This window comes from Pirellulales bacterium (assembly GCA_019636345.1).
In the GTDB taxonomy this organism is placed as follows: Bacteria; Planctomycetota; Planctomycetia; order Pirellulales; family Lacipirellulaceae.
This window is the reverse complement of record JAHBXQ010000002.1, coordinates 403,701-519,043: the sequence shown is the minus strand read 5'-3', so window position 1 is coordinate 519,043 and position 115,343 is coordinate 403,701. Positions and strand designations below refer to the sequence as shown.

General features: G+C 66.3%; 94 protein-coding genes, 1 tRNA gene and 2 pseudogenes (1 of these 97 only partly in view). 36 read left to right on the top strand and 61 right to left on the bottom strand.

The window, feature by feature from the left end; genetic code table 11:
• The 4 genes from dnaG to KF688_05925 all read right to left on the bottom strand — a co-directional run.
• Positions 1-1,284, bottom strand: the 5' portion of a protein-coding gene (dnaG, locus tag KF688_05940) for a DNA primase (GenBank protein MBX3425202.1). It extends 603 nt beyond the left edge of the window; 1,284 of the gene's 1,887 nt are visible here — the first part of the coding sequence; it begins with the start codon at positions 1,282-1,284; the stop codon falls past the left edge of the window.
• A 105-nt stretch (positions 1,285-1,389) separates the two neighbouring features.
• Entirely contained in the window at positions 1,390-1,683 is a 294-nt protein-coding gene (locus KF688_05935) for a transposase (GenBank protein MBX3425201.1), read from the bottom strand.
• 56 nt (positions 1,684-1,739) lie between these two features.
• Positions 1,740-2,525 (bottom strand): ISAs1 family transposase, encoded by a 786-nt coding sequence (locus KF688_05930; protein ID MBX3425200.1) that lies wholly within the window; start codon positions 2,523-2,525, stop codon positions 1,740-1,742.
• A gap of 122 nt (positions 2,526-2,647) precedes the next feature.
• The gene (locus KF688_05925; GenBank protein ID MBX3425199.1) at positions 2,648-3,850 is read right to left on the bottom strand and encodes a trypsin-like peptidase domain-containing protein; all 1,203 of its coding nucleotides are present in this window, start codon (positions 3,848-3,850) and stop codon (positions 2,648-2,650) included.
• A 191-nt stretch (positions 3,851-4,041) separates the two neighbouring features.
• On the opposite strand from KF688_05925, the gene aat reads away from it, so the two are divergent.
• Complete coding sequence (gene aat, locus KF688_05920) at positions 4,042-4,737, top strand: leucyl/phenylalanyl-tRNA--protein transferase (protein MBX3425198.1); 696 nt, start codon at positions 4,042-4,044, stop codon at positions 4,735-4,737.
• 250 nt (positions 4,738-4,987) lie between these two features.
• Here aat and KF688_05915 read toward each other — a convergent pair whose 3' ends face one another.
• From KF688_05915 to KF688_05905, 3 genes are all read right to left on the bottom strand, one after another.
• Complete coding sequence (locus tag KF688_05915) at positions 4,988-5,899, bottom strand: sugar phosphate isomerase/epimerase (GenBank protein MBX3425197.1); 912 nt, start codon at positions 5,897-5,899, stop codon at positions 4,988-4,990.
• Positions 5,900-5,967: 68 nt separating this feature from the next.
• The gene (locus KF688_05910) at positions 5,968-7,131 is read right to left on the bottom strand and encodes a PLP-dependent transferase (protein MBX3425196.1); all 1,164 of its coding nucleotides are present in this window, start codon (positions 7,129-7,131) and stop codon (positions 5,968-5,970) included.
• Between the two features lie 143 nt (positions 7,132-7,274).
• Positions 7,275-8,513, bottom strand: a complete 1,239-nt coding sequence (locus tag KF688_05905) for an aminotransferase class I/II-fold pyridoxal phosphate-dependent enzyme (protein ID MBX3425195.1) — start codon at positions 8,511-8,513, stop codon at positions 7,275-7,277.
• Positions 8,514-9,004: 491 nt separating this feature from the next.
• Between KF688_05905 and KF688_05900 the strand changes: the two genes are divergently transcribed.
• Both KF688_05900 and KF688_05895 read left to right on the top strand, forming a co-directional pair.
• Positions 9,005-9,757 carry a hypothetical protein gene (locus KF688_05900; protein ID MBX3425194.1) on the top strand — a complete coding sequence of 251 codons (753 nt, stop codon included), beginning with the start codon at positions 9,005-9,007 and terminating at the stop codon, positions 9,755-9,757.
• Between the two features lie 91 nt (positions 9,758-9,848).
• Positions 9,849-11,114: a CinA family nicotinamide mononucleotide deamidase-related protein gene (locus KF688_05895; GenBank protein MBX3425193.1), complete on the top strand. Its 1,266-nt coding sequence runs from the start codon at positions 9,849-9,851 to the stop codon at positions 11,112-11,114.
• Positions 11,115-11,149: 35 nt separating this feature from the next.
• On the opposite strand, the gene corA is transcribed toward KF688_05895, so the two are convergent.
• Both corA and KF688_05885 read right to left on the bottom strand, forming a co-directional pair.
• Positions 11,150-12,304 (bottom strand): magnesium/cobalt transporter CorA, encoded by a 1,155-nt coding sequence (corA, locus tag KF688_05890; protein MBX3425192.1) that lies wholly within the window; start codon positions 12,302-12,304, stop codon positions 11,150-11,152.
• Positions 12,305-12,398: 94 nt separating this feature from the next.
• Positions 12,399-13,691: an endonuclease/exonuclease/phosphatase family protein gene (locus tag KF688_05885; GenBank protein MBX3425191.1), complete on the bottom strand. Its 1,293-nt coding sequence runs from the start codon at positions 13,689-13,691 to the stop codon at positions 12,399-12,401.
• Positions 13,692-14,246: 555 nt separating this feature from the next.
• Between KF688_05885 and KF688_05880 the strand changes: the two genes are divergently transcribed.
• From KF688_05880 to KF688_05865, 4 genes are all read left to right on the top strand, one after another.
• Positions 14,247-15,536 (top strand): L-rhamnose isomerase, encoded by a 1,290-nt coding sequence (locus tag KF688_05880; protein MBX3425190.1) that lies wholly within the window; start codon positions 14,247-14,249, stop codon positions 15,534-15,536.
• A gap of 5 nt (positions 15,537-15,541) precedes the next feature.
• Complete coding sequence (locus KF688_05875; protein ID MBX3425189.1) at positions 15,542-16,333, top strand: (Fe-S)-binding protein; 792 nt, start codon at positions 15,542-15,544, stop codon at positions 16,331-16,333.
• A 93-nt stretch (positions 16,334-16,426) separates the two neighbouring features.
• Positions 16,427-17,797, top strand: a complete 1,371-nt coding sequence (locus KF688_05870) for a lactate utilization protein (protein ID MBX3425188.1) — start codon at positions 16,427-16,429, stop codon at positions 17,795-17,797.
• Positions 17,794-18,411: an LUD domain-containing protein gene (locus tag KF688_05865; protein MBX3425187.1), complete on the top strand. Its 618-nt coding sequence runs from the start codon at positions 17,794-17,796 to the stop codon at positions 18,409-18,411. The genes KF688_05870 and KF688_05865 overlap by 4 nt, the downstream gene beginning before the upstream one ends.
• A 108-nt stretch (positions 18,412-18,519) precedes the next feature.
• On the opposite strand, the gene KF688_05860 is transcribed toward KF688_05865, so the two are convergent.
• From KF688_05860 to KF688_05845, 4 genes are all read right to left on the bottom strand, one after another.
• Positions 18,520-19,218: an HAD family hydrolase gene (locus tag KF688_05860; protein ID MBX3425186.1), complete on the bottom strand. Its 699-nt coding sequence runs from the start codon at positions 19,216-19,218 to the stop codon at positions 18,520-18,522.
• Positions 19,219-19,317: 99 nt separating this feature from the next.
• Complete coding sequence (locus tag KF688_05855) at positions 19,318-20,742, bottom strand: DUF4147 domain-containing protein (GenBank protein ID MBX3425185.1); 1,425 nt, start codon at positions 20,740-20,742, stop codon at positions 19,318-19,320.
• Between the two features lie 202 nt (positions 20,743-20,944).
• Complete coding sequence (locus tag KF688_05850; GenBank protein ID MBX3425184.1) at positions 20,945-21,469, bottom strand: thermonuclease family protein; 525 nt, start codon at positions 21,467-21,469, stop codon at positions 20,945-20,947.
• A gap of 67 nt (positions 21,470-21,536) precedes the next feature.
• Positions 21,537-21,842 carry a hypothetical protein gene (locus KF688_05845; protein ID MBX3425183.1) on the bottom strand — a complete coding sequence of 102 codons (306 nt, stop codon included), beginning with the start codon at positions 21,840-21,842 and terminating at the stop codon, positions 21,537-21,539.
• Positions 21,843-22,265: 423 nt separating this feature from the next.
• Here KF688_05845 and KF688_05840 point away from each other — a divergent pair, with 423 nt between their 5' ends.
• Entirely contained in the window at positions 22,266-22,904 is a 639-nt protein-coding gene (locus KF688_05840; GenBank protein ID MBX3425182.1) for an HNH endonuclease, read from the top strand.
• A gap of 51 nt (positions 22,905-22,955) precedes the next feature.
• On the opposite strand, the gene KF688_05835 is transcribed toward KF688_05840, so the two are convergent.
• The 4 genes from KF688_05835 to KF688_05820 form a co-directional block, all read right to left on the bottom strand.
• A complete protein-coding gene (locus KF688_05835; GenBank protein MBX3425181.1) occupies positions 22,956-23,561 on the bottom strand; it encodes a pilus assembly protein in 606 nt (201 codons plus the stop codon).
• 86 nt (positions 23,562-23,647) lie between these two features.
• Positions 23,648-24,829 (bottom strand): VWA domain-containing protein, encoded by a 1,182-nt coding sequence (locus KF688_05830; protein ID MBX3425180.1) that lies wholly within the window; start codon positions 24,827-24,829, stop codon positions 23,648-23,650.
• Positions 24,830-24,842: 13 nt separating this feature from the next.
• Entirely contained in the window at positions 24,843-25,274 is a 432-nt protein-coding gene (locus tag KF688_05825) for a pilus assembly protein (GenBank protein MBX3425179.1), read from the bottom strand.
• A 374-nt stretch (positions 25,275-25,648) separates the two neighbouring features.
• Entirely contained in the window at positions 25,649-25,927 is a 279-nt protein-coding gene (locus tag KF688_05820; GenBank protein ID MBX3425178.1) for a ferredoxin family protein, read from the bottom strand.
• Between the two features lie 584 nt (positions 25,928-26,511).
• Between KF688_05820 and KF688_05815 the strand changes: the two genes are divergently transcribed.
• Positions 26,512-27,072, top strand: a complete 561-nt coding sequence (locus KF688_05815) for a sigma-70 family RNA polymerase sigma factor (GenBank protein ID MBX3425177.1) — start codon at positions 26,512-26,514, stop codon at positions 27,070-27,072.
• 46 nt (positions 27,073-27,118) lie between these two features.
• Here KF688_05815 and KF688_05810 read toward each other — a convergent pair whose 3' ends face one another.
• Positions 27,119-27,694 carry a GNAT family N-acetyltransferase gene (locus KF688_05810; GenBank protein ID MBX3425176.1) on the bottom strand — a complete coding sequence of 192 codons (576 nt, stop codon included), beginning with the start codon at positions 27,692-27,694 and terminating at the stop codon, positions 27,119-27,121.
• A 301-nt stretch (positions 27,695-27,995) separates the two neighbouring features.
• Here KF688_05810 and ppc point away from each other — a divergent pair, with 301 nt between their 5' ends.
• Entirely contained in the window at positions 27,996-30,758 is a 2,763-nt protein-coding gene (gene ppc / locus KF688_05805) for a phosphoenolpyruvate carboxylase (protein MBX3425175.1), read from the top strand.
• Positions 30,759-30,785: 27 nt separating this feature from the next.
• Here the strand turns inward: ppc and KF688_05800 are convergent, their stop codons facing one another.
• The 5 genes from KF688_05800 to KF688_05780 form a co-directional block, all read right to left on the bottom strand.
• Positions 30,786-31,571, bottom strand: a complete 786-nt coding sequence (locus tag KF688_05800; GenBank protein ID MBX3425174.1) for an SGNH/GDSL hydrolase family protein — start codon at positions 31,569-31,571, stop codon at positions 30,786-30,788.
• 181 nt (positions 31,572-31,752) lie between these two features.
• On the bottom strand, positions 31,753-32,868 hold the full coding sequence (locus tag KF688_05795) for a Gfo/Idh/MocA family oxidoreductase (protein MBX3425173.1): 1,116 nt from the start codon (positions 32,866-32,868) through the stop codon (positions 31,753-31,755).
• Positions 32,865-33,671 (bottom strand): acyl-ACP--UDP-N-acetylglucosamine O-acyltransferase, encoded by an 807-nt coding sequence (gene lpxA / locus KF688_05790; GenBank protein MBX3425172.1) that lies wholly within the window; start codon positions 33,669-33,671, stop codon positions 32,865-32,867. Before lpxA ends, KF688_05795 begins: the two co-directional genes overlap by 4 nt.
• Before the next feature lie 205 nt (positions 33,672-33,876).
• Positions 33,877-34,731 (bottom strand): UDP-3-O-[3-hydroxymyristoyl] N-acetylglucosamine deacetylase, encoded by an 855-nt coding sequence (lpxC, locus tag KF688_05785; GenBank protein MBX3425171.1) that lies wholly within the window; start codon positions 34,729-34,731, stop codon positions 33,877-33,879.
• A gap of 130 nt (positions 34,732-34,861) precedes the next feature.
• Positions 34,862-35,497: an OmpH family outer membrane protein gene (locus KF688_05780; GenBank protein MBX3425170.1), complete on the bottom strand. Its 636-nt coding sequence runs from the start codon at positions 35,495-35,497 to the stop codon at positions 34,862-34,864.
• Positions 35,498-36,002: 505 nt separating this feature from the next.
• Between KF688_05780 and KF688_05775 the strand changes: the two genes are divergently transcribed.
• The 3 genes from KF688_05775 (at position 36,003) to KF688_05765 (ending at position 42,308) form a co-directional block, all read left to right on the top strand.
• Positions 36,003-37,781 (top strand): FHA domain-containing protein, encoded by a 1,779-nt coding sequence (locus KF688_05775; GenBank protein MBX3425169.1) that lies wholly within the window; start codon positions 36,003-36,005, stop codon positions 37,779-37,781.
• A 377-nt stretch (positions 37,782-38,158) separates the two neighbouring features.
• A complete protein-coding gene (locus KF688_05770) occupies positions 38,159-41,248 on the top strand; it encodes a hypothetical protein (protein ID MBX3425168.1) in 3,090 nt (1,029 codons plus the stop codon).
• 70 nt (positions 41,249-41,318) lie between these two features.
• Complete coding sequence (locus tag KF688_05765; protein MBX3425167.1) at positions 41,319-42,308, top strand: hypothetical protein; 990 nt, start codon at positions 41,319-41,321, stop codon at positions 42,306-42,308.
• Here KF688_05765 and KF688_05760 read toward each other — a convergent pair.
• Positions 42,280-42,978 carry a hypothetical protein gene (locus KF688_05760; GenBank protein ID MBX3425166.1) on the bottom strand — a complete coding sequence of 233 codons (699 nt, stop codon included), beginning with the start codon at positions 42,976-42,978 and terminating at the stop codon, positions 42,280-42,282. The genes KF688_05765 and KF688_05760 overlap by 29 nt on opposite strands.
• Positions 42,979-43,524: 546 nt before the next feature.
• On the opposite strand from KF688_05760, the gene deoC reads away from it, so the two are divergent.
• The 6 genes from deoC to KF688_05730 all read left to right on the top strand — a co-directional run bounded on the left by deoC (position 43,525) and on the right by KF688_05730 (position 48,926).
• On the top strand, positions 43,525-44,247 hold the full coding sequence (gene deoC, locus KF688_05755) for a deoxyribose-phosphate aldolase (protein ID MBX3425165.1): 723 nt from the start codon (positions 43,525-43,527) through the stop codon (positions 44,245-44,247).
• A 129-nt stretch (positions 44,248-44,376) separates the two neighbouring features.
• A complete protein-coding gene (locus KF688_05750) occupies positions 44,377-45,210 on the top strand; it encodes a purine-nucleoside phosphorylase (protein ID MBX3425164.1) in 834 nt (277 codons plus the stop codon).
• A complete protein-coding gene (locus KF688_05745; GenBank protein MBX3425163.1) occupies positions 45,207-46,028 on the top strand; it encodes a purine-nucleoside phosphorylase in 822 nt (273 codons plus the stop codon). The genes KF688_05750 and KF688_05745 overlap by 4 nt, the downstream gene beginning before the upstream one ends.
• A gap of 147 nt (positions 46,029-46,175) precedes the next feature.
• Positions 46,176-47,456, top strand: a complete 1,281-nt coding sequence (locus KF688_05740; GenBank protein MBX3425162.1) for a thymidine phosphorylase — start codon at positions 46,176-46,178, stop codon at positions 47,454-47,456.
• A gap of 70 nt (positions 47,457-47,526) precedes the next feature.
• Positions 47,527-47,961: a cytidine deaminase gene (locus KF688_05735; GenBank protein ID MBX3425161.1), complete on the top strand. Its 435-nt coding sequence runs from the start codon at positions 47,527-47,529 to the stop codon at positions 47,959-47,961.
• 128 nt (positions 47,962-48,089) lie between these two features.
• Positions 48,090-48,926, top strand: a complete 837-nt coding sequence (locus KF688_05730) for a hypothetical protein (protein ID MBX3425160.1) — start codon at positions 48,090-48,092, stop codon at positions 48,924-48,926.
• 97 nt (positions 48,927-49,023) lie between these two features.
• Here the strand turns inward: KF688_05730 and KF688_05725 are convergent, their stop codons facing one another.
• A complete protein-coding gene (locus tag KF688_05725; GenBank protein MBX3425159.1) occupies positions 49,024-50,064 on the bottom strand; it encodes a type II secretion system F family protein in 1,041 nt (346 codons plus the stop codon).
• A gap of 92 nt (positions 50,065-50,156) precedes the next feature.
• Positions 50,157-50,597 carry a nucleoside deaminase gene (locus KF688_05720; GenBank protein MBX3425158.1) on the bottom strand — a complete coding sequence of 147 codons (441 nt, stop codon included), beginning with the start codon at positions 50,595-50,597 and terminating at the stop codon, positions 50,157-50,159.
• A gap of 278 nt (positions 50,598-50,875) precedes the next feature.
• Between KF688_05720 and upp the strand changes: the two genes are divergently transcribed.
• The 3 genes from upp to hpt all read left to right on the top strand — a co-directional run bounded on the left by upp (position 50,876) and on the right by hpt (position 53,563).
• Positions 50,876-51,559 (top strand): uracil phosphoribosyltransferase, encoded by a 684-nt coding sequence (gene upp, locus KF688_05715; GenBank protein ID MBX3425157.1) that lies wholly within the window; start codon positions 50,876-50,878, stop codon positions 51,557-51,559.
• A 109-nt stretch (positions 51,560-51,668) separates the two neighbouring features.
• Positions 51,669-52,892, top strand: a complete 1,224-nt coding sequence (locus KF688_05710; GenBank protein ID MBX3425156.1) for a NupC/NupG family nucleoside CNT transporter — start codon at positions 51,669-51,671, stop codon at positions 52,890-52,892.
• Between the two features lie 113 nt (positions 52,893-53,005).
• Positions 53,006-53,563 (top strand): hypoxanthine phosphoribosyltransferase, encoded by a 558-nt coding sequence (gene hpt / locus KF688_05705; protein MBX3425155.1) that lies wholly within the window; start codon positions 53,006-53,008, stop codon positions 53,561-53,563.
• A 266-nt stretch (positions 53,564-53,829) separates the two neighbouring features.
• Here the strand turns inward: hpt and icd are convergent, their stop codons facing one another.
• On the bottom strand, positions 53,830-55,071 hold the full coding sequence (icd, locus tag KF688_05700; protein MBX3425154.1) for an NADP-dependent isocitrate dehydrogenase: 1,242 nt from the start codon (positions 55,069-55,071) through the stop codon (positions 53,830-53,832).
• 333 nt (positions 55,072-55,404) lie between these two features.
• On the opposite strand from icd, the gene KF688_05695 reads away from it, so the two are divergent.
• The 4 genes and pseudogenes from KF688_05695 (at position 55,405) to KF688_05680 (ending at position 58,947) form a co-directional block, all read left to right on the top strand.
• The gene (locus KF688_05695; GenBank protein MBX3425153.1) at positions 55,405-56,343 is read left to right on the top strand and encodes a sugar phosphate isomerase/epimerase; all 939 of its coding nucleotides are present in this window, start codon (positions 55,405-55,407) and stop codon (positions 56,341-56,343) included.
• Positions 56,344-56,768: 425 nt separating this feature from the next.
• A complete protein-coding gene (locus KF688_05690; protein ID MBX3425152.1) occupies positions 56,769-57,335 on the top strand; it encodes a hypothetical protein in 567 nt (188 codons plus the stop codon).
• Between the two features lie 199 nt (positions 57,336-57,534).
• Positions 57,535-57,801 (top strand): annotated as a pseudogene (locus KF688_05685) (PQQ-binding-like beta-propeller repeat protein).
• Positions 57,793-58,947 (top strand): PQQ-like beta-propeller repeat protein, encoded by a 1,155-nt coding sequence (locus KF688_05680; protein MBX3425151.1) that lies wholly within the window; start codon positions 57,793-57,795, stop codon positions 58,945-58,947. The pseudogene KF688_05685 and the gene KF688_05680 overlap by 9 nt, the downstream one beginning before the upstream one ends.
• On the opposite strand, the gene KF688_05675 is transcribed toward KF688_05680, so the two are convergent.
• The 7 genes from KF688_05675 to lysS form a co-directional block, all read right to left on the bottom strand.
• Positions 58,907-58,980 (bottom strand) — tRNA-Val (locus tag KF688_05675). The two genes, KF688_05680 and KF688_05675, sit on opposite strands and share 41 nt — an antisense overlap.
• Positions 58,981-59,096: 116 nt before the next feature.
• Positions 59,097-59,954 carry a branched-chain-amino-acid transaminase gene (gene ilvE, locus KF688_05670; GenBank protein MBX3425150.1) on the bottom strand — a complete coding sequence of 286 codons (858 nt, stop codon included), beginning with the start codon at positions 59,952-59,954 and terminating at the stop codon, positions 59,097-59,099.
• 197 nt (positions 59,955-60,151) lie between these two features.
• The gene (locus KF688_05665; protein ID MBX3425149.1) at positions 60,152-60,979 is read right to left on the bottom strand and encodes an ABC transporter ATP-binding protein; all 828 of its coding nucleotides are present in this window, start codon (positions 60,977-60,979) and stop codon (positions 60,152-60,154) included.
• The gene (locus KF688_05660; protein ID MBX3425148.1) at positions 60,972-62,537 is read right to left on the bottom strand and encodes an FtsX-like permease family protein; all 1,566 of its coding nucleotides are present in this window, start codon (positions 62,535-62,537) and stop codon (positions 60,972-60,974) included. The genes KF688_05665 and KF688_05660 overlap by 8 nt, the downstream gene beginning before the upstream one ends.
• 70 nt (positions 62,538-62,607) lie before the next feature.
• Positions 62,608-63,159: a Uma2 family endonuclease gene (locus KF688_05655; GenBank protein ID MBX3425147.1), complete on the bottom strand. Its 552-nt coding sequence runs from the start codon at positions 63,157-63,159 to the stop codon at positions 62,608-62,610.
• Between the two features lie 77 nt (positions 63,160-63,236).
• The gene (locus KF688_05650) at positions 63,237-63,788 is read right to left on the bottom strand and encodes a Uma2 family endonuclease (protein ID MBX3425146.1); all 552 of its coding nucleotides are present in this window, start codon (positions 63,786-63,788) and stop codon (positions 63,237-63,239) included.
• A gap of 167 nt (positions 63,789-63,955) precedes the next feature.
• On the bottom strand, positions 63,956-65,611 hold the full coding sequence (gene lysS, locus KF688_05645) for a lysine--tRNA ligase (protein ID MBX3425145.1): 1,656 nt from the start codon (positions 65,609-65,611) through the stop codon (positions 63,956-63,958).
• Positions 65,612-66,138: 527 nt separating this feature from the next.
• Between lysS and KF688_05640 the strand changes: the two genes are divergently transcribed.
• Complete coding sequence (locus KF688_05640) at positions 66,139-66,855, top strand: hypothetical protein (protein ID MBX3425144.1); 717 nt, start codon at positions 66,139-66,141, stop codon at positions 66,853-66,855.
• Between the two features lie 24 nt (positions 66,856-66,879).
• Here KF688_05640 and KF688_05635 read toward each other — a convergent pair whose 3' ends face one another.
• Positions 66,880-67,272 carry a hypothetical protein gene (locus KF688_05635; GenBank protein ID MBX3425143.1) on the bottom strand — a complete coding sequence of 131 codons (393 nt, stop codon included), beginning with the start codon at positions 67,270-67,272 and terminating at the stop codon, positions 66,880-66,882.
• 245 nt (positions 67,273-67,517) lie between these two features.
• Entirely contained in the window at positions 67,518-69,797 is a 2,280-nt protein-coding gene (locus KF688_05630) for a hypothetical protein (GenBank protein ID MBX3425142.1), read from the bottom strand.
• 484 nt (positions 69,798-70,281) lie between these two features.
• On the opposite strand from KF688_05630, the gene KF688_05625 reads away from it, so the two are divergent.
• Entirely contained in the window at positions 70,282-71,766 is a 1,485-nt protein-coding gene (locus tag KF688_05625; protein ID MBX3425141.1) for a DUF1598 domain-containing protein, read from the top strand.
• Positions 71,767-71,801: 35 nt separating this feature from the next.
• On the opposite strand, the gene KF688_05620 is transcribed toward KF688_05625, so the two are convergent.
• The 4 genes from KF688_05620 to KF688_05605 all read right to left on the bottom strand — a co-directional run bounded on the left by KF688_05620 (position 71,802) and on the right by KF688_05605 (position 76,924).
• Positions 71,802-72,299, bottom strand: coding sequence for a peptide chain release factor-like protein (locus KF688_05620; GenBank protein ID MBX3425140.1), 498 nt, complete (start codon positions 72,297-72,299; stop codon positions 71,802-71,804).
• A 121-nt stretch (positions 72,300-72,420) separates the two neighbouring features.
• Positions 72,421-72,987: a M50 family metallopeptidase gene (locus tag KF688_05615; protein MBX3425139.1), complete on the bottom strand. Its 567-nt coding sequence runs from the start codon at positions 72,985-72,987 to the stop codon at positions 72,421-72,423.
• 48 nt (positions 72,988-73,035) lie between these two features.
• A complete protein-coding gene (locus KF688_05610; GenBank protein MBX3425138.1) occupies positions 73,036-74,334 on the bottom strand; it encodes a trypsin-like peptidase domain-containing protein in 1,299 nt (432 codons plus the stop codon).
• A 1,384-nt stretch (positions 74,335-75,718) separates the two neighbouring features.
• Positions 75,719-76,924 (bottom strand): hypothetical protein, encoded by a 1,206-nt coding sequence (locus KF688_05605; GenBank protein MBX3425137.1) that lies wholly within the window; start codon positions 76,922-76,924, stop codon positions 75,719-75,721.
• A gap of 288 nt (positions 76,925-77,212) precedes the next feature.
• On the opposite strand from KF688_05605, the gene KF688_05600 reads away from it, so the two are divergent.
• Complete coding sequence (locus tag KF688_05600) at positions 77,213-78,352, top strand: PDZ domain-containing protein (GenBank protein MBX3425136.1); 1,140 nt, start codon at positions 77,213-77,215, stop codon at positions 78,350-78,352.
• Between the two features lie 164 nt (positions 78,353-78,516).
• Here KF688_05600 and KF688_05595 read toward each other — a convergent pair whose 3' ends face one another.
• On the bottom strand, positions 78,517-78,774 hold the full coding sequence (locus KF688_05595) for a hypothetical protein (protein ID MBX3425135.1): 258 nt from the start codon (positions 78,772-78,774) through the stop codon (positions 78,517-78,519).
• Between the two features lie 515 nt (positions 78,775-79,289).
• On the opposite strand from KF688_05595, the gene KF688_05590 reads away from it, so the two are divergent.
• Positions 79,290-80,582, top strand: a complete 1,293-nt coding sequence (locus KF688_05590) for a PQQ-like beta-propeller repeat protein (GenBank protein MBX3425134.1) — start codon at positions 79,290-79,292, stop codon at positions 80,580-80,582.
• A gap of 22 nt (positions 80,583-80,604) precedes the next feature.
• On the opposite strand, the gene KF688_05585 is transcribed toward KF688_05590, so the two are convergent.
• From KF688_05585 to KF688_05575, 3 genes are all read right to left on the bottom strand, one after another.
• A complete protein-coding gene (locus tag KF688_05585) occupies positions 80,605-81,009 on the bottom strand; it encodes a hypothetical protein (GenBank protein ID MBX3425133.1) in 405 nt (134 codons plus the stop codon).
• A complete protein-coding gene (locus tag KF688_05580) occupies positions 81,009-81,935 on the bottom strand; it encodes a DUF1559 domain-containing protein (protein MBX3425132.1) in 927 nt (308 codons plus the stop codon). The genes KF688_05585 and KF688_05580 overlap by 1 nt, the downstream gene beginning before the upstream one ends.
• A 217-nt stretch (positions 81,936-82,152) precedes the next feature.
• Positions 82,153-85,026, bottom strand: coding sequence for a trypsin-like peptidase domain-containing protein (locus tag KF688_05575; GenBank protein MBX3425131.1), 2,874 nt, complete (start codon positions 85,024-85,026; stop codon positions 82,153-82,155).
• A 253-nt stretch (positions 85,027-85,279) separates the two neighbouring features.
• Here KF688_05575 and KF688_05570 point away from each other — a divergent pair, with 253 nt between their 5' ends.
• Positions 85,280-85,978 carry a hypothetical protein gene (locus KF688_05570; protein MBX3425130.1) on the top strand — a complete coding sequence of 233 codons (699 nt, stop codon included), beginning with the start codon at positions 85,280-85,282 and terminating at the stop codon, positions 85,976-85,978.
• Positions 85,979-87,823: 1,845 nt separating this feature from the next.
• Here the strand turns inward: KF688_05570 and KF688_05565 are convergent.
• On the bottom strand, positions 87,824-88,465 hold the full coding sequence (locus KF688_05565; protein ID MBX3425129.1) for a superinfection immunity protein: 642 nt from the start codon (positions 88,463-88,465) through the stop codon (positions 87,824-87,826).
• Between the two features lie 452 nt (positions 88,466-88,917).
• Between KF688_05565 and KF688_05560 the strand changes: the two genes are divergently transcribed.
• Complete coding sequence (locus KF688_05560; protein ID MBX3425128.1) at positions 88,918-89,592, top strand: transposase; 675 nt, start codon at positions 88,918-88,920, stop codon at positions 89,590-89,592.
• A 317-nt stretch (positions 89,593-89,909) separates the two neighbouring features.
• Here the strand turns inward: KF688_05560 and KF688_05555 are convergent, their stop codons facing one another.
• From KF688_05555 to KF688_05540, 4 genes are all read right to left on the bottom strand, one after another.
• Positions 89,910-90,416 carry a hypothetical protein gene (locus tag KF688_05555; protein MBX3425127.1) on the bottom strand — a complete coding sequence of 169 codons (507 nt, stop codon included), beginning with the start codon at positions 90,414-90,416 and terminating at the stop codon, positions 89,910-89,912.
• A 493-nt stretch (positions 90,417-90,909) separates the two neighbouring features.
• Positions 90,910-92,280, bottom strand: a complete 1,371-nt coding sequence (gene xylA, locus KF688_05550) for a xylose isomerase (protein ID MBX3425126.1) — start codon at positions 92,278-92,280, stop codon at positions 90,910-90,912.
• Positions 92,281-92,452: 172 nt separating this feature from the next.
• The gene (locus KF688_05545) at positions 92,453-93,454 is read right to left on the bottom strand and encodes an alpha-L-glutamate ligase-like protein (GenBank protein ID MBX3425125.1); all 1,002 of its coding nucleotides are present in this window, start codon (positions 93,452-93,454) and stop codon (positions 92,453-92,455) included.
• A 5-nt stretch (positions 93,455-93,459) separates the two neighbouring features.
• Complete coding sequence (locus KF688_05540; protein MBX3425124.1) at positions 93,460-95,070, bottom strand: hypothetical protein; 1,611 nt, start codon at positions 95,068-95,070, stop codon at positions 93,460-93,462.
• Positions 95,071-95,345: 275 nt separating this feature from the next.
• Between KF688_05540 and KF688_05535 the strand changes: the two genes are divergently transcribed.
• Positions 95,346-96,026: a RimK/LysX family protein gene (locus KF688_05535; GenBank protein MBX3425123.1), complete on the top strand. Its 681-nt coding sequence runs from the start codon at positions 95,346-95,348 to the stop codon at positions 96,024-96,026.
• Between the two features lie 19 nt (positions 96,027-96,045).
• On the opposite strand, the gene KF688_05530 is transcribed toward KF688_05535, so the two are convergent.
• Entirely contained in the window at positions 96,046-97,059 is a 1,014-nt protein-coding gene (locus tag KF688_05530) for a hypothetical protein (GenBank protein MBX3425122.1), read from the bottom strand.
• Positions 97,060-97,434: 375 nt separating this feature from the next.
• Positions 97,435-97,851 carry a hypothetical protein gene (locus KF688_05525; protein ID MBX3425121.1) on the bottom strand — a complete coding sequence of 139 codons (417 nt, stop codon included), beginning with the start codon at positions 97,849-97,851 and terminating at the stop codon, positions 97,435-97,437.
• 959 nt (positions 97,852-98,810) lie between these two features.
• On the opposite strand from KF688_05525, the gene KF688_05520 reads away from it, so the two are divergent.
• Positions 98,811-99,398 (top strand): hypothetical protein, encoded by a 588-nt coding sequence (locus tag KF688_05520; protein MBX3425120.1) that lies wholly within the window; start codon positions 98,811-98,813, stop codon positions 99,396-99,398.
• Between the two features lie 159 nt (positions 99,399-99,557).
• Positions 99,558-101,780 (top strand): 1,4-alpha-glucan branching protein GlgB, encoded by a 2,223-nt coding sequence (gene glgB / locus KF688_05515; GenBank protein ID MBX3425119.1) that lies wholly within the window; start codon positions 99,558-99,560, stop codon positions 101,778-101,780.
• Between the two features lie 157 nt (positions 101,781-101,937).
• Here the strand turns inward: glgB and KF688_05510 are convergent, their stop codons facing one another.
• A complete protein-coding gene (locus KF688_05510) occupies positions 101,938-104,277 on the bottom strand; it encodes a hypothetical protein (GenBank protein MBX3425118.1) in 2,340 nt (779 codons plus the stop codon).
• Positions 104,278-104,864: 587 nt separating this feature from the next.
• Between KF688_05510 and topA the strand changes: the two genes are divergently transcribed.
• Entirely contained in the window at positions 104,865-107,558 is a 2,694-nt protein-coding gene (topA, locus tag KF688_05505) for a type I DNA topoisomerase (protein MBX3425117.1), read from the top strand.
• 52 nt (positions 107,559-107,610) lie between these two features.
• Here topA and acpS read toward each other — a convergent pair whose 3' ends face one another.
• From acpS to KF688_05460, 9 genes and pseudogenes are all read right to left on the bottom strand, one after another.
• Positions 107,611-108,009 carry a holo-ACP synthase gene (gene acpS, locus KF688_05500; protein ID MBX3425116.1) on the bottom strand — a complete coding sequence of 133 codons (399 nt, stop codon included), beginning with the start codon at positions 108,007-108,009 and terminating at the stop codon, positions 107,611-107,613.
• 135 nt (positions 108,010-108,144) lie between these two features.
• On the bottom strand, positions 108,145-109,116 hold the full coding sequence (gene trpS / locus KF688_05495; GenBank protein ID MBX3425115.1) for a tryptophan--tRNA ligase: 972 nt from the start codon (positions 109,114-109,116) through the stop codon (positions 108,145-108,147).
• A 66-nt stretch (positions 109,117-109,182) separates the two neighbouring features.
• Complete coding sequence (locus KF688_05490) at positions 109,183-110,367, bottom strand: dihydroorotate dehydrogenase (GenBank protein ID MBX3425114.1); 1,185 nt, start codon at positions 110,365-110,367, stop codon at positions 109,183-109,185.
• A gap of 61 nt (positions 110,368-110,428) precedes the next feature.
• Positions 110,429-110,653 (bottom strand): hypothetical protein, encoded by a 225-nt coding sequence (locus KF688_05485; GenBank protein ID MBX3425113.1) that lies wholly within the window; start codon positions 110,651-110,653, stop codon positions 110,429-110,431.
• A 444-nt stretch (positions 110,654-111,097) separates the two neighbouring features.
• A pseudogene (locus tag KF688_05480) lies at positions 111,098-111,373 on the bottom strand (integration host factor subunit beta).
• A 461-nt stretch (positions 111,374-111,834) separates the two neighbouring features.
• Positions 111,835-112,278 (bottom strand): YkgJ family cysteine cluster protein, encoded by a 444-nt coding sequence (locus KF688_05475; protein MBX3425112.1) that lies wholly within the window; start codon positions 112,276-112,278, stop codon positions 111,835-111,837.
• 50 nt (positions 112,279-112,328) lie between these two features.
• A complete protein-coding gene (locus KF688_05470) occupies positions 112,329-113,489 on the bottom strand; it encodes an aminotransferase class V-fold PLP-dependent enzyme (protein ID MBX3425111.1) in 1,161 nt (386 codons plus the stop codon).
• 179 nt (positions 113,490-113,668) lie between these two features.
• On the bottom strand, positions 113,669-114,697 hold the full coding sequence (moaA, locus tag KF688_05465; protein ID MBX3425110.1) for a GTP 3',8-cyclase MoaA: 1,029 nt from the start codon (positions 114,695-114,697) through the stop codon (positions 113,669-113,671).
• Between the two features lie 139 nt (positions 114,698-114,836).
• The gene (locus KF688_05460) at positions 114,837-115,295 is read right to left on the bottom strand and encodes a molybdenum cofactor biosynthesis protein MoaE (protein MBX3425109.1); all 459 of its coding nucleotides are present in this window, start codon (positions 115,293-115,295) and stop codon (positions 114,837-114,839) included.
• Between the last annotated feature and the right edge of the window lie 48 nt (positions 115,296-115,343).

The window sequence follows — 115,343 nt, the reverse complement described above, 5'->3', positions numbered from 1 at the left end:
CAGCGCCGCGGAACTGGGGGCGGTCTGCGGCAACGCCCGGGCGAGCGTCGCGAGAATCGCTTCGACGGCCTGCGCCGAGCGATGAGCACTGGGGGCTGTCGCCAATCCGTTGGTCACAGCGTTGATCTTGTGTTCGAGGGCGTCGACCGCCGTGGAAAGCAGCCGACGAAACGCTTCGCTTCCTTGCGAGAGAATAACATCACACGGATCGCCCCCTGTTGGCAAGCTCAGAATTTTCAGTTCCACCTCGTTTTCGACGAACAGTGCTAGCAGATTGTCGAGGATGTCCATCGTGCGGTTCTGCCCCGCGGCGTCGCCGTCGAGCACCAGCGTCAGGCTGTCGGTGAACCGCCGCACGAGCGGGATATGCTTGTCCCCCAGCGCTGTGCCGAGCACGGCCACCGCATGCTTCACGCCATGTTGGTGGGCCATGATGACGTCGGTATAGCCCTCCATGACCAACAGGCCCCCTTCTTCACGAACCGCGTCGCGGGCCAGATCGAGCGCGTAGAGCTGGCTGCTCTTGGAGAACAGCGGCGTCTCGGGGCTGTTGATGTACTTGGCGCCGCCGGCGTTCGGATCGTCGTCGCTGACGAGCTCGGGGATCACTCGGCCGCCGAACGCGATCGGGCGCGAGCGAACGTCTCGAATCGAAAAGATCGTGCGTCCGCGGTACCGGTCGTAATACCGGCCCGCTTCGTTGCGGATCACGAGACCGACGCGTTCTAAGACCGGCGGACTGAAGCCCGCAGCGCCGCCGAGTTCTAAGATCCACGACCATTGCTGAGGGGCGAACCCCAGCCGAAACTGCGCGACGCTGGCTTCGCTGATTCCGCGTTCGGCGAGATAGCGCCGCGCCGGCTCGGCCGCCGGGTCGCGGAGCAGGCAGCGATGAAACTGCTCCTCGGCCCACGCCATGACCCGCAACAGGTTTTGCTTGGCGAAGGGATCGGCGTCAGCCGCGTCGTTCCCGCCGCCCGACTTGCCGCGCGTCAACTCGATCCCCGCGCGTTCGGCGAGCATCTCCAGGGCCTCGCGGAACTCGACCCCCTCGGCCTTCATGACAAACGAGAAAACATCCCCTCCGACGTCGCAGACCCAGCACTTATAGGACTGCCGCTCGGGGTTCACCTGAAAACTGGGTCGCGAGTCGTCATGCCAGGGGCAAAGCCCGACGTACCCCCGCCCTTGCCGGCGCAGCGCGACGTAGCTCCCCACGAGGTCGACAATATCGACCGCCTGGCGGATCTGCTCTTTGGCGTCCTGGGAGTCGAGATAGGCCACGGTCGCTCGGCATGCGAGGAACGGTTGTCGGAGGAACCGTACATTTCACCACAGAGTGCGCGGAGAGCCCAGAGGGGGGCGGGATTTGCCAGGAGAACTGCAAAGTCAGGAATTGAGCATTCGGAGCCCGAGTTCGGGGTTCCAGGCGACGTAGTCGGCGGCGGCCCGGAGGGGGATGGCCGCATCGGAGCAAAGGCGGTGGATGGTCACCGCCGCATTGTTGAGGGCGGCCAGGCAGGCGGAGAGTCCAGGTCTGCGGGTATGGTGGCGGTCTTCGTCCCACCAGCGGTCTTTGCAGAAGTGCAAGCCGTTTTCGACGCGCCAATGGTTGCGCACGTCGGCCAGGAGGTCGGCGGCGGTGACTTGGTCCGGGTCTTGGCTGGAAACGAAGTACCGCACGTCGTGCGAGACGAGCTCGCCGGCGGCATTGCGGACCTCGCGATCAATGCGGATCGCTACGCGGCAGCCGGGCAGATCGAGGACCTCGCGGATGTACGTCGCGTTGTCGACGTCGACCCAGATCCGGCGCGTTTCTCGGAAGCCCCCCTTTTACTCTTTTCGGTCGTTTGGGCGGCCGGCGGACGCTCGGGCGCCCCGACGAAGCAGTGGACCAGCGCGTCGAGCGTATCCGGCTGATTGTCCTTCACCTGCAGCAGATAGTCGCAGCCGCGGCTGGTGATCAATTCCGCCAGCGGCCGCTGGGCGAAGATGGCATCCCCAGTGATCAGTCGTAACATCGGGTAGGCGTCGAGCAACTCTGCCAGATGCCGCCGCAGGACCGTCGGTTCGTTCGTCTTCTCCGTCCCGGTCGACCATTGGCCGACGACGACCTGCAGGTCGTGAACGAAGGCGTTGAGCATGTGCAATGGATCGCCATCGTCGTCGACGGCTTGCTTGGCCGTCTTGCCGTCGACGGCCACCGCGCCGCGGGTCGCTCCCTCGGCGAGTTGCGCCCGCAGCCAGACCGTCAATGCGGCTTGAAACTCTTCGACCCGGCACTTGGCGAGCGTTCGGCTGAACGTCGTCGCACAGGGCGGCGCGCCCCGGTCGAATCCCAGCGGCTCCCGCAGTCGGTCCCAGTTCGCCGTCGCCCAGCGGACCAAAACCTCCATCTCCCGAATCCGCGCCAGCATCCCCAGCAGCGTCAGCACGACCATCCCAGCAAACGGATGACGCACTCCCCGCGCCTTACGCGGATCCTCCAGCCGACCAAACGCCTCAAGCAACGTCGACGCATGCATCGCAGGCCTCTTCCCCGCAGAAAAGAGCCCCCCTGCCGCCCTCATCTACGGAGCCGCCCCGCTCGCAGTTCGATGAAATCGACTATGCAGTTCTCCTGCGGGATTTGCGGCGTGCGCGCGGGTCAATTCGTCGGTCGGGCGGCGACTTTCACCTTGAGATCGATGCCGCGCGGCTCGCGGCCGTCGAGCCGCAAGACCTTCACCGGCACGTCGCTCCCCGCGGGGGTGGCGGCGATCACTTGGCTGAGGGTCACCGGGTCGGAGAACTCCTGCCCGTCCCACGCCACCACGACGTCCCCCGGCTCCATCCCGCCCATGCTTGCCGGCGTGTTCGGGTTCACGGTGCGGACGAAGACCCCCTGGTTCAATTCCAGCCCCAACCGCCGGGCGACGTAGTCGGGAACCTCTTCGAGTCGGACCCCCAAGAATCCGCGGTCGACGCGGCCTTTCTCGCGAAGTTGCTCGTACGAGTCCCGCACTTGGGCGCTGGGAATCGCGAAGCTGATCCCCTGGTACGCAGCGCCGACGATCGCCGTGTTGATTCCGACGACCTCGCCGCGGATGTTCACCAGGGGGCCGCCGCTGTTGCCCGGGTTCACGGCGGCGTCGGTCTGCAGAAACTCCTGAACGACCCGCGACGGATCGGTGATGCCGTGCCTGCCCTTCTGGCTCAGGATGCCGAAGGTGGTGCTCTTTTCGAGCCCGAACGGACTGCCGACGGCCCAGACGAGGTCGCCGACCTCGATCTCGTCGCTGTCGCCCCATTCGGCGGGGGTAAGATCGCTCAGCTCGGTCTTGAGCAACGCCACGTCGATCAACCCGTCGACCCCCACGACCGTCGCCGAGCCGCGGCGCCCGTCGCTGAGTTGCACCTCGACCGTGTCGACGCCGTCGACGACGTGCTGGTTGGTGACGATGTACCCGTGCTTGTCGACGATCACGCCTGAACCTTGCCCGTCGGCGTGGCGATGCGAGGTGCGGATGCTCACCACTGACGGGGCCACTTTGTTCGAAACCATCCGGCAGGCAAGCGACAGTTGGCTCAGTCCCAGTTCGCCGAGGTGCTCCCGGGCGACGTCGTATTTGGCCCGCTCCTTGGCCGAGGTGAGGGCGTATTGCACCTGCCCGGCCAGCGACGGGGCGATCAGCACCGCGGCCAGGGCGAAAAAGAGCGTCAAGAGACGCCGCAACCGGGCCGCATCCTCGCCGTCGTCGATCGCGCTACGACGGGGGTCGACCGCGGGGGCTCGCACCGGGGCGGGGATCGGCAGATCGACCGCGCCGGCCGTCGGAGAGGTCGCCGCAAGATTCGATTCGTCCTGCATAGTTCGTCGGGGGCGCGGGGGCGCGTCGGTCGGCGGCTCCCACGGAGCCGGCCGGCGGAGAAGCAGGGCAACGCTGCGCTGATCGTTCGATTATACCTTCAACCCCGCAAAAGACGCACGGGTTGCGGGGGCAAGAACTTCCGTCGAGAATTGGCGCACTTCCGCGTGACAAACTGCGCAGCTTGACGAATGTGACGACTCCCAGCCGCTATTTTCCGCCGGCCAACCAAGCCACCCCCATCGGGTTAGTGGCCGTCGGGGGCTCGCTGTCGGTCGAGCGGCTGCTGGACGCGTACCGCCACGGCATTTTCCCCTGGCCGACCTATCCCGACGACCCCATGCTGTGGTGGTCGCCTGACCCGCGCGCCGTCTTGCCGCTGGACGGGCTCCACGTATCGCGTCGCCTCGCCCGGCGGCTGCGGAGCGGACAGTTCGTCGCCACATGCAACACCGCCTTCGAGGGGGTGGTACGAGCGTGCAGCCGCGGCCCGGGGCGCGAGGGGGGAACCTGGCTCACCCCGGAGATGATCCGCGCGTACGTCGAGCTCCATCGCCGCGGGCACGCCCACAGCGTCGAGGTCTGGCACGAGGAGCGGCTCGTCGGGGGAGTCTACGGCGTCGCGATCGGCGGCGCGTTTGCGGCCGAGAGCATGTTCCATCGGGCGACCGACGGCTCGAAGGCGGCGTTGGCTTCGCTGGTGAGTCACTTGCGAGCCCGCGGATACCAACTGCTGGACATTCAGCAGTGGACCCCCCACACCGGCAGCCTGGGCGCCATCGAAATCCCCCGCCGCGAATATCTCAAACGGCTCGCCGCGTTGATCGACCTGCCGGTGACGTTCGGGAGCGAGCTGGAATCGCAGGGGGAGCGGAACGGGGGAAGTTAAGTACGAAATCCGGGTCGTGTATACCATTTGCCAAATTGAAGGGTGGCTGGGGTCGAACGATGTGAGCCCCCAGCGAATCCTCTGGGGGCTCCGCTGCGCTGCGACCCCAGCCACCCTTCCAAGGCCGCAAATGGCATCACGACCGAAATCCGGGGGTTTGAAATTCGATCCGCGCCTATGCTCAGGCGTTTCGTAGTTCGAGTATCGAGTTTGTTTCGGATTTCGCTCTTCTGATTTCGAGTTTCCCCGACTACGCCACCAGCGGTCGCAGCACCCGGTAGCTGATCTCGAGCGCCTTGTGGCGTCGCTCGACGGGACCTTCGAACGCTTCGTCCTCGACTTCGACGCACACGGGGCCGTCATAGCCGACGTCGGTGAGGGCGGCGATCCACGCCCCCCAGTCGATCTCGCCCAGCCCCGGGACCTTGGCCGTACAGCGCTCCATCGGCGGGACGAGCGATCCGACCTCGTCGAGCCGGAGCCGATCGACTCGCATGTCCTTGGCGTGCGTGTGGAAGATCCGCGAGCCGAACTCGCGGATCGGCGCGATCGGGTCGATCAGTTGCATCACGAGGTGCGACGGGTCGTAATTCAGCCCGAAATTCTCCGCGGGGATCGTCTCGAACATCCGCCGCCAGATTGCCGGCGTGCGGGCCAAGTTGAGCCCGAACGGCCAAGTCTTCGGGTACAGCATCGGGCAGTTCTCGATGCCGATCTTCACCCCGCGGTCCGCAGCATAGCGAACAATGTCGGGCCAGACCCGGGCGAACAACTCCATGTTCGCCTCGAGCGGCAACGTGTGATTGGCCCCCACGAACGAGTTGACGTTGGCGAGTCCCAGCTTCGGCGCCGCGTCGATGACTTTGCGCAGGTGAGCCTGCGCGGCCTCGGCTTGGTCCTGTTCCGCGGAGAGCGGGATCGAGTAGTACCCGAGCGCCGAAAGCCCGACGCCGTATTTCTCGCACAGCGCGCGGACGTCGTCGGCCCGCGATTGGGGAAAGTCGGTGCAATCGATGTGCATGACCCCGCCGTATTTGCGGTCGGGCCCGCCGGGAGGCCAGCACATCGCCTCGAGGCAGTCGTACCCGATCGCCGCGGCCCGCTCGAGCGTCTGCTCCAGGGAGAGATCGCCGAAGATCGCGCTGACGAAACCGAGCTTCATCGCTATCGCTCCCAGTGAGTCGTTGCTTGAACCACGGCCGACGCCGACGTCACCGGCAGAAATCGGCGTTACGCGCGGCGCTCTCCGCCGATTGCGTCGAAGGCCGCCTGCAAATCGTCCCGCAGGTCCTCGAACGCTTCCAACCCGACGGAGATTCGCACCATGCCGTCGACGATGCCGTGCTTGGCCCGGTCGGCGGCGTCGTAGCTGGCGTGCGACATGCTCGCGGGTTGCTCGATAAGCGACTCGACGGCGCCCAGGCTGACGGCCAATTGGAACAGCTTAGTCGACTCGACGAACTTCTTCGCCCGGGACAAATCGCCGCGAACGACGAACGTCATCATCGCCCCGAAGCCGCCGTCCATCTGCCGGGCGGCGATTGCGTGGCCGGGGTGGTCGGGCAGGCCGGGGTAGAGGACCTGCTCGACCCCCGGGTGGGCTGCCAACCACACGGCGAGCCGCTGCGCCGTGCGGCATTGTTCGCGGACCCGCAGTTCGAGCGTTTTGAGCCCCCGCGACGCGAGAAACGCCTCGAGCGGCCCCATGACCCCGCCAGTCGCGTTCTGCACGAAGTACAGCTCGTCGCGCAGCTTCGGGTCGCGGACCACGAGCGCTCCCCCCAGCAGGTCGCTGTGCCCGCCGATGTACTTGGTGGCCGAGTGCATCACGACGTCGGCGCCCAGTTCCAACGGTCGCGTGAGCACGGGGGTGGCGAACGTGCTGTCGACTCCCAACAAGGCGCCGCGGCGGTGGGCAAGTTCCGCGCATGCAGCGACGTCGGTGATCGTCATCCGCGGGTTGCCGGGGCTCTCGATCCACACCAACTTCGTGGCCGGGGTGATCGCCGCCTCGAGCTTGGCGAGGTCGGTCGAGTCGGCGAGCGTGACGTCGATTCCTGCGCGGTTGGTCACCTTGTGGAGCAGTCGGTACGTGCCGCCGTAGATGTCGGACCCCGCGACGACGTGGTCGCCGGTCTTGAGGCTGGCGATGACGCAGTGGGTGGCCGCCATCCCGCTGGCGAAGGCGAGGGCCCCGCAGCCCCCTTCCAGGTCGGCCAGCGTGGTTTCCAAGGCTTTGCGGGTCGGATTGCCGCTACGCGAGTAATCGAATTCGCCCCACTCCCCGGCGCCCGGCTGGACGAATGTCGACGCGAGATGCAACGGCGCCACGACCGCCCCGGTCCGGGGGCAGCGCTCGTTGCCGACGTGAATCGCACGCGTTCGAAATTCCATTTTGAACTCTTGGAGGGGGAACTGCGAACACCGCGAACCGTCGTGAACACCAACGCCCATCTTGGCCCGTTCCGTTCGGCCAAGCCGATTCCGTTTCGTGTCTTTCGCCGCGTTCGCGGTTCCAAGATCCGGCCACAAATCCGCTACCGATCGAGCGCCTGGCTCAGGTCGGCCACGAGGTCTTCGCCGTCCTCGATGCCGCAGGCGAGGCGGATCATGTTGTCGGGGATGCCGAACTTGGCCCGCTCCTCGGGGGTGAGCTTGTAGTAGCTCATCACCAGCGGCTGCTCAATGAGCGACTCGACCCCCCCCAGGCTGGGGGCGATCCGCGGGATCTTCACCGCGTCGATCACGTCGGCCGTGGCTCGCCAGTCGGCGTCCTTGATCAGGAACGTGACCAACCCGCCGTAGCCGCGCATCGTCTTGCGAGCGACGTCATGGTACGGGTGCGACGCGAGGCCCGGGTAGTAGACCCGCTCGACCCGGGGATGGCTCTCCAGAAACTCGGCGACCAGCATGCCGTTTTCGTTGTGCCGCTGCATCCGCAGCTCGAACGTCTTGAGCCCGCGCAGCAGCAAGTAGACGTTCTGCGGCCCGTTCACGGCGCCCATGATCCCGCGCAGGTTGCGGACCGGGTCCATCGCTTCCTTGCGGCCGACGACGACCCCCGCGAGCAGGTCGTTGTGACCGCCGAGGTATTTGGTCGCCGAGTGGAGAACGTAGTCGACCCCGGCTTCGATTGGCCGCAGGTTGAACGGCGTCGCGAGGGTCGCGTCGATGAGCGTCTCGACCCCGTTGCGGCGACCGATCTCGGCGAACTTGGCTAGGTCGACGCAGCTCAAGTGGGGGTTTGTGGGAGATTCGCTGACGAGCATCCGCGTCGCCGGAGTGATCGCCGCCTCCATGGCGTCGTAATCGCCCGTCTTCACCTGCCGAGTCGTCACGCCGAAGCGCGACAGGTGCTTGCCGCAGAATTCGCGACTGCGGTGGTAACACTCGTCGAAGAAAATGACCTCGTCGCCGGCGTTGAGTTTGGCCATCAGCACCCCGACGATCGCCGCCATGCCGCTGGAGTAGAGCACCGCATCCTCGCCCCCTTCGAGCGCGGCGAGCTTGCGCTCGGCGACTCGTTCGCTCGGGTTGCCGTAACGGCCGTACTCTTCGCGGGGCTGCTCCTCCTCGATGAAGTCGATGACGGCCTGCGTGTCCCCGAACGTGTAGGTCGAGGCGCAGAACATCGGGTCGGTGATCGCGTCGCCGGGCTTCTGCCGAGCCTCGCCCGCGTGGACGGCAAGCGTCCCCGGCTTGAGTTCCGCGGGAGCGAGCGGCTCGCCTCCGCGGCGCGAATCGGAGGGCTGCTGCGAGGAAGCCGGGCTGGTCATGTCGAGCGTGCTCATGCTTGGGCCTTGGGGCAAATCGCAACCGGCGGGGCGACGACGCGTCGCACTGCTGGTCGCGGGCGTCCATGTGGCGACTGATCTTGCGCCGCACGAGGCCGGGGGAGTCCGGCGACCTCCAGAAACGCAAACAGCCGCAATCACCCGGTGACTGCGGCTTGGCTGGCAAGCATGCGTGTTGTTGCTGCGACGGTCGCCGGGAGGCGAGTGCGTCGCAAGCGTCGGCTCTTTAGCAGTGTCGGCTGCAAGCGGCCACAAATCCCGAGGTACTGCAAGTGTACGCCGCGAAACGTCCCCCTGCAAGCGGCCGGCAAAGCCGGTCGTGATACCATTTGCCCAATTGAAGGGTGGCTGGGGTCGCAGATGCACGCCGTGGGAGTCGTCTTCCTCCGGCGTCTCTCCGGAGCCCTCTGCGGTGTTTCGACTTCTGGCGTCATAGGAGTTCTCGGCGGTTCACCCTCCGGGATGTGCCGGTTGTGCTAGCTGCCGCCGCCCTGCTCCACGGCGATCTTGACCCAGGGGATGGCCGCTGCGATCCTTCCGCCCCCGCACTCTCCGCCACGTCCTGGCAGATCGAGATTCTCATGACCTTGCGAACTCTGCGCGGCGGATGTCGGCCGTCGCTCGTGTACGTGGCGGCGGCGTGCGCCACGATTGGTTGCCGCTCGCCGTACTACGCCGACAAGGGCGCCGGGGTCGGCGCGCTGGCCGGGGCCGGCGCCGGGGCGCTGGTCGGCAACGCGGTCGGCGACGCCGGGGCCGGGGCGCTGATCGGCGCCGGGCTCGGGGCCGTCACCGGCGGGCTCACCGGCGCTGCGCTCGACGACATCCAAGCCCAGAACCGCGCCGAAATTGCCGCCCAGATGGGGCGACAAGTTTCCGCCGGTGCCGCCACCGCCGACGAGGTCATCGCGATGACTCGCTCGGGGGTCGACCCGCGGCTGATCCAGAACTACGTCCGGACGTCCGGCGTCGCTCGGCCCCTCTCCGCCCAGGACGTCATCTATCTGCACAACAACGGCGTGGCGACCGACGTGATCCAGGCGATGCAGTCCAGCCCCGGCCCTGCGGCGGCCGGTCCGGTCGTCGCCGGCGGTCCGCCGGTGATCGTCGAGGAGCATTACTACCCGGCAGCCTACCCGCCCCCGTACTGGGGTCCCCACTGCGGCTACTATCACCGCCGGCCCGGACCGCCCCATGTGAGCTGGGGCGTGAGCTTCGTGCGGTAGGCGAATATTTCGAGGGCACAGAGAACGCCGAGTCATTCGGCAAAGCCTTCCCCCGCTTCCCAAACCGCTCGCGGCAGGCCACACTCGTGCGATGCGCGCGGAAGTGATAGCCATCGGCGACGAACTGACCACCGGGCAGCGGCTCGATACGAACAGCCAGTGGCTGGCCGAGCAACTCACCGAATGCGGCATTGAGGTCGCATTTCACACGACGATCGGGGACCGGCTGCCCGACAATATCGCGGCGTTTCGGTCGGCGATCGAGCGGGTCGAAGCGGTCGTCGTCACCGGCGGCTTGGGGCCCACGGCCGACGACCTCACTCGCGAGGCCCTCGCCGCGGCGGTCGGCGTCGGGCTGGTTCGCGACGAGGCGTCCCTTGCGCACATCCGGCGGCTGTTCGCCGAGCGGGGCCGCGAGATGCCCGAGCGGAATGCCGTGCAGGCCGACTTCCCCGCCGGTGCGTCGGCCATCCCCAACGAGCACGGCACGGCCCCGGGAATCGCGGTGACGGTGGAGCGGGCGGGCCGCCCGCCGTGCCTCGTCTTCGCCCTGCCGGGGGTGCCGGCCGAGATGAAGCCGATGTGGGCCGAGTCGGTGCGCCCCGCGCTCGTCACGGCTCTGGGGACGCCGCATGTGACGCGGCATCGCCGGATCAAATGCTTCGGCGTCGGCGAGAGCGCGCTCGAGGCGATGCTTCCCGATCTCATCCGCCGCGGGCGCGATCCGACCGTCGGCATCACGGTAAGCGACGCCACGATCACGCTGCGGATCACCGCCTCGGGCGCCGAGGACGCGGTTTGTCGGGAGGCGATGGAGCCGACCATCGCAATCATTCGCGAGTCGCTGGGAGCGATCGTTTTCGGCGAGGAAGAGGACGAGTTGGAGCACGCGGTCGCGCGGCTGCTCGCCGAGCAGGGTCGCACACTCGCGGTCGCCGAGCGGGCCACCGACGGGCTGGTCGCCCAGTGGCTGGTCGGGGCGGGGCGCTCCCTCGGCGTCGAGGTCTTTGCGGGGGGCGTCACGATCGCATCGCAATCGCAGGCCGAGGCGCTTGCAGGAGCCGAATTGCCCGCCGCCGCAGCCGACGATTCCCCCGCCGTCGCAGCGGCGCTGGCCGAGGGGATTCGCGCCCGCACCGGCGCCGATTTCGGGCTGGGGATCGCCGCGTTCCCGGCGGTCATGAACTCCCCCGACGCCCGGCTCCACGTCGCCATCGCGACGGTCGACGGGACGCGACGGCTCCGCTTTGGCTGCGCGTCGCACCCCGCGATTCTGCGCCCCCGCGCCGGCAAGCAAGCCCTCAACGCAGTGCGGCTGGCGCTCTTGAAGCAGGATCCCGAGCAGGCGTGGAAGTAGTCGGCGGCCCCCCTGGCCGCAGCAAGCTCCTGCGTTCAATCCCGATCGTCGTCCTCGTCGTCGCGACGCCAGCCACGGCCGAGCCAGCCTTTGTGGCGGAAGAACATCAGTTGCCCGCCGGCCACGGCGCCCATCAAGCCCAACGCCAGCGCATACCCGAACGGCCAGCCCAGTTCCGGCATGTTCCATTTCGACGCGCTCGTGTCGAAGTTCATTCCGTACACCCCTGCGATGAACGACAGCGGCATGAACACCGTCGCAATCACGGTGAGCACCTTCATGATGTCGTTGGTCCGATTGCTGATCGCCGTGGCGTAGTAGTCGCGCAGGTCGGAACAGGCGTCGCGGATGTTCTCCAGGGTGTCGATGACCTGGATCGTGTGGTCGTGACAATCGCGAAGATGGATTTCGGTCTCGCGGGTGACGAGCCATTCCTGTTCGCGAATCAGTTCGTCGATCGCATCGCGGAGCGGCCAGACGATCCGTCGCAGCCGGCGGACGTCGCGGCGCACGTCGTGAATGCGCTGCAACAGCCGTGGACTGGGGCCCTCCTCGACCCGATCGTCGAACTCGTCGAGCGAATCGCCGAAGCGTTCCAGCACCGGGAAGTAGCTGTCGATCACCGCGTCGAGCAGGGCGTACATCAGATAGTCGATCCCCGCCGAGCGCGTCACCCCGCCGGCGACCTCGAGTCGTTTGCGCACCAGATCGAACGTGTTGTCCGGCTGTTCGCGCCACGAGAGCAGGAAGTTCCGCCCGATGAACACGCTCACTTGATCGGTCGACAACCGTTCCAGGTAGCCGGGGACCTGCGTCACCCAGTAGACGTGCTCGGGATAGACGTCGACCTTCGACCGCTGCGGGACGCTCACCAGATCTTCGAGCGACAGCGGATGCAGATTGAGCAGTTTGCCGAGGTGCGTGATGAGATCGACGTTGTCCAGCCCCGTGGCGTCGATCCACGTCACCGGGTGCTTGCCGAGAAGCTCCGCGACGTCGGCGACCGACGCGTCGCGGCGGTCGATCAGCTGCTGCGGGCCGTAGGCGGTGACGCGGAGCGTGGAGCGCTGGGCGTCGATCGGCACGATGAGCGTGCCGGGGCGGGTGTGAGGATGAATCGATTGGTCGAGCCGGCGGCGCGGTTTTCGCGCCCGGTTGTTCCGCTGTCCGTTGCGTCCTTTGCGCGCCATGACGGGTCCGCGTGCTGACTGGTGTAGAGTCGACGCGAAGATTCTGACGGCGCGGCCCTGAATTCTGCAAGCTCGATCGGCCGCAGAGCGGCGTTCATTTCAGCCGGAACGTCGCCGCGATCGGGTTGTGGTCGGACCCGGTCTCCTGCGGCGAGCCGGGGATGATTCGCGTCGAGCCCGAAATGTGCCGCTTGGCGAGCGCCGGCGAACAGAGCAAAAAATCGATCATCGATTTGTACTCGCCGGTGTTGTAGGTGATCGGGTTCTCGTCCATGAGTTCCGTCGCCGCCGACCAGAGGGCCGTCTCCCCCTCGCCGACGATCGTCTGGAGCGTGGCGCTCTCGGGGGTGTCGTTGAAGTCCCCCAGGATGACGAACTCGCTGTCGGGACGGGCCTCGAGTTCCGCGTCGATCAGCCCGCGCAGGGCCTTCGCTTCGGCCAGACGCGTCGGTTCGGCGAATTCTCGCCCCCCGGCGTTGCTCTTGAGGTGGACGACCCAGGCCTCGATCGGGTTGGCGCCCTCGGGCAGCAGCGTCACAACCAGTACGTCGCGCGAGAACCGCCGCGGCTCGCCCGAAGCCCCCGGAAACACTAGGTGCCGGTGCGACTTGACGACCCCCACCGGGACGCGCGACAACAAGCAAACGTCGATCCCGCGATTGTCGTTCCCCTCGAAATGGACCACGTGGTCGTAGCCCATGTCGGGCAAAAAGACCTCGACGAACCGTTCCAGGTAGAACCGGTTCTCGACTTCCTCGAGCGCCAGCACGTCGGCGTTGAGCGCCTTGATCGACTTGGCCAGCGCCGTCAACTCGCTCCGCGGCTTGGTTGGGGTCCCCTCGTCGTCGCGGTACGGGTCGTCGATGTTGTCGAACAGGTTGAGCACGTTGTAGGCGCCGATCACCAGTTCGCCTTCTTTAGGACCTTGGGGCCGGTCGGTCAGCGGCTTGAGATCGGGCAGCAGGTCGATGACCTCCAGCTGCGCGGGGTCGGTGAGCACGATTTGCGGATTCCCCTGGAACGTCGAGACCATGCCGCGCATCCGTACGTTCTTGCCGACATAGGCGTCCTTGAGCGACTCGGGGAACTTGTCGCGGTGATCGTTGAAAATAACGCCGGCGAACTTGGCCGGGCGATTCGAATCGAAATTGATGAAGTTGATCCGCCCCACCTGCGGCGCCGTAACCACCTTGCCGTAGACAAATGCGACTTGGCCGATCACCTGACGTGCGTCGCGCCACTCGATGTGGGGCCGGCCCTCGTCGGCGTGGATCGGCGCCTCGGCGACGGCGGTCCCCGCTTCCTCGGCGGCCGGCGCGCGGCCGGCGCCGCACAACGTCAGAGCGATCAACAGGATTCGCGGCAGTCGGCTCGTCAGGCAAGACATTACGGGAGACCTCGTCAGGGAAATTGCCAGCGGCCCGGCAAGGGGGCACAATGCAAGTTTAACCGAACCCGCCGCCTGAGTGCAGGTTCGCGGCGACCTTTTCGCCGGGACGTTTGTTCACTGTCGGACGGCGCCGCCGCGCCAAGTTGGCCCCCGCCCTGCGAACCGCGCATCCCATCCGGCTGTCGCAGGCTCTGCGGTTTCCTTGATCTCCCGCCGATCGCAACCGACCGACCCATCGCCATGAGTTGCCTTGAGGACAAACCCCACAAGTGGGACCGGCCCGGCAAGTTCAAGTGCGCGAAGTGCCCCGCGACGGCGGACAAGAAATCCCGACTTTGCAAGCCGAAGAAGAACCCGCCCCCGACAAAGAAGTGAGAAGATGACGACCGGCGCCGGAATCGGTCAAAACCGGGCACGGACTCCGATCGGATACGGACCCGCTCATACTGCCGATTGTGGGCTTTGCCGGCGCAACTACAATGACGGCTCAAGCGGGGGGCTTGCTCTCAGTCTCTCCGGTCGCGACTTCTCCCCTCGCCGTGCGAGTACGCCATGTCTTCTTCATCGCCTGTCGCCTCTGCAACCGACGCCGCGGTCGAGTCCGCGTTCGACCTCGCCCGCGAGACCTATGCCGGCTACGGAGTCGACGTCGACGCGGCGCTCGAGACGCTGCGCGGCGTCGCAATTTCGCTCCACTGTTGGCAAGGAGACGACGTCGGGGGATTCGAGAACGCGGGCGACGAACTGGGGGGCGGGCTGGCGGTCACCGGCAACTATCCCGGCAAGGCTCGCACTCCCGACGAACTGCGGGCCGACGTCGAGCAGGCGCTGCGGCTCATTCCCGGCAACCATCGGTTCAACCTCCATGCGTTTTACGCGGAGACCGGCGGACAGCGAATCGAGCGAACCCAACTGGGGGTCGAACACTTTCAGCGGTGGATCGACTGGGCCAAGGAGCAGGGGCTGGGGATGGATTTCAACCCCACGTGCTTCGCTCACCCGTTGGCCGCCGACGGTTTCACGCTAGCCCACGCGGACGCCACGATCCGCACGTATTGGATCGAGCACTGCCAAGCGTGCCGCGAGATCGGCGCCGCGATGGGCGCGGCTCTCGGCTCGCCCTGCGTGACCAACATCTGGATCCCCGACGGGTACAAGGACCAGCCGGTCGACCGCAAGGGCCCGCGCGAACGGCTCGCCGCGGCCCTGGACGAGGTGTTCGCCAAACCCCTCTCCCCCGCGCACAATCTCGACGCCGTCGAGAGCAAGCTGTTCGGCATCGGGTCGGAAAGCTACGTCGTCGGTTCGCACGAGTTCTACCTCGGTTACGCCGCTGCGCGGCAGAAGGCGCTTTGTCTCGACGCGGGGCACTTCCACCCCACCGAGTCGATCGCCGAAAAGATCAGTTCGGTGATGATGTGGGTCCCGGAACTTCTGCTCCACGTGAGCCGCGGGGTGCGCTGGGACAGCGACCACGTGGTCGCCTACACCGACGATTTGCAGGCGATCGGCCAGGAGATCGTCCGCGGCGGATTCCTGTCGCGCACCCACATCGGGCTCGACTTTTTCGACGCGAGCATCAACCGCATCGCCGCGTGGGTCATCGGCACGCGCAATACGCTGCGGTCGGTCCTGGCGGCCTTGCTGGAGCCGATCGACACGCTGCGGGCCATGGAGGCCGAGGGGGACTTCACGGGGCGGCTCGCCCTGTTGGAGCAATGCAAGGCGCTTCCCGTCGGCGCCGTGTGGGATCACCACTGCCTGTCGAGCGAGACCCCGCCGGGGCTGGCATGGCTCGACGAGGTGCGTCGTTACGAGCGCGAGACGCTCTCGCAGCGATGAGGCACATGCGCATCGGGCTGTTTATTCCCTGCTACGTCGACCAGTTCTACCCGCGCGTGGGTGCGGCGACGCTGCGGTTGTTGGAGCGGTTCGCCCCGCGGCTGGCGACCCAGCCGTGGCAGAGCGTCGAAATCGTTTACCCCCGCGAGCAGACCTGCTGCGGCCAACCGATGGCGAACGCCGGCTGCGTCGAGGAGGCCAAACCCGTGGCCGAGCGTTTCCTGGCCGCGTTCCGCGCGTGCGACTACGTCGTCGGCCCCTCGGGGAGCTGCGTCGCGATGGTCCGCAAGCATTATCACGGACTGATCGCGGACGAAGCGGCCCGTGCGCAGCTCGAGGCCAAGACCTTCGAGTTGTGCGAGTTTCTGGTCGACGTGGCTCAGGTCGACGAGATCGCGGGGAATTTCGCCCATCGCGTGGGACTCCACCAAAGCTGCCACGGCCTCCGCGAGCTCGACTTGGGACGCGGCAGCGAGCGAATGCTTCCCGCGTTCAACAAGGTCCGGCAGCTTGTCGCGGGATTGGACGGGATTGAACTGACCGATCTCGATCGCCCCGACGAGTGCTGCGGATTCGGCGGCACGTTCGCAGTGTTCGAGGAGGCGGTCTCGTGCATGATGGGCCGCGACCGCGTCGCGGATCACCGGCGGCACGGCGCCGAGGTGCTCGCCTCGGCCGACATGTCGTGCCTGATGCACCTGGGAGGACTGATCCGTCGCGACGGCGAGCCGCTGCGAGTCATGCATGTCGCCGAGTTGTTGTGCGAGGCGATGGGGTTGCGGATTGACGTTGATTGACGGCGCGCCAGGGCCGGGGACGGCCTGGCTCGCAAGGATCTGTTGCACCAACTCTGACTTTTGATCTCTCGCCTTCGCTCTCTCCGCCCCGCCATGTCCGCTCACGCAGTCGCCGCCGCCGAGTTTGTCGCCAACGGTTCGCGGGCCGCTTGGCACGATCAGGCGCTGTGGTTCATCCGTGCGAAGCGCGACAACCAGGCTCGCTCGCTTCCCGAGTGGGAGCATCTGAGGGAACTCGCCTCGCAGGTGAAGCTTCACACGATGAGCAATCTGGCGGGGCTCTTGGAGCAGTTCGACGAGAACGCCCGCCGGCTCGGCGCCCGCGTCCACTGGGCTCGCGACGCGGCCGAACACAATGCGATCATCCACGGGCTGCTCGCCGAGCGGAGCGTCCGCCGGGTCGTCAAAAGCAAGTCGATGCTCACCGAGGAGTGCGGGCTCAATCCGTATCTCGAACGGCACGGGATCGAGGTGACCGACACCGACCTGGGCGAATGGATCGTGCAACTGCGCGACGAGGCGCCCAGCCACATCGTCCTCCCCGCGATTCATATCAAAAAGGAAGAGGTCGGCGCACTGTTCCACGACCGGCTCGGCACCGCGGCGGGAGCGACCGACCCCAAGTACCTCGCCGAGGCGGCCCGGCAACGCCTGCGGCAGAAGTTCCTCGCCGCCGAAGCGGGGATCACCGGCGTGAACTTCGCGATCGCCGAGACCGGCGGGTTCGTCGTATGCACCAACGAAGGGAACGCCGACTTGGGGACCTCGCTCCCCCCGCTCCACATCGCCGCGATGGGAATCGAGAAGATCATTCCCCGGGCCGCCGATTTGGGGGTCTTCCTGCGGCTCCTGGGGCGTTCGGCCACCGGCCAGCCGATCACCGCTTACAGTTCTCACTTCCACGGCCCGCGGCCCGGAGGCGAATTGCACATCGTGCTGGTCGACAACGGTCGCAGCAGCCTGCTCGGGAGCGAGGACTTTCGTCGGTCGCTCAACTGCATCCGCTGCGGGGCGTGTCTCAACACGTGCCCCGTCTTTCGCCGCAGCGGCGGGCACAGCTACGGCGTCACCGTGGCGGGTCCGATCGGGTCGATCATCAACCCGGCCCGCGACGCGGCCGAGCACGGCAGTCTGCCTTACGCCTGCAGCCTGTGCGGCTCGTGCAGCGACGTTTGCCCGGTGAAGATCGACCTCCACAACCAACTGCTTACCTGGCGGCGCGAGATCGTCGCGCGCGGCCTGCTCGCTCCTGCAAAACGCACCATGATGCGCGCGGCGAGCTTCGTGCTGCGGCGCTCGTGGCTGTACCGCGCGGCCGGGGCGGCGGCCCGAACGGCTCTGCGGATCAGTCCGCGATGGCTCGTCTATTCGCGGCTGAATCTCTGGGGCCGGCAGCGCGAGCTCCCCGAGCCGCCGGCCAAGAGCTTCCGCGCCTGGTACGACGAACATCAGGAGGGACGATGACCGCGTCGCGCGAACAGATCCTCGCCGAGCTGCGTCGCAACGCCCCGCCGCTGGCGCCATTGCCGGCGGTGGCGGGCGAGTGGATCGCGTATCCCGATTTGGCCGAGCAGTTTTGCCGAGCGCTGGCCGCAGTCGGCGGCGCCGGGCGCGTCGTCCGCGGCGATGCAGAGTTGCCGGCCGCCGTCGCCGAGATCGCGCACCCCATCCAGCCGAAGCGCACGCTGTCGCTCGTGCCGGCGGCGATCGCGGGGAACGTCGACCTTGCGGCAATCGAATCCCCCCACGCCCTGGACGACGTCGATCTGGCCGTATTGCCGGGGGAGCTGGCGGTCGCCGAGAACGCGGCCGTCTGGGTCACGGATCGTCGGCTTACCCATCGCGCGGCGTACTTCATCGCGCAGCACGTCGTGCTGGTCGTCCCCGCGGGAAAGTTGGTCGCCACGATGCACGCGGCCTACGACCGTCTGGCCGAGACGAACGCCGGGGCGGGGGCCTTCGCGGCGCCCGGCTTCGGCGCCTTCATCAGCGGCCCCTCGAAAACCGCCGACATCGAGCAATCGCTCGTCATCGGCGCCCACGGGCCAAGATCGCTCCACGTGCTGCTGACGGAATGAGGGCGAGGTTTCAAAGGAACTTGAGCACAAGCGGACAACGGGACAGAGCGCAATCGACATCGTCCCAACGTCCGGAAGTCCGCTTGTCCCGCGGCTCCCTCGTTCCGATCACCCTGCAATGGCCTCGATCCGCTCCAGCAGCGGGCGCGGGTCGCTGAGGTCCGGCAGGATTAGATCCGGCGAGGCGGTCGCCAGTTCGTCGGCCGAGGAATGGCCGGTCGGCACGGCGACGGCGAAGGCGCCGATCGCCCGGGCGCAGCGAATGTCATGCACGGTGTCGCCGACGACCATCGTTTCCAAGAGCGGACCGCTGTGCCCGTTGTTCTCGGCGGCGTGGCGTTCGGCCTCGGCCAGGGCGGCGCGAGCAATGTCGCTGCGATCGGTCGATTCGTCGCCGTACCCGCCGAACGGGAATCGTCCCCACAGACGGTAATGCGACAACTTCGTCTCGGCCCCGGCCCGCAGGTTGCCGGTCAGCAGCCCGACTGCAACATGGCTCATCGCACCTAACTCGATCAGCAGCGGCTCGATCCCCGGCAAGACGACGCCGTTGAGTTCAGCGAGCGCCCCCGGCAGGTGGGTCAGGTAGCTTCGGCGAAACTGGAGCCACGTCGCCGGGGTCGCCGGCACGTCGTGGGCCCGCATGAGATCGAGCGCGATCGCCCGATCGCTGCGTCCCGCGAACGAAACGTCCCCCGCGAGCTTCTCCACCCCGAATTCGTCGGCGAAGGCCCGCGAGAACGCCAAATGCCCCGCCCCGCCGGTCTGAATCAGCGTGCCGTCGATGTCGAACAGAACTGCGTACATGCGACCCATTGTAGGGCGCCGCGGCCGACTGCATAAGCGGGCCCGAATCGCAGTCAGGTCCGCAAGCCCGCAGAACGCCGCACTCCCGGCGATTGCACCTCAGTGCGACTCGCTAGCACGCCGCTCGACGACGACCACCCGCAGGTCGCCGACGTTGGTGTGAGTCGGGCCGGTCTTCAAGAGGCCGTCGCAGCGCGAAAAGAATTCGTAGGCGTCGCAGCGGGCTAGCGCATCGACGGCGTCGAGCCGCATACGCCGAGCCGCTATCGCGATTGGCTCGTCGAGAAACGCCCCCGCGGCGTCGGTCGGACCGTCCTCGCCGTCGGTCCCTCCCGAGACGAGCGCCATTCCGCGCCAGTCGGATTGCTCGACGAGCGCCGCCAGGCAGAGCTGCTGATTGCGTCCCCCGCGGCCGCGAACCTCGGGGGGCGGCAGGCGCACCGTCGGCTCGCCGCCGGCGATCAGGCAATCGGGCCCCGGCTCGTCGCGCATCTGCCTGGCGAGCGACGCCAGCCGCCGGCCGACCTCCTCCGCCGGTCCCTCCGGCGCGGTCGCCGAGATCATTGCGTGGCTGTACCCCAACCGCTCCGCCTCGATCCCCGCGGCGTCGACAGCCGCGGCGTTGTTGCCGATGACGTAATTCCTTGAACGAGTCGTCCGCTTGGCACGAGCGTCGTTCCGCTGCCGGTGCCGGTGCTTGTCCAACAGCACGCCGACGGCACGCTCGCCGTACGGCTCGCGGTCGACGCCGAACTCTCGCAACACATTGATCGCGACCAAGGGAAGCGATTGACGATCTGCCGTCGGCCCGCAGCCGATCGTCGCGAGATCGTCGCCCGGCACGTCGGAGACGACAAGCGAGATCATGCGACCGGCCCTGCACGCGTCGGCCAGTCCGCCTCCCTTGAAATCGCTCAATTCACGTCGCACGGAGTTGAGCTGATCGATCGACGCCCCCGCGGCGGACAAGCGCCGCGTCAATTGCAGCTTGTCTTCGAGCGAGAACCCTCGGCATGGCGCCGGGAGCAGCGCCGACGCTCCGCCGGAGAGCAGGCACAAGCAAAGGTCGTCGCGGGTCAGCGAGCCGACGAGTTCGAGCATCCGCCGAGCGGCCGCCTCGCCGGCTGGGGTCGGCTCGTTGACGCCGGCCGGGCGACCGGCGACCAGTTCGATCTCTCCCCGACTTTGCTGATTGTCGGGGGAGAAGATCCGGAGAGTCGGCAAGCAGTCCTCGGGAACGCACACCAAACCGCTCAACCGCCGGCGCGCAGCGTCCGAGTCGACGAGGACGCTTTTGAGAGCGGACGCCATCGCGGCGCCTGCCTTGCCGCCGCCGACGACCACGATTCGATTGACTTCGCCTAGTTCAATCTCCTCCGCCCCGTCGTTCACGACGAGCAAGTCGCCATGCACTTGCACGGCGTCTTGAATCAACCGTCGCGGATCGACCCCTGCCACGCCGGCGCGCCAAATTTGCCAGGCGTGCTCGCGCAACTCGGCGGCAGTACGGTGCGGGCTCGTCATGGATTCGGCGATTGAAAGCGGTTCAGGAGCCCGCGAACTCGGCAAAGGGGGCGAATCGGAGACGGAGGCGACCGCGATTGGCAAAGCCAATCCCAGCTCTTGCGGTGAACTGCCTATGCCCCAACTCGATCCCTGCTGAAAACTACTCGCGACATTTCGCGTGATTCGCGGGCAATTTCGAAGGCGAGAAGGGAATAGCCCCTCAGTTCTTGCCCGACCAAATCCCGCGCCGGGCCGCTTGAGCTTCGCGCTGGGCTTGCTTAAGACGGTCCTTCTTCGCTTGGCTGTAGTCGTAGGCCAGCTTCGGTCGGGCGAGCCCCGCGCGGACAAGTTCCTCGTTCAGCAACCGCTCGCCCGCCCAAACGAAGACCAGTCGCCGGCCGTACTGATCCTGGCGCTCGCCGTCGACCTCGATCTCGACGCGGTTGCCCGCCGCGCGGACGAAATCGCGTGTGAACTGCGTCGCCTCGGGCCCCCAGGGTTCGACGGGGGAGTCTTCCTTGACCGTCTCGGGGGTGTCGATTCCTTGCAACCGGGCCCGTGTCCCGTCGGGTCCCAACAGCAACGTGTCGCCGTCGACGACCCGCTCGACGCGGACGCTGTCCCGCGGCCCGGCGGGGTCGGCGATCTGCTCCTGCCGCTCCAGCCACCAGTTGAGCAGCGCGATCGCAACCACCAAGACGATCGCCAGAATCTGATGCGTGCGCGATCGCTGGTAGGCGGGCATGGCGCGAGAAAACCAATGGCGGCAAACGCAGAGAGAGCCGGCCGGAGCTGCGGGAGGGAAGGAGCCGTCAGTTCTGGCTGAAACCCAACTGTTCGCTCGTCATGCGCCCTAACGGATTCTTCACGAATCGGCGGCGGCACTCGTTGCACAGGTCGAAACGACGCTGGCAATAGACCTCGTCGCCCAGTTCGGCCTCGTCCGCTTCGTCGAGTTGTTCCAGCAGATCCTGGATTTCCTGCAGGTGGTCGCGGTCGTCGTCGAGTTGTTCGTCGTTCGGCTCGATCGCCGCGTAAACTTCGACGCGAACAATGTGGCGCATTTCACTGGACGAGTCGATCGTTCGTCCGCAACCGTCGCAGGTGTAGTGGATCATCGATGAAGCGCCCCCGCGTGGAAATGGCCGCGGCCCCGGCGGCGTCTTGCCGCGATCGGCCTGGGCTCTTGACTTATCGTAACGAGCCCCCTGCGCCGTTCGCAAGAGAATCCCGCGGCGGCGGTCCGTCGGCATCGCGTCCCCGCCGCAAGAGCAAATGGCATGCCCGAGCTTTGAAGGAACGCCGCATCGCGAACCTCGTCGACTCCCGGTCGGTCCGCGGACCAGTAGGGAGAATTGTCAACGTGCCTGCGCTGGCTTGGCGGACGAACCCCGCTTAGAATGACATGCGTTCCGCTGCTGCACCCGCGCTTGCGGCCGCGCCGGGGCGATCTTCGCCCCGCTGCGACTTGCCCGCTGCCGGTGCATGGCGAACAGGCAGCATTGACGACGCACAGCTTCTCTCCGGGAGGACGACCGCGGATGTCGACAGCCGAACCAAGCGCCTTGAGCGCCAGCGTACTCGTGCTCAATCGCCAGTACATGGCGGTGCACGTGGTCAACGTGCGGCGCGCCTTCAGCCTGCTGGTGAATTGCCTGGCCGAGGTCATTCACATCGAAAACGGCCAATACGCCAACTACGACTTTCAGTCGTGGCGCGAGATCAGCGAGCTGCGCGCCGCGTTCAAGGAAAAGGCGCCCGACGAGGACTGGATCCGCAGCGTCAATTTTGAGGTGTGCGTGCCGCGGGTCCTGCGGCTGCTCAACTACGATCGCGTGCCGCGACAGCGGGTGCGGCTGAATCGGCGAAACATCTTCGCCCGGGACGCCAACCAGTGCCAGTACTGCGGCCTGCACTTCCCCACGAGCGAACTGAGCCTCGACCACATCGTCCCCACCTGTCGCGGCGGGGAGGCAAGCTGGGAGAACCTCGTCTGCGCGTGCGTCAAGTGCAACGTTCGCAAAGGGGGCCGCACCCCCAAGGAAGCGCACATGAAGCTGATCCGTCCGCCGGTGAAGCCGAAGCGCAGTCCGCTGTTGGCGATGAAGCTGGGCAATCCCAAGTACGCCAGTTGGAAGACCTTCCTCGACGCGGCGTACTGGTCGGTCGACTTGCGGTGACGCGCCGCGAATCCGACAGGGTGCGTCTCTCGGGCGCCGCTCGAACTGGGGCTACGACCCACTCGAGCTTGCCGCGTTCTTGGCGTTAGCGTTGGCCGTTCCTGTCGCGCTGGCGTTGGACGCCCCGTTGGTCTTGGCGCTGGAGGCCGTTGTGAACCCGCTGTAGCCGTCGCCTTGCATCTCGCCGACGATGCCGGTCTTTGGCGCCGATTCGCTTCCCGTCTCTGCAGTCGCTCCTTCGCGCTGCAGGGTGACCGACTTGAATACGCTTCGCCCGAGGAACACCCGCGGCAGGAGGTAGCCGTTCCGCAGGTTCACCGGGACGGAGAGATTGACCGTCACCTGCTTCGTGTCAGGCAGAATCTCGGCCGGCTCGATCGTAAAGGTCGCCTCGGTCACGCCGATCAAGTTGAGTTGCTGCTGCCCGGCTGCGCGGACTTCCGCGACGGTGGCGCCGGGGATGATGCTGGCCCGGGCCGCCTCGGTCGCGGCGATCGAGCTCGTGTGAAGCAGCATGTTCGCACGGCTGAATTCGATCGCTCCCAGCACCATCATGAACAGCAGCGGCGCCGTCAACGCGAATTCGACGGTCGTCGCCCCGCGACGACGAGATCGGCGTCTCCCGGCGACGTTCTTCGGAACGCTCAAGCGATTCATGTCGCAACTCGTTGAATGCAGATTTGAAACCGAGCGACATCGCCGTAGGAATGCGTGACGATCCGCGGTCGGCGGCTCGCCGCGGATCACTGGGTCAGACCCGCGACCGTCGCGGCCATCTCTTTGAAGATCGCCCGCAACTGTTCGGCAGTGTTGGCGTGATAATGCGTTCCCCCGCCGACCGAGGCGACGTTCCGCATCAGCGTCTGATTGACGTCGTCGCTGAAGGTGATCGTGTGGACGATGACGTTCGCCGCGGCGGCGACCTGGGCCGCCGACATCGCGCTTCCCACGTTTTCGTTGCCGTCGGTCATGACGATCATGATCTTCGTCGCCGTGGTGCGGGCGTACCGTTTGTCCAGCAAGGCGTCGATGCCGACGCGCATGCCGGCTTCGATGTGGGTGTTGCCGTTCCAAACGCCGGTCGAGAGCTTGCCGACCGCGTCGTCAATCGCCTTGAGATTCGTGCTCAGGCGGGCGTCGAGCGTGGCCGGCGTCTTGCTGGCCCCGCACAGATTGCCGTACATGCTGACAATGTCGCTGCTGTAGCTGGCCAAGGCGACTTGGTGTTCGCCGCCGCTTTGGCGAAGTTCGTCGGTGAAGACTTGCATCGCGGCGTCCAGCGCAATCCAGCGGCTGGTCGCCACGGGGGGAGCGCAGAACCGGGGATCCGAGGTGTACATGCCGCCGGTCTGGCCCGTGACGTTCAGCTTCATCGAGGTCGAACGATCGAGAACCACGCAGATGTCGCAGCTTAGGAAGCTGGCCGTCGCCTGCATGACCGGGTCAAACGACTTGCGTCCGATCAGCCCGCCGAAAAACAGCGAGACGCTCCCTCCCCGCGACGATGCGTTGCGCGGGGCCGTGACGCGAACCGCGTTTGACGGAGCTCTCCCAGGGGTGAACGCCCACTTTCCCGAGGACTGCAGCGTCGACCGGCCGATCTCGATGTCGCTGTCGCGCAGCAGCATCGCCTGACCGGCGACTTCGTTGCGTTGGGCGATCTGACTGGCGACCCTCCGCGCTGCGGCTTCGTCGCCTGTCTGCGACAACGCGGTCGCCCCGGCGCGGGCCGCGGCGTCGGCGGCGGCCCGCAGTTCCATGCGCGTCGTCTGCATGTACGCCAGATCGACGGCGAATCCCATGAACAGCAACACGACCGGCAACAGCAGCGCGATCAGGGCCAGCATCGCCCCGCGTCGGTCGGCGCCCCGCGGTCGGCGGCGGCGCCGATGGAACGTGTCTGTCGCAGCGTGCAGAGCGGTCATCGTCCCCTCGTGTTCAGCGCGTGCCTGCCAGCCGAACGCGGACTTCGTTCGGCAACGGGAAGAAACCTGACAAGGCGATGTTCGGCTTCACCTCGGCCCGAATGTCGATCGTCAGCGGCGTCCCCCGCATCGAGGAGGACGCCTCCGTACCGGCGGGGAGGATCTGCAGTTGTGCGTTACGAATGCCGCGGGCCGCCAGGACTTGTTCGGCCCGGACGCGGATCGAAGCGTTCGAGGCGTTCGGTTTGGCCAGTTCGAGCGTCCCCTCGTACGCAGCGGTCACCAGCCCGTGTCGCAGGTAGATGAGATTGCACGCCTGGATCGAGCCGAAGACGATCAGCACCAGCAGCGGCAGACAGACCGCCAGTTCGGTTGCGGCCAAGCCGCGGCGGCTGCCGAGACAGGCGCGAGCGGGACGTCGGATTGCCGGGCGAGAACGACTCACAGCGCGTGTCCTGAGGCGAGACGACGATCCACGGCGCGACGGCTTGCGACCGTCGCCTCGGGAGCGGGGCTATCTTCAACACAAACCTATGTCGAGGATCGCTCCTGGACCCGCCCTGCGCCGCAGCAACAAGAGGTTTTCCGCACCGTGCGCAGCCGGCGCATTCGGCAGGACCGGCGCTGGCGACTCGCCCGGCCTAGACGCCGACTCCGTCGCCGAACTCAAGCCCGAGAACAGCGAGTCACGTTCGGCGCATGAAAAAAGCCGCCGCTCGCGTAATCGCGAGCGACGGCTAAGGATTCGCAAGTCAAATCCGCAGCTGTCGGGAGCACACCGCAGCGATCTTGCCGCGAGGCGACCCAACCGCGCCGGATCTATTGGTCGGCCAGCGGGGCCTTCTTCTCGGTGATCCCGGGGCACTGCGGCGCCATTTCGGCGTTCAGTTCGATGAAGCCCTTCCACTCCTCCGGGACGTTGTCCTCGTGGAAGATCGCCTCGACCGGGCACTCGGGAACGCACGCTTCGCAGTCGATGCACTCGTCCGGGTGGATGTACAGGATCTGCTCGCCCTCGTAGAAGCACTCCACCGGGCAAACGACCACGCAATCGGTGTACTTGCAGCCGAAGCACGGTTCGCACACAACGTGGGCCATATCTACTCTCTCCTTGGAATTCGCATCGAGTCCGGGCGGCGCTCCGACACGCCGAGCCGCGCTCGTCGCGGCCAAAGGCTGGCGCCGCCTGCAATACCGCCGTCTCCGGGCGATGATAACCGTATCGGCGAATCGCCGGCAAGTGTTGCCGCGAGCGGAGTTTCGGAAATTGCCGCAGGGCCGTCGAGATCGATTTCGCTCAAGCGAACGTCCGACGACGACCGCAGCCGCCCCGGCTATGGTCCCCCCGCAAGCCGTCGCCAACGGCCATGGCGAGCGGACGGCATAGGCCCCCTGTTGGCATTCTCGTCTCAACACCCGGGCTCGTCCTCGCCCAGGCTCTCCTGTGCTCTCTCCGCGACGACTCGCGGCATTCCCCGGCCGAAATCGCCGTTGGCTTGCTCCGCCGCCGCCGGCTATCTAGAATTGAGAGGACAGGGGAGGGATCCGTTCGTCAGCCGCCTCGCTTCGCGGTGCGCGCGTCGTTGGACCGACCCCGCCGAGCAGGGGTACGGCGCCGGACGGCAATCAGGGGCCAAGTACTGCTCGCAGCCTCAGCCTGCGACCGACCGTGGAGTCGCGACGTGGCGCTTTCGGAAGTCGACCGCACCCTGCTCGAAAACTGCTTGGCGCAAAAGGAACGCGCCTGGGAGTCCTTCGTCGACCGCTTCTCGGGGCTGGTGATCCACGTGATCAACCACTCGGCCCGCAGCCGGTCGATGGTCCTCTCGGCAGCCGATCGCGAGGATCTGGCCAGCGACGTGTTTTTGGCCATCGTCGACGACGATTTTGCGGTTCTCCGGCGGTTCCAGGGTCGCAGCAGCTTGGCGACGTACCTCACCGTCATCGCCCGGCGGATTGTCGTCCGGCGGTTGCTCGCTCAGCGATCCCCCGCAACCACGGTTGGAGCCCTCGACCCGGCCGACCAAGCCGCTGCGGTCGAAGAGCGGATCAGCGACCGCGAGGAAGTCGACCGCATGCTCGAGCAACTCGACGGCCCCGACGCTCAGGTGGTGCGGATGTATCACCTTGAGGGGAAGACCTACCAGGAGATCAGCCGCGTGGTCGGCGTCCCGGTGGGGAGCGTCGGCCCGGTCCTCACCCGAGCTCGCGCCCGGCTGCGCGGCACGCGCCACGCCATCTGACATTCGGGGCGATTCGCGGGCCTCGGTTCGGCGGTCCGTGGTCCGCTCAGTACCCGGGGCCCAGGAGATCGATCGTCCCCGCGGGCCAGTCGGGGCGATTCGGGTAGCGCATCACCACTTCGTCCCAGAAAGGATTCGCCTCGGAGTCGTCGCCGCGGGAGTTGACGATCCGGTTCTCGACGAGCGCGGACCCGAGCCGTTCGTAGAACGGGCGGACCGAGGTGTTGGTCTGAAACAGGGCCCACGGGAAGTCGTCGCGGTCGATCGTTTCGAATGCCGCGCGGACGACCAGTTCCCCCAGCCCCCGGCCCCGCTGCTCGGGGGCCGTACAGACCCGCGCGAGGCCGGCGACGACGACCCGTTCGCTCCCCAAGATGATTTCGCGAGAGACGATCGAGGCATGGGCGATCGCCTTGCCTTGCTCGCGGAGGAGAAACGACCGGGGTCGTTGGTTGTGCGGGCCGTCATAGGCGCGCAACTCGGACAGGGCCGCCTCGACCCGCGACTCGGGGGTTCGCCCCGGCTTGGGCCACACTCGGCACAGCAACTCCGCCGCCGCGAGCAACTGCCCGTGCTCGACCGCCTCGGGAGAGATCTCTTCCATCTGCATGACGCACGCCATAATTTGCCCGCCAGGGAAGGCACGACGACCACCCGGACAAAGTCCGAACCCACGCAAAACCCACAGGCAAGCCTAGCACGCGCGCCGACCCCGTGAAACGCCGTTTTGAGGCCGCTCGGGCGGGGACGTTGTCACCACGGAGGCACGGTGACGATCCCAGCCGGTCCTTTCAGTACGCACGCGCGAGATCACGCCAAGGTTCGGAAGGGAGTCGGCGCACGCCATCGGATCGGCGATAATGCCGGTCCCGCCGGGCGACGCCCCGCCCGCCTCCCGCCCCGCCCGCCTCCCGCGAGTCCCCATGAGCGAAGATCGCCAATCGGAGCTGCGCCGCGAGATCGACTTCCTCGGCCGATTGTTCGGCGACGTCATCAAACGCTTCGCCGGCGAAGCGGGTTTCGACTTGGTCGAACACGTTCGCGGCTTGGCCCGACGACTCCACGCGGGGGACGAGCAGGCGGGCGAGCAACTCTACCAGCGGGTTGCGGCGCTCTCCGACAGTCAACTCAAGGCGATCGTCCGCAGCTTCAGCATCTTTCTGGAACTGGCGAATCTGGCCGAGGATCGCCAACGCGTGCGGGTCCTGCGGCAACGCGAGCGGGAGTCGTATCCCGAGCCGCGGCGCGAATCGGTTCGCGCCGCGCTGGCGGCCTTTCAGGATCGAGGGCTGTCGACCGAGGAGGTGCAGCGGTTGGTCGATCGGGTGCGGATCGAACTGGTGCTGACCGCCCACCCGACCGAGGCGAAACGCCGTTCGGTGCGCCGGCTGCTGCGGCGGATTCGCGAAGTCCTGTCGACCGGCGACGCCCCCGGGCTGCTTCCCGTCGAACGCGAACGCGTGACTGATCGGTTGCGAGGCGAGCTGTTCAAGCTATGGCAGACCGACTTCGTGCGGCCCTGGCGCCCCACCGTGCTGCAGGAGGTCGAACGGGGGCTGTCGATCATGCCCGTGCTGTGGAGCGAGGCCCCCGCGCTGTTGGCCGACCTGCGGGCCGCGATTCACCAGTACTACCCCAAGGTGGCCGTCCCTGCCACGCCGCTGGTGCGGTACGGCTCGTGGATCGGCGGAGATCGCGACGGCAACCCGTTCGTCACCGCGGAGGTGACCGCGCAAACGCTCACCTTGCTGCGGCGGCATGCCGTGACGGCGCATCGCTCGGCGGCGCGGCGGTTGTCGCAGTCGCTGAGCATCTCCGACCGGCTGGCCGCGCGCCCCGCGCGACTGGAAGCGGCGCTCGAGCATGCCGCCGACCGCTGGTCCGCGCTGGGCGAACTGCTGACCAAGATGCCTCCGCTGGAGACGTATCGCCGCTGGTTGCACGCCATTGTCTGGCGATTGCAACACACGCTCGACGCGCCGGTTGATGCGCCGCTCGACCCCGAAGCCCCCGGCTACCGCACTGCCGCCGAACTGGCCGCCGACGTGCGCCTGGTGGCCGACTGCCTCCGCTCCGCCGGCGACGAATTGGTCGTCCGGAACGAAGTCGAACCGTGGCTCGATCAGATCGAGGTGTTCGGGCTCCACTGTGCGCGGCTCGACGTGCGGCAGCATTCTTCGGCGTATCATGCGACGGTCGACGAATTGTGGCGCTCAGCCGGTCTATGCGCGGATCCCGGCGCGCTGAACGAGATCTCCCGCGAGAAGTTGCTCGTCGAGACGATGGGAGACGGACGCTTGCCGGGGCTCGATTTCGCCGGATCGGAGACGGCTCGCGAGTCGCTCGCCTTGTTCGCGCTCTTGCGGCGCACGGCACGCCATGGCGGGATGGAGCCGCTGGGAGCCCACATCCTCAGCATGACCAAAACCGCCAGCGACGTCCTGGCGATGCTGTGGTTGTGGCGGTGGTCGGAGCGAGTCGACGGCTGCCGGCCCGGAGACGCCGAGTTGCGTCTGCCGGTCGCCCCGCTGTTCGAGACGATCGGCGATTTGCACGCGGCGCCCGACACGCTGCGAATGCTGTTCTCCGTGCCGGAGTATCGCGAGTATCTGGCCGCTCAGGGGAACGACCAGATGGTCATGGTCGGTTACTCCGACAGCACCAAGGACGGCGGATATCTCGCCGCCCAGTGGGCGCTGCAGCAATCGCAGATCGAGATGCAGCAGGTCGCCGACGAGTTCGGAGTCTCGCTGACGTTCTTCCATGGCCGCGGCGGTTCGCTGGGCCGCGGCGGGGGCCCCGCGGCACGGAGCATTTTGTCGCTGCCGACTGTCGCGTTCTCCGGCTCGCTGCGGCTGACCGAGCAAGGGGAAGTGCTCGCCGAGCGGTACGACACCCCCGAGATCGCCTACCGCCATTTGGAGCAGGTGAGCTGGTCGGCGCTGGTGGCCGCGTCGCGCCGCCCGACGCCGCCGCCGACCGAGTGGTCGACGCTCATGACGCAGCTCGCCGAGCGGTCGTTCACGGCGTACCGCAAACTGGTCGACGCCCCGGCGTTCGCCGACTACTATCGCGCCGTCACGCCGATCGACGAGATCGAGCGGCTCCCCATCGGCTCGCGCCCCTCGAAACGCAAGGCAAGCAACCGCATCGAAGACCTGCGAGCGATCCCGTGGGTCTTCTCGTGGACGCAATGCCGCGCGCTGTTGCCTGCCTGGTACGGCTTAGGGTCGGCCGTCGAATCGGTCGCAGACGACCCGACCGCGATGGACGCCCTGCGCACGATGTACCGCGATTGGCCGTTCTTCGAGGCGACGATCAGCAACGCGGCCCTCGCCCTCGCCAAGGCGAACATGCCGGTCTTTCGCCTATACGCCCGCCTGGGTTCCGAGATCCCCGGGGCGAACGAACTGACGGCAGCAATCATCGCCGAGTTCGAACGTTCCGAGCGGGCGGTCGTCGCCATCGCCGGCGGCAGCGAACTGTTGGACGACGTCCCTTGGCTCAAGCGATCGATCCAAGTCCGCAACGGCTACGTCGACCCGCTCAACGTCGTGCAAGCCGCGCTGTTGGACCGCACGGCCCGACGTCCCGTGTCGAGCGCCGACGCGCTTCCCGACGAGTCGGAACACATCATGAACATCACGATCAAAGGGGTCTCGGCGGGGATGCGGACGACGGGCTAGGAGCGGGGCGCCGCTCTCGAGTCAAAGTCACGCCGTCCCGGTCGCCTGGAGCCACGCCCCGGCCATCAGCGCCGCGCCGTGGTCGGTGGGGTGGACTCCGTCGCGGAGCCAGAATTCCTTGGCGGCCAGTTCTGCCGCGGCGTCCAGCAAGGTTTGAAACGCGACGAACCGCCCGTCGAACTCGTCGCAGATCTCCTTCGCAACCCCGCGAAACTCGTCGATCGCCGGGAAGAAAGCGTCGGTCACCGAGCCGCACCGCAGGACGAACGGTTCGCAGATCACCAGCTTCACGCTCGGCAGCGCCTTCTTCGTTCGCTCCAACAGTGCCCGATAATCGTCGCGATAGGTGGCGAGCGTCCCGTCGTACTGGCCGTTGACGCGATGCCAAACGTCGTTTACGCCAATCAAGATGCTGAGCACGTCTGGCTTGAGATCGAGGCAGTCAGTCTGCCAGCGCTCGGCGAGTTGGTGGACCTTGTTGCCGCTGATGCCGCGATTGTGGATCGCGAGGCGATCGTCCGGGCGGTTGATCAGAAGGTGAGCCGCGGCGAGCCAAGCGTAGCCGGCGCCGGCTGCGCGCTGATCGTTGGGCTCGTTGCGGGTTCGGTCGCGCCCCGCGTCGGTGATCGAGTCCCCCTGGAACAACACGACGTCACCCGGGCGGACGAGCGATTCGCCAAGCGATTGGGCGGCCGAGGCCGGCAGGGCCGGTCCCCACGCCCCTGCAGCGCCGACGATTGCCGCGCCGGTCGCGAAGGCGTCGCGGCGCGTCAGGAGGGGGGCGGCGCCGGAAAGGTTTGCGCGTGCGGGCATGCGATGTCGCTCCCTGAATGAAGTGCAGGTCCGGGAGCGAGTATAATGTCGTTGAATTGCGCGCTCAACGAGCGGAAAGAGGACGGCTGGGACCGCAGCGCAGCGAAGCCCCCAGGGAATCCTTCCCGGGGAAATCGCTGAGACGTTCAAAGAAAGGCAAGGTTCGTCGGGGAACGATCCCTTAGCCCGCCTTGCGCCAGACGACCGTGTCGTCGCCGGCGGGCTGCGGGATGGCTGCCGGTGCGGCGGGAAGATAAGGCGCGGCCAGCGGGCCGGTGCGGCGCCCTTCGCGGCCGTCCCAGTTGTGGGCGGCGACGCTTTCAAGGATCCGGCTGGCGACGACGACCGCGTCGCGCCCCGCGGCGCCGGTGACGCGGGGGGCCGTCCCGCTGCGGATTGCCGCAGCGAAATCTCGCAGTTCGTTTTCGATTGCGTTGGCCGCAGGGACCTCGATCGTGCGTTTGACGAGCCAGTCGTCGAACAACCGCTCGCGCATCGCGGTCTTCGCCTCGCCGGGGAGCGACTCGACGTCGAGGCCGCGGCGCAGGATCTCCTCTCGCGGCTCGACGATCGTCGCTTGCCGCGTCGCAAAGTCGATCGCGACGCTCGCCCGCGGCGTGACGACGTGCATTTCGCGTGCGGGGGCGTAACTGGTGCGCGAGGCGGTGAGATTGGCCACGGCTCCGCACTCGAAGTGCAAGCGGGCGCTGACCATGTCCTCGTGGCCGCCAAGGACCGAGATTCCGACGGCGTCGACGTGCACGACCGGCGATCGGGCGATCGACAGGGCCAAGTCGATGTCGTGGATCATGAGATCGAGCACCGCCCCGACGTCGGTCGAGCGGAACGTGTAAGTGCTCTGCCGGCGGGCCTCGATGTACTTCGGCTCGGCCAGCAGCGGGCGGACGGCTTCCCACGCGGGATTGAAGCGTTCGACGTGCCCGGTTTGCAGCACCACGTGAGCGCGGCGAGCGAGTTGGACCAGCCGCTCCGCCTCCTCGGCCGTCGGTGCGAGCGGCTTCTCGACCAGGACATGGATGCCGGCGGCGATCAGTTGGCCGGCAACGTCGCAATGAGTGAACGTCGGAGTCGCGACGACCGCGGCGTCGATCTCGCCGACGAGGTCGACGAGGTCGGCCACGGGGCGAGCGCCCGTTTCCGCGGCGGCGGCGTTGCGGGCCGCTTCTGCCGCGTCGACGACGGCGACCAGTTCGACGTCGGACATGCCGGCCGCGAGGCGGGCGTGAATCTTCCCCAAGTGCCCGGCGCCGACGACGGCCAAACGAACGCGTTTCACGCCGCCCTCCTCAATTCCCGGCCGCGGCCGTGCTTGCCTTCCTGCTGACCCGAAATGAACGCCAGCAGGCTTTCAACCTCGGGGCAGAGCATGCCCTTGGTACGCATGATTTCCAGCGCGTGCCCCAGCCCGACCTTCGAGCGATACAGCAGCTTGTGAGCCGCGGCGAGCTTGTCGATCACCTCGCGCGAGAAGTTCTCGCGTCGCAGCGCAACGATGTTGATGCAGCGCGGCCGGGCCGGCAGCCCTTCGCACAGCATGAACGGCGGGATGTCGTGGAGCGCACGGCTCAATGCGCCGATGAAGCTGTAGCTGCCGACGGTGACGAAGTGATGCACCCCGACCCCGCCGGAGATCGACGCATGGTCGTGGATGTGTACGTGCCCGGCCAGCAGCGTGCCGTTGGCGATCGTCACATGGTCGCCGATCTGGCAGTCGTGGGCGACGTGGCAGTTGGCCATCAGGAAGTTGCGATTGCCGATCCGCGTGACCCCGGCGTCTTTTTCGCTGCCGCGATTGATCGTGACCCCTTCACGGACGACGTTGCCGTCGCCGAGGACGACTCGGGCTTCGGCGCCTTGACACGAGAGGTCTTGCGGCTCGCCGCCGATCACGGCGTGGGGGTAGAGAATGTTGTCGCGGCCCAGTTCGACTTGGCCCATGAGGGTCACATGCCCCACCAGGCGCGTGCCGGCCCCGATTCGCACCTCCGGGCCGACCATCGAGAACGGTCCGATCTCGACCCCCTCGTCCAGCTCGGCGCGCGGGTCGACCCACGCGTTCGCGGCAATGCTCGTGGCCATGTTGTTTGCAATCCTGCATGGGGCGACTGCTCGGCGTTGGACATGCCTGCCGCGCGGGTCGCGTCGTCGTGCGGTCGAGCTTTAGCTCGCCGGTTCAGTCAATCACGGTTGCCGCCTGATGAGCCGAACGCGCCAGCCCCGGCCGTTGCTGCGACGGTCCGTCGCCGAGGCTGGCGCCTTCGGCTCGATGCATTCTCTGCTCTTGTCACGCGATCGCCCGGTGTCGGACGCTCTCGGTTTGCAGCAGTCGGGCCGCCAGCTCCGCGTTGAGCCGGTGCCCGCTGCGATAGGCCACGAAGTTTCCGACGATCCGCCGCCCCATGAGCGCCAAGTCGCCCAGCACGTCGAGCGCCTTGTGCCGCGCGCACTCGTTGGGAAATCGCAGTTTGTTTTGCACCGGCCGCTCGTCGTCGAACAGCAACAGGTCGCGGGGCGTGACCCGCAGCCCCAGCCCCTGTGCCCGCAATTCTTCCGCTTCTCGGATCCGCAAAAAAGTTCGGCAGGGAGCCAGTTCGCGGAAGAACGATTCGGGAGTCACGTGGATCGAGGCCGTCTGCCGGCCGATCGCCAGATCGTGCGGATAATCGAGTCGATACTCGATGCAGAGCCGTCCCTGACGATTGGGACTCGCTTCGATCCAGCAATTGCCGTGTTCGATCCGCACGGGGCGCACCACCTCGAACTTGCGGGCCGGTTTGTTCTGGGCGACGATTCCCGAGCCGAGAATCGCCTCGGCGAACCCCGCAGCCGAACCGTCGCAGCCCGGCATCTCGGCTTGGTCGACCCACACCTCGCAGTTGTCGATCTGCAGCCCGGCCAGCGTGGCAAGCACGTGCTCGACCATGGCCGCCTCGGCGCCGTTCTGCCGCAGGTTGGTGCGGCGGGGAACGTCGACGCGGTGCTCGGGGCGAACCGCGATTCGCGCGTGTCCTCCCAAGTCTGGCCGGACGAAGACAATCCCGCTGTCGACCGGGGCGGGTCGGAATTCGAGCCGCACGTCGGCTCCCGACCAGTACCCGAACCCGTAGACGACCGCGGGGCAGGCGAGCGTTTGTTGCAGACTCACGGCGGACATCGTCGCGCACTTTCAACCAGATGGAACTCAAGACGACCGCAAACAACGGCGCGGCGGCGAGGCATCGACGCCAGGGGCGGCGTCGACGCTCGCGATTCGGTTACCGCACAAGCGACTAGCGAACAGTCCGGGCGCCAGGCGCCTGAGCGGTCGGACCGCCCGCCGGGACGGCGCCGCGGCTCAGCAGGCCGATCACGTCGGGCGTGATGTCGATGCTGTTCTGATACACGATCGGCTGGTTGATCGCACGCAGGACGTCCTGGCGATTCTCGGTCGCAGCGACATCGTCGCCGTTGTAGCGGATCACAAGGCCGATGTTGTTGCTCGTGGCGTAGACGCGGACGGCGTTGGCCACCTCGCGGTAGGTCTGCATGTAGACCTCGGCCTCGCGCTCCATGAAGTCGCGGCGGATCGTACCCGCCTTGATGTTGAAGTCGGCCTTCTGCCGGGCCAGGTTTTCGTCGAGCTTCTTGAACTCGTCGCTGCTGGGCTGCAGCGTGTCGCGACGCTCTTCCATTTGCTGAATCCGGTCGCGATCGGCCTTGAGTTGGGCCTCGGCGCCCTCCATCTCCTTCTTCATCCCGTCCATGATCCCTTTGAACTTGGGATACTCTTTGAAGATGTAAGTGACGTCGACCACCGCGATGCCGTACTTGGCGGCGTTGGCGCCGTGGGGGTTCTGGGCCTGAGAGAAGCTCGCCCCGGTGAGGGCGACGGTGCAGGCGACGGCCGATACGAGCAGCTTTTTCACGTCAGCACTCCTTGCTGAAGATTGGTCGTCCTTGACCAAACGTTGTGGATTCCCGTCCGCGCTGTCGGCGGCGTTCCGCGGGGACGAGCAGCCGGACGACGGGGTTGGAAGCGGGGCGTATTGTGCAAACCGTCCCCGAACCCGGCAAGGCCAATTGAATCGTCCCAGCCGTCGCTGCCGAAACCGCGACGATCCCCCCCTTGCGACGGGGAAATCGCCGCGGCAGATTCCGCCGTCTCCAAGCTGCCGGCCATGTTCAAGCTTGCGAACAACGTGCAGGGCGGCGCGGCCCCACTTCTTTGCCTAACCGTCGTGTTCCGCCCCCCCAAGGCGTCCTAAGTCGTTCGCCTGTCGGCGCCTAGGGCGACAGGGACTGTTCTGCTAGCCGTTGCGGCGCTACAATCAGCGGTCCTTCTGGAACGTTTCGTCGCTGCGCGCGCCTCGCCGCCGCGGCGATCAAGGGCAGCATTCCGTTCCTCCTTGTCGAGCGAAAGTACCTACCCGCGTGGCATCGTTGTTCGTCATCCAGGGCCGCGACCAAGGGTCGCGGTTCCCGTTGGAGGAGTCTATCCACTCGATTGGTCGGACTCAGACCAATACGATCCGCTTGCATGACACCGAGGTGTCGCGCAACCACGCCGAATTGATCCGCCGCGGCGATTCCTACGTCCTTCGCGACACTGGCAGCAGCAACGGCACGTACGTCAACGGCCAAATGGTCGCCGAGCGGGCCCTGCTGACGGGCGATCAGATCCAGGTCGGCAGTTCGCTGCTCCTCTACACCGGGTTCCACGACGATGCCCCCGAGGACTTGGCCGATCTGGTGGACATCGTGCCGCTGGCGGGCGACCACGGCGGCTCGCGGATCGTCGCCTCGCTGAGCCAGACCGGCGGCAGCGAGTGGCTGATGCCCGACGCTCGCGGGTCGTCGAACCCGTTCATTTCGCAGGCCCGCAGCAACCTGCAAATCATGTATCGCACGGCGCTGGCCGTGAGCCACACGCTCGACATCGACCAGTTGCTCAAGCGGATCATGGACCTGATCTTCGACTGGGTCGACGCCGACCGCGGCTGCATCATGATGAAGAATCTCGAGACGGGCCGCCTCGATCCGAAAGTGCGCCGCCATCGACGCGGTTCGCAGGAAGAAAAGATCACGATCAGCAAGACGATCCTCGACTACGTGCAGGACCGTCGCGAGGGGGTCCTCACCAGCAACGCCCGCGACGACGCCCGCTGGGATCCGGCCCAAAGCATCGTCAATCTCGGCGTTCGCGAAGCGATTTGCGTGCCGATGCAGGGTCGCTACGACGTGGTGGGCGTGATCTACATCGACACGACCTCGACCCCCCAACGGGTTCTCGCCAACAAGTCGGCCAACCAGTTCACCGAGGAGCACCTGCGGTTGATGATCGCCATCGCCCATCAGGCGGCGCTGGCGGTCGAGGACACCTCCTACTACAAGGCCCTTGTCCAGGCGGAACGACTGGCGGCGGTGGGACAGGCGATCGCGTCGCTGTCGCACCATATCAAGAACATCCTGCAAGGGGTCCGCGGCGGCAGCTACCTCATCGAATTGGGCCTCAACGCCCACGACCGAGCGACGACCGAGGAGGGCGAAGCCGACGACGGCGACGCGGTGAGCGCCGTCGACACGATCCGCAAGGGCTGGGGGATCGTCGAACGCAATCAAGAGCGGATCTCCGCGCTGGTGCTCGACATGCTCACGTTCAGCAAAGAGCGCGAGCCCGAGCCGCAGCCGGCGAATCTCAACGAGGTCGCGGCCGACGTCGTCGAGCTAATGCAATCGCGCGCCGCCGACTTGGGGGTGGAACTGATCTATCAGCCGGACGAGCGAATGCCGCAGCTCATGTTCGACCCCGAGGGGCTTCACCGGGCGGTGCTCAACATCGTCACCAACGCGATCGACGCGTGCGACGAAGCCGAGTCGGGCCGGGTCTCGGTCTCGACCCGGTACGACGAACCGCTCGCAAAGGCGTTCGTCGTGGTCCAAGACAACGGCGCCGGGATCGCCCCCGACGACGTCGAGGCGATCTTCACCGCCTTCGTCTCGCGCAAGGGAGGCCGCGGCACGGGACTCGGCCTGCCGGTGTCGCGCAAAATCGTCGAAGAGCACGGCGGCCAGATCGCCGTCGCCAGCACGCTGGGCCACGGCAGTTGTTTCACCCTGGAACTCCCTGCCACTCTGGTCGACGACGACGCGGAAATCGACCCGCGCCTCCGCGCGACTCAGTCGATCCCGAACGAAGACGAGGGGGAGTAAGTTCCTGCCCGCCCGCTCTGCATGCTCTGCGACCGCTGCGCTTCCGCGTGAAGCGAAGCATTCATCAGCTAATGCGTCTTCGCAGCTTTCCTGCCCCGTCGTGCTCCCTTTGCGTCGTACTCAAGTGAGCTCACACGGCTTTCATGCGAACTGGCTCTTACCTTCCCCAGAAGAGGGGCGATCTCCCGCTCGCGGGGGGGCCGGTCCTCGGCTCGCTGCTAGCAACGCCCGGCTATCTCACTGAACTTCTGGCCGTCGGTTCGGATTGGCTGGCGCTCTGGGCGAAGTTTGTCGATTATTCCGGTTGTACGGACGGTCCCTGCGCGCCAGCGCGGGGCGAGCCGCTTCGTCGACCGGACTTGCTCGCCTGACTCGCTATGGTTTGCCAGCCACGAACCCGAACCTACGGGGCCCAGCGCCGCCGGGGCCTCGTGATCGCCGTGCTCGTCGCGGGCGCGGTCACGGCCGCTCGTGCGGAAGAACCTCAAGCCCCGCAGCCGGATGCGCGGGCGTACTACTTGGGCGAAGTCGATCCTGCGGCCCTCGAGGCGCGAATCCGTGCGGCCACAGGGGGCCGACCCGTCCAAGCGACCCTCGACGCGCGCAATAACCGACTGGTCGTGCGGGGAGACGAGCGACTCCATGCAGCGGTGGCGGGGGCGCTGCGCGAACTCGCCCAGGCCGCCCCCGCTCCTGCAAATCCTCCGGTGCGCGTCGCCCAGCTTGACGCCCGGCAACCAGCCAGTCCCCCCCCGGCCAACGGGGCGCCAGCGGCGGCTCCGGCGTCTGCCGCTCCCGAGGCGAAGTCCGCGGCTCAAAGCGCAACGTTGCGCCTCACGCAAATCTCTGCCGAGGACTTCCACGCCCGGCTCCAGACGACGTTCAATCGGCCGCTCCCGCTGCTCTCGGAACCGCGGAGCCAGTGGCTGCGGTTCGCAATCGAACTGCCCGGCGAACCGGCGGTCATGGCGGCGGTGGATCGCCAGACCGGAACGGTGCGGCTCGACGGCCGGCCCGAGCAACTTGCCGCGTGGCGTCGAATCGTCGAGGCGCTCGACGCGCCGAACGACCCGCAGGCGAATCCCGCGTACGTGGCCGTCGGCCCCCGCGCAGCGCCTCAGGTGCGCCAATCAGTCGCGATGCTGCTGGCTCAGAACACGACCGGCGGCGCGGGGCAGGCCCCGTCGGCCGACGCCGAGGGCGCGGCGGCGCTCACCAACTTGGCCGGGGCGCTGTTGGGTCCCGTGCAGGTCGAAAACATCGAGGGGACCGACATCTTCATCATCCGCGGCAATCCCCGCGACACCGAGAAGGTGCGCGAAGTGATCCGCCAGATCGAGGCCATGTCGCAGGTCGAGCCCCCCAAGGTGGCCGTCGTCTCCCTCAAGAACGCCGATGGCGTCGCCATGGCTGCACTGCTGAATCGAGCGTTCGGTCCGCCGACCACGGGGCCGACGCTGGCTTCGTACTACGGCACGCCGCTGGTGCTGCCGCTGAGCAATCCCAACGCGGTGTTCGTCGCCGCCGCGCCGCTGACGTTCGATCGGGTGATGGAAGTCATCCGCGAACTCGACCAGCAGCAAACCGAAGCCGGGTCGCAGTTCGAGATCTTCCGCCTCGAACGGGCCTCGGCCGAGGACATTGAGAACGTGCTCGAGGATCTGCTGGCGCTTGACGACGACGAGACGGCCACGTTGGGGGTCAAAGCCTTGGTCTTTGCCGACGCCCGGTCGAACTCGGTCCTGGTGCGGGCCGCTCCGCGGGCGATGGAAGAGGCGCGCCGGTTGATCCGCGAGCTTGATCAAGTCTCGGCGGCCTCGGCCGTGCTCAAGGTGTTTCCGGTCGAGAACGGCGACGCAGTCGCGTTGGTCGACACGCTGGAATCGCTGTTCGGGGCCGTCGATCAGGGGGACAACGCCCAGGCCGGGGTCTTCCAACTGCGCCTCAGCGTCGACGAACGGACCAACAGCATCATCGCCGCGGGGAGCCAGGAAGAACTGCTCGTGGTCGAGACGATCCTCCTGCGGCTCGACAGCGAGGAAGCTCGCCAGCGCCGCAATCAGGTCTACAAACTCAAGAACGCCAGCGCCGAGGACGTCGCCCTCTCCCTGCAGCAGTGGTTGCAGCAGGAACGGGACGTCCGCGAGACCGGCCCCGGCGTCGTGAGCCCCTTCACGCAGCTTGAGCGCGAGGTGGTCGTCGTCCCCGACATCGGTTCGAACAGCCTCATCGTGTCGGCCACGCCGCGGTACTACGACGAGATCGCGCGGATCATCGAACAACTCGACGAACAGGCGCCGATGGTCCTCATCCAGGTCCTCATCGGAGAGGTTCGGTTGGGGGACGCCGACGAATTCGGCGTCGAGTTGGGGTTGCAGGACTCGGCCCTGTTCGACCGCAGCCTGCTGGGGGACATCTCGAACATCACCACGACGACGCAAACGACCAGCGCCGGCGGGGCCGTGACCTCCGTCACGCAGCAATCGATCCAAAACGCGTCGCTGAATCCCGGGTACAACTTCGGCAATCCCCAGCAGGGAATCCCCAACTCGGGAAGCGATCGCTCGCTCGCCACGTCGGGCATCGTCGCGGCCCAGGGGCTCTCCAACTTCGCCGTCAATCGGCTCAATCCGGACCTCGGCTTCGGCGGCTTGGTCCTCTCGGCCAGCAGCGAAAGCGTGAGCATGCTGTTGCGGGCTCTGCAGGAGTCGCGGCGGCTTGAGGTGCTCAGCCGCCCGCAGATCATGGCCCTCAACAACCAGATCGGCCGGGCGTTCGTCGGCGAGATCGTCCCCTTCGTCACCGGGCAAACCGTGCCGGTGGTCGGTTCGTTTCCAATCAACCAAATCACGCGCGAACCGGTCGGCCTGCGATTGGAAGTGCGGCCGCGCATCAGCCCCGACGGGCTCGTGGTCATGGAGGTCTTCGCCGAAAAGAGCGAACTGGGCCGAATTGCCGACGGCGTGCCGGTGGGGTTCGCCCAAAACGGCGATCCGATCAACGTTCCCCGAGTCAACGCGACGCAAGCGCAAACCGTGGTCAGCGCCGTGAGCGGCCAGACCGTGGTCCTCAGCGGGCTGCTCACCAAGCGCGACGAGGCGATCCACCGCCGCGTACCGCTGCTGGCCGACATTCCGCTGTTGGGCAACCTGTTCCGGTACGACCTCAGCACCACCCGCCGGACCGAGCTGTTGATCATCCTCACTCCGCACATTGTCCGCTCGCGGTACGAATCGGAAATGCTCAAACAGACCGAGTCGGCTCGGATGAGTTGGTGCCTGTCGGACGTGGTCGACATGCACGGCCCCGCGGGATTGCGGAGCCGGCTCGACCCGCTGGGCGCCGCCGAGGCGCAGGCCGTCTACCCGGGAATGCCCGGGGCGACCGACGGGTTCGTCGCGCCCGAACTGGCCCCGCAGCCGGACGAGTACGTCGTCCCCCAGGAACAAATGCCGCCGCCGCGGTGAGATGAACGATTCCTCCGCGTCCACTGCAGCGGTTAACCAAGCGCGCACCAGATCCAGCCCCGACAAGTCCATGAACCGCACTCCACGATCGCTGCTTACGCTCGCTGTCGCCGGGCTCCTGGCGTGCTCGGCCGTCGGCTGCGCGACAAAGCAGAACGGCAAGTGGAAGTTCGCCTCCTGGGACGTGAAGCGCTCGCTCGGCATGAAATCGGACAAGCCCCCCGCGCCGCAGGTTCCCCAGCGGTTGATCGCCACCTGGGTCGACACGACCCTCCACACTGCGGGGCAGAAGCCCCAACGCGGGTTCGGCGGCCGGATCGTGTTTTTCGGACCGCAGGGGGAAGACTCGGTCCGCGTCGAGGGAGAGCTCGTCGTCTACGCCTTCGACGAGACCGAGCGCGAGCCGCATGAAACGCAACCGACCCGTCGCTACATCTTCCCCGTCGAGCAATTCGCCAAGCACGAGAGCCCGTCGCGATTCGGGCCGTCGTACAGCGTCTGGCTTCCCTGGGACGAAGTCGGCGGCGACCAACGACGCGTCAGCCTGATCGCCCGTTTCGAGCCGCAGGGGGGCCCGATGATCGTGAGCGAGCAGACCAACCATCTGCTCCCCGGCATCGTGCGGCCGGAACGGGCGATGGCTGACGCACCAGGGCGATACAATCCGCCGCCGACGGTCGCGGCCGGGGTGACGCAGGCCAGCTTCCAAGGAGAGGACGAGGCGGCCCTCGCCGGGGGCAAGCAGATCGAGCCGCTCAACCGGCGGCGCGCCACGACGATCGCCCTGCCGGAGAAGATGACCGAACGGCTAGCGACCGCGCAGCAGAACAGCCAGCGTGAACGGCTTGCTCGCATCCGCGCCGCGACCAATACGGGGCTGGCCGGTTCGACATCGCCTCAGTCGACAACCGCTCCGCCCGCGACAAGCGCCGCAACGGCGAAATCGCCTTCGTCCCCAGCCGAGCGACCGCAGGTGGGCCCCGCGGGGGCGCCGGTGGCCGAGGCGTGGGCCTGGCCGTCGGGACTGCCGACTACGGCGACAAATCGTCCTGCACACTAAGCAGGTTCTCGACCTCCGAGACTCCCGGCTCGATCGACGCGAGCTTCCCGACGAGCAGTTTGTCATGCTCCGTGGCGACCGTGCCGCGCAATGTCACCGTGCGGCCGACGATCTCGATCTCAGGGGTCGCCACGCCGCGGCGCGACAACACGTCGGTCAATCGCCGGTCGACCGCCCCCGCGGTGATCGCCGGGGACGGCGAGGCGACGTCGATCTCCGGCACGAGCGCCACCCGCGCCGGCGGCGGCTGACGTTGCCGCTCCTGCCAGCGACGGCGCTGATCGCGCATCTCGTTCAGGCTGTCGAGGGCGAAGTCAAACATCGCTCGGCGCCGATCGCCGCCGCTAAGGTTCTGGAACATCCCCTGGGCGTCCTGGGCGTCGTTCCCCACAAACCCGCGTTGTCCGCCGGGCCCCTGCTGCAGGCCCCCTTGCTGGAGCCCCCCTTGTTGGAGTCCTCCCTGTTGCATCCCGGGTTGCTGTTGCCCCGCGCCAAACCCGCCGCCAGAGTTGTTCTGCCCGATGCCGAAGCCCTGTTGGTTGAACTGGCTGTTGAGATTGTTTCCGCCCAAGGGGGCGCGGACCTGAGCGCTCGCCGGAGACGTGAGCACCGACCCGCCGCACGCGACCAACGCGACGACCAACAGGCGCACTCTAAGCAAACGTTGCATCACGAAACTCCCCTGACGGCCACGCGAACCGACTCGAAGCGGCCCGAACCGCTCGCGCGGGTCCGCATCTGCAAGTATACTCGACGCCTCGCCAAATGCCGCCATCGGCAGTCAATCCAAGGGAAATCGGCATCCCGCTCGTCCAGGTCTCCGCCGCCAGAAGGCAGTTTCGGAGAAACTGCCCTACGTAGGCCCGTTTCTCCGAAACGGGCGAGCGGCGCCGCACGGGCGCAGTCGACTCGACGCAACGACGATCCCCTCCGCATCCTGATGCGATCTCCGCGCCGCTGCGTGAGCGTTCTCCGGTAGAGATCCCATTTGCCAAATTGACGGGTGGCTGGGGTCGAACGAAGTGAGCCCCCAGCGGATTCCCTGGGGGCTCCGCTGCGCTGCGACCCCAGCCACCCTACCAAGGGCGCAAACGGTATCACGACCCGTCCTCCTCGCTGGTCGACTTTCGCCTCGTGATTCGCTAAACTCGCACCCTCTCGCCAAGCCGCCCGGCGAGAGCGTCGACTTGCCGAATTCCCCCGCGAGCGTTGCGTTATGAGCGTCGTCGCCCTGATCGACCATGCCGTCCTGCATCCGACCCAGACCGACGACGATCTCCGGGCCGCCTGCGCCATGTGCGTCGAGGTCGGCGCGGCGAGCGTCTGCGTGAAGCCGTCGATGGCGCCGCTGGCCGCCGAGTTGCTCGCCGGGTCGCGGGTCGTCCCCAGCACGGTCATCGGATTTCCCCACGGCGGCACGAGCACCGGCGCCAAGGTGCGCGAGACGGAGATCGCCGTCGCCGAAGGCGCCAAGGAAGTCGACATGGTCGTCAACCTCGGCCGGGCACTGGCTGGCGATTGGACGTTCGTCGAGGCGGACATTCGCGCCGTGGTCGAAGCGGCTCGCGCCGGCGGGGCGATCACCAAGGTGATCTTCGAAACCGGGTTGCTGCCGACCGACGATCTCAAGATCAAGCTGTGCGAGGCGAGCGAGCGGGCCGGCGCCGCGTTCGTGAAGACTTCGACCGGGTTCGGAATGATCAAGGGCGAAGGGGGCGCGATGTACGCCACCGGCGCCACCGAGCACGACATCGCGCTGATGCGGGCCCACTGCAGCGAGCGGGTCCAGGTGAAGGCCTCGGGGGGGATTCGCTCGCTGGCCGACGCCCAGCGGTTCGTCGCCCTGGGCGCCACGCGATTGGGCACCAGCGCCACCCAAGTGATCGCCGACGCCGAGCGCACCGGCGACGCGGGGGCGACCTCGCAGAGCAGTTACTGAATCTTGCAGCGCCGACGCCCCGCTAAGCCGCATGCGTGAGACGTGCGGGCCGGTTGCGAGTTCGGCCGATATTGCGCTGGAGTTTTTATCCTACCTTCCCCTCTCCGCCTGCCCCTTTCATCCGCCGCCATGCTCGAGTTGTACGACCAAATCGCCGCCGCGACCGCCAAGATTCGCGAACTCTGGCCCCACAAGCCCTTGGCCGGGGTGATCCTGGGAACCGGGCTGGGCAATCTCGCCAGCGAGGTGCAGAACGCCGTCACGATCGACTACGGCGATATTCCCCACTTCCCGCGCTCGACGGCGACCAGCCACCGCGGCCGGCTCGTGTGCGGCACGCTGGGGGGGCGCCCGGTCGTGGCGATGGAAGGGCGTTTTCACCAGTACGAAGGTTACCCCCTGAGCCAGATCACCTTGCCGGTGCGCGTGTTCAAAGCGCTGGGGGCAAACCTGCTGGTCGTGTCGCAGGCGGTGGGAGGGATGAATCCGCAGTACCGCGCCGGCGACGTGATGATCATCGACGATCACATCAACCTGATGGGGGACAACCCGCTGGTGGGGATCAACGACGATCGGCTCGGTCCGCGGTTCCCCGACATGAGCGTCCCCTACGCCCCCGAGTTGATCGAGGCGGGATTGGCGATCGCGCGGCGCGAGGACTTCGTCGCCCACCGCGGCGTGACGGTCGCCGTCACCGGACCGAACCTGGAGACCCGAGCCGAGTACCGCTTCCTGCGGGCGATCGGCGCCGATGTCGTCGGCATGTCGACCGTCCCCGAGGCGATCGTCGCCGTCCACAGCGGCATGCGGATCTTCGGCTTGTCGGTGATCACCGACATGTGTCTGCCCGACGCCCTCAAGCCGGCCGACGTCGCCGAGATTATCGCCGTGGCCAACGGCGCCGAGCCGAAGCTGCGCGCCTTGGTGTTGGGGATCCTCGAGTACGAGGCCGCCCGGTCATGATCCGCTTAGCTGCAACGATCGCTGAATCGGCCTCGGCCGTCCGTCGGCACTGGGACGCGACCCCCGTGGCCGGGATCATCCTGGGAAGCGGGCTGGGGGGGCTCGCGAGCGAGATCGACGCGGCAGCGACGATCGCCTACGGCGACATTCCCCACTTCCCCAAATCGACCGCCGTGGGACACGCCGGCCGGCTGGTCTGCGGCATGCTCGCAGGGAAGCCGGTCGTCGCATTCCAGGGGCGATTCCACCTGTACGAAGGGTGGTCGGCCGAGCAGGCGTCGCTGCCGGTGCGGCTGATGAAGGCCCTCGGCGCCGAGGCGCTGGTGGTCAGCAATGCGGCGGGGGGGCTCAATCCGCAGTTTCGCGTCGGAGACGTGATGCTGATCGACGACCAAATCAACTTGATGTTCGCCAACCCGTTGGTGGGAGTGAACGACGACGCCCTCGGGCCGCGGTTCCCCGACATGTGTGCGCCGTACGATCCGCTGTTGCAGGAAGTTGCGGCGACAGTGGCTCTCGAACACAAGTTCCCGCTCCGCCGCGGCGTGTACGTCGGCATGCTGGGCCCCACATACGAGACGCGGAGCGAGTACCGCATGTGCCGCACGATCGGCGGCGACGCGGTGGGCATGTCGACCGTTCCCGAGGTGGTCGCCGCCATCCACGCCGGGATGCGCGTGCTGGGGATCTCGACGATCACCAACGTCGGCTCCCCCGACGCCCTGGGCGAAACGACCGCCCACGACGTGTTGAACGCGGCGGCGACCGCCGCCGACAAGCTCGCCGCGATCGTCCGGGGCGTGGTTCGATCGCTCTGACTTCGATTTCCTCGCGCAAGGGCGCCAAGACGCAATGAGGCGCCTCGCACAGTCCCCTCGCGACGGAGCGTGTGACGGCAAGAACGATACGTCGCTTCACGTCCTTGACGCGAGATTCCTGTTTTCCGCCAGCAAGACGAGTACGCGATGAACCCGGTTTGGATCATCGAGAAGAAACGCGATGGGCACGAACTTTCGTCCGAGGAGATCGCGGCGATCGTCGCCGGGTTTGCGCGGGGGGACGTTCCCGACTACCAGATGGCGGCGTTCGCGATGGCCGTCTTTCTGCGGGGGATGACGACCGACGAAATCGCCAGCCTGACCGATCACATGCTCGCTTCCGGCGCCCGATTCGAGTGGACCGACGGCGACGCCCCCATGGTCGACAAACATTCGACCGGCGGGATCGGCGACAAAGTGTCGCTGCCGCTCGCCCCGATGCTCGCTTGCTGCGGACTGGGCGTGCCGATGATCTCCGGCCGCGGCCTGGGCGCCACGGGCGGCACGCTCGACAAGCTCGAGGCGATCCCCGGATTCCGTACGGATCTGTCGATGGACGAGATGCGCCGCGTGGTGCGCGAGGTCGGTTGCGTCATCAGCGGCGCCACCGTGGATCTGGTCCCCGCGGATCGCAAACTGTACGCCCTGCGCGACGTGACCGGCGCCGTGCCGTCGATCCCGCTGATCACCGCGAGCATCATGAGCAAAAAGCTCGCCGAGGGGCTCGCCGCCCTGGTGCTCGACGTGAAGTGCGGCAGCGGGGCGTTCATGAAGACCCCGGAGCTGGCCCGAGAACTCGCCCAGTCGCTGGTCAACACCGGCCAGCGCATGGGCGTAGCCACGACGGCGATCGTCACCGACATGAACCAGCCCCTGGGCCGGATGGCGGGCAACGCGGTCGAGGTCGACGAGTCCGTTGCGGCGCTCGAGGGCCGGGGGCCGGCCGATTTGATGACCGCGACGCTCGAACTGGGCGCCGACCTGCTGGTCTCGACCGGGACGGCCGACCGCGCTGCGGCGCTCGCCCGACTGCAGGCGACGATCGACTCCGGCGCCGCGCGGGAGAAGTTCGCCGAGATGGTCGCGGCCCAGGGGGGAAATCTCGACGCCCCGCGGCCAATCGCCCCGGCGGAAGACGTGCTCGCCCCGCACGCCGGCTACGTCGCTGCGACGAACGCCGAACAGCTCGGCCGGGCCGTGATTGCGATGAAGGGAGGCAGGCAGGTTCAGGGCGAGACGCTCGACTTTTCCACCGGGTTCGAGATGCTCGTGCGAATCGGCGACCGCGTCGACGCCGGGCAACCGCTGGCGAAGTTGTTCTGCCACGATCACCAGCGCGAGTCCGTCGCCGCGATGCTCGCCGCAGCGATCACGCTGAGCGACGCCCCCGTAGCGCCGCTTCCGCTGATCCTGGAGCGAATCGGCTAGGACTTCGATAAGATCGAGTCTCTCGTGTCGGGAACGGCATGGCCGTCCGGCTCGAGAGAGAGCAGGTTCGATTGATTGCGGCTTGACTGATGTCGTCGTCTTACGAGGAGGCTCCGCCGTGTCGCAGGAACTGATCGACGCCGCCCGCGCCGCGGGCGCTCACGCCCACGCCCCGTACTCGCACTTTCACGTCGGCGCCGCGGTCGAAACGGCCGACGGACGCGTGTTCGTCGGCTGCAATGTCGAGAACGCTTCGTACGGCCTGACGATCTGCGCCGAGCGCGGAGCGATCTGCTCCGCAGTCGCCGCCGGGGCGACGCAGATCAAGCGGGTGGCCGTCGTCGCCCCCGGGGCGCCCTCTCCCTGCGGGGCCTGCCGGCAGGTCCTCGCCGAATTCGGCCCCGCGATGGAGGTGATCCTCGCCGACGCCGACGACGTCGCCCGAGTCCGTACCACGACGCTCGACAAGCTGCTCCCCGATCAGTTCGTGTTCACCGGCGAGTAGTCGACGCTCGCGGCCTCGCAACATCGCGCGTGCTGGCGCCGCTGGCTAGCCGATCGGGATTGGGCTTCGCCGGGCTGTGGCCGGGCCCTACGATTCGCGACTTCCCGCTCGCCCCGCGCGTGGTCCCGATGCCGCTTTCGCGATCAATTCGCTCGCCCCGGCGCCGCGCTGCGCTCTTTGCGGCGGTTGCGATTGCGCTCGTCGGCTGCGGCGGCAAGCTGCTGGCACGCAAGCCCCCCTGGCGGGAAACCGCGACGGGGCCCCGGCCGATCGCCACCGCTGGACAGCTCGTTTTCTTCGGCGACGCGCCGCTCGATCGCGGCCGACGGTTGCTCGATGAGTTGGCCGCTCAGCGGACCGTGATCGCCGATCGGCTCGCGCTCCCGATGGTCGATCGCCGGGTGCACGTCTACCTGTACGCCGATGAGGAGACCTATCGCCGCGAGATGAAGGCGCGGTTCCCCGACTTCCAGGACCGCCGAGCGATCTTCGTCGACGATCGTCGCGAGCTGGCCGTCTACGCCCACTGGAGCGAGCTTGTGGCCGACGACCTGCGCCACGAAGTCGCCCACGGGCATCTCCACGCCGCCGTGCCGAACTTGCCGTTGTGGCTCGACGAGGGGCTCGCCGAGTTCTTCGAGGTCGGCGCCGCGCGGCGAGGGCTCAACCAACCGCACGTCGATTACCTGTTGGGGCAGCTCGACGCGGGGGGCTGGCGCCCGCGGCTGGCTCGTCTCGAAACGCTCGACTCGGCCGCGGAGATGTCGCGGCTCGACTACGCCGAGTCGTGGCTGTGGGTCCACTTCCTGTTGGAGTCGGAGGGGAACAAGTCGGCCGTGCTGACCGACTACCTCGCCGAACTGCAAATGAGCGGAACCCCGCTGCCGCTGAGCGATCACCTTGCCCGCCGCCTGGGGCGCCCGGACGCGGCGGTCGTCGAGCACCTCCGGTCGTTGGGGCCGTGAAGAGAGCCGCTGGACCGGCAGCAACGACAAGCGGAGCAGGGTATTCGCAAGCCCCGGCTCCGGTCGCCGCGGCGAACTCTGCGAACTGCGGCATTGCCTACATCACGCTGTTGATCACGCCCATGTACTGCGAGTAGATCCGGAAGATCAGCACGATGATCAGTATGGCCACGCCCAACCACAGCGCGTAGCCGAACAGTTGGGCCAGCAGGCCCAGCGCCGCGGCGGCCCGCTCTTGGTACTCGCGCGACTGGCGGCGCATCGTCTCGACAAGCGAACCCGACTCCTCGCCCACGGCGATCGCGTCCAACAAATCGCGGGGCAGGACGCCGGTCCGGGAGAACGCCTGATGAAGCGTCGCTCCGCCCTGAACGCTACGGGTCACGTCCGAGCCGTGTTTGGCGTAGTACTCGTTTCCCGTCGCATCGAGCGCCAACGGCAGCGCGCTGCGGAGATCCATCGGGGTGTCGAACAACAACTGCAGCGCCCAGGTCAGCCGCGCCAGGGCGAGCGTCTTGAGCGCCCCGCCGATGACAGGCAGCCGCAGGGCCCATTGCTGCACGCCGCGGGTCCAGAGCATGCCTCGCCGCGCCGACTCGAGGATCAGGAGCGCCGCGATGCCCGTGACCATCAGAATGTTCAGATATACGATCAGTCCCGAGTTCCCCACGAGCCCCAGGCCGAGCATGTCGAACTGCGTCCCCGAACTTGTCTTGTTGACCGGCAGGATTCCCATGATCCAGATCAACAGCCCCACGACGAACAGGGCCATGCCGAGCTGAAACGCCGGCCAGGCGAGCCGCTGCAGCAACTCGCGGCGAGCGGCAAGCGTGCGGTCGTAGTGCTCGGCAAGCTGCTTGTAAGTGCGGTCGAGATTGCCGCTCGTTTCCCCCACGGCGACCATCTGGCGAAACAGCGGCGGGAAATAATCGCCCGCGGCGGCGAGCGCCTCGGGAATCGCCTGCCCGCGGGCCAGTCGTTCGGCCACGGCGGCCACGCGCGCTTGCTGGGCGGAGCCCCCGCGCTCGGATTCGCTCTGCCAGATTCGCCGGTCCTCCAGCCCCGCCGCGGTCGCCGTCGCCAGTCGATGGCACAACTGGGCAAGCGGCTTCAAACGAATGCGGGGGGAAAAGAACATAGGGGGAGGGACGGCGAGAAGGGGGCGGTCAGGATCTGCAAGTGTCAATCAAGCTGCTGGGAAACTGTATCAACCGGCGGCAACGTCCCTCGCTACTCCCCGATATCCTCGTTCCACAACTCCGGTCGGGCGGCGATGAACTCCTCCATCAGGCGAACGCACTCGGGGTCGTCGACGATCTCAAGCGTCACCCCGCGGCTGCGAACGTACTCCTCGGGGCCCTGAAACGTGCGGTTCTCGCCGATCACGATCCGCGGAATCCCGTACAACAACGCCGTGCCGCTGCACATGTCGCAGGGGGACAGGGTCGAGTAGAGCACGGCCCGACGGTAGTCGGCCGCTTTGAGCCGGCCGGCGTTTTCCAGGCAGTCCATTTCGGCGTGCAGGATGGCGCTCCCCCGCTGGACACGACGATTATGCCCGCGGCCGACGATCGCCCCGTCAATCACCAGGACCGAGCCGATGGGGATGCCCCCCTCGGCCAGCCCCAGGCGGGCCTCGTCAATCGCGGCTTGCAGAAACGGATCGAGCATGGGAGAGGTCAGGAGCAAGCGGTCGGAGATTCAGTAAGCGGACGATCGATTTCCATCAGCCAATAAAGCGAGCCGCGGCGTCCCCGCCCGCGGCGCCCCGCGACAGCACCGCGCCGCAAAACCGTCAAATCGCGCAAGCCTTCGCACACGAGCCAAAAAACAATCGTCGCCGTCCGTCGCGATCCGGGGCGGTTTCTTCCAAGGGACCTTCCCGCTCATTAGAATGGGCCTGCGGCGGCGCGGCAATTCTAACTTCCCCCCCTCGCGAGGTAGCGACCATGGCCGGCAGTGCAGCGATCGAAGCGCAAGACGGTCAAGCCCGAACGCGGCAGTGCGGCGTGATTCAGATTCGCCACCCGCTGGTCGCCCACCATGTCACCCGCCTGCGGAATAAGGAAACCCGCCCCAGCGAGTTCCGCGCCCTAGTCCGCAAACTTGCCGTGCTCATGGCGTACGAGGCGACCAAGGACCTCGACGTTCGCCCCCACTCGGTCGAGACGCCGTTGACGACCGCCGAGGGGTCGCAGGTCGTCGGCCGCATTGGGCTGGTGCCGATCTTGCGCGCCGGTTTGGGGATGGTCGACCCGGTCCTCGATCTGCTCCCCATGGCCGAGGTCTGGCACCTGGGGCTCTATCGCGACGAAGACACGGCCCAGCCGGTCCGGTACTACGACAAGCTGCCTGCCGAGCGTCCGGTCGACGTGGCGTTGATCGTCGATCCGATGCTCGCCACAGGGGGCTCCGTCGCTGCGGCGTTGATGACGCTCCGCGACTGGGGCGTGCCGCAGGTGAAAGTCCTGTCGCTGATCGCCTCGCAGGAAGGGGTCGACATGGTCTCCCTGCAGTTTCCCGAGGCGCAGATTTACGTCTGTCAGGTCGACCCCGACCTGAACAGCCGCAAATTCATCGTCCCCGGCCTGGGCGACGCCGGCGACCGAATCTTCAACACCGTCGAAGAGTGACGCCCCAGCGCGGGCCGGACGATGGGGCTTGTGAGCGGGTCCCCCAGGCAAATCGTTTCCGTGCCATCGTCCGATTGTCCGATCGTCCCCTCGCCCCGAGCGACTTGCCATGTATCGTCTGACCAGCGTCCTGGGGATCGTTGCATTCATCGCCTTGGCCTGGTTGATGAGCAGTCACAAGCGGCGGGTCAACCCGCGCACGATCTTGGGCGGGCTGGCGCTGCAATTTCTCTTTGCGTTGATCATCCTCCGCACGGCCTGGGGGAGCGCCGTGTTCGACGGCGTCGACTTCGTTTTCAACAAGCTGTTGGGCTGCGTCGAAGCGGGGTCGAGCTTCGTCTTCGGAGCCGACTACGCCGAGCACTTCTTCGCGTTCAAAATCCTGCCGACGATCATCTTCTTCTCGGCGTTCATGTCGATCTTTTACTACTACGGCGTCATGCAGTGGGTCGTCAGCCAGTTCGCCAAGGTCATGCAGGCGACCCTCGGCACGAGCGGCGCCGAGACCCTCTCCGCCGCGGCGAACGTCTTCGTCGGACAGACCGAGGCCCCGCTGGTCATCCGCCCCTACATCGGCAGCATGACCACGTCTGAGCTCAATGCGATCATGGTCGGCGGGTTTGCGACAATGGCCGGCGGGGTGCTGGCGGCGTTCGTCGACATGGGGGTCAGCGCCAAGCACCTTCTGGGCGCCTCGGTGATGGCCGCCCCTGCCGGGCTGATGGTCGCCAAGATCCTCCAGCCCGAAGTCGACGAGCCCAAGACCCTCGGCAAGGTGAAGATCGACATCAAGGACTCCAGCACCAACGTCCTCGAGGCGATCGCCAACGGCACGACGGGCGGCTTGCAACTCGCGCTTAACGTCGGCGCCATGCTCTTGGTGTTTCTGGCGCTCATTTCGCTGGTCAATCTCCTGGTGGGCTGGACCGGCGCGCAATTCGGTTTTGTCACAGGCACGGGGGACGAGGCGAAGCCCCTCTGGTCGCTCGAAGCGGCTCTCGGCTGGCTGTTCCAGCCGATCGCCTGGCTCATCGGCGTCGCATGGGAAGATTGCCGTGCCGCCGGCGAGTTGCTGGGGCTCAAGATGGCCGCGAACGAGTTTGTCGCGTACGGCCGACTTCCTTCCGCCGAAATGTCGGATCGCAGCCGTCAGTTGATGACCTACGCCCTGTGCGGGTTCGCGAATTTCAGCTCGATCGGAATTCAATTGGGCGGCATCGGCGGCATCGCCCCCGAACGACGCGGCGACTTGGCGCGATTAGGTCTCCGCGCCATGCTCGGCGGCACGCTCGTGGCGTTCATCAACGCCTGCGTCGCGAACATCATGCTGTAGCCAGCCTCGACGATGCAGGGGTACGACGGCGAACCTGTGTCTGTTACCATATTCGGCTTCTCTGCTCTGCGACCTCCGCCCCTCTGCGGCGAAAGCCACTCCAGGACGCCCCCATGAAAACTCTCCTCAGCAAAGAAGAACTTCACGACGGCGTCGCCGCGATGGCCCGCGAGATCGAGCAAACCTATGAAGGCCGGCAGCTTACCATCGTCGGCGTCTTGACTGGCAGCGTCGTCTTGCTGGCCGATCTGATCCGCCACATCGACCAGCCGATGCGGGTCGGCGTGATCCAGGCCTCGAGCTATCGCGGCGCTACGACCACCCGCGGCGATCTGATCATCAACAGCGAGCTGATGCTGGACATCACCGGCCGCGACGTGCTGTTGGTCGACGACATCTTCGACACGGGTCACACGCTCGAGCAGGTCGTCGAGAAGCTGCAGGACTTCAAGCCGGCGAGCGTCCGCTCGTCGGTCCTGCTCCGCAAGCACGGCCGGCAGGAAGTCGAGTACGTCCCCGACTTCGTGGCGTTCGAAATCCCCGACGAGTTCGTCGTCGGCTACGGCCTCGACTACGAAGACATGTACCGCAACCTGCCGTACCTAGCCGCACTCGAAGACGAGGACCTCGCCCGCCACCGCCTGCTCGAACGACAGGATCAAATGCTGTAGGTCAGGATCTCCGGCCTGACCGGCGCTCGTACGCTTGTTTGCAGGCAGACTGCGACAGCCCCGAGCCGAGCGTCTTGTCCGCGGCGGACTTGCGCTGCGGGCACGACTTAATGGTTCAACGTGCGTACGCCTGGAGTCAGACCTGGGCATGGCGGCCCGGTTCCTTCAGTTGTCGCCCCTGGCCACAACATGCCGGCCCTCCGGGCCCTAAAGACGATCGCGGCGGCCCGCGTTCGATCCCCCGGGGCGCCCCACGGCGGCCCGACTCAGTTCATGTGCTTCGCCACCGCCGCGCCGAACTCGCTGCACTTCACCAGCGTGGCGCCGGCCATCAGCCGTTCGAAGTCGTAGGTAACCGTCTTCGCGCCGATCGCGCCGTTGAGGCCCTTGATGATCAGGTCGGCCGCCTCGGTCCAGCCCAGGTAGCGGAACATCATCTCGCCTGAGAGGATGACGCTCCCCGGGTTCACCTTGTCCTGGCCGGCGTACTTGGGGGCCGTGCCGTGGGTCGCTTCGAAGATGGCGTGCCCCGTGGCGTAGTTGATGTTGCCCCCCGGGGCGATGCCGATGCCGCCCACGCACGCGGCCAAGGCGTCGCTGACGTAGTCGCCGTTGAGGTTGAGCGTGGCCACCACGCTGTAGTCGGCCGGGCGGGTGAGGATTTGCTGGAGGAAGGCGTCGGCGATCACGTCCTTGACGACGATTTCCTTGCCGGTCTTGGGGGACGTGAACGAGCACCACGGCCCGCCGTCGATCTCCTTGGCGCCGAACTCGTCCTGCGCGCACTGATAGCCCCAGTCGCGGAAGCCCCCCTCGGTGAACTTCATGATGTTCCCCTTGTGGACGAGCGTCACCGAGTCGCGATCGTTGTCGACCGCGTACTGCAGCGCCGCGGCGACCAGCCGGGCGGTTCCCTCGCGACTGACCGGCTTGATGCCGAAGCCGGCCGAACCCGGGAAGCGAACCTTCTTCCACCGGTCGGGAAACGCCTCGCTGAACAGCTTGGCGAACTTCGCACAGTCCTCAGTCCCCTCCTGGAACTCGATCCCCGCGTAGATGTCCTCGGTGTTCTCGCGGAAGATGACCATGTCGGTCAGCTCGGGCTGCTTCACGGGCGAGGGGACGCCGGTGAAGTACTGAACCGGGCGGAGGCAGACGTACAGGTCGAGGATTTGCCGCAGTGCGACGTTGAGCGAACGGATCCCCCCGCCGACCGGGGTGGTGAGCGGACCCTTGATCCCCACCAGCAGGCTGCGGAAGGCGTCGAGCGTCTCGTCGGGGAGCCAGTCGCCCGTCTTGTTGAACGCCTTCTCGCCGGCCAGGACCTCCTGCCAAATGATCTTTCGCTTGCCGCCGTAGGCCTTCTCGACCGCAGCGTCGAACACGAGTTGGCTCGCCCGCCAGATATCCGGCCCGGTGCCGTCCCCCTCGATGAAGGGGATGATCGGCGCATCGGGGACCGAGAGCCGCCCGTTGGTCATCGTGATCGGCTGTCCTGGGGCGGTCATGGCAGGGGGCTCCTAGCGGGAGAGAGGTCAGGGGAGAGAGGTCGGAGGTCAGGGAGCGGAAAACAGCTGCCTTGGCTCGCGGGGCGACAGGGAACCGCGATTCTCGGCGCCGGGACCGGGAGGGTCAATGGCCCGGGCCGGGACGCGGAACGCGTATCGCGACGTACCTCCTGCGCGTTCGCGAGATGCGGAGAAACTTGCGACGTGCCGCGCGGACTCTTAGACTCGACGGGACAACGTCCCCCGCCGCGAACTCGCGGGTCGCCTCTTCGGGTCGAGCGTTTCTGCAAAGCCGACCTCCCCCTTCCCTTTCGCTCAGGAGCCTCCGCACCGATGCCAGCCCACCCCTCCGCGGCCGATCGCCGCAGTTTCCTGGCGAGCGGCGCCGTCGCCGCGGCCGGCCTCGCCGCGAGCGCCGCCCCGCGCGCCCATGCCGCAGACGCGGCGGCCCCCGCAGCGCCCGCGGCGTCGCCCCGGTTTCGCATCTCACTGGCCGAGTGGTCGATTCACAACGCCCTGTTCAAGAAGGAGCTCGACAACCTCGATTTTCCCGCCTACGCCCGCGAGGTCTGCGACGTCGACGGGATCGAGTACGTCAACGCCTTTTTCAAGGACAAGGCCCAGGACGAGAAGTACCTCGCCGAGCTGAAAAAGCGGTGCTCGGACCACGGGGTCGAGAGCCTGCTGATCATGTGCGACGCCGAGGGACAGCTCGGCGACCCTGACGACGCCAAGCGGACCCAGACGGTGGAAAATCACAAGAAATGGGTCGAGGCGGCCAAATACTTGGGCTGCCACTCGATCCGGGTGAACGCCCAATCGAGCGGCTCGCGGGAGGAGCAAGCCAAGCTAGCAGCCGACGGCCTGGCCCGATTGTCCGAGTTCGCCGCGGGGTTGGGCATCAACGTCATCGTCGAAAACCACGGGGGGCTCTCCTCCGACGGTGCGTGGCTGTCGGGCGTGCTGGCGGCGGTCGGCAAGCCGAACTGCGGGTCGCTGCCCGACTTCGGCAACTTCTACGAATACGACCGCTATCAGGGGGTGACCGACCTGATGCCGTTCGCCAAGGCGGTCAGCGCCAAGAGCCACGTCTTCGACATCCACGGGATCGAGACCGAGATTGACTACTTCCGGATGATGAAGATCGTCGCCGACGCCGGCTACAAAGGTTGGATCGGAATCGAGTGGGAGGGGAAGACCCCCGACGAGCTGTCGGGAATCCTGCTGACGAAGCGTCTGATCGAGCGCGCCGTGGCGAAGCTGGATGGATAAAGTGCGGGGGCTGAGGCGTCGGGGACAACGGCCCGGGGGCTTTGGCCCTGCGGCCTGAGGCCGCGAAAACTTGAAAGAATCGTCACCCAAATCGGGGCGGCCTGCGGGCCGCCCTTTTTTGTTGCGCCGCAGGAAGTTGCGCCGCGCAAGCGGCCCCGAGAAAAAAATTTTCGCGAGCTAGACACTCCCGCCAGCGGGAACAAACCGACTGCCTCATTTTTGGGCAAATCGACGTGCCTCGATTCACGGCGCCGCGTGCCGCAGAATAGGCACGCCGCACGAATCGCCGTAAGTGCAAGCACTGCAAGGATCTATGTGAAGCATTTCCCTGCTAGTACATACTGAGGCATCCAAAACTGGTCCGGGGGCGACACCCGGGCCCGTTCCGCCCTCCCCCCCAGCTGAATCGGAAGGAGACGACAGCCGTGCTCACCCAATCAACGGAGAAGTATCAGGAAGTCCTTCAAGCGGCCGAACGCCTGTTCCGCCAGGATCCTGATTGGGTCACATTCTTTCGCGAGGTCCTCGGGATCGACGGCGTCGTCCGTCGGCAGTTTTCCTCGTTCGACGATTTGACCGCCTTCGAGCAAAGCGAGGAATTCGCCAAGATCCAGAAGATGGTCGTCAAGCTCCGCGAGAAGCGGCCCACGGCCGAGAGCGAGAGCGAGCCGACCCGGGTCATCACCGTGCGGCTCCCCGCGAGCATGCACGAGTACCTCAAGAGCGAGGCCCACGACCTGCGGACCAGCATGAACAAGCTGTGCATCTCGAAGCTGCTGCAGGTAATCGGGGAGGACCAAATTCCTAACGAGCGGACCAGCATCCCCCCGACCAAGCCGGCCCAAAACCGCCTCGGCGGGACGACGCCGGCCGGCGGCAACGGGTCGCTGGGCTCGACGGGAACGCCATCGCCGTACGCCTACTCCCAGGCCCCGGCGGGCTCCCAACCGCAGACCCCCCCGCCGTTCAAGCCGGCTCAGCCGCGGTTCTAGCACCGACGGCGGCCGTTCCGGCTTCCGCGTTCAGCGAGCCGCCCCCGAATTCGGGGGCGGCTTTCTGCTGCGCAGGCAACGGGAGTTCCGGGGGCCGCTGAGCCCAAGCGGCGTGTGCTTGGCGGCGTGTGCTATAACCAAGCGGCCGCGACGGGACGACCGTCGCCAATTCGCCCAGAGGGTTTGGGGGCTCGCCGCTATGCCTCGTCCGCTTGCGATCCTATTGGCTGCCGCCCTGGCGACGGGGTTCGGTTTCGGGGCTCGGTCCGTCGCCGCCGATGCCGCAAGCGAAATCGCCCGAGACGGCGACGAATGGCCGCAGTTCCGCGGGCCAACGGGTCAGGGGCACGCCGCGGCAGCCCCGCTTGTCTGGTCGGAATCGAGCGGCCTCCGCTGGAAGACGCCCGTCCCGGGTCGCGGCTGGTCGTCGCCGGTCGTCGCCGACGGTTCGGTATGGCTGACGTCGGCGATCGAGCAGCCGGCGACCGCGGAGCAGCTTGCCCGTCTCAAGGAGCTGGCCGGCAAGCCCGGGGGGGCGGGCCTCGCCGCCGCGGGGTCGGTCGAGTTGGTCGCCGTCAAGCTTTCCGCAACCACAGGAGAATTGCTTCGCACGATCCCGTTGTTCCATGTCGATGATCCGGAGCCGATCCACGGGCTCAACAGCTACGCCTCGCCCACGTCCGTGCTGCACGAGGGTCGGTGCTACTGCCATTTCGGCACGTGGGGAACGGCGTGCCTCGACGCGAGCTCGGGCGAAATCCTGTGGCAGCGAACGCTCAAGCTCGACCACATGGTCGGGCCCGGCAGTTCGCCCGTGCTGCACGAGGGGCTCTTGATCCTGACCTGCGACGGGGGCGATCGGCAATTCATCGCGGCGCTCGACGCGGCGACCGGCGAAAGCCGGTGGGAAACGTCGCGCCCGCCGCTGCGAACCGCCGAGGGGGACATGCGCAAGGCGTTCAGCACCCCGCTGGCGATCGAGGTCGCCGGCCGGACGCAATTGGTCATCCCGGGAGCGCAGTGGTTCGCGGCCTACGACCCCGCCACGGGGAAGGAATTATGGCGCGTCGATCACGGGTCGGGGTTCTCGAACGTGCCGCGACCGGTGTACGACGGCCGCCGGGCGTACTTGACCACGGGGTTCGTGCGGCCGGAGCTGCTGGCAGTGCGGCCCGACGGCAGCGGCGACGTGACCTGCACCCACGTCGAGTGGCGATTCGCGGGCCAGGTGCCGACGCAACCTTCTCCCGTGCTGATCGACGGGCGGCTGCTGATGGTCAGCGACAACGGCGTGGCCACATGCATCGACGCCGCGACCGGCGAGCAGATCTGGCGAAAGCGGATCGCGGGCAACTACTCCGCTTCGCCGCTGGTCGCGGCAGGGCGGGTTTACTTCTGCAATCGCGAGGGGACGACGACCGTGCTCGACGGGGGGCCCGAGTTTCGCGTGCTGGCCAAGAACGAACTCGACGGGGCGATCATGGCCTCGCCCGCCGTCGTCCACGAGGATCTGCTGCTGCGCACCGAGACGCACCTATATCGGATCGGCGACGATCAGGCGCGGAACGAAGTGGGCGATGAGGGGCTCGAACCCCCGACATCCGCCTTGTAAGGGCGGCGCTCTAGCCAACTGAGCTAATCGCCCGGGTCAGGACAATCGTAAGTCGCCGCGGCGGGAGGTGTCAACGACGAGCCGCCGGGCGTGTGCCGCGGTCGTCGAGGAGCGCTCATCCGCAAGCGGCGAGCGGACCGGGAGTTTCTCTACGCCCGGACCAGGGCGTGGAACCTCTCGGTGAGGTCCTTGGTGATCGGCCCCGGCTTGCCGCCGCCGATGACGCGGTCGTCGACCTTCACGACGGGAATCACCTCGGCCGCGGTGCCCGTGAGGAAGCACTCGTCGGCGACATAGACGTCGTGCTTGGTGATCGCGCACTCGGCGACGGCGAGGTTCGCTTCGCGGGCCAGTTCGATGACCGCGTTTCGGGTCACCCCTTCCAGGATCCCGGCGTCAAGCGACGGCGTCAGCACTCGGCCGTGCTTCACGAGGAAGATGTTGTCCCCCGTGCACTCGGCGACCTCCCCCTTGTGATTCAGCATGAGGGTCTCGATGCAGCCCGCCTTGAGCCCCTCGATCTTCGCCAGGATGTTGTTGAGGTAGTTGAGCGACTTGATCCGCGGGCTGAGGGCCGCGGGATGATTGCGAATGACGCTCGAGGTGATCAGTTCGAGCCCGTTGTCGTAGAACTCCTGCGGATAGAGCTTGATCGCGTCGGCGATGATGATCACCCGCGGGTCGCTGCAGCGGTTGGGGTCGAGCCCCAACGTCCCGGCGCCGCGGGTCACCAGCGCGCGAATGTAGCCGTCCTTGATCCCGTTCGCCGCAACCGTGTCGTTGACCGCCGCGGCCATCTCCTCGCGCGTCATGGGAATCGTCAAACAGATCGCCAGGGCCGATTCGTACAGCCGATCCACGTGCTCCTTGAGTCGGAACACGTTGCCCCCGTAGCTGCGCAGCCCCTCGAACACGCCGTCGCCGTAGAGCAAGCCGTGATCGAACACGCTGACGGTCGCCTGCTCGGCGGGGACGAGCTTGCCGGAGAGGTAAACTTGACGGGACATGCGAGAGTTCTTCACCACAGAGGACACGGAAGGCGCGACGACGACGCAGCGACCGACTCGCGGCACACATCTCGACAAGCGCCGGGTTCGCAAGGGAATCCGCAAGAGTTCAGAGGGGGGCGTCCCCGACTGGGTTCGCGCCCAGACCGATTCCGCTTCCCGCTCCGCGACCCCGGCGGCGGAACCTCGCGCGAGCGTTACGCAATCCGCCCTTCGACGAGGTGGACCGTGCGGTCGGCCTGCTCGGCGATCCACTGGTCGTGCGTCACCATGACTATAGTGAGCCCCTCGCGGCGGTTCAACTCGACCAGGGTTTTCATGATCGCGGCGCCGGTCGAGCGGTCGAGATTGCCGGTCGGTTCGTCGGCCAGCAGCACGCGGGGTTGCATCAACAGCGCCCGGGCGATCGCGGTCCGTTGCATCTCGCCGCCGGACAATTCGCGCGGCTTGTGCTTCAGCCGGTGGCTCAGGCCGACCAGTTCCAACAACTCGGCCGCCCGGCGACGGTGCTCGCCCCGACGCCTCCAATATCCCAGCGTCGTCTCGGCCACCATCGCCGGAGCCAGCACGTTGGCCAGCGTCGTGAGCTCGGGAAGCAGGTGGTAGAACTGGAAGATCATCCCGAAATAGCGATTCCGCAACAGGTCGTGCGCCGCCGCCGGCAGGTTGTCGATCCGGGCGCCGTCGAAGCTCACCTCTCCCTCGTCGGGGCGATCGAGCGTCCCCAGCAGGTGGAGCAGCGTGCTCTTGCCGCTGCCGCTTTGACCGACAATCGCCAGGAACTCGCCGGGGCGCACCGCGAGATCAATCCCCTGCAACACGGGGATCTTGAGCGGCCCTTTTTGGTAACTCTTCACCAACCCCCGACAGCCGAGGAGGGTCGGCCCCGCGGCGGTCGGCAGCGGCGCCGTGCCGCGCAGCCGCAACGGCCCGTCGATTCGCTCGGCGGTCGCCGCGGCGGACGTCGGAGCGAGCGCAGCGCGCCCGCCGCCGCTGGAAGCCAAGTCGGCGTGAAGTTCACTCATAGCGCAACGCCCTCACGGGATGGAGCTTCGCGGCCCGCCGCGCCGGCAGGATGCTCGCCAGCACGGCGATCGCCACCGCCCCCGCGGCGATCCACGCCACGGTCAGCGGATTGACGATCGTCGGAATCTCGTAAAAGTAATACACCGCCGGATCGAAGACCGGCTGGCCGGTGAGACGACTCAACAGATCGGCGATCTCGTTGATATAGTGCGTAAACGTCAATCCGATGGCAACCCCCACCCCGGCGCCCACCGTCCCCAGGCTCAGTCCGTAGCCGAGGAAGATCCCCATCACCCCCCCCGCCGAGGCGCCCAGCGACTTGAGGATGCCGATGTCGCGGGTCTTCTCGACGACGATCATCGTGAAGATCGCCAAGATGCCGAACCCCGCAACGGCGATGATCATGAACAGCAGCACGTTGAGCACGGCCGTCTCCATCTGCACGGCGGCGAGCAACGCCCCCTGCTTGTCGCGCCAGGTGCTCACGTAAAACTGTTGGATGGGGAAGGCGTCCTGCAGCTTGTCGCGCACCACGTCGGCGTCGGCGCCAGGCGCCAGCTTGATCTGGATCGTCGTGAAGTTGGCCACCTTGGTCGTGGGGTCGATCATCCCCCGGTTTTCCTGGAGCGACCTGAGCGGCACGAACACGAGATTCGAGTCGTACTCCTGCATCTTGCTCTCGTAGAAATCGACGATCGTGTAGACGTTGCCGAGAATCTGCGGCGGCATCGTCGCCTTGGTGTAGGCGACCTTCACGTCGTCGCCGGGGAGAGCCTGAAAGTGGTCCACCCCGTTCGAGTCGCGGTAGCTGCACAACCCCAGTCCGGCGACCATGCCGGTGTGGATTTCGACCGCCGGGTCGAAATCGCGACCCTCGGTGGCGTCGGCCGCTGCGGTCGCGACCGTCGCGAAGGGGTCGTTGAAGGAGGGCGCCCCGTCGGCGCCGGACGCTCCGGCCGCGGCCGGACCGCGGGCCAGTTCCAGTTGCCGCTGATACTCCCGATAGCGAGCCGCCTCGCGGGCCTGCTCGCGCCGCCGTTGCCAGCCGGCGATCTTCATGATCTCCCGCGGCTTGGCCTTGGCCGGCCCTTCGGCTTGGCTGTCGACGACGTCGTACCCGCCGTCGCGCAGCGTGAACTCGAGCTGTTTGCGATTCTCCGGGTGCTGCAAGTACTGTCCCGACTGGCTGACCGTGTGGTACGTCGCGGGGTCGATCCCGACGATCGTGATCTGTCGAGTGATCGTCTGCCCCTGAATGGTGATGTACATCAGCGCGGGGACGCTGACCGTGGGACTCATCCCGGCAACGTCGTCGCCGGCGACTTGGCGGATCATCGCCATCGCGGCGTCGGCGTCGGGGGCTCCGTCCATGCTGCGGGCCTCGAGCACCAGATCGCCCAGCATGCCGTTGAGTCGCACCTGCATCTCATGGGCGAACCCGGCCATGACGCTGTTGACGACGATCATCGTCGCCACGCCGAGCATGACGCTGACGATGCACACCAGCGCGATGTAGCGGGTGCGGAGATAACGCCAGCAGAGAAGCAGTTTGTACATAAGGATCCCGTCCGTGGGATGGTTGCGTTCGTCGCATTGAACCCCCGGTCAATGACCGGGGGTTCATGCGTCATCCGGCGAAGAACTCGCTCACGTTGCATTCAAAACCGGCGATCGAATCACGCCCGGCGATCCGCCCGTCGCGGGCGAGGATCGACACGTCGGTCGGCGAGCGGTAGATCGTCACGGTTTCTAATTCGGGATCGACCACCCACACGAGCCTAGTCCCAGAGGCAAGCCAAGTGCGAATTTTCTTATCGACCGCCGCCGTCCGATCTTCGGGCGACAAGACCTCGACGACGAAATCCGGCGCCCCGGGCCAGAACGCCGATTCGGGGATTCGTTGCGGAAGGTTCTCTTTCGCAATAAACGCCAAATCGGGCGCTCGGACCGTGTCCGGATCGCGTTCGACGAGAAAGCCCGTCTCTGCACCAAAAGTACGCCCGAGCCTGCCCGATCGCGCGTAACCGCCGAACGCAATATGGATATTGCTGACTACGAACCCGTGGTTGTGTCCCGCCGGCGACATCACGACGACCTCCCCGGCAATCAATTCGCACCGCTGCTGAGAAGCGTAACGCTCCAGCAACTCTTCGGCGGTAACGAGGGCGACGGTGCTCATGGAATTGATTGTATTCGGGGCCAGAGCCCGTGCCAAAGTCGCATTTAGCTCCCGGTCAATGACCGGGGGTTCATGCGTCATCCGTCGAAGAACTCGCTCACATTGCATTCAAAACCGGCGATCGAATCACGGCCCGCAATCCGGCCGCCGCGGGCGACGATCGAGACGTCGGTCGGCGAGCGATAAATCGTCACTGTCTCAAGTTCCGGGTCGACGACCCACACGAGCTTGGATCCCGCGGCAAGCCAAGTTTGAATTTTCTTGTCGACCGCGGCTGCACGATCGTCAGGGGAAAGCACCTCGACGACCAGGTCGGGGGCGCCGGGCCAAAACGCCGACTCGGGCATTTGCTCGGGCAGGTTTTCCTTGGCAATGAAGGCGACATCGGGCGCTCGAACGGTATCGGGGGCGCGTTCGACGAGGAATCCCGTCTCAGCCAGGAAGATCATTCCCAACTGCTTGGGTTGAACGTGCCGCGCGAGCAGTCCCTGAATTCGTCCCCCGATGCTTCCGTGATACCATCCCGCGGGTGACATCATCGAGACTTCCCCCGCGATGAGTTCGCAGCGATGCTGGTGAGCGTAACGCTCCCAAAGTTCTTCGGCGGTAACGAGGGCGACGGTGCTCATTGCCTAAATCCTACCATTCCGCAGAGGTCGCGTCCAAATTCCCAATATTGAATCACCGGGGACAGAACTCCATTCACGAGAAAGATAAGATGAGGCATCGTGAACCTCCTGTTCGCGCTGATTCAGCCCCCGGTCAATGACCGGGGGTTACGTGGAGGTCGTTGCACCTACTTTTCAGGCCGCAACAACGGGAACAGAATGACGTCGCGGATCGACTGCGAGTTGGTGAGCAGCATCACGAGCCGATCGATCCCCACGCCCAGCCCCCCCGCGGGGGGCATGCCGTGACGCAGGGCGCGGATAAAATCGTCGTCCATCTTGGCCATCGAATCTTCTTCGCTCATCCCCGCCAGTTGCTGCTTGAAGAGTTGCTCCTGCAGGTCGGGGTCGTTGAGCTCGGTATAGGCGTTGGCCACCTCCATGCCGTGGACGAACAGCTCGAACCGCTCGGCCACCGCCGGATTGTCGCGTTTGCGTTTGGTCAGCGGGCAGATGCTGGCCGGGTAGTCCATCACGAAGATCGGTCCCGTGAGCGCCCCTTCGACCCGCTCCTCGAACACGTCGCTCTTCACGACGTCGGGATGCCGACCGGCGGTTTCCATCCCCAGCGACTGGGCGAGGTTCGCGACCGCGGCATCGTCGTCGGGGTCGACTCCCGCGTGTTCGGCGAACAGTTCGGCGTACGTCTTGCGAGCAAACGGGGGCGTGAAGTCGATTGTTTTGTCGCCCCACGGCAAAACATAGTTGCGAGCCGCGGCGTCCCCGCCCGCGGTCGAAGACGAGTGCGTCGGGGGCGGGGACGCCCCGGCTCGCGCCGGAACCGAGATCGCCGCAATCGCGTTGCAGATGATCGCTTCGGTGAGATCCATCATCGAGCGGTAGTCGCCCAGGGCCTGATAGACCTCGAGCATCGTGAACTCGGGATTGTGCCGCTGGCTGATCCCCTCGTTGCGATAAACCCGGCCCAGTTCGTACACGCGTTCGATCCCGCCGACCAAGAGCCGCTTCAGGTGCAGTTCCAGCGCGATGCGCATGAACAGCGGAATGTCGAGCGCGTTGTGATGCGTCGCAAACGGCCGCGCCGCGGCGCCGCCGGCGATCGAGTGGAGCGTCGGCCCCTCGACCTCGACAAATCCCTCGTCGGCAAGCGTCCGGCGAATCGACGCGACGATCCGCGTGCGGTCCAAGAACCGCGGCATGACCCCTGCCGTGTAGGCGAGGTCGAGATACCGCTGCCGTTGGCGCAACTCCGGGTCGCTCAACCCGTGGTGCTTCTCGGGGGGCGTCTCGATGCTCTTCGTGAGAAACGTCACCCGCTCGGCGAAGATCGACACCTCGCCCGTGTTGCTGACCCCCAACATCCCCTCGACGCCGATGATGTCGCCCAGGTCCAATTGCTGAACGACGTCCCAGTCGCCGCCGACCTGGCTTTGACCGACCATCGCCTGGATGTCGCCCGTCATGTCGCGCAGATCGATGAACTGCAGCTTCCCCTTGTCGCGGTGCAACACGATCCGCCCCGCAGCACGGACCTGCGGGCCGACGATCTCGCCTTTGCCCTGGTCGGCCTTCCACTGCCGAAAGTTGAACCCCTCGGGCACGGCGGCGAAGTCGGGGAGCGGAACCGTCGCGCCGTCCGCAAGCTTGTAGACGACCTCGCCAAGCCGGGCGCGGATGTCGCCGATGAGTTGCCGATCGTCGAACCGGCCGCCCCAGGGGTCGACTCCCAGTTCGACCAGCCGGGCCATTTTCGCGCGGCGAGCCGCTTCGAGCTTCGAGGCGTCGGGGGCGAGCGAGTCGGAACTGTCGGGGGCGTCGGTCATCAAGTGGGTCATCGGGATCAAGAGCCGGCGGCGGCGCCACGGCGCACTGAGCCGCAGCCCGTGCCGGCAATGCTCAAAGGAGGCAGGATGCGCAGTAAGGTCAAGAGTGGAAAGATTTTAGTGAAACGCCCCGCGCGGTCAATGTCAGGGGCGCGCCGCCGCTTGCCGGCAAGCACGGTGTCGCCACGGCGGCACGGCGAAACGTGTGGAACCGCGGTTCGCACGGAGCGACTCAGGTTCCTCAGCGAAAAGTGACGGCCGACTCCCAACGCCCGTTGGCATGCTATCAGAAAGCCGTCGTCGATCCGTGGTTCCTGATTGTTCGCACGCCACGGCGCGCCTCCGTGGCAAAACCACGATTCTCCGCAGTGCCGTGCGTTACGGAAGCGATAGCCGCTATCAGCGTCAGCGGGACGCCGCAACGCCGCAACGATTTGGACTTGGCTGAAATTGACGCCCGGTGCGGGGCTTTCTACGATTCCTTGCCCGCTGCGTCTCCCCTCCGTCGCCGCTTGAGTCTGCTTGCCGTGCCGCGTTTGCTTCGCATCACCGGGATCGTCGTGGCGGCTTTGTTGTCGGCGGCGGGAGCGAGCTATCTGCTTGCGCTGGCCGCCTTGGTCCAACCGCAGCCGTTTTACGAGCGGGCCCTGGCCGCCGACGCTGCGGAGTTGGCCGCGGCGAAGGCCCAGCTTGAAGCCCGCGTCGCCCGGCTCGCCGCGGAGTCCCGCCCCGCAGCAACCTGGACGGCCGAATTCACCGCCGACGAGGTCAACGGCTGGCTCGCCGCCGCGCTGGCCGGCGAAGAAGCTCCGCTGCTTCCCCCCTCGGTGACGGACGTCCGCGTCGCGTTCACGGCTGGCGGGTGCCTCTTGGGATTTCGCTACACGGCGCCCCGCCTCGCGGCGATCGTGTCGATCGAGGTCGAGGCGACGATCGGTGCGCCGAACCTCGCGACGCTCCGCCTCGTCCGCGCTCACGCCGGAGCGATCGCGCTGCCGGCAAGTTACGTGCGATCGCACGCAGACTCCCTGCTGACGGAACTCGACGTCGTCGGCGCGTGGCGCGAAGCGCCGGACCGACTCGAACTGGACGTGCCGCTCGACCGGCTCGTCGAGGTGTGCGGCGGCGAGCGTCGGCAGTTGACCTCGCTGTCGCTGGGGGAGGGCACGATGCAAATCGCAGGACGCTTGGGGGACGAACCCGCGCCGCAAACGGCCGCCGCCCCGCGCCGCCCGCGACGCTGACTCCGGCGCGGCAGTCGCCTTGGTCTATTCCGCTCGCAACGACCAATGGCCGTCCTCGGCAAGCTGCAGCGCAACCCGCCCGACGAGTCGCTCCCCGGCAAGCAGCAACAGAACGCTGCGTTCGCTCCACTGCAGGACCGTACACGCCCCCGCATCGGTGCGGGACACGACGCCGCGGTCGTCGCTCACGGGGCCTTCGTACTCCAGGTAAGCGAGCCGGTGATCCGGCAACCGCAAGGCCCTCACCGCCTCCGCCTCGGCGGTCGCGTCCTCCCCGAGCCCGCGCCGCCACGCCGACGGCAACTCCTCGACGGCCCACGTCGCAAGAGCCGCGCCGCGCTCGACCATAAAGTCCCAATGACTCGCACGCGGCGAGTCGGGAGGGGTAACGTGACGCAACAAGACGAATCGCGGCATGGCGAACCTCGTGCTTTGTCAACTCGTGCTTTTGGGTTGGGAACGACGCACCGGCTCTCTCTGTTGACAGGTTGCGTCGTCCCCAACCCAAGATATAGCCTGTGTCAAAGCACGAGCGCCTTGTTGCGGCAGCTTCGGTATCGATGTCATCCTGGCACATGCTTGCCGCGGGATCGCTTGCGTGAGCACGTGAGCGGCGGGAACCCGATCCGCCGCGCTTCTCGGCGCATTCGACCGCATCCAGGCTATCGCCCGGTGATCTCGATCGTCGCCCGATGCAAGACCGGCGCGGGAGTGCTGCGGCTCGCCGCTTGAGCGACGATCTCGGGGAAACCGGCCTGCGTCGCGGTGACCGTGATCATGTAGGTAAAGCTCTCCGCCGGACGGATTTCGTTGACCGCGGCGAACTGAATTTCGTTCCCAAGCAACCGCGGCGTCGCCCCCGAGGGGCCTTGAATGGCGTTGGGGTCGATCGTCAACGACGTCGGCACTTGAATCCGCACCTGCACGTCTCGATCGCTCGCCTGCGAGGCGTTCTCGACGTAGACGAAGACCGTCGTCCGCGTTCCTGCCCGGACCTCGGCCGCGGTCGGGGCGACGCGAATCCGCAGCGAGCCCGCCCCAGGCGCCGCGCCTCCGCCTCCCGGACCGACCGCCCCCCCCTGCGCCGGCAGGATCTCCAGCCGATGTTCGGCCGAATTGCGAATCGGCGCCGAGTCGGGCCCCGTCTCGGCGCTGGCCGTGGCGGTGGTCGTCACCCGCAGCGACTGCTGCAGGCAGAGGCAATCGACGTCGAACTGCTGCAGATCGCCCGGCTGCATCGCGGGGATGACCCAACGAATGTTCCCTCCGACGAGCGAGTAGCCCGCTTGCCGCGGCTTGGCTTGCAGGAAGCCGGCCGGGTACTCGTCGACCACGACCACGTTCGTCAGCGGCGTCTCGCCCGTGTTGCGAACCGTCACGCGGAACAACGCCGACTGGCCGGCCGTCGCCTGGGCCGGGCCGATCTTTTCGATGCGCAGCCCCGGCTGGGCCTGCCGCGGCGCGGGCCGAGCGGTCAACGTCGCCCGCGCGGCCACCGCCTCCGCCTCGGCGCAGGTGACCGTCACGTCGTGCGCCAATTGCCCCGCCTGCAGGACGTTGAACTCGAGCGGCACGCTCGTCGAGGCGCCGGGAGCGAGCGGTCCCAGGTCGCCCGTGTCGATCTGCCGATCGTTGTCGGTGTCGCGGACATGGCTCAACCCGGGGGTGAACTTGCAGTTGAGCCGCACGTCGGTCGCCGTCGCGTCGCCGACGTTGCGAACCACGATTTCGAACTTGGCCAATCCCCCGGCCTGCACCTCGCCCGCATCGAGCCGGACGATCTCGACGTCGAGCTGAGGCTTGCGCGCCGGGGCCGGCGGAATGTTGGGGATCGTCGGCGTCGTCGGGGGAGCCGACGGCGTGGTCAGCGGCGGTTGCGTCGACGGCAGATAAGGAGCGTCGCCGGTCCAACGAATCAGGGTCTCGCCGCTGGCGACGACCAACTGCGGCTCGGCGCCGCCGCTGTAACGAGCCGGACGAATGAGCTGCGTGCGGATGCGGCTGGTCGAGGCCCCCGCCGCGGTGGGCGAGACCTCGACCGACGCTCGTCCGTCGGCCCCGGTGCGCACTTCGGCCACCTGCGCCGCGCCCGCGGCGCCGCCGTCGTCGACCTCGTACTTGACGATCCACCCTTCGACCGGCGTCCCGTCCGACTGCCGCGTGACGGTCGTCGTGAGCGTTTCCGGCCGACCGCTGCTGGCGACTTCGACGGGGGGGAACAACCACTGGACGTCGACCCAGTAGATGACCGCGCTCTTGCGGCGCTCGCCCCAGCCCTCGACGCCAGGTGCGAACGCCGTGACATAGCTGGTCCCCTCGACCGGCGAATGAACGCTGATCCAGGCGTCGCCGCGCAGAATCTCGACGTCGTCGCTCGGGTCGTCCGTGCCGCGCGTGATGCACAAGGGGCCATTGGCCGTGTAGCCGTAGGCGAGATAGTTGTCGACCTTCTTCGGCTGATTCCAGGGGAGCAGCGGCGGGTGGAACCACCCCTTGCCGCTCACTTCGACGAACTGCCCCACGCCGTTGCGGCCCAGCATCCACTCGACCTTCTGATCGGCCAGGGTGTAGCCGTCGGCGGTGCAAATGCCGCTTTTGAGAACCACCTCGCTGCCGACCGGGGCGAGGATCCGCTCGGGGGTGATCGTGACCGTGTCGCGAGGAGTCGTCAGCGCCGCGGTGACGGCTTGCGGCGCCCCGGGGACGCCCCCGACCGCGGTCGCGGGATACGTCGGGAAAGCGGCGTCGGTCAGGACGGGGGGCGCCGTGGGGTTCGTGGGAAACGCCGGGAGCGCAGCCTGGGGCTGGTCCTTGGGCCAGAGGAGGATCCGCTCCCCGCTGGGATCGATCCGCGGCAACCCGGCGCAGCCTCCCCCCGCGCTGATCAGCACGAAGCCGACCAACGCCAAGCGAACGGCGCGGATGGGGAGCGAGAGGTTCATGGGGGGGAGTGCGAGGGCGCCCCGGTGCGGCGCAGCGGGCTGTTCGCCGCGGCGCGGACCGATGGTTGTTAAAATGTAGCGCCTGGGAAGGGCGGTGATGCCAAAAAGCAACGTCGGGCACGGGAAATCCGCCCTCCCCGGCCCCCGAGCTTGCCGGTGGCGCCGACCGTAGCGGTCGCCCGGGCAAACGCTGCCGGTGGTACGGTTCCAAGGCCAGAAAGGCCCGGTTTGGCCGCCGTTTTCTTGCGACCCCGGCGGAGGGCAATTAAGATCGAAAGTATCCAGCCCCGCCCAGTTTGCGCCGATTCCCGGATCGCGCCCGACGGCGCTCTTCCCCAATCGCACGACTGCGACCGCGGCGCTGGCCAAAATGGAACAGAGTTTCTCGCCGCCTTGGCAGGTCGCTGTTCGCGCTGGTTCGTCCCTCGGGCCAATCGCGCAATGCCGCGCCCTGCTCCATCACGCGACTCGCCCTGAGGTCATCATGTCGTCGTATGTTCGTTCGTCGGTTCTCGGTCGGGTTGTCGGCGGAGCGCTGGTTGCCGCGATGATCGCCCTGGCTCCTGCCGCGACGTGGGCCCAGTTCGGCTCCGGCGGCGGCGGCGGCGGCGGCGGCGGTCAGTTCGGCGGCGCCGGCGGCAGCGGCGGCGGTCAGTTCGGCTCCGGCGGCGGCACGATCGGCACGGGCCCCTTGTCCGGCGTCGCGGTCGACGCCGACGGCGTCGTGCGCAGTCTCACCGACGTCGATCCCACCGGCCAACTCATGATCATGCGGGCCCAGCAGGCCGTCGCCAAGCTCGAGGGCAAATTGGCTCGCCCCAGCCAACTGCGCAAGGTCTCGCTGACGCGGCTCGTGCGACTCGTCAATCAGTCGATCGCCGAGGGCCATGGCCCCGACGACGTGATGAAGCACCTCGCCGGCCTGACCCGCATCCAGTACGTGTTTTATTACCCCGATACGAAGGACGTCGTCCTGGCCGGTCCTGCCGAGGGTTGGTTCGAAACCCCCGCGGGTCGGGTCATCGGTCTGGAGACCGGCCGCCCGACGATGGAACTGCAGGACCTCGCGGCGGCGCTCCGCGTCTTCGCCCCCGAGAGCCAGGGAAGCTCGTTCGTCTACTGCTCGATCGACCCCACGCAGGACGGGCTCGCCCGCATGCAGGAGTTCCTCGGCCAAGTCGGCCGCACGATCAATTTCAACGATGAGGAGATGATCGTCGAGGGGCTGCAGGACAGCCTCGGCATGCAGACGATCACCGTCGGAGGGGTCCCGGCGAACACCCATTTCGCCCAGGTGATGGTCGAGGCCGATTATCGGATGAAGCTGATCGGCATCGGGCTTGAACGGCCGCCGGTGCGGATCGCCAGCTTCGTGTCGCTGGCCAACGCCGCGACGATCGCCCGCAACGCCCTGCAGCGGTGGTACTTCGTTCCCAATTACCAACGGATCAAGGTCAGCGAAGACAAGAACGCCGCCGAGTTCGTCGGCAACGGCGTGAAGCTTGTCGGCGAGGACGAAGTCGTCGACGCCAGCGGCGGTCGCGCCGGAACGCAAGGCCAGAGCGGAGCCAGCCAGAAGTTCACTCGCGGCTTTACCGAGCGGTATCCGCAGCTCGCCGAGATGGAGCCAGTCTACGGCCAGTTGCGCAACTGCATCGACATGCTGATCGCCGCGGCGTTCATCAAGCACCAGGGCTACTACGAGGCGGCTGGGCTGTCGCTAGGCGCCCTGGGCGACGAATCGCAGTACAAGCTCGAAAGCTACAACGCCCCCAAGCACGTCGCCACTGCGGTGAATGCGATGTGGAAGGGCAACCGCCTGCTGACCCCCGTCGGGGGGGGCGTCGAGATCCGCGCCGAGCAAGCGATCGACCCGGCCAACATGCTCAGCGACGACGGCTCCGCGGCGAAGGCCCGCGACGAGATCGATCTGAAGGACCTTCCCGCCGATCAGTGGTGGTGGGATTAGACGTTGTCCCACGACCATGAGCGGGCGGCGCCCGCTCACCGCAGCGGATGCAGTCCCGCCTCCGCTCGGGCGGCGTTGAGCCGCTCAAGCGCCGCGCGTTCCAGCTTGAGCAACTTGACCAACTGGCTCGCGGTGACGCCAAGCCGTTCGGCCGCCGCGGCGACGTCCCACGCATGAGCAGCCAGGGCGTCGAGCGCCTCGGCCGCCAAGGGCGGGAAATCCGGGTGCTGGGGGTTCACGCGAATCCGGCCTTGCTGCACTCGGCCCCGCCACCGCAGCGAGGGCGTCGACCAACTCGCGTCGCGCAGCTCGACGGCCAGTTTCAAACGCAGCCGGAACAGGGCCCTGGCCAAGTTTTCCGCCTGACTGCGGCGTTCGTTCGCCTCGGCGACGATCCCCGACTCTCGATGGGTCAAGACCACGGCCGTCTCGACCTTGTTGCGATGTTGCCCCCCCGGCCCGCTAGCGCGTGTTCGGCGCACGTCGCACGCCGCAATCAACTCGGCGTCGGTGAGTTCAACAGAGCGAGACATTGCGGCAGTCCGGGCTAGCGTCATTCACGCCGTCGCCATGTCGGCGGTCGCCTCATCATAGACCGCGAACCAGGGGCGGCGCCGTGGCCGACGGCCCAAGCGCCAACTCGCAGCGGACTCGTCATCCCGAGACGACGCTTGCGACTCCCGCGACCAAAACAAAGGCGCCCAGACTCACCGCGACGACTGGCCAGCCAAGCTGCCGGCCCGCAGTCAGGGCATCATACGGCGAACCCAAACGATGCCACAGCATCAAGCCGGCCGCAGTCGCGAAGGCGCCCGCTGCGACAAGCGACCACGCCGGGGCTCCGTGCCGAAGCAGCTCGCCGCAGTCGCCGACGCCGCTCCAAGCGCCTACGGCAAGATACAACCCGTTGTTTATCAGGCAAAAACCAGCGAAGAACTGGGCCAGCCCTGGACTCGGGCTCGGCATCTCGCGCAGCGCGGCCCAGCCCGCCAGCGGCAGAAGACTCCCCAAGATCGGGCCGCACCACGTGACAACCAGCGGGGATTGGTTGCCGCTGACGTCGGTCCGCGCGATGGAGAGCGGATGGATCACCACTCGTTCTACACGGGCCCCAGTCGACCAAGCCCCCACGACGTGCCCGAACTCATGGACGGCTTGCATCAACAGCCAAGCCGTCCCGCACGCGCCGATGGCGAAGAGCGCCCGCTGCAAGATCGCCATGGCGGAGCCCCTGCCGCGAAGACCTGCTTCTTCCGCGCGCTCCGCGTCCTACCGCCGCGTCGTCGTCGAACCGAGCGCGATTTCGCCGAAGAAGCGTTCCGTGCCGCGGATGATGTCGAATCGCACTTTGCCTTGCTGGCCGAGCGAGTCGGCGCGGGCGACGATGTAGCGAACGTCGTTTTCGCTGGTCGTGTACCACTTGTGGACGCGGATCAGCACGTCGCCCGTTTGCACGTGCTGCTTCTCGGCGGGTCCGCCGGGCCGCAGCGAGACGACCCGCATGCCGCCGTCATATGGAAGATTACGCCGCCGCATCTCGGCGCCCGACACCGATTCGAGCGTCATGCCGAAGGCGTCCCACGTCTGCCGATCGAACTCAGTCGTCGGCCCCGAGGTCGAGGTCGTCGCCGCGGCGAGGCTCGGCCCGGCGACGTCCTGCGGCGTCCGACCGCGGGGAGCGAGCACAAGCTCGAGTTCCAACTCGCTGCCGTCCCGCTCGACGACGATCGGCACGCGATCGCCGCTGCGTCGGCCGAGCAGCGCCCGCTCGACGTCCAGCGGTCGCTGGATCGGCAACGGACCGACTCGTTTGATCTGATCGCCCCGTTGGATGCCGCCTGCCGCCGCGGGACCTTTGCTGTCGAGCCGCGCAATCGAAACCGCTCCGCCCGACGAAACCGAAGTCATGCCGTGCCAGTTGTTGTCGACCCGCTCGATGCTCATCAGCCGCGTCGCGACTTCAAGGGCCTTGTCGACGGGGATGGCGAAGCCGATCCCTTGCGCCCCTGCGCGGACCGCCACGTTGACGCCGATCATCTCGCCGGCGACGTTCAACAACGGCCCGCCGCTGTTGCCGGGATTGATGCTGGCGTCGGTCTGAATCAGATCCAGATATTGCTGCGTTTCATTCACCTGCACATTGCGATGCAGTGCACTGATGATGCCGGTGGTCACCGTGTTCTCGTACCCGAACGCATTGCCGACGGCAATCACCGACTCGGCCACTAAGAGGTCGCTTGACGTGCCGATTCGCAACGTCGGCAACGAGTGCGACGGGCGGATGCGAATCACCGCCAGATCAGTCTCCTTGTCGTGGGCGACAATCTGAGCGATGTAGGCAGACCCGTCGTGAAGCGTGACGTTGATCTGCCGGACGCCGTCAACGACGTGAAAATTGGTGAGCACGTACCCGCGCGGGTCGATGACGATGCCGGTTCCCATGCCGTTCACTTGGCGAGGAATCGCGGCGCCGCGCACCCCTTCGACCCCTTCGGAAACGGACTTTTGCCCCTGGATGTTGACGACCGCCGGGGCGGCCTCGCGAACGGCGCGGACCACCGGGGTCAGGCGTTCGCCGGACACGTCGGCCCCGGCCCGCGGGGCGAAGGCGGCGCCAGCTGCCAGCAAACCGACGGAGAGAAGGCACGACAGCGGGCGCGGATGGAGCATCGCGGGGTCGTCCAGGCAGGCGGGGGGACGCCAGTGACGACCGCAAGCGGGCGCACGGCTGGCAAGTGCATTGCGGCGACCGACGCCGCCTCCACCCGCGTTGATCGGCCCGCCCCTACGACACGCTTAAGCGTCACAACCCGCAGCCCGCACAGGTTGCCTAGTGTGATGGCCCGGTAAAGATCTGGTTTTGCACCGGCGCGATCGAGGGTCGGTCCCGACGGAAGACCCTCTGGCCGTCGACTTCCCAGCTAGCAGCCAGAGGGGTCCTTGTCCCTGCCTCTCGCCGGAGGGGCTCCGTCGAGTCGCGGGGAGTCTCCAGATGCTCACCGACTCGCCTTGAGCCCTGAGGAACGCCGTAAAGCGTGAGCCAAGGGGTCTGGCAGCTCGCCTGCTCAGTCGCCTCCGGCGATCGTCAGCACGGGCCCGAACCCCCGCTCGACGTTGCCGCGAGGCAGTTCGAGGGGCCCTGTGCGACCCTGCCCGTAGACGGGACACGTGGGGACCGGCAAGAACTTGGGGGGCATGGGGGGCAGATACCGCACCGGCGGCGGCCCCTTCGGCGGTTTGTGCAAGCACGGGCAAGCGGCCCAGGCAGTCGAGCACGCGTGGCAGAGCGCCCCTTCCAGAGGACAAACCTCGCAGACAGCCCCGCCGCAAGTGTCGCAGCAGCAATCGCCGGCGGAACTCTTCGTGAGCGACGTTGAGCTCTCCTTATTCGCCGGCGGGGCGATTGCAGGAAGCTCATAGCCTGAAGCCTCGGACTCGACCGCGAAGCGCGGCCCTGCATCGATCGGTTCCCGCCCTGTTTCTGGCGAAAGTTCCCCCTCAGCGTCCGGCAACGGCGGCTCCTCCATCGTCGCCAGCCGGACGTGTTGCGCCGCCGGCTGCGGGCGCGGAGCCCGCTGAGCGTATGGCTGCGTAGGCCGCGGTCGGGGGCCAGCGCCGGGCGACGTCTCGAACGGGTACCGATCGAGCCACACGCCAAGTTCGTCATACGGTCGTACGAGCGATGCACAGCCCCCGGCCAACGTTGCGCAGGCCAGCGCCACGGCGAGCGAGCAGCGGTGGAGGGAGGGGCTCATCCAAGCGGACCTTCGGCCAAAAGTGAAGCACAGTGCCTTCCAGATATCGGGCCCCTGCGGCCGCAGGATCCACGAAATCCGCAAAGTCGGCGCAGTCGCCCCAGACCATCGATGGTTTGCTCCGCGGGCTTACGCCTCGCGGCTCGGGCTTGTGCTTACGCCTCGCGGCTCGGTTGTTGGCTGGGTGATCACTTGGCCTAGTTGTTGTTGTTGTTGTTGTCGCCGTCGGCGGGGGGGTAGACGAATTTCGGCAGGACCTGAAGGGCCAAGAACAGCGCCAGCAGCGCCAGCAGGGCGTGCGGCCAGAACCGTCCCGCGTCAATGCCCGCCAGTCCCGCCAGCCACCCGACAACCAACAGCAGCGGCGGCAGCACCAACAGCAGCCCGCATCCGGCCGCGGCCATCGTCCCACGGAAGGCGAGCTGCTCGGTGAGCTGCTGCCCCTGGACGTCGATCATCCGCCCGCGGCGCAGGCTGATCTCGATCGAATCAGCCAATTCCATGACGTGGAGCGCCTGCGGCCACGTCGAGCCGCCCGATCGACCGTGCGGGACGGACGCGACCTCGGCGACGAACTCGTCGAGCGCCCGCACCGCGGCGCCGGTCGGCCGCATCGCCTCGGCCGCGTCGGCGCCGTTGCGGGTGCGCACGATCGCAGTCATCTCGTTGTGCTGATCGAGATCGATCACGAGCCGTCCCTGGGCGCACACCAGCGTAAGGCGCAGCGGCGGGCCGGCGTGGGAAGGACTGACGCTCCACCTGACGGGCAGGGCTTGGCGCCCCGAAAGCTGCACGCTCAGCCCCGCGTACGCCGACGGCTCGTCGGGGGCCGCCCCGGCCGCAGCATGGGCGCCGACGCGATCGAGCCCGCCTGCGATCACGTCGAGCAACTCGGCGTCACGGGCGAACTGTCGGACCACGGCGGCGCGCGACCGGTCCGCCATCGTTCGCTCGCAAACAACTTGCTCAACAGGCCCCAGCTCGGCGCCCTCGCGCAGCGTGTCCGTCGCGACGCCGGCGGCGCCCGACGAGGCGACCGGGTTGTAGTGCCGCACGACCGCGCCGCTTTCGCCGCGGGCCATGTCGACCTCAAAGTAACTGAGCACGGAGTCGAACAGCGGAAAGCTGGCGAGCACCGGTCGCCCCTGTTTCACCAACTCTTGCACCTGTCGGCTGCGAACTGCGGCGTCGGCGGCGCCGCGGCCGACGAGCACGGCGTCGGCCAAGTCCGAGTCGAGCAGGTCCTCCCACTCGTCGGAGGGCGCCCGGAGCGAATCCCAACCGCGGGCGGCCAGTTCGTAGGGTTGACAGTCGCCGATCCAGACCAGCCGATGCCCGGCCGCCACGGCCGCCTCGGCCAGGGCGAGGGTGTCGTCGTCGGCGCCGAGGAGGGCGAACTTCATGAGTCTGCAAGCGGACGAGGGACGACGGACGACAGGGGGGATCGATTCGAGCGTAAACCAGCCGCCGGAGCAGGGCTAGGGGAGGCCGCGGCTCGATCATCTCGCGACACGCCGCCACGCCATGCGGCGTCGAGGTCGCGGCCTTCCGGGGCTCGAGATTGAACCATCGCCGCCGGTCGACCGTCCGCGTCGCTCTTTACTCGGCCGCGGTTTGGTCGACAATGAATTGTACGGCGCGACGAGTCGCCGCCCCCGCCGCCGCGGTCACTTCAGCGAGTCCTCCTCACGATGTTCGCCCCCATTCGCACGTTTCTGGCGCTGGGGCTGATCGCCGCCCTTCTCGGCGGGCGGGCTCGGTGCGAAGAAACTGCGTCCCCCGCTGCTGATGCCGACGTCGCCGCCTGGATTGAGGCTCTCGACGACGAGCGATTCGCCGTCCGCGAGCTCGCACAATCCCGGCTCGAGGCCCTCGGCCCGGCGGCCCTGCCGACCGTGGCTGCCGCAGCGAAAGACCCCTCGCTGGAACGGGCGACGCGCGCCGTACGGATTTTGCTGTCGTGGTCCAAGACCGGCGATCCCGACAAGCGGCTGACGATCCTCGAGTCCTTGGCGGCCGTGGCCGACACGCATCCCTCCGAGGCCAGCTTTGCGGTCGAGCAGCTTGCGGCGGTTCGCGAGGATGCGGCGCTGGCGGCGATTGTCGAGTTGGGAGGAATCGCCAACGACCAACGCGGGACCGCCTTCGGCCGCGGGAACCAGGGGCCTGTGCAAGTCGTCATCGGCCCGAAGTGGACCGGGGGCGACGAGGGGCTCAAGCACCTCGTCGACGTCCGCCGGTTGCAGACGCTCAGCTTTCATAGCGCTCCGGTGGGGGACGACGCGTTGCTGTTCGCGAAGCAATTGCCGAATCTGACCCGGGTGGAGGTGTACGGCACGCCTCACTCCGAGACGACTCTCGCGGCGCTGCGGGCCGCTCGGCCGGGACTCGACGTGGCAGTGCGTTCCAGCGGGGCCCAGCTGGGAATCATGGGCGATCCGAATCAGCCCGTGGCGTACGTTCAACAAGTCGGCCCGGACACCGCGGCGGAGCGAGCCGGAATTCGCGCGGGGGACGTCATCGCGGAGATCAACGGCGAGCAGGTCGGCAACTTCGAGGCGCTGACCGCGCGGATCGCCACGTTCAACCCGGGCGAAAGCGTGCAGATGAAGATCATTCGCGCCGGGCAGGAACTTGAACTGCCGGTCACGTTCGACCGCTGGGGCGAGAACGAGAACTTCACCAAGCATTTCAGCGCGCAGGGGGGCGGCTCGATCCAGGTGAACATGAACGGCACGATCATCCGCGGCAACGGGCGGATCATCATTCAGAACAACGCCGGGCCGATCGTCGTGCCCCCGCCGCAGCAGCCGGCGCCCAAGGCGCGGTAGCCGACGCCGATCTTCCGCGTCTGAACGCGACAGATTCCTGCGTCTGAACGCGACAGATTCCTGCGTCTGAACGCGACAGATTCCTGCGTCTGAACGCGACAAGGGCCGCGACTTGGTGCAAGTCGCGGCCCTTGTTCATCGATTCCGGCGCAACGACCGGCCGATCAGACGGCCAAGCCCGATTCAAGTTGTTCCTGCAGTTCGGCCAGATGCCCGCTGGTGCGGAGCTGATGCGACAGCAGGTCGCGTCCCTTGTCGGTCCAGACGCCGATGGTGCGAACGGGCGACTTCGACGTGGGGCAGACGAACGTGACTTGCTTGGGGGTCAGGCCCTTGATCTCGATCGCATCGCCGCACTTGGCGTACTCGATCGAGTAGACCACGCGGCGATTATTTTCTTCGTCCTCCCAATGAGATTCCATCGTGTGCATCGCGCAAATTCCCCACATACAAGGTCGCTAGGAAACGAAAACTCGCCCGGCGGGTCGAGTCGACAGTCAGGTCAGGCAGGTCGCGAACCGGGCCAAAGCCCCCGACGCATCCCCCCTGTCGGGGCCGCCGGAGGTTCGCGAATCCTGCAAGTGTACTCAGCGCATCGGCCGCCGGCAGCGTCAAATTGGGCGAACTTCGCGCGTTTTGCGGAAAATCCTCAAAATTCCCGGGGTCCGTTCCGGCGCCAGCGGCGCGATCGGCCCCGGTCGGCAGCGCGAACAGGGCCCTCGAAGTCTCGCCCGAAGTGTTTCCCCCCATACCGCGCCTCCCCCCTGCCCCCGCGGCCGCCCGTTGCGAGACGCATGCGTTTCGGATTTGCTAAACTTCGGTGCGAATCCGCTTGCTTAGTTGTCGAGCCGTCAAGGATGACGCGGATCGTTCGAACGGCCCGCGCTGCCTGCGGGTGAATTCCTCTTTTCAGTTTCTCAGTGTGCGAGATCTTGCCATGTCTAGGTTTGCCGGATGGTCGCCAGCGCGATCGGTTGTCGCCCTGCTCGCCTTGAACGCGCTGGCGACCAGCCGCGCGGCGGTCGCCGACAATTGGCCCAATTGGCGCGGTCCCTCCGGCACCGGGACCGTGGCGACGGCTGTCGGGCCGATCGAGTTCGGCGCCCCCGACAGCTTGGCGTGGACGGTCGACCTGCCCGGGCTCGGGGCCTCGACCCCCGCCGTGTGGGGCGATGCAATCGTGCTGACTTGCGCGATCGACGGCAAGAACGCGGTCGTTTGTTACGGCCTCGACGGCCAGCCGCGGTGGGAACGCAAGCTCGGCCAAGAGTCGCCCGCCAAGCACCGCGACGCCTCGCCGGCCAATCCCTCGCCCGCGATCGACGGCGAGCGGGCGATCGCCTATTTCAAGAGCGGCGACCTCGCGGCGTTTGATCTTGACGGCAACCTGCTATGGGAAAAGAACCTGCAGCAAACCTACGGCGACAACACGCTGTGGTGGGATTTGGGCACTTCGCCCGTGCTGGTCGACGGCAAAGTCGTCGTCGCGGTGATGCAGGAAGGGGACTCGTTTCTGGTCGCCCTCGACGTTGCCAGCGGGGACGAAATGTGGAAAACCGCGCGCAAGTACGAACGCCCCCGCGAGTCGGACCAGGCGTACACGACCCCGCAAGCGATTCGCAGCGGGGACAGAACGATCCTCGTCACCTGGGGCGCCGACCACCTGACCGGGCACGACGCCGCCACCGGCGAGCTCGTCTGGGACTGCGGCGGGTTCAACCCGAACAACGAGGGCATGTGGCGGGTCATCGCTTCGGCCGCGATCGCCGACGGAGTGGCGGTCGTCCCCTACGGCCGCGGCAACTTCGTCGCCGGAGTCAAGCTCGACGGCCGCGGAGACGTGACGGCGACCCACCGAGTTTGGCAGAAGGAAGGAATCGGGGCCGACGTGCCGACCCCCGCAATCGTCGGCGATCGGGCCTACGTGCTGGGGGACCAAGGAAAGCTCGTGTGCCTGGCAGTCGCGACCGGCGAGGTGTTCTGGCAGGCCGATCTCCCCCGGAGCCGACACAAGTTCTATTCGTCGCCGCTGGTGACGGGCGACCTGCTGTACGCCACGCGAATCGACGGCACAGTGTTCGTCGGCCGGATCAGCGACGAGGGGTTCGAGCAGCTCGCCGAGAACGCGCTCGACGACCACGTCGTGGCCACGCCCGTGCCCGTTCCGGGAGGCGTGTTGTTCCGCGGCAACCAGCGGCTGGTGCTGGCCAAGGGGCCGAGCGGTAAGTGAGCGTCACGGGGCCGGCGGCGCGTCACTTCAACTCCAACTCGAAGTCGCGCTCGTTGTTCCCGGGCAGGACCTCGATCGTCAGGGTCGACTCGTCGTGGTAGCGAGCGGGGATCGTTTCCTCGAGGATCGCCTTCATCGGGCTGTCGGGGGCGTCGTACAGCTTCTTCTGACCGACGACCCGCGGGACGCGGATTTCGACCCGCATCCGCCCCAGCGACGACGTCGTGCGGTAGCGGCCGTCGGCAATTTCGGCCCCCGTCGTGCGGCCTTTGAGGTTCTCGGGGATGAACGTGATCGCCCCCGTCTCGACGGGCGCCCCGCCCACCGCGACCGTCCCGAAGACCGTGCCCGTGGTCGGCTCGGAGCATCCCCAGAACGATCCCGACGTCGCGAGCGCCAGGGCGAATCCTCGCAAGCGGGAACGCATCAGTCGGCGAACTCCACGTTTTCGGCGCCGTTCATCGAACCCAACGCCTGCCAGACGTCGAGCGAGATCTCGTCGCTGACGAAGCGGACCGAACCGTCGCACAGCAAGGCGTTGACCCCGCCGAGGTGGCGGCTGCGGGCGGCGGCGACCTGGGAGCTGGCGACCCCGGCGACCGCGGGCATCAGCGGGTCGTTGTTCCGTTCGAACCAGCCCGACTCGATGACGTCGGGCGCCGAGGTGTTGGGGGAGAGCAGCGTGTGGAATCGGAAGACGCCATCGTCGTTCTGGACGTCGCCGCGCCAGTCGTTGTCGCGCGGGCTCGTGGCCTTGAGCGTTTCGGACATCAGCAGCGTCGCGGACGTGCCGTCGGTGACGTGGACCAGCCGCGTTTTGCGAGGCGTCTTGCGGCTGCCCCATTCGTGGGAAAAGGGGGCGATCCCCGCCGGCTCGAGCACCTGTCCGTAACGGGCGTTGCCCCAGTTGATCACGTAGTTTCCGCGCCGCCGCTGGTACCGGCCGAGGATCTGATCGCTCCCCTCGCCATCGGCGGGGCAGTCGTACAGAGGGACGTGCTGCCCGGTCGGCCCGCGGAGCGAGTAGCCGTTGTCGAGCGTGGCGGGGGCGAGGAAAAAATGCTGGGACAAGTCGGTCCCCGCGGCGAGGGGCCCCTGCTCGACATAGCCCCACATGTGCATCACCCAGGTCCCGCGGGGATTCGATTGGGCGCCGGCGGGGAACCGTTTCTTGACGTCGTGATGGGTGAGCATCGCGAGGCCCCACTGCCGCAGCCTGCTGGCGCAGTCGGTGCGAACCGCCGCAGCACGCGCCGCCTGAATCGCCGGCAGCAGCAGGCCGACGAGAATCCCGATGATCGCAATCACCACGAGCAATTCCACAAGCGTAAAGGCCCGGAACGGACTCTTCACGGCATGGCGGTGCGCCGGACGGATTCGGGCTCGCTGTGCAGACATAGCACGTGCGATGAGGACGGAGAAGCGAGGAGGACGCCGACCGGCAGCGGGCGGCATCCCTTCGATCGTGCCAGATAACGGGGCAGTTGGCCATCGCCAAGGCGTCCCCGACGATGCAAACCGGGGGACGACGCTTGCAGGGCTGCGGCGAGCCGCCGGCGGAGGCGCCGCGCTACTGGCGTTCGAGACGGCGGATTGCCGACTCGAAACGGATCTGGACTTGCCAGTTGGTCTCCTCGGCCAAGGCGGCGCGCAAGGCGGGAAGGGCCTCCTTTGCGTCCATTTCGCGAAGCACGTCGGCCGCGCCAGCCCGGACCATCCCGTGCGGATTCTTCAGCGCCTTGACGACCGCGTCCTGGACCGGCGGACCAATCTTCACGAGCGCCTCGACGACGCGCCGACCGTTTTGCTTGTCTCCCAGCAGGCCGACGAGGGCGTCGATCGACGCCGGGGCGTTCAGCTCGACGAGGATCTCCAGAATCGCCTCGCGTTCCGGCCAGTTCATTCCGCCGCCCATGAACTCGTAGAGTCGCAGCAAGTCGGGAACGTGTTTGTCGCTCGCCCAGCGCTTGAGCGATTGGATCGCCGGTTCGACGTCGAACGGACGGCCCGCGCGGGCGTGAGCGATCAGCACGGCGACGACCCGATCCTGGCGGTCGGGGACGACGGCCAGCCGCCCCAGTTCGCGCAACTCGTCGGCATGCGACGGGCTGGTCGCGCGACGCACTTGCTCGACGAATTCCGGAGGGGCATGCTCCAGGATGAACTCGTCCACGACTTGCGACTGTTCGCGCGCCACCCGGCGGGGGTCGAGCGAGCGAAGCAACTGGTCGATTCGACGAGGGTCGTCGAGCGGCGTTTCGGAGGGCTGCTCGTCTTGCGGCGGGCGAGCCGTCGTCGCATCACGAAGCCGGCGTCCCGCCTCGAGCGCGGACCGAACCCCGCGCTCGGCCGCGACGAGCGTCGGGTTGCGCAGCCGGTATGCGAGCTTGGCCGGCACGGTGCGCACGACGCCGTCGTCGCCGCGAACCGACAGGTCGATCTGGTGCTCCGCGTCGACGACTTCGCCGCGTCGCTTGCTGAAGCGGATCGTGCCGGTCCCTTGCTGGCGGTAAAGCGGGGGCGAGCCGTCGGTCGTCTTGAACTCGTACTGCCGAGCGATCACGACCTCGTCCTCCGTCTCGCTTTGCACCTCGTAGTCGATCGTTTCGAGGGCGTCGTACAGGTCCGCCTCGGGCTCATCCGTTCCGAACAAGCTCCCCGAAGTCCGGCCGGCAAACGAACGGGGAGCGGGAAACCCGTGCGGCATGACCGAGGGAAACTCGATCCGCGCCCCAGGCCGAGGGACGCTGAACGTCGACTCCCGCACGCTATGCCATTTGCTCTTGCCGCCATGCGCGACGGACTCGACGACGACGGCAGCCGCGGGGTCGAGTACGTACGGGAGGCTGTATCCCCCTTCGTACTCGTCGACCGTGCCGTCGCTCGTGACGTGAAAGCTTCCCGGCTCGGACCGGAACGTCGGCGTGCGCACGACCCGCGCCGAGTCGTGCCAGCCAGGAAACGGGGCGCGGCGCGGGGCGACCGTCGTTCCGCGGTGATCGGCGCGGAACTCGATCTTGTAGACCCGGGCGACCTCGGGGTCGAGTTCCAACTCGACGTACGCCACCGAGGGGACGGCCCGTTTGGCGATTTCAGTGCCGGTGAGTTTGGTCGAGGCGGTCGAGGCGGAAATCTCGAGCCCGGCGTCGCGCAAGAACCGCCGGACCTCGGCCGCCGGCGCCGCCATCCCGACGTTGGACAGAGTGGCCGCCGCAAGGTACTTGCTGGCGACCCCGACGACCTCGCCGACGTCGTTCAGCAAGGGGCCGCCGCTGTTGCCCGGATTGACCGACGCGTCGACTTGGAATAATCGCACCCCCTGCCGGTTCGTCTCCGTGAGGCCGGTGACCGTGCCGGTCGTCATCTTGATGCCGCGGCTCTCGAACAGCGACGCCAAGGGGAACCCGATCACCCGCACCTCGGCGCCCAGATCGACGTCCTCAGCGGACGAAATCGCCAGCACGGGCAAATCGTCGGCCGCGACACGCACCAAGGCCAAGTCCTGCAGGGCGTCGACGGCAAGCACTTCGGCCGGCCAGTGCCGATCGCCCAGGTGGACGATCACCCGCGCCGCGTCTCGCACCACGTGCTCGCACGTCACGAGATACCCGTCGGGCGCGACGACGAACGCCGTGCCTTGCGCGGAGAGGCGTTCCGGTTCCGGCTCGCGATGCACCCCCGCGACGCGCAGGTTCCAGGTCCCGGAAATCTCCTGCCGATCTTCCGGGAGGCCGGCCTCGAGTTCAAACTCGTAGTCGTGGACGTCGCCGATCCGCCAGTGATAGCGCCAGGGACGGGAGGAAGCGAGTCGGGGCGAATCGGTCGAGGGAGGACCGGGGTCCGTCGGGAGCGAGGGGGCAGTCGCCGCTGGCCCCGACGGCGACTCCTCGACCTGCGCAACGACCGGCGGCAGGGCGCCGGAACGCAGCGGGGGCACGACTCCCGGGGACTCCTCCGGCGAAGCCGCGACAGTTGCTGGCTCGGCGGACGAATCGGCGGACGATGGCGGGGGAGCCTCGTGCGTTACGGGACTCCGGGCCTCAGGCTTGGCCAGGACGATCAGCGGCACCTTATTGCTCAGCCAACCGACCACATGCGGAGGTTCGACGTCGGTCGCCGCGGGCTCGACGCGGGCCTCGGCCGGGGCACTGTCCGACTTGAGCGCGATCGCCGCTGCGACGACCAGCACTGCGACAATGACGCCCACCGCCGCTCCGACGACGACGTTCTGAATCCCGCCGGACGGGGATTCTTCTGCCAGGTCGACGAGTTCGACCGGCGGTCGGCGGGGTCGGCGCGGAGCGGGCGCCGGAACGTCGGACGCCGAGGCCGGCGCGGCGACTTCGAACTGATGCCCGCAGTGCCGACAGACAAGTGACGTTCGCTCCCCGACGAACTTCAGGGGGGCGTAGCACGCCGGACAAGCGATATGGTTTTCACGCATAAGGAGGGGTCGCAACGGGGGCGCCGATCGACGTCCATCGAGTCGCTCCATTGTAACCTCTTACGCCCGGCATGAACCCCGGCCCCGATCGTTCCGGCCCAGATTCGCGCTCGGCAAGGATCAAACCGAAGCGAATCCCCCAAGATCGCCGGCCCGCGGGCGAATAGACCGGCAGGCGCCCGCTTCTTCGCGACCTGTCGGAGGGGGGAGCGACCCGCAGACTTCAAAGCGAATCCCGCAGGAGAAAACCGCGATGCACGCCAAATCGACCGTTTGGACGCTGAGAATAGCTGGATCGCTCGCCGCGGCGGCGGGCCTGCTTGCAACCCCGACCGCGGTTGCTCAGAGCTCGGTGGCGGCGGCGACCGAGCCGTCGCGGCTCGTGCCGATCGACCACCCTGGCGCCGAGAGCGCCAACGTGGAGCTGACGCTGACCGCCGCGATGTTTCGCGATTTGGCGGGCCTCGGGGACGCGGCGCTCGCCGGCGTCGCTCAGGGGCTGCTGCCGTCGCCGGACGGCCAGCACCCGGCCCGGGCGGTCGCCGCCGAGCAGGTGGCCCGCATTCGCGACATTGTCCGCGTCCTGGAAGGGACGGTCGAGGAGGTCCGCGTCCAGGTGTACGCCGACCCCGGTCGTTCGCAGGCCGCGTCGACGCCGGCCGTGGCCGATCACTACACGAACAAGCTGAACGCCTCCGGCTGGGATCGGATCGTCAAGGTCGCCACCCCTCGCGAATCGGTCGTCGTGTTCGCCCACCGTCAGGACGGGGCGCTCCGGGGCCTGTTCGTCGTGGCCGGCAAGGGAAACGAATTGGTGCTCGTCAACGCTGCGTGCGACATTTCGCCGGACCGCCTGAAGCGAGTCACGGAACAACTGACCAAGGTGTGGCTCGAATTGGGAGGCGACCGCGAGCTAGAGCGCGCCGTCGAGCGACTCCCGCGTGGACAGTAGGCATCGCTCTACTAGTGCTTTGTCAGATCGGTTTTTTCGGGTTGGCGACGACGCGACCTGTTGACGGAGTGAGATCTTGCGCCGTCCCCAATCCGCAATCTCGCCCGTGTCAAAGCACGAGGGATTGAGGTCGTGATACCAATTGCGCCCCTGGGAAGGGCGCCTGGGGGCGCCGCGCAGCGGAGGGGCTCCGCTGCGCGGCGGAGAACGTGTTGTCATTTTGCCGGCGAGCAAAAAGCGATCATTTTCTCGTGCAAAACTCCGGGCGGCGGCGCGGGGGCCGCACGCCAACCCGTTTGCCGGCAACGACTTCCGCGCGACACGCCCCGAACCGGGCCGGAATTTTGCCAGCAAAACTCGCGGGGGAGTTGCAAAACCCCGGGCCTGTCGCCGTCGTCGCGGCTGTGGTCGTCACAGTCGTCGCCACATCCATCGCCCCAGTCGTCGCCACGGGCCGCTCTGCCGCGGGGGGCGTCGATTCGCGGCGTCCACGCTTCGTTCTACGCGACGCGCTGGCCCATTTTCTACAAGAAAGCGGGGACTTTGCCGAACTTGTTGGGCGGGTAGTCGGGGCGACGACTCTTCGGGGAATTGGCAGTTTTACCCCATGTTTTGCAGAAGTGAGACAGGCGTTAGGGGCAATCAGGGACTCGGCCGCATCTCGCCCACACTCGACACGCTCTACGTTGCATCGCCGACTTCGCTAAAAAGATTGCGGGGGCGTCTAGTCGGCGATAGGATGCCTAGTCTATTCGGGTTTGCGCCGACGGCCAACGGCGGGCACATGGCGTAGCGCCCGCCTGTCAGGTGCTCTACGGCGCTGCGCCGTAGGGAGGGACAGGGGGACAGGTCCAGATTAACACAGCGAACAAGCGTCGGCGGCTTTTCGAACATTCCCCCGCCCCGCACGGGCTGAGGAAGTGGAAGATGGAGTGGAGGAAATGGACCTGTCCCCTTTTCCACCCCGGCCTCATTGCTGGCTTGGCTCTTGTCGGGCTACGGGCAGGGGGCGTGGAGTGAGCATCGCTTCGCGTGAATCGGTCCGAACCGAATTGGTTGGGGTAATGGTGGTTTGGGTTTCGGTCGGACCTATTAAATAGACAGGGGCCCAAAACTACCCGGAATTTTGACCCTTTAACTATTCGCGTTGGTGCGTTGCATGGTGTGGGAGTTCCGCGTTTGGAGTTTGGGTAGCGGATAGTTCGGTACAAATGGTGAAGGCAGGTGGTGCGTGTTGGTGGTGGCGTGGCGGGGTGGCCGGGGGAGGGGTTCAACGGTCGTCCGATGTGCGGGTTCCGATTATGCCGGACCCACCGCCCTATCCGCGGACAGCGAGTTGTATTTTCAACCGCCAACATCCTACCCCATCAGCTCACCGAGCCGGTGCATCACGCCACCAAACAGTTCCGACGAAAGAAAACTGATAGATACGGCCTGCTGCACTCCGTACCAAGTCTCGGCTCGTTCGTGAGTAGTTGTCTCAACTGCGTAGGGCTCGATGCCAGCCTCGGCGCACTCTCGCTGCCAATCTGCGGGCGGGGCCCCTTCCTGCCTCAATCGAATAAGAACGATTCCATTCCTCTCTTCGTGGTAAATCAACTCGCGAGTACCGTCTACCGCGTCGCCCATTTGCCAAACATGCTCCCATGGGCCGTCCGGAATAGGCTCACACCCAGCAAAGTCAGTTAGGGCGGAGATGTCCCATGCAACGGTCGCCTTTTGTTCGCGTCCGTATAGTTGTTGGCTAGAGTTGACCAAGCCTCGGCAGTGCGGGCATAGTTCGGCGTAAATCAAGTGCCGCTCTTGAAACTCTTCACGGCAGTGAGGGCAAGTTGCGGATGGCATTTACCAATCCTCATCATCATCGTGGCCATGGACGATTACTTTCTTAACATACACACGTTTGCTCTTGATATCTGACGATAGAGCCCAGGCCATACTTCCAACCCAACCTATCAGCGTCCAACCAAAAAAGACGTTGATTAGGGCTATCGGCATCGTGTTGTTGTGGTCGCGAGAATAGGCAACTACAGTTGGGAGCAAATAGACCAACCCACCAGCGACTACTAAGAACGGTCCAAAAATCAGCGCCGCGATGGGGTTTGCATCGGAATCATCGTAGCCGCGAGATGATGATGAACTTGTCGCTTGGAGTACAACTCCCAGCAGTAGTAGGACGAACACGCCAACCAATGACCAAATAACGACGGCATTGATGTTTTGACCGCGGGTTCGCTTCGGCTTGCGATAACTAGTCGATGACCGCTGTTGCCGCCGTTCGGTATTGATTCCGAACCGCTCCGACTCGCTGACAATTGGCGACGGCGGGGTAGCGGGGGGTGGCGGAGGGGGCACAGGTGGCCCCGACAATGCCCGGAACTCATTTCCGCACCGCGCGCATTTCACTCGACGCCCGAAATGTGCGGGGCCGATCATGTATGCCGTTTGGCAGTGTGGGCACTGCTGTTTGAATGCGTCGTCAGACATGCCGTGAGAATAGCTATTTCGCTCCCCGAGGGCAACGATTTTTTGACCCGCGGGAGGGAAAGCACCAACGATCCGGCCTCCGTGGGGCGGTGGGGTTGTGCCGCCTGTACGCCCGCCCCCCATGGCCTCCCGTGAGCTAGGGTTGTAGGTTCACTTACCTTACTCACGGAGCCCCGCACTATGACATTTGACCTGACAGATGAACAGCGACAACAGATCGAAGAATCAACCCGGGCCGGCTTGGAAACCTTGTACGCCGAAGCGTAACCGTTCACGCCCCGGGGTATTGAAACTGGTCTTTTCTGAAATCGCGAAGTCGGCGACACCATTGTCATGTCTCAGGACGTGCCGGAGTCGTTGATCGCCTGTCAATCGCCGGAGGCTCAGGCGTGGGGGATAAAAGGGGACAGGTCCATATTGACGCTATGGGAGAGCTTTGGTAGCTTCACGACATGCCCCGCGCCGCGCGAGTCACCCCTGGCGGATTGGTCTATCACGTCTTGAATCGAAGCGTGGGGCGGAACCGCTTGTTCTTCAAAGAGGCCGACTACGTCGCCTTCGAGGAGATCTTGGCCGAGACGCTCGCCGTGCGGCCCATGCGAATTTGCGCCTACTCGTTGATGCCCAACCACTGGCACTTGGTGTTGTGGCCGGAGCACGACGAGGACTTGGCCGCGTTCATGCAGCGGCTTACCGTGACCCACGTCACCCGTTGGCAACGCCACAAACGCCAGGTCGGCTACGGTCACGTCTACCAGGGCCGCTACAAGTCGTTTCCCGTGGAGAGCGACGAACACTTCTATCAAGTCGTCCGCTACGTCGAGCGAAATCCCCTGCGCGCGAATCTTGTGAGCGCTGCCGACGCGTGGCGGTGGTCCAGTTTGTGGCGTCGCCTGCACGGGACGCGCGAACAAAAGCGGCTCCTCGCGCGCTGGCCTTTGTCGCAACCTCGCAACTGGCTGGCTCACGTCGAGCGGCCCTTGAGCGACGTGGAGCTCGAGGCCCTCCGACGCAGCGTCCACCGGGGGACTCCGTTGGGCGGCGCCGCCTGGACGCTTCGCACGGCCAAACGACTAGGATTGGACTTCACGTTGCGTCCCCGCGGCAGACCGAAGAAGAACGGTTAGGGCTGAGGCATGCCGTGGGACGCAAGGCAGAAATGGACCTGTCCCCTTTTCATCCCTTGTCCCCTTTTCATCCCTAGAACCCTGACCGCGTGCGACTGCTGCTGCGCGCGTCGGTCGGTTTTCTCGTCGGTTGTGGCTTCGGCGGAGTCATCAGTCGTTGGGCGGCGACAATTCGATGGGCTGCTTCGAGGTGGTTAAGGGTGATTTCAGGCTGGGATTGGCGGAGGTTTCCGGCGACGCGACTTTTTGTACCTCACGCTGGTTTCACACTGGGATTGGCGGGGGTTTGTGGCGGCGCGATTATTTGCCCCCACGGGTCACCACGTCCTTACGTAACGAAACCCTGCTTCATCCTCGCCTTCAACGTACCCCATCGCTTGAATACTACGATCTTCGGCGGATCGGCATAGGAAGCTGTCTACAAACACTTTTAGCTCATCGCCATCGCGGAGAACCAAGGTAGAGAACAGATTCGTTGGATCAATGCCAAGCTTGTTTGCACTGTTGTACATCAGCGCAAGAACTGGCAAAGCTTCCTTGACATAGATGAGCTTGCTGGCAATGCGTAGGGCCACCAACCCTTTCGACAAGGTATCAACGCTGTTTTCCCGAACAGCCAGAGAAGCCATTCGCTCGGCGTACGCCAAGAGAACGAATCCATGCGTTTCGTTCATCTTGGTAAGAGGGTCGGTTTCGCCATCACTCGCCACCGCGTGAACTAGCGATTCGACTTCTTCGTCAATCTGATTCGGTAATGGAGACGGCCCGTACCCATGCGTGCACTCGGAAGCGAGCTTCTCAAGGGTTCTATCTAGCATTGCCATTATCTAGTTCCTTCCAGGCTCATGGTGTCGGCGGGACAAGATAATCGCCATCCCAGGTGTAGCCAGCCTCTTGCAACTGTCGAAGCTCTCTTCCGTAGACAGTCTCTCGATTGTTTATCGAGTCCCAAACGTTTGGTCGATTGGTCGGAGAGCCGGTGTAGACCTTCTCTCGCCTGCTAATGATGCCTTGAATCCACGCATCATTCTTCGCCAGAGTCCAGTTCGGATCATCAAGGCTTCGGTGGCCAGGCCAGTCCTTGGCTACAGCGGTATCCTTCTGCCGTCCGATTACTGGGATATCGTCAGCCGCTCCTGCGGCTCTTGGGGTTTCAACAACGACGCCTTTTTGGGCAAAAAGGGGAGGGCAAAAAGGGGACAGGTCCAGATTAACACAGCGGGCAGGCGTCGGTAGCTTTTCGAACATTCCCCCGCCCCGCGCGGGCTGAGGAAGCGGAAGATGGAGCGGAGGAAATGGACCTGTCCCCTTTTTAAGTCAGATGTACTGATTGACGACGTTCTCGAACAGTTCCTGCCGGCCGCTGGCATTGGGGGCGGCTTCGCCGCGAGCGAGCATCAGCTTTTCGAGCGAGGCAAGGTCGTGTCGGCCCGCTTCGATCTCGGCCCCCAGGCCGGCGTCCCAACTGGCGTAACGGGCCTTGACCATCTCGGCCAAGCGGCCGTCGGCCCGCATCGCCGCGGCGATCTTCAACCCGCGGGCGAAGGCGTCCATTCCGCCGACGTGGGCGTAGAACAGGTCGATCGGCTCGAAGCTCTCGCGGCGGACCTTGGCGTCGAAGTTGACCCCGCCGGTCGTAAAGCCGCCGTACTTGAGGATCGCCAGCATGCACTGGGTCGTCAGGTAGACGTCGGTCGGGAACTGGTCGGTGTCCCAGCCCAGCAGCAGGTCGCCGGTGTTGGCGTCAATCGATCCCAGGGCCCCGGCGGCGCCGGCGACCTCGAGTTCGTGATGCATCGTGTGCCCGGCGAGCGTCGCGTGGTTCGTCTCCAGGTTCAGCTTAAAGTAGGGCAAGAGATCGAACTGCCGCAGAAAATTGAGACACGCCGCCGCGTCGCTGTCGTATTGGTGCTTGGTCGGTTCCTTGGGCTTGGGTTCGATGTAGAACTGCCCCTTGAATCCGATTTGCTTGGCATAGTCGACCGCCAGGTGCAGGAACCGGCCCAGATGTTCCTGCTCCCGCTGCATGTCGGTGTTCCAGAGGCACTGATATCCCTCGCGCCCCCCCCAGAAGACGTACCCCTCGCCTCCCAGTTCGAGCGTGACTTCAAGAGCCTTCTTCACCTGCGCCGCGGCGTAGGCGAACACCTCGGCGTTGCAACTGGTCGACGCGCCGTGCATGTAGCGCGGGTTGCTGAACAAGTTCGCGGTGCCCCACAACAGCTTGACGCCGGTTCGCTGTTGCTCGTCCTTGAGCACCTTTACGACCGCGTCGAGATTGGCGTTCGACTCGCTGAGCGTCTTCCCCTCCGGGGCGACGTCGCGGTCGTGAAAGGCGTAGTACGGTGCGCCAAGCTTCTCGATGAACTCGAACGCCACGCGGGCGCGGTTCTGGGCGTTGGCCACCGAATCGGTCCCGTCCTCCCAGGGGCGAACCATCGTGCCCGGGCCAAAGGGGTCGCTTCCCGTCCCGCGGAAGGTGTGCCAGTACACGACGCTGAACCGCAGGTGGTCGCGCATCGTCTTCCCCTCGACGACCTCGTCGGGGTTGTAGTAGCGGAAGGCGAGCGGGTTGCGACTCGCGGGGCCTTCGAACGGAATCGACGAGATTTCAGGAAAAGCAGCGGGCACGGGGGAAGGCTCCTTGCGCGACGGGCGATCGGGATGGCGAGTTGCGAAAACCCGCATTGTAGCCCGCTCGTCCCGCGACAGAATGGGGCGCGTCGTCTGCGGCCCCGTTTTTGCCGGCATCGCTGAATTCGCGTGCGCGATTGCAATATCGGCCCGCGGCTGGGCTTTGAAATCGCCAGGAGCGTCGAGAGATTCGGCGGGTTCGCCGCGCGGGGGCGTCGCGAAAGCTTCAGGAACGCTCCGGCTCACCCCGCGGCGCATGCCTGCCGAACCGCTCGCAGAGCTTCTCGATGATTTTCCAGCGGTCTTCGTGCGAAGCGCCGGCTGCGAGCAATTCCTCGACGAACTTGAGCCGCGGGACAAGCCCCTCGCGGTGCGCGAGCTGGATCGCCAAGCCGGGCCGGGCGTTCGCTTCGAGCACGACCGGCCCCGCGGCGACGTCGATCACGAAATCGACCCCCACGTAGCCCATCTCCAGGGCGTCGCTCAGCCGCATTGCGGCGCTGATGAGCCGCTTCCATTCCGGAATCTCGATGCCGATGATCGACGCTCCGGTGTCCGGGTGACGCTCGACGGTGCGATCGCGACAGACGCCGCCGAAGGTGCGGCCGGTCATCAGATCGACCGCTGCGGCGACGGCGCCCTGGTGGAGATTCGCTTTGCCGTGGGAGGCCTCGGTCGGCAGGCGCGTCATCGCCATGACCGGCACGCCGCGGAGGGTGATGACGCGGATGTCGGGGGTTCCGCCGACGACGATTTCAGTGAGAGCGGGGTGATTCACGATCCGCTGCTCGACGATCACCTCGTCGACTTGTCCCCCGAGCGAATACAAGCCCGACATGGTGGTCGAGAGGTGATAGCGCAGTTCGCCGGCGGTGACGAGCCGTCCGCCGGGCGTGAAAAAATCGTTGCCGCGGCGCTGGCTGATGACGACGATGCCGCGTCCCCCGGAACCGCGGGCCGGCTTGCAGACGAAGTCGGAGCGGTCTCCCAGCGTCTCCATGAAATTGGTGACGTCGGACTGCGTATCGAGAACGAAGTAGGTGTCCGGGACGGGAATGCCGTGGGCCTGACAGACTTGCTTGGTGATCAGTTTGTTGTCGACGCGCGGGTAGAGGAGCCGAGGATTGAGCGCGCCGATGTAATCGACGTTGCGCTGGTTGATCCCCAGGATCCCGCGCCGACGCAGTTCGTCGGGCCAAACGAACCACTTGTTGGAGTTGCCGCTCACGGTGGCTAGCCCTCCTGGCCCTTGACGAAGTCGCGGAACCGCACGAGCTCGCTCAATCGATAGCCGGTGTATCGTCCGATGTACATCAACACCGCAATCGTGACGAAATGGGCCTCGGGATAGGCGAGGATCCACTGGCCGACCGCGTCCCAGGCGAGAATCGCATAGCAGATCGAGGCGACGACGAGCGTCCCCAGCGCCAGCTTCATCGCGAACGCAGGGCCGTCTTCCTCGCTGGTCACGAAGAACCGCTCGGTCAGCGTCGTCAAGATCACCATCGGCAGCAGCACCGCCTGGGCGCTGGGGGTCAGGTTGAGATAGTCCAAGAGCGACACCCCGAACATGATGAACAGGATGATCGTCGTCAGCACAATGCTCAGCCGCGGCACCATCAACAACCGCAGTCGCTCAAGCCAGCGCCGACTGGTGAACCCCGCGGTCAACACGACCGCCAGGATCAAGATGCCGGTCCCCCAGTCGGCGTAGATGAAGCTCATCGCCAACAGCGCGGGGGCGAACGTGCCGAACGTCTTGAGGCCGATAATGTTGCGGAACACGGCCGTGATGACGGCCCCGAACGGCAGCAGCAGAATCAACGACATCGCCTGGTGCATTTCCAGCGGCAGGCGGGTCAGATCGAGAATCTGCACCGGGTGCGGGATCTCGCTATGCAGCAGCGACTCGGGAGGGCCCATCCGCTCGATGGCGTACCGGGCCAGTACGCCTTGCATCGCCGAATTGGCCGGAATTCGCCACACCTGCGGCGCCCCGCCGCGACGAACCGGAAAGAAGTTGATCGGCATCCGCCTGGCATAGCCGAACTCGGGATCGAACGGAACCCAACGCTTGCCGGTGTAGACCTCGGTCCAGACGTGCGGCTGGGCGTCGCGAGCCTGCCGCAACTCAAAACCGGTCACCAGCCGAGCCGGAATCCCCGCGGCGCGACACAACGTGACGAACGTCCGGGCTCGGCCCAACGGCGTGGCCGCCCGCTTGCTCTCGTGGAGCACCTGCGGCACTTCGTCGGCCAGCGGATCGTCGGCGCCGCTGATCCCGCGCAAGTCGCGCGAGCAGACTTCGAACAGCCACTGCAGCTTCTCGCTTTCGGTCGTCACGTTGCGGGGAATCTTGCGGATCTCGCGTTGGACGGTCGGACTGCTCTTGGGAAGCATGTCCTCGTCTTTCAGGTACAAAACCCGGCGGTTGGTCGTGAGCAGTTCCTTGGGCATCGACGGGCTCCACCCCCCCGTCTTCGGGCTAAGTTCAATCTCGAACTCGGCCGTCAGCGGGTATTTGCCGCCGTGCATAGCGACGGCTCGCAATTCCCGGGTCCCCGAGGCAAGCGGATCGGCCCGTTTCGCCTTGAGATCCGGGTGGGTGAACTCTTGGGTGACGATCTTCGCGAAAGGGGTCTCCAGCGGCAGCCCGATGCAGACGAGGGCCTCGCCGGTCAAGTCGCCGCTCGGTTCGAGCTCGTAGTTGTAGGTGACCCGCCACCGGCTGTCGGTTTCAGCCTCCTGGATCGCCTCGCGGGACCGGAAGCGCAGACCGATGGCCAGCACCCCCAGGACGAGAAATGCAATCGCAGCGAGATTACTCAGCGAACGGGCGCCCATTTCAGACGTACCAAGAAAAAGCCGAGACTCGTTTGACGACGGTGCGCGTCAAACGGCAAAATGTTGAGAGAGTATACGTTGCGCAAAGGGGATTGTTTGGATTCAATGCCGCGATTTGGGGGCCTGGGGCCGGTTGTTCGGCCCTTCCCGGGGGTCAGCCGCAGATTGCCGCAATTCGCCCCTTCGAGCCGCAAGTGGCTGCTCCCGGGGAGCCGATCGAGTTTGATCATTAGCCAAATCGTAGAAACCTGACAAATTGGAAAAAAGGGATCGACGTGCAAATTCTGGCGGTTGGGAACAATCGGGCGGGAAAGGCCCTGCGGAAAGCGGCCCCGGCGGCCGCGAGTCTTTGCCTCGTGGCGACGCTGGCGATCCTCGGGGGAGGCCTGCGTCCTGGGACAGCCGGCGCCAAGGTTCAGCCGCAAAAGCCGGCTGCGGGAGACGTCGTCGACGGCAAGCGGCTCATCGGAGCCACCGCGGTCGTCGTCGAGGCAGAGACCGGAATCCCCTTCTTGGCCCGGGTCGACACAGGCGCCCACAGCACCTCCCTGCACGTCGAAAAATGGGAGATCGAGGGGGAATCGAAAGACCGCAAGAAGAACATCGGCAAGAAGATTCGCTTCCAGCTTCACAACGGCAAGAAGCACGCGGCCTGGGTGACCGGCAAGATCGTCAGTACGGTCCGCGTCAAAACGTCCGTGGACCACGAAAGCCGCTACAAGGTCGAAGTCCGGCTGCGGGTGGGCGATTTTGAGAAAGAGTGTCTCGTGACCCTCAACGACCGCTCGCACATGACCTATCCGGCCCTGTTGGGGCGGAACTTCCTCTACAACGACTTCCTGGTCGACGTCTCGCTCGACGAGGCGATCGCAGAAGACGCGGCCGTCGCGGCCGACGGCGAGGAAATCGAGACCCACGACGAGACCGAGGACCACGAAGAGGCGGCCGAAGGCTAGCTCGCGCACACGGGAAGATCTACGCCCGGCGTCGGCACATCCAACACGCGAGCAACAGCAGCGCCCACCGCGGGTCAGGCTCAGGCGCCTCGCTCCCCCACGGATGCTGGCCGTCCAGCAGGTCGCCGAGTCCCGCCTCGAAAAAAGCCGCCGTGAGAGACTCCCAATCTGCCTGTTCGGTCTGACCGCTGTGGTCCAAATCGCCCCGCTTCGTCCGAGCGACGGTGTGGAGCGCGGTCGTGTCGGCCAGCCAACCGGCCTGGAACGCGGAAACGTCCGACAGGTCAAGGACTCCGTCCTGATTGACGTCTCCCGCGATGCCGGTAAACAACCGATCGACGACCACGAACCCTAAGTCGCGCATCGACTCGATCGTCGTGACGCTGAGATAGTTCACGGTCCCCAGATACCCGGTCATCAGTTCCTCGCTCAGCGGCCGGCCCAGCAAATCGAATACGGTCTGGGACTCGTCCCAGTGGTAGTCGGCCATGCCGAGCCCGCCGTCAAGTTCGACGGGAACGAAGGTCGCGGCGTCGTCGAACTCGTAGCGATAGGCGTTTAGACCGGCAGGGCCGAGATATTGCTCGCTGCCGGGCGTCTGCAAATTGTTGCTAGCCCACTTCGTGCCGAACCCCAGAACGTGGGCGATCTCGTGCGTCGCCAGATCGACCAGGAGCCCGTCTTCCAGCACAAGGTCGATGTCGTGAAGATCGAAGGCGACCCGCCCCGACTCGGAAAGCAAATATCCCCCTTCCAATCGGCTGACGAGCGAGGACGCCAGCGCGAGCGTCCCTCCCGGCCCCCCGAGATCGGCAACGGCGATCTCCACGGCGACGCCCGTCAGCGTAATCCCCGGCTGATACCCCAGGACGAGGTCCCGCCAGGTCTGGGCCCCTTGCTCGATTGCGGCCCGCTGTGGGTCAGTGATTTCTGGGGAGTAGCTGAGCGTCAACTCGAACGCCGCCCGCGCTCCAGGACAGCCCAGGGCGATCACGGCGTACGCCACAGCGAACGCTCCAAGACGTCGCCTCATGGAGCATCGCCTTTCTCATCGGGGTCGGGGCAACGAATACGGCGAACATCGGGGGACGGGGAATGGCCTCACGTCTGCCGACCGCAGCATTCGAGTCTTGTCCTGAGTCGTTTATTGTAGCCAGCGATTCGGAGCATCGCACCCGGCGATCCATTGGGAACTCGCCAACAACGGCAAGATTGCACCCTGCCCGGCAAGGCAGCACGTGTTGCGGCAAAACGGCTGTGCCGGAGGGCTGTCGACGGCAGATATTGAGCTATATGCCAACGGGCGGGGCGATGTTCGGCGCGCGATTCCGCCCACCATCTCCGCAAACGACAGGCCGCAGACTCCGTGCGTGCCAGAATCACGGGCCGGCTCGAGGCCGCGAGGCGCTCAGCACACAGCCGCCGAAGCGGCTTCGTACGCCGTCAAACCGCCGGACGCCGCGGCAGCCCGACCCTGACAGGACCGGTAGTCGTCGAGCCATTGCTCCACGAGCCCCGGCTCGGCATAGCCGTGCAGGACCAGCAATTCCGGCAGCGATGCCGAACGTTGCGATTGCTGATACACCAGCACCGCGACGTCTTCTTCGGTGAGGAATCCCAATTCGACGGCGACCTCGCCGAACATCCGACTGGTCGATTCGCACTGGCAGCGAAGCACCTGAAAAACTTGGCGAACCGAGAGCCGTCCGGTTTCGATCGCCAAGGTTCCCAACTGAGGACGCGAGGCGATTTGCAGTTCCAGGAGGGCGAAGAATTCGTCGCTGGTCAAGCGACCTTCTCGCACCAAATACATGCCGAAATTCATGGTCGCCTCGCATGCGGGGAGACTCGACTGTTCGAGTCGCCCGCGACTGGGTTTCGCCGACTGGTTGATAAACACCCACGAATCACTCGACGAATTGGCACAATCCGCGCCGTCCGTCGACGTTATAAGCGTAGGTCCCAGGAATGCGCACGGTTATGCGGATTGCCGAAACGACGATGCATCTTTCCCGCGAGAAAGTTCTGTCGAAGCCGGTCCGCTCGATACTGCCGTACTTTCCGGACTCCACGACGGCTGCGTAACCCGCCCCCCCTGAACGGAGTAGTTGCTTTATCCGATTCGATCCCTCCCCCGCAGGAGGTATTTCCGCTTCTGCCATATTTCGGCTTTGCTTACAGGGAGAGGCGGCCCCGAGCGCCGCTGGCTCGACGACGTCGCACGTCCGTCGTGCGGTCATGGTTCAACCCGAGTTGTCGCCAGGGCCGATCCGTTGTTCCAACGGAAGCGCGGCATGGCCTCGACGGTCTGACGTCGCGGCCCTGTTTTCCCGACACGTCCTCCAGCCCACGCGAACAAGGGCATGGCGCCCCGAGAAAACTGAGCGGCCCTGGAGTTGTCGCAACCAAAGTCGCAAATCCAGGTGAAACGCCGGCTGGTCTCGGCCTGTTCGACCGGAGAGTCGGTCAACCCATCGCTGCACAGGGCGGGTCGCGCCAAGAGCGTGAGCCCTGCGGCGATCATTCGCAAGCTTCGCCCAACAAGGCGGCTGACGCGCGGTTCGCCGACGAAGTGAAAACTTTCGCCTGCGAAGAGTGAAGTGATCAGGCAAGATGCGCCGATACCGTACCCTGGGTCGAGTTCGCTCTCGACTTGGCGCGCAACGGATGCGGGTCCGGAGAGGAACGAGCAAACGGCCTGACGGAAGCAGGCTAGGTTGCGGCGTTCTCGCGTCGTTGGTCTCCAGAGACCGCGACGGCGGGGTATTGCACGAGCCGCCCGTCATGACCAGTGCGCTTCCGCTGTACCTCCTCTTCGCCGAGGCCGAGTCGAACCCGATCGACGGCAACCGCTGGCGATTCTCGCTGGAGCATTTGGGCTCGGGCATCGTCTTCGCCGCGACCGACGTCGAGCCGATCGACTGCCCCGAGCGTCTCGAACTGCTGGCGGTCGTCCGCGGGCTGGAGGCGCTCGACCACCCTGCTCGAGTGGCTCTGGTCACCAAGAGCCGCTACGTGAGCCGAGGACTGCGTCGGGGGCTGTCCGAGTGGCGCCTCAACGACTGGCATTGGGACCGATTCGGCAAGCGGGTGCCGGTGCGCGATTGCGATCTGTGGCGGCGGATCGATCGGGCGCTCGAGTTCCACCAGGTCGACTGCAGGTTGTGGCAATTCGGCGGGCCAAGTGAACCGGCCCCCGCGGCCGAAGCATGCTCGCCCGTGCCGACGGCGCTGAGCACGTCGGGGTTTGATTCGGGCCGGCGGCGCGTTCGCCGGCTCACCCGCGAAGCGGGACGACGGCTGCGACGGGCCGCGGCCGCGGCGTGTTCCCTGGGCGATTCCCTGGGCGCCGGGAGCCTTGCCGCGGGCTAGGCGCCAAGTTTTTCCGGTCCGCAGAGGACCTGTTCCCGCTGGGAAAGCGGCTTGCCGCAAGCCGGAGAGGCTCGGTCGACCAGGAAGTCTGGGCAAAAAAAGTCGGCAAACTGTCGCGATTTGATTTAGAACAATATCCACAAATACTGGGATAGGCACGTGCGTTCGCAGATTGAGCTACAGGCCCTAGCGCCGGTCATTTACGGCTATCACGAGAACCCGTTCGCCGTGTTGGGGCCTCATCCCGTCGAGGACGCAGGTCGGCGAGCTTTGTCGGTGCGGGCTTACCTGCCCGACACGCAACGGGCGTGGGTCGTCGACCCGTCCCACGGGGTGGCGCAGCCGATGCGGCGGATCCACCCGGCCGGCCTTTACGAGGCGATCTGCCCGAGCGACATCCATAATCCCGAGTCCGAACGGACCTACCAGCTTCGCGCCCAAGCGCCCAACGGCGAGCAAACGACGATGCACGACCCGTACGCCTTCTCTCCCATGCTGAGCGAATACGACCTGCATCTTCTGGGCGAGGGTCGGCATTGGAGGAGTTACGACAAGCTTGGCGCCCACCTGCGCACGGCAGCCGGCGTGACCGGCGTGAATTTCGCGGTCTGGGCGCCCAACGCCGAGAGCGTCAGCGTGGTCGGCGACTTCAACGGCTGGGACCGTCGGCGGCATACGATGCGCAAGCACATCCCCAGCGGGGTGTGGGAGCTGTTCATCCCCGAGGCGTCGGCCGGACTGCTTTACAAGTATTCGGTGAAGTTCCGCGGCGGGCACTGCGAGGAGAAGTGCGATCCCTACGGTTTCGCCGCCGAAGTGCCCCCCAAGACGGCCAATCTGGTCGCCAACCTCGACGGCTACCGGTGGAACGACGACCAGTGGATGGCCTCGCGGCAGGAACGCCAAGGGCTCGACGCCCCGATGTCGATTTACGAAGTGCATCTCGGCAGTTGGCGGCGCGGACCGCAGGGGCCGAATCACTGGCTTAACTACCGCGAGCTCGCCCATAAGCTCGTCGACTACTGCCTGGAGATGGGTTACACCCACTTGGAACTTCTGCCGGTGAGCGAGCACCCGTTCACCCCCAGTTGGGGCTACCAGACGGTCGGCTACTACGCCGTGACCAGTCGCTACGGGACGCCGGAAGATTTCATGTACTTCGTCGACCACTGCCACCAGCACGGGCTGGGGGTGATCATCGACTGGGTGCCGGCCCACTTTCCGAAAGACGGCCACGGGCTGGCACATTTCGACGGCACGGCTTTGTACGAACACGCCGATCCCCGCCAGGGCGAGCACCCCGACTGGGGGACCAAGGTGTTCAACTACGGCCGGAACGAGGTCCGCAATTTCCTCACCTCGAACGCACTGTTTTGGCTCGACAAGTATCACATCGACGGTCTGCGGGTCGACGCGGTCGCCTCGATGCTGTACCTCGACTACAGCCGCAACGAAGGGGAGTGGATTCCCAACCAATACGGCGGCCGCGAGAATCTCGAGGCGATCAGTCTCCTCAAGGAGTTCAACGAGCAGGTCCACCAGAGCTATCCTGGCGTGCTGACGATCGCCGAGGAGTCGACCGCCTGGGGAGGGGTCTCTCGGCCGACCTACCTCGGCGGGCTGGGCTTTACGCTCAAGTGGAACATGGGGTGGATGAACGACACGCTGCGCTACATGCGGCACGAACCGATCCACCGGCAGTATCACCACGACGAGCTGACGTTCTCGCTGATCTACGCCTTTACCGAGAACTTCGCGCTGCCGTTCTCGCACGACGAGGTTGTCCACGGCAAAGGGTCGCTGCTGGACCAAATGCCGGGCGACCTGTGGCAGAAATTCGCGAACCTGCGGATGCTGTACGGGTATATGTGGACCCACCCCGGCAAGAAGCTGCTGTTCATGGGAGGGGACATCGCCCAGTGGCATGAGTGGGACTGCGAGAGCGAACTGCAGTGGGACCTGCTGCAGTGGGAGACCCACCAGGGCGTGAAGAAGCTGGTCGCGGACCTGAATCGGGTCTATCGCACCGAGCCCGCGTTGTACCAGGTCGACTTCGAGTACACGGGCTTCGAATGGATCGACTGCCACAACTACGCCGACAGCATCCTGGCTTACGTTCGCAGAGGGGTCGATCCCGAGGATTTCCTCGTCGTGGTCTGCAACTTCACCCCGGTGCCGCGGGCGAACTATCGGCTGGGAATGCCAGGGGGGGGTTGGTACCGCGAGATCCTCAACACGGACTCAAGCTACTACGGCGGCAGCAACGTCGGGAACTTCCCCGGCATTATGGCCGAACGCCGCGAGAGCCACGGCCGGCCGTACTCGGTCGAAATGACCTTGCCGCCGCTGTCGGTCGTGGTGCTCAAGCCGCAGCGGGGTTAGGACGAGATGCGGACCGGGCCAGGGATCGGAAGCCCGAAGATCGAAACAAACTCTTACTCGTGAATGCAAAAATCCGAAACGCGGCAGGGGCGCCTGCCGCGTTTCGGAGTCTGCGATGGGGTTGCATTTCCGATTTCGAGCGCGATCTGCGTCCCGACTACTCGCGACCCTCGAGCTGCTCCATCCGCTCGCGCTGCCACTCGGGGTTGACCTCCAGCCCGACGCGCTCGTCGAGTCCGCGCTGGGCCGAGAGCGTCCCCGCTCGCTGCATGAGGCCCAACGGGACGCCGATCCGCTGGTCGCGCGTGTTCCATCCCACTTTGAGGAAGTCTTGCTTGAGCTGCTCAAGCGTCCGCTCGCGCGTGGCGACGCGAAACACGTAGGCGGCCGAACGGTCGACATTCATCGCCGAGCCGACGTCTTCGCCCTGCAGTTCGAACGCCGCCTTCATAAAATCGTTGCCGACGTTCTCAAGCCCCGGCACCGTGCTGATCCGCGGCGCGATCTGATCCGCGGCGACGAGCCCGAAGCTCTGCCACGAGAACATCTCGGTGGGGTCGATGATCTGGTACCCCTTGTCCCCCAGGAACTCAACGAAGGAACGATCCGCAGCCTTGGCGGCGGCGGCCAGTTCTTGGGCCTTCTTCTCGGCGAGCTTCGCCGCTTCGACCCGCCTCCAGGCCGCTTCGACCCGATCGCGAATGTCGGCCAACGCCGGCACCATGCGGGGCTCGTCCTCCACCTTGACCGCTACGTAGCAATCCCCCAGCGGCTCGCGGGCGAAGTACGGTTCGCCCGACTGCTGCCGGCCGAACGCGGCCTCGGCGACGACCTCCTCCTGCCGATCGGGCTCGATCGCTCGGCCGATCTGGGTGTCGTTGTACAACTGTCGCTGAGTCAGCGAGGCCGTCTTCTCGAACGCAAATCCGTACTTCTCGGCCAAGGACGCGAGGTCGGTCAGGTCGTCAGGCAACTCGGGCAGATCCTGCTTCTCCTTTTCGGCGGCGGCGACCGCTCGGCGGTAGGCGCCGTAGCGATTGCGGAGCAGTTCGTACGCGCTGCGCATGTCGCTTTGCACGGCGTCGATCGCCTTGCGACGGGCGATCTCGCGGCGAATGTCTTCCTTGACCGCCTCGAGCGGTTCGTACTCCGGCTCTTCTTCCTCGCCCTCCTCTTCGGCGCCAGGATCGCCCGTGGCAGCCACTTCGTCTGCGTCGGCGTTATTGTCCGGAGCAGCGCTATCGTCGGCGGCTACGGCGGAATCCTCGACGTCGGCTTCCTCGGCGCCCTCGGTCTGGAACGCCGCCAGCCGGAACGGGCTGGTGCGTCGCACGGCGGCGCCCTCTCCGTCCGCCGGCGTCGCTTCCTCCGTCGCGGCAGCAGCCTCGGGGCCGGCCGGGGGCGAGTCTTCCTCGTCGTCCTCGACTTCGACCCGCTCCTCCTCGGTCGACTCGGACTCGTCGGCGGAGTCCATCGAGTCCTCCGACTCGTCCGCGGCAGCCTCTTCGTCCTCGTCTTGCTCGTCCTCTTCGGCGTCGGCGCCTGGGAGGCTCGACTTAATGAACTCGTACCGCTTGTTCGCTTCGTAGTAGTCGGCGATTTCCTGGTCTGTGACCGTGTCGAGCAACGTCTCGGCTCGATCGCTCACCGAGCCGCGGAGAAAGTGGAGCTTGACCCGCCGCGGCTTGGCGAAACCAGGGCTCGGCGAGGGCATCGCGACGCCCCCCACGGAAACCTGCTCCGCGGGGTCGCGCTCCTTGAATTCCTCATAGAACGCCGCCAGTTGAGCGTCGTTCGGGTCGGGGACCTCGGAGGCAAAACTGTCGACCGGCAGCACGGCCGCCTGCAGCGAAATCCGCTCGTTGGTCCGCAACCACTGTTCCCACCGCTGAGCGGGGGTGATCGTCGCGGCCGCGTCGCCGAACGATTGCTGGTAAAAGTAGGTCAGCAGCACGCGTTTGATCGTGCTGAAGACGACCCCCTCGGCCGCCTGAGCGTTGTTGCCGAACAGCCCCTGCATAATCGCGCCGACGTCGGTCGATCGGACGCGTCGCGACCCCAACTCGCTGAGGACGCGATTGACGACCCCGTCGGAAACGGACATCCCCGCCCCCTCCGCCAAACCGGCGATGATCTCGGTCGACAAGACCAGCGATTCGAGTTGCTCGGTCGTCGCTTGCGGATCGACCGCCAGCGCGTCGACCAACGGCCCCGGCAGCCCCAGGTTCTCGACTTTCCCCCCCGAGCGAATCCCCTCGCCGACGACGGTGCGAACGAACTGGCTGGTCAGACGCCGATTGCGGACCAATGTCGCCAGCTTCTCGGCCGACAGCGAGCCGCCGTTCCAGGTCGCGACGTTCTGGTCGCCGCGATCGTCCGGGCGGCCGGAACCAGGGTCCAGCGCGCTGCCGACCACGAACACAAACACGATAAAGACGGTCGCCACCGCCAGAAACGCCTTCTGACGCTTGCGGAAATAACCGAACGGACTGGACATCGAATCGACCTGAGAGCATGCCGACCCGCGAATGCGGCTACTTGACAGTAGACCTGCGCGGGCAGTAATGATGACCTCCGAGCGCCGCGGCCGAGAGGCCGCCCACGCGCGCCGCCGGGGCTGCGAGGGCCCGGAAATTAGGACCGTGATTCTAGGGGGGATTGACGTAAATGCAATCCCAAACGGGAGTATCGTCGAGTCGTGCGGTGCGCCGGGGCCCTGTCGGCGCCGCCGAGCAGGATCGCGAACCGAACGCCGCCAAGGCAGTCGATGGAGAAGTGTCGCGCTGCTGGGCGAAAATGGCGACAACCCCGCCAGGCGGGGCGGGAGGCTGAGGTCAGCGGCCCGAAAAACCGCTCTCCGGGGAACATCCGCTGCGATCGGCGCCGAACAGCGTGCGTCGCTGGCGCGGTTTGCTCCGGTGAGGCCGACTGGCAAAGCTTCGCTCAGGGCGCAAGCATTCCCGGCAGGATATAGAGACAGCGACAACGGGCGCCGACGCGGCCCCGGACGTCGCACGCATTTCTTCAACTATTCAGGTCGTCGTGCCGCGCGGCAAGGCGAACCCGGCACACGGGCGTGATTCGATGGGCAAGAAGAAGGCTACCTCCTCCGGCACAGGTCAGGCGCTGGTGATCGTCGAATCTCCGGCCAAGGCCCGCACGATCGGCAAGTACCTGGGGTCGGGGTACCGCGTCGAGGCGAGCATCGGCCATGTCCGCGATCTTCCCCACGGCGCCAAGGAGGTCCCCGCCAAATACAAAGGGGAGCCTTGGGCCAACCTTGGCGTCAACGTCAACGAGGGGTTCGAGCCGATCTACGTCGTTTCGCCCGGCAAAACGAAGCAGATCAAGCTGCTGAAAGACGAGCTCGCCAAGAGCGACCGCTTGTATCTGGCGACCGACGAAGACCGCGAAGGGGAAGCGATCAGTTGGCACCTGCTCGAGCTGCTCAAGCCGAAGGTGCCGGTCCACCGGCTCGTGTTCCACGAAATCACCAAAGACGCGATCCAACAAGCCCTGGCGGGTCCGCGCGACATCGACGAGGGGCTGGTCCGCGCCCAGGAAACCCGCCGCATCGTCGATCGGCTGTACGGGTACGAGGTCTCCCCGCTGCTGTGGCGCAAGGTGCGTCCCAAACTGTCCGCGGGCCGGGTGCAAAGCGTTGCGATCCGCCTGATCGTCGAGCGCGAGCGCGAGCGGATGGCATTCGTATCGGCGGCGTGGTGGGACTTGACGGGGACGTTCGCCAAGAGCGACGCCCAGCGGCTCGAAGCGACGCTCGTCACCGTGGACGGCAAGAAGATTCCCACGGGCAAAGATTTCAATCCCGCCACGGGCAGGCTCGCCAACGAAGGGCTGGCCCTGCTCGACGGCCCCGCGGCCGAGGCCCTCGCTGCGAAGATCCGCACCGGCGCCTTCCGCGTAGCTGCGGTCGAGGAGAAGCCGTACGCCAGCAAGCCGTACCCGCCGTTCACCACCAGCACGCTGCAGCAGGAGGCGAACCGCAAGCTCGGATTCACGGCCCGGCGGACGATGCAGGTGGCTCAGGCATTGTACGAAAACGGCCACATCACCTACATGCGCACCGACAGCACGAATCTGGCGTCGGTGGCGATCGACGACGCCCGCGGGCTTGTGGAACACAGTTACGGCAAGGAGTATCTCCCCGCCGAGCCGCGACTCTACAAGTCGAAGGTGAAGAACGCCCAGGAAGCCCACGAGGCGATCCGCCCCGCAGGGCACCCGTTCGAGAAGCCCGACGTGATGCGGGGCGAGCTGGGGGCCGACGAATTCAAGCTGTTCGATATGATCTGGAAGCGCACGATCGCCAGCCAGATGTCCGACGCCCGCGGTCGGCGGATCTCGATCACGATCGAGGGCGAGGGCTGCACGTTTCAGGTGAGCGGCAAGACGATCGACTTTCCAGGATACCTGCGGGCTTACGTTGAGGGCTCCGACGACCCGGACGCGGAGTTGGCCGACCAGGAGCGAATTCTCCCGGGCGTCGCCGTGGGAGAGACGCTCCAGTGTCTGCAGCTCGACGCCAAAGATCACCAAACCCAGTCGCCGAGCCGGTTCAGCGAAGCGGCCCTGACCAAGGCGCTCGAGGAGCGCGGCATCGGCCGGCCGAGCACGTACGCGTCGATCATCGACACGATTCAAGCCCGCAATTACGTGTTCAAAAAGGCCAATGCGCTGGTCCCCACGTGGGTTGCGTTCTCGGTCGTGCAGTTGATGGAGGAGCACTTGGCGCGGCTGGTCGACTACCAATTCACCGCCAAGATGGAAGACGATCTCGACGCGATCAGCCGCGGCGAGCAGGAGAGCGTGAAGTATCTCGAGCAGTTCTACTTCGGCAACGGCGCGCCGGGGCTGAAGAAGCAGCTTGAGAACAAGATCGACGAGATCGACCCGGCCCGCATCGGGCGGATCTCGATCGGCAAGCCGGCCGACGGGCCCGAGGTGTTCGTCCGCGTGGGGCGGTATTCGCCGTTCGTCGAACAAGGGGACCGCACCGCAAGTCTCCCCGAGGATCTCCCCCCCGACGAGGTGACGCTGGAGGCGGCGCTACGGCTATTGGATCAGGCCCAGGTCGCCGAGGAGCCGCTAGGGATCTGCCCCGAGACGCACAAGCCGGTGTACCTGAAGGTCGGTCGCTTCGGCCCCTATGTGCAACGGGGCACAATGGAAGACGAGGAGAAGCCGCAAAACGCGTCGTTGCTCAAGGGGATGACCCCCGAGAGCGTCGATTTCGAGACGGCGCTCAAGCTCCTCACCCTGCCGCGTACGCTGGGAGATCATCCGGAGACGGGCAAACCGGTCCAAGCGTTCAACGGACGATTCGGTCCGTATGTGAAAAGCGGAGAGGAAACCCGCTCTCTGCCGGCGGACGTGTCGCCGCTGGAGGTGACGCTGGAGCAGGCGCTGCACCTCTTGGCCCAGCCGAAGACGCGCGGGCGCGGCGCGGCGAAGAAGGAACCGTTGCGGACGTTCGACAAACCTTCGCCGGCCACGGAGAAGCCGATCCAGATCCTCGACGGTCGCTACGGCCCCTACGTCACCGACGGCGAAACGAACGCGTCGCTGCGCAAGGGGATGAGCGTCGAGGAGATGACGTTCGACGAAGCAGTTGCGATGCTTGCCGAAAAAGCGGCCCAAGGAGGCGGTAAGAAAAAGGCCGCTCCGAAGAAAAAAGCGGCCGCGAAGAAGGCGACGCCAAAAAAGGCGGCCGCCAAGAAAGCGACTGCCAAAAAATCAGCGGCCAAGAAGTCGACGTGACGACTGCACGACGTCCATTTCTCGGGGGGGAGAAAATGGACCGCGAGGCGCGTCATTCGTCGTCTTTCCCTTCGGCGATCGCGTACGCCACGGCATGACTGCGGCAGTGCGAGATGCTGAGGTGGACCTGCTCGATTCCGCGGCGTTCGGCGACTTCGCGAGCGCCGGCATGGAGTTCGGCCTGCGGTGCGCCTCCGGGGCGGTGGCTCACCTCGACGTCCCGCCAGCCGATCCCGCGGATCCAACCGGTCCCGAGGGCCTTGAGCACCGCTTCCTTCGCGGCCCAGCGGCCGGCGTAGTGTTGGGTGGACGCCTTCTTCGCCGAGCAGTATTCGACCTCGGCGTCGGTGAACACGCGGCGCAAGAACAGATCGCCGTGCCGCTCGATCATCTGCGCGATCCGCAAGCACTCAATAATGTCCGTGCCGATGCCGAGAATGCGTGCGGACATGCTTCGCTTCCGGGGTGCAGGCTTTTCAGCCTGACGCAATAGTGGATTGGCTGGAAAGCCGACGGGTGTTAGCGCCCGGCCCGAACGCCGGGCCTCCTCTCGCTTCGCCAGGCTAAAAAAAGCAGTCGCCTCGGGTCAGAAGCCTTTCACCCCGCACGCCGCCTGGGCGCGGGCCAGCACTCGGGACGCCTGGGCCCGGGCGCGCTTGGCGCCGTCGGCAAGGATGTCGCGAACGTCGTCGGGATGCGCGGCCAGCTCGGCCCGCCGCGCCCGCGCCGGGGCCCAGTATCGCTCCGCCGCGTCGGCCAGCGCCTTCTTCACCTCGCCGTAACCGAATCCGCCGCGGGCGTACAGCGCGGCCATGTCGGTTAGTTCCGCTTCGGATGCGACGAGCTTGTACAGATCGAACAGCACGTCCCCCGCCGGGTCCTTGGGGTCCTCCAACGGCCGGCTGTCAGTGACGATCCGCATGATCGCTTTGCGCTGTTTCTTCTCGTCGTCGAACACGGCGAGCGTGTTGCCGTAGCTCTTGGACATCTTCTCGCCGTCGATCCCGGGGACCTTGGCCGAGTGATCGAGCACCTTCCCCTTAGGCATCGTGAAGGTCTCGCCGAAGTGGTGGTTAAAACTGCCGGCGATATCGCGGCAAACTTCGATATGCTGCAACTGATCCTCGCCCACGGGGACGATGGTCGCGTCATACGCCAGGATGTCGGCCGCCTGCAGAACCGGGTAGGTGAACAGCCCCGCATCAGCCTTGTGCCCCTTGGCAAGCTTGTCCTTGTAGCTGACGCACCGCTCCAAGAGCCCCATCGGCGTGCCTGTCATCAGCAGCCAGCAAAGCTCGCTCGCCTCGGGGACGTCGGACTGGACGAACAGCACCGCCTTGTCCGGGTTCAGCCCCAGGGCCAACAGGTCGAGCGCCCCGTCGAGCGTGTACTGTTGCAGCAACTTGGCGTCGCGCACCGTGGTGAGCGCGTGCAGGTTCGCAATGAAGTAATACGATTCGTCGGCAAGATCCTGCAGCTCGATGTACTGCCGGATGGCGCCGAAGTAATTGCCCCAATGAAACGGGCCGGTCGGTTGAATGCCGGAAAGGACGCGCATGCGTGAGAGGCCAGAGGGGAGAGGGGAGAGGGTCAGGAGTCGGACGCCAAGGCCGGTACGGACGCTTCAGCGTCCCGCGGAAAGCTGCAAGACGCCGACAAGCTCGCCAACGCTGCCGACCCCCGCTTCAGCCAGCGCGCCTGGCAGCGCGTCGAGCACGTCGCCGGCCGCCGTGGGATTGTAGAAGTTCACCGTCCCCAGTTGAACCGCTGAGGCCCCGGCGACGAGGAACTCCATCACGTCGTCGATCGCGGCGATGCCGCCGATCCCCACCAGCGGGGTCCGCACGGCCTGGGCCGCCTGAAAGACGCACCGCAAGGCGATCGGTTTGATCGCCGGTCCCGAGAGCCCGCCGACGACGTTCCCGAGCAGCGGCTTGCGCCGGCGCCAATCGACGGCCATCCCCTGCACGGTGTTGATCAGCGCGATCGCGTCGGCGCCGCCTGCTTCGGCGGCGCGGGCCATCTCGGCCACGCTCGTGACGTTCGGGGTCAGCTTGGCGATGATCGGAGAGGACGTCGCCGCTCGGCACGCCTTCACGACTTCCTCGCACATCGCAGGATTCGTGCCAAAATCGATCCCGCCCGAGACGTTGGGGCAACTGATGTTCAACTCGATCGCGGCGACTCCCGGCTGCTCGCCGAGCATCGCGGCCATTTCGACGAACTCGGATTCGTTCTTGCCGGCGATGCTGACGATGATCGGCGCCCCGACCGTGGCGAGGTACGGCAAGTGGTTTGCCGCGAAAGCGTCCACCCCGTCGTTGTCGAGCCCGATGCTGTTGAGCATCCCCGCGGGGGTCTCGATCGTACGCCAGGGAGAGTTACCGGGGCGCGGCTGGCGCGTGACCGTCTTGGGGACGATCCCGCCGAGCCGGGCGAGGTCGACGAACGGCGCCATCTCGCGGGCGTAACCGAACGTCCCCGATGCGACGAGGATCGGATTGGGAAGTTGCAAGCGACCGAGTCGGACCGCAAGATCGACGGCGGGCGGGGCGGGAACGGTCACGTGCGGCGGGCGAACATGCGAGGAAGACGCGCGAGGTCGGCGAGCGGCGAGTGCTTTGTCAGAGCGGACATTGCGGGTTGGCGACGACGCAACGCCGCTTTCGGTCAACAGGTTGCGTCGTCGCCAACCCGCAATCGAGCCTGTGTCAAAGCACCAATGTAGCGCGCGACCGCCGGGGGCCGCAATGAGGCGCCGCAGGTCGGCGCCGCGCCGGCCGGCAATTCCGGGGCGCGTAAGCGCCATGGTCGGCCAGCGACAAAGCCCCCGGGCCTGCGCCCGAGGGCTGCGATTCGACAGACGGCGGTTAGATGATGCCGCCGTGGGTGCTATGCGGCGTCAGGTGCGACGGCATGTCGAGGAACCAGATCCGCTCCCATTCGTCGAGGAGCAACCGCAGGTTCTCCGACTGGTAGAAGAGTTGCTGCCCGCGCCGCGTAGGATCACCCGAGTAGATCGGCAAAAAGCATCCCGTGCTGCTGGCGATCATACAGGCGGCTATTGCCGACAAGAGCCATTTTTGGGTTTGCATTGCTCCTCCTTGAGCTGCGACTCGACGTCCGGCCCGGGGGCGTAACGTCGTGAATGGCTTGATGTTGCGTGGCTGCGTGGCGTCCGCCGGGGTACGGCGGCAAAAGGGCGCTGGCGGCGTTTTGAGAGCGGCGGTGCGTCGCATCCTTGCGGCACGGCGAAAAGCGGGCGAAGCGTAACGTGAGCAACGACTTAGGTCGAGGTCGACTAGGGCGTCAAGGGCCCGAGGGGCTTTGCGACAACCATGCTGGCGCCTTCGGCAATCGCTGCAGGAGCGATGACTGAAGCACTATCCGGAGGCGCCGGGTTGTTGTTCGTAACTTGTTGCCGAGCCAAGGGTTGAATGCCCCCCGGCCGGCGACGGCGCGTGGTTGACGGCTGCGGCCCGTTGGGCCGCCTCCTCCTCCAAAGCCCGCAAGCGAGCGGCCTCGTTGGCTTGGCGCTCAAGTTCGCGGACCCGCTCCTCCATCTCCTTGCCCGGCTTGAACGTCACCACAAACTTCTCTGGCACAAAGACTTTCTCACCGGTCCGCGGGTTGCGGGCCTTGCGTGCGGCTCGCCGCTTGACCTCGAAAACGCCGAAGTTTCGCAGTTCGATCCGCTTGTCTTCGACCAGCGTCTCGACGATGGCGTCGAACGTCTTTTGGACGATCTCCTTCGTCTTGAGTTGCGTGAGACCAATCTCCTCGGAGATGGTTTTCACAATCTCTTTCTTGGTCACGACGAGTCCCCTGTGAGAAGGTCTCAGCCTGCCGCGGGAGGGGTCTCCCGAGGCGTCGAGAGGGCCGGCTGTCTCGCTCCAAGTGTAATTGTGATAACGACTAGAGTCAAGAAAGCCGGTCCGGACCGAGGGTCGCCGGGGCGACCCGATTCGGCCCTCCCGGGCGGCCTTTCGGTCGCCGGGGAGCTCCGCCGGAAAGCTCTCAAATCGCCAAATTGACAAGGAACCGGCTGCCGGACTGCGGGTTCAGCCTCCCCGCGTGCCGGCAATTGCCAGCACGGCGACGGGGCTTGCGCAGCCTCAGCAGCGGGACGTAGGCGTCCCTAGGACCAATCATCGGCCGGCATGACCCGCAAAATTAGCGCAACCGGAATAATTTGCCAATTTCGGCTGCTAGCGGCATCCGTTCCTCGGGGAGCCCTGCAGGGGGCTCCCGCCAGCGTCAGGCTCCGACGGGACGGCTAGACGTGGAAGATTGCGGCCTGCTCCTGGACGGCCTCGAGCGAGTAGAGCTTGCCGTGGCCGCTTCCAGGACACGCCTCGCAGGTCTCGGCCCAAGCCTCGGGACTCTTGAGATTCGAGTCCCAGAAGGGCCAGGTGCGGCATTGGCGAGGTCGCTCGGCGTAGACGGCGCAGCGGCGGGTCTCGGGATCGAGAAACACGCAGTCGTAGTTCTTCCGCTCCTTGAGGCTCCGTCGCACCCCGACGTCGCGAACGTACTGCTTCTCAAACGCTGCGGGGGTCAGTTCGAGACGGGCCGCCATCGCGTCAATCTCGGCCTGATTGACCCAGACGTACCCGGGGGCGCCTGTGCAACAATCGCCGCAGCCGGTGCACTTGAAACGCAGCCCCTCGGCGTACCACGGCTGGGAGGTTTCGACAGCGTCGACAGGTTTCTTCGGCATGAGGCGGTTCTCAGAATCGATTGGCGCACGCAAGCGGCAAACGCGGCAGGTCAGATCGCGGCCGCGGCCAGTTCGTCGACGGCGGCAAGGGCGGCATCGACATCGGCGAGCGTGAGCGACCAGCCGACGCTCATCCGCACCGCGCCGCCAAGTTCGTGGGTCCCCAGCGCCCGGTGAATCAGCGGGGCGCAGTGAAGCCCCGCCCGGCATTGCACGCCGTGGGTCGCGTCGAGCATCGCGGCGAACTCCTGCGGATCGTACCCGCGGACGGTGAAGCTCACAACGCCCGCGCGTCGATTCCCCGCGGGGGGGCCGATGATTCGCACGCCGTCGATCGACTCCAGCCCCCCGAGCAAACGTGCAGTCAGCTCGGCTTCGTGTACGGCGAGCGACGCCACGCCCCGCTCGGCGAGCCACTCGCACGCGGCGGCAATCCCTGCGAGTGCGGGGACGTTCAGCGAGCCCGCCTCGAACCGCTGTGGCATCGCTGTGGGAGCGATCGGGGCGTCGCTGTCGGCCCCGGTGCCGCCGAAGCGGTGGGGCGACAGCTCGGCCTCGACGCCGGGGCGAATCCACAAGAACCCCGTCCCCGCCGGCCCTAGCAACCCCTTGTGCCCGCTTGCGGCGAGCAAGTCGATCCCGAGCTCCGCGACGTCGACCGGCAGGTGACCGACGCTTTGAGCCGCGTCGACGAGCACCAGAGCGCCAGCCTCGCGGGCCAGGGCCGCCATTTCGGCCACCGGCTGGACGGCGCCTGTTACGTTCGACCCGTGCAGAAACGCCGCCAGCCGGGCCGGTCGGCGACACGCCCCGCGCCATGCGTCGAGGTCGACGAATCCCTGGCCGTCGCAGGGGACGCGGACCACCTCCACCCCCGCGCGCTCGCCGAGCGTCGCCAGGGGACGCAGCACCGAGTTGTGATCGGAAACGGTCGTCAACACCCGATCGCCGGGACGCACGAGGCCGAAGATCGCCAGATTGAGCCCGTCGGTCGCGTTGCCGCCGAAGACGACCTGATCGGGGTCGTCGGCGCCGAGCAACTGGGCGCAGCCGCGCCGCGCCGCGTCGACCTCGCGCTGGGCGAACTGAGCCTCGCGGTACGCCCCGCGCCCGGCGGAGGCGCCTTCGTCGCGCATCCACCGCTCAACAGCGGCATAAACAGGTTCCGGTTTGGGCCAACTCGTGGCGGCGTTGTCGAGATAGATCCGCATAGTGGGACATCCGATATACGAAACAGATTTGGTTTTCTGGCGTGAGAACGGATCGAATGGGAAGGAAAGGATGCGGGGAAACGCGAGGCTTGAACTGGGCAGGCAGGCTGTCGACAGCCGGAACGTTCGTGATTCGGGCAGGCGTTGAGGCTCAGAACTTCGGATGCCGGTTTCCGTCCTCAGCCGCCGATCTGGTACATCGCTCGCTCGGGCCGTTGAAAGCCGCCCTGCCCGATGCCGTGGGCCACGGCCTTGGCGGCGATCGCACTGCGGACCAGACGGCGCAGCTCGACCGCGTCGCCGCCGCTGCGAAGGACCGCACGCGCGTCCCACTCGCGAGTCGAGAAGAGGCAGTTGCGCACTTGCCCCTCGGCCGTCAGGCGCAGCCGGTCGCAGGCGCCGCAGAACGGCTCGCTGACCGGGTTGATCAATCCCAACCGACCGCGCCGGTCGGCGTACCAGTAGTCGGTCGCCGGCTGGCTGGGGGTCGGCCGGTCGCGCGGCTCAAGCGCGCCGAAGCGCGCCTCGATGATCGCCCGTAAGCGATGACCGGTCAGCACGTCTGCGTCGGTCCAATGCTGTTCGGCGTCCAGCGGCATGAACTCGATGAACCGCAGTTCCAAGTCGTGCTCCAGGGCGAACTCGGCCAGTGGGATCGCCTCGTCCTCGGTGAACCCGCGGAGGGCGACCGCGTTGAGCCGGATGTTGTCGAACCCGGCGCTTTGCGCCGCGGCAAGCCCCGCGAGGACCCGGTCGAGCCCCGGGCGACGGGCGATCTGCTCGAACCCCTCGCGACTGACGGCGTCAAGGCTGACGTTGAGTCGTTGCAGCCCCGCGGCCCGCAGCGCAACCGCTTGCTCAGCCAGAAGCAGCCCGTTGGTCGTCAGCGCCAGGTCCTCGACCCCCGGCACGGCGGCGAGCAGCCGGACCAAGGCGGGCAGATCATGCCGCACGAGCGGCTCCCCCCCGGTGAGCCGCAGCTTGCGGACCCCCAGCGGGGCGATCGCCCGGACGAACTTGGCGATCTCCTCGAACGTGAGCAACTCGCTCCGCGGCAGGAATTGGAGCCCCTCGACCGGCATGCAGTACGTGCACCGCAAATTGCAGCGATCGGTGACGCTAATCCGCAGGCTCTCATGCCGCCGACCGAACCCGTCAACCAGCGGGGCGAGTTCGTCGGCGACGGCGGCTACATCAACGGTGTTCATGGGGGTCCCGCGAATCGCGAACAATCGCGACACAGCGGGTCGCTTGAAGTCACTGACAGGATACTGGGAATGTCGTTCGGAAGACTCGTCGTGCGAAGTGCGCCAGCGGATGCGAAGGACCGGCTCGCATGCGATCCGCTCATTCGCGCTCATTCGCTTGATTTGCGGGCTCTCCAGTCGTGGATGCCGGTTGCGGGTGGACCCACTCGCGGCGACCGTCGGCGTAGCGTTCTTGTTTCCAGATGGGGGCGTCGGCCTTGAGCTCGTCGATCAGCCACTGACCGGCCGCGAATGCGTCGGCCCGGTGGGGGCTGCTTGCCACGATCGCGACGCTCGGCTCGCCGACGGGTACGACTCCCAACCGATGGACGATCTCGGCGTGGGCCAGCGGCCACCGCTGGCGAGCGGCGGCGGCGAGCGATTCCAATTTCCGCTCGGCCATCGCCTCGTACGCTTCGTAGGCCAACTCAATCGTCTCGGCCGCGCCAGTGAATTGTCGCGTGATCCCCAGAAACAACACCACCCCCCCTGCCGCGGGTTGCGAGGCCGCAGCCAACATTGCGGCGACATCGATGGGATCGTGCGTGAGACGGGACATGAGGGGAAGGTGATCGGTAAGTGGCGAATGGGGGAAGGCGGGGCACGA

Excerpts from the sequence above, each read along its gene's own strand:
- KF688_05930 (MBX3425200.1), bottom strand. The coding sequence starts at position 2,525 with ATGCATGCGTCGACGTTGCTTGAGGCGTTTGGTCGGCTGGAGGATCCG.
- KF688_05925 (MBX3425199.1), bottom strand. The coding sequence starts at position 3,850 with ATGCAGGACGAATCGAATCTTGCGGCGACCTCTCCGACGGCCGGCGCG.
- KF688_05915 (MBX3425197.1), bottom strand. The coding sequence starts at position 5,899 with ATGAAGCTCGGTTTCGTCAGCGCGATCTTCGGCGATCTCTCCCTGGAG.
- KF688_05910 (MBX3425196.1), bottom strand. The coding sequence starts at position 7,131 with ATGGAATTTCGAACGCGTGCGATTCACGTCGGCAACGAGCGCTGCCCC.
- KF688_05905 (MBX3425195.1), bottom strand. The coding sequence starts at position 8,513 with ATGACCAGCCCGGCTTCCTCGCAGCAGCCCTCCGATTCGCGCCGCGGA.
- KF688_05895 (MBX3425193.1), top strand. The coding sequence starts at position 9,849 with ATGCGCGCGGAAGTGATAGCCATCGGCGACGAACTGACCACCGGGCAG.
- corA (MBX3425192.1), bottom strand. The coding sequence starts at position 12,304 with ATGGCGCGCAAAGGACGCAACGGACAGCGGAACAACCGGGCGCGAAAA.
- KF688_05885 (MBX3425191.1), bottom strand. The coding sequence starts at position 13,691 with ATGTCTTGCCTGACGAGCCGACTGCCGCGAATCCTGTTGATCGCTCTG.
- KF688_05880 (MBX3425190.1), top strand. The coding sequence starts at position 14,247 with ATGTCTTCTTCATCGCCTGTCGCCTCTGCAACCGACGCCGCGGTCGAG.
- KF688_05875 (MBX3425189.1), top strand. The coding sequence starts at position 15,542 with ATGCGCATCGGGCTGTTTATTCCCTGCTACGTCGACCAGTTCTACCCG.
- KF688_05870 (MBX3425188.1), top strand. The coding sequence starts at position 16,427 with ATGTCCGCTCACGCAGTCGCCGCCGCCGAGTTTGTCGCCAACGGTTCG.
- KF688_05865 (MBX3425187.1), top strand. The coding sequence starts at position 17,794 with ATGACCGCGTCGCGCGAACAGATCCTCGCCGAGCTGCGTCGCAACGCC.
- KF688_05860 (MBX3425186.1), bottom strand. The coding sequence starts at position 19,218 with ATGTACGCAGTTCTGTTCGACATCGACGGCACGCTGATTCAGACCGGC.
- KF688_05855 (MBX3425185.1), bottom strand. The coding sequence starts at position 20,742 with ATGACGAGCCCGCACCGTACTGCCGCCGAGTTGCGCGAGCACGCCTGG.
- KF688_05850 (MBX3425184.1), bottom strand. The coding sequence starts at position 21,469 with ATGCCCGCCTACCAGCGATCGCGCACGCATCAGATTCTGGCGATCGTC.
- KF688_05845 (MBX3425183.1), bottom strand. The coding sequence starts at position 21,842 with ATGATCCACTACACCTGCGACGGTTGCGGACGAACGATCGACTCGTCC.
- KF688_05840 (MBX3425182.1), top strand. The coding sequence starts at position 22,266 with ATGTCGACAGCCGAACCAAGCGCCTTGAGCGCCAGCGTACTCGTGCTC.
- KF688_05835 (MBX3425181.1), bottom strand. The coding sequence starts at position 23,561 with ATGAATCGCTTGAGCGTTCCGAAGAACGTCGCCGGGAGACGCCGATCT.
- KF688_05830 (MBX3425180.1), bottom strand. The coding sequence starts at position 24,829 with ATGACCGCTCTGCACGCTGCGACAGACACGTTCCATCGGCGCCGCCGC.
- KF688_05820 (MBX3425178.1), bottom strand. The coding sequence starts at position 25,927 with ATGGCCCACGTTGTGTGCGAACCGTGCTTCGGCTGCAAGTACACCGAT.
- KF688_05810 (MBX3425176.1), bottom strand. The coding sequence starts at position 27,694 with ATGGCGTGCGTCATGCAGATGGAAGAGATCTCTCCCGAGGCGGTCGAG.
- ppc (MBX3425175.1), top strand. The coding sequence starts at position 27,996 with ATGAGCGAAGATCGCCAATCGGAGCTGCGCCGCGAGATCGACTTCCTC.
- KF688_05800 (MBX3425174.1), bottom strand. The coding sequence starts at position 31,571 with ATGCCCGCACGCGCAAACCTTTCCGGCGCCGCCCCCCTCCTGACGCGC.
- lpxA (MBX3425172.1), bottom strand. The coding sequence starts at position 33,671 with ATGGCCACGAGCATTGCCGCGAACGCGTGGGTCGACCCGCGCGCCGAG.
- KF688_05770 (MBX3425168.1), top strand. The coding sequence starts at position 38,159 with ATGGTTTGCCAGCCACGAACCCGAACCTACGGGGCCCAGCGCCGCCGG.
- KF688_05765 (MBX3425167.1), top strand. The coding sequence starts at position 41,319 with ATGAACCGCACTCCACGATCGCTGCTTACGCTCGCTGTCGCCGGGCTC.
- KF688_05760 (MBX3425166.1), bottom strand. The coding sequence starts at position 42,978 with ATGCAACGTTTGCTTAGAGTGCGCCTGTTGGTCGTCGCGTTGGTCGCG.
- deoC (MBX3425165.1), top strand. The coding sequence starts at position 43,525 with ATGAGCGTCGTCGCCCTGATCGACCATGCCGTCCTGCATCCGACCCAG.
- KF688_05750 (MBX3425164.1), top strand. The coding sequence starts at position 44,377 with ATGCTCGAGTTGTACGACCAAATCGCCGCCGCGACCGCCAAGATTCGC.
- KF688_05745 (MBX3425163.1), top strand. The coding sequence starts at position 45,207 with ATGATCCGCTTAGCTGCAACGATCGCTGAATCGGCCTCGGCCGTCCGT.
- KF688_05740 (MBX3425162.1), top strand. The coding sequence starts at position 46,176 with ATGAACCCGGTTTGGATCATCGAGAAGAAACGCGATGGGCACGAACTT.
- KF688_05730 (MBX3425160.1), top strand. The coding sequence starts at position 48,090 with ATGCCGCTTTCGCGATCAATTCGCTCGCCCCGGCGCCGCGCTGCGCTC.
- KF688_05725 (MBX3425159.1), bottom strand. The coding sequence starts at position 50,064 with ATGTTCTTTTCCCCCCGCATTCGTTTGAAGCCGCTTGCCCAGTTGTGC.
- KF688_05720 (MBX3425158.1), bottom strand. The coding sequence starts at position 50,597 with ATGCTCGATCCGTTTCTGCAAGCCGCGATTGACGAGGCCCGCCTGGGG.
- upp (MBX3425157.1), top strand. The coding sequence starts at position 50,876 with ATGGCCGGCAGTGCAGCGATCGAAGCGCAAGACGGTCAAGCCCGAACG.
- KF688_05710 (MBX3425156.1), top strand. The coding sequence starts at position 51,669 with ATGTATCGTCTGACCAGCGTCCTGGGGATCGTTGCATTCATCGCCTTG.
- hpt (MBX3425155.1), top strand. The coding sequence starts at position 53,006 with ATGAAAACTCTCCTCAGCAAAGAAGAACTTCACGACGGCGTCGCCGCG.
- icd (MBX3425154.1), bottom strand. The coding sequence starts at position 55,071 with ATGACCGCCCCAGGACAGCCGATCACGATGACCAACGGGCGGCTCTCG.
- KF688_05695 (MBX3425153.1), top strand. The coding sequence starts at position 55,405 with ATGCCAGCCCACCCCTCCGCGGCCGATCGCCGCAGTTTCCTGGCGAGC.
- ilvE (MBX3425150.1), bottom strand. The coding sequence starts at position 59,954 with ATGTCCCGTCAAGTTTACCTCTCCGGCAAGCTCGTCCCCGCCGAGCAG.
- KF688_05665 (MBX3425149.1), bottom strand. The coding sequence starts at position 60,979 with ATGAGTGAACTTCACGCCGACTTGGCTTCCAGCGGCGGCGGGCGCGCT.
- KF688_05660 (MBX3425148.1), bottom strand. The coding sequence starts at position 62,537 with ATGTACAAACTGCTTCTCTGCTGGCGTTATCTCCGCACCCGCTACATC.
- KF688_05655 (MBX3425147.1), bottom strand. The coding sequence starts at position 63,159 with ATGAGCACCGTCGCCCTCGTTACCGCCGAAGAGTTGCTGGAGCGTTAC.
- KF688_05650 (MBX3425146.1), bottom strand. The coding sequence starts at position 63,788 with ATGAGCACCGTCGCCCTCGTTACCGCCGAAGAACTTTGGGAGCGTTAC.
- lysS (MBX3425145.1), bottom strand. The coding sequence starts at position 65,611 with ATGACCGACGCCCCCGACAGTTCCGACTCGCTCGCCCCCGACGCCTCG.
- KF688_05635 (MBX3425143.1), bottom strand. The coding sequence starts at position 67,272 with ATGCCGCGATTCGTCTTGTTGCGTCACGTTACCCCTCCCGACTCGCCG.
- KF688_05630 (MBX3425142.1), bottom strand. The coding sequence starts at position 69,797 with ATGAACCTCTCGCTCCCCATCCGCGCCGTTCGCTTGGCGTTGGTCGGC.
- KF688_05625 (MBX3425141.1), top strand. The coding sequence starts at position 70,282 with ATGTCGTCGTATGTTCGTTCGTCGGTTCTCGGTCGGGTTGTCGGCGGA.
- KF688_05620 (MBX3425140.1), bottom strand. The coding sequence starts at position 72,299 with ATGTCTCGCTCTGTTGAACTCACCGACGCCGAGTTGATTGCGGCGTGC.
- KF688_05615 (MBX3425139.1), bottom strand. The coding sequence starts at position 72,987 with ATGGCGATCTTGCAGCGGGCGCTCTTCGCCATCGGCGCGTGCGGGACG.
- KF688_05605 (MBX3425137.1), bottom strand. The coding sequence starts at position 76,924 with ATGAAGTTCGCCCTCCTCGGCGCCGACGACGACACCCTCGCCCTGGCC.
- KF688_05600 (MBX3425136.1), top strand. The coding sequence starts at position 77,213 with ATGTTCGCCCCCATTCGCACGTTTCTGGCGCTGGGGCTGATCGCCGCC.
- KF688_05595 (MBX3425135.1), bottom strand. The coding sequence starts at position 78,774 with ATGGAATCTCATTGGGAGGACGAAGAAAATAATCGCCGCGTGGTCTAC.
- KF688_05590 (MBX3425134.1), top strand. The coding sequence starts at position 79,290 with ATGTCTAGGTTTGCCGGATGGTCGCCAGCGCGATCGGTTGTCGCCCTG.
- KF688_05585 (MBX3425133.1), bottom strand. The coding sequence starts at position 81,009 with ATGCGTTCCCGCTTGCGAGGATTCGCCCTGGCGCTCGCGACGTCGGGA.
- KF688_05575 (MBX3425131.1), bottom strand. The coding sequence starts at position 85,026 with ATGCGTGAAAACCATATCGCTTGTCCGGCGTGCTACGCCCCCCTGAAG.
- KF688_05570 (MBX3425130.1), top strand. The coding sequence starts at position 85,280 with ATGCACGCCAAATCGACCGTTTGGACGCTGAGAATAGCTGGATCGCTC.
- KF688_05565 (MBX3425129.1), bottom strand. The coding sequence starts at position 88,465 with ATGTCTGACGACGCATTCAAACAGCAGTGCCCACACTGCCAAACGGCA.
- KF688_05560 (MBX3425128.1), top strand. The coding sequence starts at position 88,918 with ATGCCCCGCGCCGCGCGAGTCACCCCTGGCGGATTGGTCTATCACGTC.
- KF688_05555 (MBX3425127.1), bottom strand. The coding sequence starts at position 90,416 with ATGGCAATGCTAGATAGAACCCTTGAGAAGCTCGCTTCCGAGTGCACG.
- xylA (MBX3425126.1), bottom strand. The coding sequence starts at position 92,280 with ATGCGGGTTTTCGCAACTCGCCATCCCGATCGCCCGTCGCGCAAGGAG.
- KF688_05540 (MBX3425124.1), bottom strand. The coding sequence starts at position 95,070 with ATGGGCGCCCGTTCGCTGAGTAATCTCGCTGCGATTGCATTTCTCGTC.
- KF688_05530 (MBX3425122.1), bottom strand. The coding sequence starts at position 97,059 with ATGAGGCGACGTCTTGGAGCGTTCGCTGTGGCGTACGCCGTGATCGCC.
- KF688_05525 (MBX3425121.1), bottom strand. The coding sequence starts at position 97,851 with ATGAATTTCGGCATGTATTTGGTGCGAGAAGGTCGCTTGACCAGCGAC.
- KF688_05520 (MBX3425120.1), top strand. The coding sequence starts at position 98,811 with ATGACCAGTGCGCTTCCGCTGTACCTCCTCTTCGCCGAGGCCGAGTCG.
- KF688_05510 (MBX3425118.1), bottom strand. The coding sequence starts at position 104,277 with ATGTCCAGTCCGTTCGGTTATTTCCGCAAGCGTCAGAAGGCGTTTCTG.
- topA (MBX3425117.1), top strand. The coding sequence starts at position 104,865 with ATGGGCAAGAAGAAGGCTACCTCCTCCGGCACAGGTCAGGCGCTGGTG.
- acpS (MBX3425116.1), bottom strand. The coding sequence starts at position 108,009 with ATGTCCGCACGCATTCTCGGCATCGGCACGGACATTATTGAGTGCTTG.
- trpS (MBX3425115.1), bottom strand. The coding sequence starts at position 109,116 with ATGCGCGTCCTTTCCGGCATTCAACCGACCGGCCCGTTTCATTGGGGC.
- KF688_05490 (MBX3425114.1), bottom strand. The coding sequence starts at position 110,367 with ATGGCGCTTACGCGCCCCGGAATTGCCGGCCGGCGCGGCGCCGACCTG.
- KF688_05485 (MBX3425113.1), bottom strand. The coding sequence starts at position 110,653 with ATGCAAACCCAAAAATGGCTCTTGTCGGCAATAGCCGCCTGTATGATC.
- KF688_05475 (MBX3425112.1), bottom strand. The coding sequence starts at position 112,278 with ATGCCGAAGAAACCTGTCGACGCTGTCGAAACCTCCCAGCCGTGGTAC.
- KF688_05470 (MBX3425111.1), bottom strand. The coding sequence starts at position 113,489 with ATGCGGATCTATCTCGACAACGCCGCCACGAGTTGGCCCAAACCGGAA.
- moaA (MBX3425110.1), bottom strand. The coding sequence starts at position 114,697 with ATGAACACCGTTGATGTAGCCGCCGTCGCCGACGAACTCGCCCCGCTG.
- KF688_05460 (MBX3425109.1), bottom strand. The coding sequence starts at position 115,295 with ATGTCCCGTCTCACGCACGATCCCATCGATGTCGCCGCAATGTTGGCT.